A 114564-nucleotide genomic window follows, 5' to 3' on the forward strand; every position below is an offset into this window, starting at 1 on the left:
CAGGATTTCGCTGCGTTCGCGGTCCTCCACGCCATCCAGCCACTCCCGGCGAACGCCGTGCTGGAGGACCCGCTCCCGCAGGGGCTTGTTGATCAGCCGGACGATCCTTCCGGATGTCCAGGCCAGGGCACCGTAGGCGGTTTCCTCATAGCCGGGGATCCCCAGCTTCCGCACCAGGACAGCACCCAAGGGAAGGTGGAGGGCACGTGCTGTGGCCGCCGCTACCGGGATGCCGCCGCGGGCAAGGCCAAGGACCACGGTACCGGGCCGCTCCTGGAACGCTGAAAGCGCGGCAGCCAGGCGCACCCCCGCTTCCGTGCGGTCTTCAAAACGCGTCGGCATCTGTCCCTCCCCGCGGGCCAGGCCCGGTGTGAACGAAAGCCCGTGGGGCGGCCGGGTGCCGCCGGTGGCTACACACCCAGGAAGGAAATGGCGGCCTGCTTGAAGGCCCTGCTGGTGATGGCGTTGGTGTGGTTCCGGCCCGGCAGGAGCAGCTGCTCGGCCATAGACCCGGCTCCGCGCGCCAGTTCTGCGAGGTGGGGCAGCGTGCCGGCCCGTTCGTCCTGGTCCCCGGCAACCAGGAGCATGGGTACGTGGGGCACCGCTTCGGCGGGGTCGTAGGGCTCCGCCTTGATGGCTTCCACGAGCGACAACAACGCGAAGATGTTGTTGCTCGGCAGCAGCAGCGCCATCTTCAGCAGCTGGGCCGTCGATTCGTCAGCGATCGGCGTGCCGTCCGCCAGGTAGTCCTGGGCGGCCCGCAGATCGAAGGCTGCCAGCGGGTCGGTATTGTTGGGTCCGCCCAGCACCAGCCTGTGGACGAGTTCCGGCTGGGTTGCGGCAAACTCCCAAGCGAGCCGGGAACCCAGGGAATATCCCACCACGTCCAGGCCGCTGGAAGGATCGCCGTCGTGCAGCGGCCGCGCACCGGCGTCGAACGCTGCCTGAAGCAGGTCCGCCCTGATCCTGCTGGGGGAGTATGAGTCCCGGTCTTCCGGGGCGCCGCTGCGGCCATGGCCGGGAAGGTCCACGGTGACGACCCGGCGCCCGGCCTCCAGCAGGGCGGCCACCCAGCCTGTGTCCTCCCAGTTGAGTTTGGACGAGGAGGAGAACCCGTGCAGCAGGAGCACCGGCCGGAGCCCGGCGTCCTCCGCCGGCTCGTGCACCGCCACGAAGAGTTGCGGGTCGGTGCCCTCGACCGTGTGCGCCTGCTGCTGTCCGGTGTGCCTGCCGCTCATGCTGTCAGTTCCTCATCAGGTACGGCGCCCAGGCGGACCCGGCGCGTCGGTGCGTCTTCCTTGGAAAGGTAGTTTCACTCTACCTGCTGGCAGCACCGTTCCGGCTGGTGAGCCGGGCGGCTGCAGCGCAGGCCAGCGCGATGCCGGTGATCAGGGCCAAGGTGCCAAGGAGCTGGGCCCGGCTGGCCTCGGCGCTGAAGCCGACGGCGAAAATCAGGCCCAGCAGGACCAGTCCCAGGATGGTCAAGCCCGGGAATCCCTTCATCCGCAGCGGCAGCGCTGCCCCGTCCCGGTCGGCGCGGCGCCGCAGGATCAGCTGGGACACGAGCGCGCTGCCCCACACCACCAGGCAGGTAGAGCCCACCAGCTGGAACAGCGCGGGCAGGACCCGTTCCGGGAACAGCAGCTCCAGCACAGTGGCGATGAAGCCGAAGGTCACGGAGACCGTAACGGCAAGCATGGGGACGCCGGCGGCGTTGAGTCGGGCAAGGAGGTGCGGCGCCTCGCCCCGCCGCGCCAGCGAGTACGCCATGCGGGAGGCGCCATAGAGGTTCGCGTTCAGTGCCGAGAGGAGCGCGACGACGGCCACCAGGGTGATGGCGGTGGACGCGCCGGGGATCCGGGCGGCGTCGAGCACTCCGGCGAAAGGCGAGGCAAGGCCCGCGGACGTGGCCGGAAGGACCGCGGCGATGACGAAGACCGAGCCGATGTAGAACACCAGGATCCGCCACACCACGGTCCGGATGGCTTTGCCGACGCTGCGCTGGGGATCCTCGGTTTCGGCCGCGGCGACGGAGACGATTTCCGTGCCTCCGAACGCGAAGATCACCACGAAGAGGGCCGACGCCACCCCGCCCAGTCCCTGCGGGGCAAAGTTGGTGGTGAGGTTTGACGCGCCGGGGGACTCGACGCCTGGCAGCAGGCCCAGGAGCAAGGCGGCGCCGACCGCCAGGAACAGGACGATGACGGCCACCTTGAGGATGGCGAACCAGAACTCGAACTCGCCGAAGTTCCGGACGCCGGCCAGGTTGATTCCGGTGAAGACCACCATGAACAGCAGTGCCAGCGCCCAGACCGGCACCACGGGCCAGACGGAGAACAGCAGGCCGGCCGCGCCCAGGGCTTCGGCCGCGATCACCACCACCAGCTGCAGCCACCAAAGCCACCCGATGGTGGCTCCCGCGGTGCGGCCCAGGGCGCGTGCGGCGTAGACCGAGAACGCTCCGCTGTTCGGGTTCGCGGCTGCCATCTCACCCAGGGCCCACATCACCAGGATGATGAGGGTCCCCGCCACCAGGTAGGAGATGAGGACCGCCGGGCCGGCCGCCTGCACGCCGGCGCCCGATCCCAGGAACAATCCGGCACCGATGGCGCTGCCCAGCCCCATCATGGTGAGCTGGCGCGGCTTCATGCTGTGGCCTGCCGGAGCCTTGGGTGGCGCTGTGGTGGATGTGGTCGGGGCGGACTTCATCGTCATGGGGCGGTAAACCTTCTTGGGGTTGGTTCGGGGTCCGGTCCCGTGGGCCGGAGGTCCTTGTGGGACCACTTGAATTTACCGCTTCCGGCAGCCGGCCAAAAACGCGCGCCCCGTCCCTGCACCAGGTTGCGGCTTCCCGGGGACGCTGCGGCGCCTGGGCCGCCGGCGCGGAAACATTTCCTTTTCCGTCGGGCTGGCCGTAAAATTAGTTTTGGTCAAAGTGACCATAACTAGGATTTCGGGCCCCGAGGACGGGGTGGTGGAAGGGGGTGTGACGGTGTACTACAGCTCAGCCAACGTGTCCGAGCGGCAGGCCGCGCCGCCGTCGCTCGCCATTTCCACGGTGATCTTCGCCCTGCGCCCGAGCGCCACCTCGGGCCGTCCCACCTTGTGGCTGCCGCTGGTCCGACGGATCAGGGAACCCTTCAAAGGCCTGTGGGCGCTGCCGGGCGGGCCCCTGAGCCACGACGAGTCGCTGCAGGACGCCGCATCCAGGAACCTCCGGGAAACCACGGGACTGAGCCCCAGCTACTTCGAGCAGTTGTATGCGTTCGGCGGCCTGCACCGCTCACCCACCCAGCGCGTGGTTTCGATCGTCTACTGGGCCCTGGTCCAGCCCACGGAAGCGGCGCTCGCGGACGAGTCCGAGAACGTCAGGTGGTTCCGGGCCGACCGCCTGGGGGACTTGGCCTTCGACCACAACGCGATCGTCGACTACGCCCTCTGGCGCCTGCGCAACAAGCTCGCCTACGGCTCCATTGCCTACCACCTGCTGGGGGAGTACTTCACCCTGGCCCAGGTCCGCGAAGTCTATGAAGCCGTCCTGGACCGCCAGCTGGATCCCGCCAACTTCCGCCGCCAACTCAAGTCCACCCCGGAAATCGAAGAAACCGGGGAATACCTCCAGGGCGGCAAGCACCGTCCGCCACGCCTCTACCGCTACACCGGCCGGCCAGGCCTTGACCCAGACAACAGGAGCACACCATGAGCAGCGTCAATACGGCAATCCAGCTGATCACGCGCGAACAAGCCGAAAAGGGCGCCGCCGCGGACCGCAGCACTTGCAGCCCGGCACTGGCGAAAGGTCCCTGGGACTACGACCTCGCCGAGGCGCTTGCAGGCATCCCGGCATACGGCCCGGGCGCATCAAGCGCCGACCCCGCTCCCGCCTCCACGCCACGCCAGGGCCAGCTGCCGGAGGAATACAAGCTGGCCGGCGATGCCGAACTGGGTGAACGGATCAGGGCGGCCAAGGCCACCCTGGGTGGGCGTGCCGTCATCCTGGGCCACTTCTACCAGCGCGACGAGGTGGTCCAGTACGCCGACTTCGTGGGTGACTCGTTCCAGCTCGCCAACGCAGCCCTGACCCGGCCGGAGGCGGAAGCGATCATCTTCTGCGGGGTCCACTTCATGGCCGAGACGGCGGACATCCTGTCCACCCCGGAACAGGCCGTCATCCTGCCCAACCTCGCGGCCGGCTGCTCCATGGCGGACATGGCGGACGAAGACTCCGTGGAGGAATGCTGGGAGCAGCTGGCAGAAATCTTCGGCACCGAGCCCGACGCCGAGGGCCGGGTTCCGGTCATCCCCGTCACCTACATGAATTCCTCCGCAGCCCTGAAAGCGTTCTGCGGCGAACACGGCGGCATCGTCTGCACCTCCTCCAACGCCAGGACAGTCCTGGAGTGGGCGTTCCAGCGCGGGCAGCGGGTGCTGTTCTTCCCCGACCAGCACCTGGGCCGCAACACCGCCAAGGCGCTCGGCGTTCCCCTGGACCAGATGCCCATGTGGAACCCGCGCAAGGACCTCGGCGGCAACGACGAACAGGCACTGCTCGATTCCCGGGTGATCCTCTGGCACGGCTTCTGCTCCGTGCACAAGCGGTTCAACGTGGCGCAGATCGAAAAGGCCCGGGCCGACTTCCCGGGCGTGCAGGTCATCGTGCACCCCGAATGCCCCATGGAGGTGGTGGACGCCGCCGATTCAGCCGGCTCCACCGACTTCATCAAGAAAGCCATCGCGGCCGCCACCGAGCCCACCACGTTCGCCATTGGCACCGAAATCAACATGGTGAACCGTCTCGCCGCCGAATACCCGCAGCACACCATCTTCTGCCTGGACCCGGTGATCTGCCCCTGCTCCACCATGTACCGCATCCACCCCGGCTACCTAGCCTGGGTCCTGGAGGAACTGGTCGCCGGCCGAATCGTCAACCGCATCACCGTGGACGAGGATGTGCAGGCCAACGCCAGGACGGCACTCGAGCGCATGCTCGCTGCGAGGCCGTAATGACCCGCGAGCCCGGCACGCCTGCGGGTCGCCTCGCCGTCGTGGGAAGCGGCATCGCCGGCCTCTACGCTGCGCTGCTCGCCGCCGACGCCGGTACGGACGTGGTGCTGCTGACCAAAGGCGCCCTGGAAGACAGCAACACCTGGTACGCCCAGGGCGGTATCTCGGCGGTGCTCGCCGAACCGTCGCCCGGGGACACCGTTGCCGCGCATATCGCCGACACCCTCCGCGCCGGGGCAGGGTACTGCAACGAGGCCGCCGTCCGGCTGATGTGCACCGAGGCGCGCGGGGACATCGCCGGGCTCCAGCGGTACGGTGTCCGCTTTGACGCCGCGCACGACGACAGCCCGGCGCTTGGGCTCGAAGCCGCGCACAGTGCCCCGCGCATCCTGCATGCGGGCGGGGACGCCACGGGTGCGCGGGTGGCCGCTGCGCTCATCCAGGCGGTCCGGGACCGGCGTGACCGGGGCACGCTCCGCATTCTTTCCCAAGCCCAGGCAACCGCCCTGGTCATCTCAAGCGGCAGCGTCAGCGGAGTCGAATACCTCCAGGCGGGCCGGCCGGCCGTCCTGGCGGCCGATGCCGTGCTGCTGGCCAGCGGGGGAGCAGGCCAGCTGTTCGCCCAAACCACCAACCCGGCCGTGGCCACGGCGGACGGGCTGGCGCTCGCCGTCCGCGCCGGCGCAGCCGTGAAAGACCTCGAATTCTTCCAGTTCCACCCCACCTGCCTGGTCAGTTCCGCCACCGCCCACCCCGGCCGGCTGGACGGTCCGCTGCTGATCTCCGAGGCGGTCCGCGGCGAAGGGGCCACCCTGCTGGACGCCGGAGGCAGGCGCTTCATGCAGGCCTACCATCCCGACGCCGAGCTCGCGCCCCGCGACGTCGTCTCCCGCAGCATCGCCCTGCACCTGGCCAAGCTCGGCGACGCCAACGGCCACGTCTACCTTGACGCCCGCGCCATCGAGCAGGCCAAGGGCGAGGGCTTCCTCCGCCGGCGGTTCCCCACCCTCACCAGGAAAACCCTTGAGGCCGGCATCGATTGGACCCGCGAACTGGTCCCCGTCGCCCCCGCCGCCCACTACTGGATGGGCGGGGTGGCCACCGACCTCAACGCCCGCACCAGTGTCCCCGGCCTCTACGCCGCCGGCGAGGTTGCGTGCACGGGCGTCCAAGGTGCTAACCGGCTGGCGTCCAACTCGCTCCTTGAGGGACTCGTCTTCGGCCGCCGCGCTGTTGAAGACTTCCTCTTCGGTGACCTCGACGACGGGGCTTGGGTGGCGCCTGACGGCGCTCCTCCGCTCGCTGTCTCGGCCGCGGGCGGCCTCCCCTTGACGCTCGCTTCCGGAGCACCCCCAGGCGCCGAGCTTCGGTCCGGTATGGGTGCCACTTTGGAAGGGCCAACGGCGGATCGCTCAGGTGGGCCAGGCGGAAATAAGCCGTCCAGCTTCGGCGGGGCTGGGGAGGTGGGGGAACCCTTTTCGCGGGGCGCTCTTCGCCGCCTCATGACGTCCCATGCCGGCGTGCTGCGCTCCGGGCATCTGTTGCGGGAGGCTGCCGCCACGCTCGAGTCCTGGGCCGCCGTCGTCCGTCCTGATGCCGGCTCCTCCTCTGCTGACCCCGTGGTGCCTGAGGACCGGAACCTTCTGCTGGCCGCACGGCTGCTGGTGGCCGCCGCGCTGGACCGCACCGAATCGCTGGGCGCCCACTACCGCAGCGATGAAGCCGCCGAACCTGAGAACACCTGCCCTCCGCGCCCGAAAGCGAGCCTGCTCCATGACTGAACCCGCCGTAATCGACCACGCCCCTGCCGTGCGTCCCCTCGACCTGACCCTTCCGGCGGCCCCCGTACGGGAGATCCTGGAACGGGCCCTCGCCGAGGACGCACCCTCCGGGGACATCACCTCCCAACTCCTGATCCCCGCCGGAGCGCGCGCCACCGCCGTCCTCAACGCCCGCGTCCCCGGCATCCTCAGCGGCGCCACCGTCTTCCGGGACGCCATGGAGCTCGTGGACCCTGCCACCCGGGTGGAGCTGCTCCTGGCGGACGGCCAGGCGTTCGCGGCCGGCACCCACCTGGCCCGGGTCAGCGGATCCGCGCGTTCGGTGCTGCTGGCCGAACGCGTGGCGCTCAACCTGGTCCAGCGGATGTCCGCGATCGCCACCAAGACCGCGGGGTTCGTCCGGCTCACGGAAGGCACCCGCGCCCGCATCACCGACACCCGCAAGACCACCCCCGGCCTGCGCGTCCTGGAACGATTCGCCGTCCGGTGCGGCGGCGGCTCCAACCACCGGTACAGCCTCTCGGACGCCGTCCTGGCCAAGGACAACCACCTGGCCGTGATGACGGGCGGAGACCCTGCCAAACTCACCGGGCTCCTGCTGGCAGCCAAGGCACAGCTGGGACACACCACCCACTTCGAAGTGGAAGTCGACCGGATGGACCAGATCGAGCCCGTCCTCGCGGCAGGGGTGGACACCATCATGCTGGACAACTTCACGGTGCCGGAACTGCAGGCCGGAGTGGCCCTGGTTGCCGGACGTGCCCTGGTGGAGGCCAGCGGCAACGTCAACCTCGAGACTGTCGCGGCGATCGCCGCCACCGGCGTGGACGTCATCTCGGTGGGGGCCCTCACGCACACCGTGGCCGCCCTGGACCTGGGCCTGGACGTCGAACTGACTGCCGGGTGACCCGTGATCTTCCTTGATGCCGCCGCCACCACGCCCGTCCGCCGCGAGGTGCTGGACGCCATGTGGCCGTGCCTCACCGGCGGGTTCGGGAACCCCTCCAGCCACCACACGCTCGGCGAGGCTGCGGCGGCGGCACTGGCCGGGGCACGGTCCGCCGCGGCCGCCGTCCTGGGCTGCCGTCCGGGGGAAGTGGTCTTCACCTCCGGCGGGACGGAAGCGGACAACCTTGCCGTCAAAGGAATCGCGCTCGCCCGGCAGGCCGCAAACCCGCGACTGGACCGGGTGGTGATCAGCGCCGTCGAGCACCCCGCCGTGGAGGAATCCGCCCGTTACCTTGAGCGGTTCCACGGGTTTACGGTGGACGTGGTGCCGGTGGACACGTCCGGCCGGGTCAGCCCGGATGCCCTCGCCGCGCTGCTCGGACCGCGAACAGCCCTGGTCAGCGTCATGTACGCCAACAACGAGGTCGGTACCGTGCAGCCCATCAAGGCCTTGGCGGAACTGGCCCGCAGCCAGGGCATCCCGTTCCACACCGATGCCGTCCAGGCAGCCGGCTGGCTGCCGCTGGACACCAAGGCCCTGGGTGTGGACGCAATGAGCATCTCGGGGCACAAGCTGGGTGCTCCCAAAGGGTGCGGGATGCTCTACGTCCGCAGCCGCACCAGGCTCGAACCGGTGGTCCACGGCGGGGGCCAAGAGCGCGGACGCCGTTCAGGCACGGAGAACGTGGCCGGTGCGGTGGGCCTGGCCACAGCGCTCGCCCTGGCCCAAGCGGGACAACAACAGCAACGGGAGAGGGTGGCTGCCCTGCGCGACCGGTTCATCGCAGCGGTGCTGGACGCCGTGCCGGACGCCGTCCTCACCGGCCATCCCGCCGAACGGCTGCCGTCGGTGGCATCATTCTGCTTCCCGGGCACCAGCGGCGAATCCGTCCTCCTGGAGCTGGAACGCCGCGGCGTGGTGTGCTCCAGCGGTTCGGCCTGCGCCGCCGGCTCCGATGCTCCCTCACCGGTCCTCACTGCCCTGGGACTCTCCGCAGAGCTTGCCCAGACCGCCGTCCGCTTCAGTTTCGACGCATCGGTAACCCCGCAGGAACTGGACCAGGCCGCCGCAGCCGTCAGGGGCGCCGTCGCCAGTGTCAAAAACCTCGGCGCGGGCCAGGGACGCTAGCGGATTCGTGCCATCGGGTCAGCGGTGCCGTGCGCGGCGGAAGATCCAGTGCCGCAGCATGCTGAACCGGACGGCGGTGGCCAGGAAGCCGGACAGGGTGGTTGCCACCAGTTCGTCCCCCACGGTGGCGTCCGGGTTGAACCAGTGCAGCACGCCCAGGCTGCTGCCCGTGATTACCAGTGCCACTACGATCACCACCAGGCCGTTGAGGTGGTCGCGGGTGCGCCGCTGTCCACCGGCAATCTTGAACGTCAGCCGCCGGTTCAAGGCCGTGTTCAACAGCGACGTGAGGACCAGGGCCACCGCATTGGCCAACTGCGCGCCCAGCCACGGACGCAGCAGTGCGTACAGCCCAAGTGAGGCGGCGGTGCAGATGATGCCGACCCCTGTGAAGCGGAGCAGTTGCCGGATGACCGGGAAGCGCAGGACTCCGCGGTAGTGCCTGGTGGCGGGAAGACGGCGGGTTGGCGTCTCCTGGACGGCGGGGGCGGATGTACCGTCCCTCACGCGGTCCCACCGGGGGCGCTGTTGGCGCCGGGTTCCGGGGATCGCGGGCTGTCCAGCGGGAACAGGGCATGCCACATGTACGTGGGGGAGCAAACCATGGTCAGTACAGCTCTCCTACGGGAATTTCCACTGCCAGCCGGTTGGACGGCCCGGGCAGCGGGCAGGCCCAGGCCTCGTTGTAGGCGCAGGAGGGGTTATAGGCGAAGTTGAAGTCGATAACGAACATGGCGTCCGGGCCGGTTCCCTGCACACCATGGAACGCGCCCTTGATGGTGTCCAGCAGGTAGCGGCCGGCCCCGTACGTTCCACCGGGCTGGCCGGCAGTCGCATCCCGGAACGGGACGAAGATGCCGCCGCCGTAGCCGTGGATCTTCCAGACCCCAAGCTGGCCCATCTCGGGCAGGTCGAACGTGCCCAGGCGCACGAAATTGACCACGCCGTCGGTTCCGGTGTCCACGCTCATCTGCCGGCCGGCGCCTTCCTTGGTCAGCGGGACGTGGAACCGGTAGATCGGATCGTAGTCCGCTGTCTTCAGCCCGGAGAAGCGTGCCTTGTCCGCTGCCGTGAGCGCGGACGCAGGGTGGGTGGCAAACATGAGGTCGCGTTGGTGGCGCCAGTACGAGTGCGCCTCGGCCGGGTCCTCCGCCGAGATTTTGCGGACATTGTCGTAGAGGGCAAAGGTCCTCAGCCGCCAGTCGGCGATGTCGAGGGCGGACATTTCCGCAGGATTCTCTTCGGCTGTGCCGTGCTGCTCTTCCGCCATAGCCTCCAGCCTAGTCCCCGGCCAAGGCAGGTAACGTCCGACGGCGACACGCAGGCCGGGTGCCCCGGTGGTGGAACCGGTCGGTGGCCCGGAAACACCTGCCGCGCCAGCCACGGAAGGCGGCACGGCACGGTTAGGCTGGCTGCCATGACAGGCAAGGCACCATTGACCGTTCTTTCCCGGATGTCCCTGCTGGGCGCCGCGCTCCTGCTGGCGGGCTGCTCGGGACCCCAGGCCGGCAGTGGACCGGGCTGGACGGCGCAGCCGGACGCCTCGGGAACCACCGGATCAGGGGCGGCAACGGCAACGCCGGGCGCGTCAGGCAGCGCCTCCGCTTCTTCGTCCGCCACCCCCTCCGAACGCCAGGGCGCTGCCACGGCGTCCTCCTGGAAGACCTTCTCGGACCCGGCGAAGACCGTGAGCTTCGACCTGCCGCAGGACTGGATCGCCCAGTCGGTGGCGCCGGAGGAAGGCGTGCTCCCCGGCGGCCTGAAAATCGAGGTCAAGAAGCCCGACGGGACGTACGTCGCCGCACTGCGGACGGGACTGCCGCCGTCTTCCGGCGCTTGTCCGGACAACGCCAGGCACCCCTACACGGTGATCAGCAGCGTGCCCTTCGACCTCGCTGTCCAGGGCGGGGAAGGAACCATCCAGCCCCGGATGGTCTACCGGGTGATCCAGGGCTACCGCTACTTTGGCTCCTACGGCATCACCAACCTGGTGGGCGGAAGCGACGGGCAGGCGTGCGAGCTGCGCAACGTGGTGCGCGGACCGGCCGGGAAAGGCGACTACTCGTTTGGCGACGTGGTGTCGTTGAAGGCCTTCGCGCCGGACGAGAAAGTGGCCCCGGCGATGCCGTTCGACACCCTCGCCCAGGCCGCCCAGTATGTCAATGACAGTTCCGACTTCGCCAACGTACAGCGGATGCTAATGTCGCTGAAGGTCAAAAACTAGTCCCGCTGCCCGCACTCACCCGTTGCCGGGGACCGCGACTTGCCGTCCACCCCCAACACCCCGGAGAGACATGGAACGCTCTGTTTCCGCACGCCTGGCCTTCAGGACCACCGCCCATACCAAAGTGGCCATGGCCATTGCCGCGGCGAGGAACAGCGGCTATTCGTCCTTTGCGGAATCCTTGTCCGTCACGGCCGGCGGTGCGGACGTGCCGCTCACGGAGGTGTCCGACCACCACGGCGGCCGGTTCCACTACATGGAGTTCGACGAACCCACCGAGGTTGCCGTGGAATATACCGCCACGGTGTCCGGACGCGCCGTTCCCGAAGAAGCGGAGCTGGCCGACCGGATCCGTTACGTCCGCCCCAGCCGCTACGCGGAATCCGACCGGCTGCTGCCCACCGCCTACGCCGAATTCGGCGGGATCCATGGGGCCGCCCTGCTGCACGCGGTCCGGAACTGGGTCAACGGGGAGCTGCGCTACATCAGCGGTTCCTCCCGGGGCACGGACGGGGCAGTGGAGACCCTGCTGAGCCGCCGCGGCGTGTGCCGGGACTTTGCGCACCTGGCCATCGCCCTGCTCCGTTCCAAGGACATCCCCGCCCGCCTTGCGGCGGTCTACGCCCCAGGCCTCAGCCCCATGGATTTCCATGCGGTGGCGGAAGCCTACGTGGAGGGTGCCTGGCACGTCATCGACCCCACGGGGCTTGCCCCGCGGGAATCAATGCTCCGGATCACCGCGGGCCGGGACTCGTCGGACACGGCGTTCCTGTCCACCGTGGGCGGCAGCCTGACCCTGACCCAGCTGCGCATCACGGCCGTGGTCAACGGCGAGCTGCCGGTTGAAGACCCGACCCGGCTGGTGGCGCTGGGCTGACGCCGGACCCGGCTGCCCGGCGTCGGGATTACCGGGGAAGGGTACCCAAGGAGGCCCGCAGCTTGTCGGTGAGCCGCCTGAGTTCCTTTTGCTCTGCCGCCGTCAGCGCGGGAGCCACCAGTGCCGAGATGTCGCGGACGTGCTCGCGGCCGATCTCCTTCTGCAGCTCCCGCCCTTCGTCCGTGAGCTTGAGCAGCACTCCGCGGCCGTCCTCGGGCGCCGGCATCCGGGCCACCAGGCCGCGCTTCTCGAGCCGCTCCACCAGCCTGCTGAGGCTGGACTGGCTCAACAGGACGTTGTCGTTGAGCTCGTTGAGCCGCAGCCAGCCGGAGGGACAGCGGGAGAGCGTGAACAGCACGTCATATTCGTTCAGTGCCAGTTTCCGGAACGCCGGCCCGGACTGGAGCTTGCGCATCACCGCAACCTGCGCCCGGAACAGTGACTCCCAGGTTTCGGCCGCCAGCCGGACCGGCGAGTCGGATCCTTGCCCGGCCATCATGCCTCCGAGGTGGCTTTTTCGGCGTCCTGGGCGGCCAGCAGCGCGGCGACCCGCCCGGCGTGGGTGGGCGGCTCGGGAACATGTGCGGGCTTGCGTGCTGCATATTCCTTACGCAGCGTAGGCAGGACCTCCTCGCCGAACAGGTCCAGCTGCTCCAGCACGGTCTTCAGCGGCAAGCCGGCGTGGTCGATCAGGAACAGCTGGCGCTGGTAGTCGCCGAAGTACTCGCGGAAGGTCAGGGTCTTCTCGATGACTTCCTGCGGGCTGCCCACGGTCAGCGGAGTCTGCGAGGTGAAGTCCTCCAGCGAAGGTCCGTGGCCATACACTGGAGCGTTGTCGAAGTATGGGCGGAACTCCTTTACGGCGTCCTGGGAGTTCTTCCGCATGAAGAACTGGCCGCCCAGGCCAACGATCGCCTGGTCTGCCGTGCCGTGGCCGTAGTGCTCGTAACGCTCGCGGTAGAGGCCGATCAGCTGCTGGTAGTGCTCCTTGGGCCAGAAGATGTTGTTGGCGAAGAAACCGTCACCGAAGTAGGCGGCCACCTCTGCGATCTGCGGCGTCCGGATGGAGCCGTGCCACACGAAGGGCGCCACACCGTCCAGCGGCCGGGGCGTGGACGTGAAGTTCTGCAAAGGGGTACGGAACTTGCCGGACCAGTTCACGGTGTCCTCGTCCCAGAGTTTACGCAGGAGGCTGTAGTTCTCGATGGCCAGCTCCACGCCGTCCTGGATGTTCTTGCCGAACCAGGGATAGACGGGGGCGGTGTTGCCCCGGCCCAGGACGAGGTCCACGCGTCCATCGGACAGGTGCTGGAGCATGGCGAAGTCTTCGGCGATTTTTACGGGATCGTTCGTGGTGATCAGCGTGGTGGCCGTCGAGAGGATGATGCGGTTGGTCTGCGCTGCGATGTAGGCCAGCGTTGTGGTGGGTGAGGAGGAGAAGAAGGGCCGGTTGTGGTGCTCGCCCAGGGCGTAGACATCCATGCCGATCTCCTCGACCTTCTTGGCGATGGCCACCGAGGCCTTGATGCGTTCTTGCTCGGTGGGGGTGCGGCCCGTTGTGGGGTCCGTGGTGATGTCGCTGACGCTGAAAACACCGATCTGCATGATGTGCCCTTCCGTTGCTGGACTTTCCGGCTTGGTTTAAGTGTAAACCAATTTAGATGCATTTGCATCTATCGCCTCCTGTAACGCCCCGACGCGGAGAATATTCCCGCGTGCGTTCGCAGGCGGGCATTCAAAAGCTGATGCCCGCACCGCTGGGCGGTACGGGCATCAGGAAGGGACGCTGTTGCTACTCGGCGCCCCCGGGGGCGGCGCGGCGGCCGCTGAGTTTGGGCATCTGCCCGGTGGTCCAGTCCTTGAACCCGGCATCGACGTCGGACCCCGGGCCGCGTTCAGGCCGGGCCTGAAGATCCTTCAGCAACGCCTTCTTTTCGCGGCGACCCTCCACCAGCCGGTACAGCACGGGGACCAGGATGAGGGTCAGTGCAGTGGAGGACACCAGGCCGCCGATGACCACAACGGCAAGCGGCTGCGAGATGAAACCGCCCCCGCCCGTGAGGCCCAGGGCCATGGGAGTCAGGGCAAAGACTGTGGCGAGTGCCGTCATCAGGATGGGGCGCAGGCGCTGCCGGGCACCGTTGGTAATGGCATCCGCCACGTTCATGCCCGGCCGGCCGTCACGCGGCTGGCGGTACTGGTTGATCAGGTCGATCAGCACAATGGCATTGGTCACCACGATGCCCACCAGCATGAGCATGCCGATCAGCGACGGCAGGCCCAGCGGAACTCCCGTGACCAGCAGCAGGGCCACGGCACCGGTGGCCGCGAAGGGAACCGATACCAGCAGGATCAGCGGCTGGATGAGGGATTTGAACGTGGCCACCATGATCACATACACGATGGCAATGGCAGCCAGCAGGGCCAGGCCCAACTGCCGGAAGGAGTCCGCCTGCTGGGTGGTGGCCCCGCCGATCGTCGCGGTGACGCCGGCAGGCAGCTGGACGTCCGCCAGGCGCTTTTGGACCTCGGTGTTCACGGCACCCAGGTTGGAGCCCGACGGCGTAATGGACACCTTGGCGGTGCGCTCACCGTTGCTGGCGGTGATGGAGACGGGGACGTCCACCTGCTCCACGGAGGCAATGCTTCCCAGCGTTACCGGCTTGCCGCCAGCCGGCAGCGGGATGTTGCGGACGGCGTCAATGCTGGTGAATTTTGTGCCCTGGCCGATCCGCACCGGGAAATCATTGGTGTCGATGCGGACCGTCCCCGCGGGAATGGGGCTGATGGTGGAAGCCAGGACCCCGGCAACCTGTTGCTCGTTCAGTCCTGCGGCCACCGCCTTTGCCCTGTCCACCTTCACCTGCACCACGGGGTTGCTGGCCGCCAGGTTGCTGGCCACCTCGCTGGTGCCGGGAACGCCGGACATGGCGGCAACCATGGTGTCGCTGGCGGACTGCAGGTCGGCGCTGGTGGCGGCCTTCAGCGTGATGTCCACGGTGGACGAGGTACCGAAGCCGCCCTGCTGGGTGCCAACGGAGATCTTGCCGGAATCAGGCACCTTGGCCAGCTCGGTCCGGACGGTGTCCTGGAGCCGTTCCTGGTTGGCCTTCTCGTCAGTGACCACGGTGAAAGTGGAGTTCGAGGACCCGGTGGAGGTCAGTGCGGCGAACCCGGCCTGCGCATTGCCCGACGTCACCTGGACGTCTTTGATGCCGTCGATGCCGCGCAGGACCTCCTCGAGCCGGATGGCGGCGGCGCTGGTGTCCGCGAGGCTGGTTCCGGCAGGCAGCACCTGGCGCACGGTCAGGCTGTTCTGTCCCGAGTTCCCCAGCAGGTTGGTAGCCAGCAGTGGCGTCATGGCGCCCGTGGCGACGAGCACCAGGACGGCGGCCACCAGGGTGATGACCGGGTGTTTCTGGGTGGACCGGAGGATGGGCAGGTAGCCGCGCTGCAGGCGGCTGCGCTGCTCGGCGTCGTGCGCCTTGGCTCGGGCTTCCGCGGCAATCCGGCGGGCCTCGGCGGAACCGGCCGGTGCTCCGTCCGGGGCGCCCTTGGGGTTTTTGAGGAACCAGTAGGCGAGCACCGGAACGATGGTCAGGGACACCAGCAGCGACGCCAGCAGCGCCATGGTGACGGTCAGGGCAAACGGCCGGAACAGTTCGCCGGCCAGATCGCCGACGAAGGCAATCGGCAGGAACACGGCCACCGTCGTCAGCGTGGAGGCTGTGATGGCACCGGCCACCTCCCTGATGGCGGTGAGGATCGCCGTCGACTTTTCTTCGCCGTAGCTGAGGTGCCTCTTGATGTTCTCGATGACCACGATCGAGTCGTCCACCACGCGTCCGATCGCGATGGTGAGTGCGCCGAGGGTCAGGATGTTCAGCGAATAGCCCGTGCCCGAAAGACCGATGAACGTGATGAGCAGCGACAGCGGGATGGAGACGGCGGTGACCAGCGTGGAACGCGCCGACATCAGGAACAGCAGGATGACCGCGACCGCGAATCCCAGCCCCAGCAGGCCTTCCGTGGTGAGGTCCTTGATGGACTTTTCGATGAACGGTGCCTGGTCAAAGACAGGTGTGAACTTTGCGTTCGAGCCCAGCTCCGCCTGGAGATCCTGCAGGGAGTCCCGCACCGCATGGGAAATCCCCACCGTGTCACCCTCGGGTTTCTTGGTGACGGAAACAGCCAGGGTCTCGGCCCCATTGGTGCGGGTGATGGAAGTGCGTTCGTCGTCCTTGAGCGAGACGTCGGCCACCGAGCCGACGGTCGCTGCGTTCTTCGCCCCGGCCAGCGGAAGGGCCTTGATGGCGTCAAGGGAATCCACCGGGCTGCCGATCTGCAGGGAGAGGGTCTTTCCCTGGTCCTCGAGGGTTCCGGCCGGGACCAGGGCTCCGTTGTTGGAAAGGGCGTCCTTTATCGCGGTCACGCCCACGCCCGCGGCGGCGAGGGCATCGGTGCGTGGCAGGATCTCGATGTGCTGGGACGCGCCACCGGTCACGTCGGCGCTGCGGACGCCGTCGATCTTCTGCAGCCGGGGCACGGTCAGGCGCTGCAGGTCAGCGTTCAGGTCACTCAGGGACTTGTCCGAGGACACCGCGAGGAACACGATGGGGAAATCGCTGATGCTCCCGGCGATGGCCTGCGGCTGGACATCGCTGGGAAGCGTCCGTTTGGCGTTGGAGATCGCCCGGTCGATCTGGTTCCGGGCCCGGTCAAGGTTGGAACCATAGGTGAACACCAAGGTGATCTGCGAGACGCCGGTGCGTGACGTGGAGGAGGTGGATTCCAGCCCCTCCACGCCGTTCAGTGCCTTCTCCAGCGGGCCGCTGACCTGCTTGTCCACGACCTCGGGCGACGCGCCCGGCATGGAGCTGAGCACGGTGATCTGCGGGAACTCAATGGACGGGATGAGCTCCTGCTTCAACGAGGACATGGTGATCACGCCGAAGACCGAAGCAAAGACAGTGATCAGCGCGATCAGGGCCCTGTTGGCAAGGGAAAGGTGCGCCAGCCGGAACATGGATGCTCTCCTGGGGGTTTAGTGACTGGTACATGCCCTGGGTGCCAGCCGCTGGCCCCGGCAGGGTCAATGGCTGGCGGAAACGCTCTCCAGCTGGAGGGACTTGGCCGTGGCCCGTTCCAGCTCCGCGGCCAGGTCCGGATTTTCATCCAGCTTGACCCCGTAACCGGGCATCATGTCCTTGAGCTTGGACTGCCAGCCCTTGAAATTCCGGGGGAACGTCTTCTGCAGCAGTTCAATCATGATGGGGACAGCGGTCGAAGCCCCGGGCGACGCGCCCAGGAGCGCGCCGATGGAGCCGTCGCGGCCGGCGATCACTTCGGTTCCGAACTGAAGGATGCCGCCCTTTTGCGGATCTTTCTTGATGATCTGCACACGCTGGCCGGCGGTGATAAGTTCCCAGTCGCCGCCCTTTGCCTCGGGGTAGTACTCGCGCAGGGCCTCGACCTTCTGGTCGTGCCGCTTTGCAACCTCCTTGATGAGGTACGCGGTGAGGTCCATGTTGTCCTTGGCCACGGCGAGCATCGGGATGATGTTGCCCGGGCGGATGGACAGCGGCAGGTCCAGGTAGGAGCCGTTCTTGAGGAAGTTCGTGGAGAAGCCGGCGTAGGGTCCGAACAGGAGCGAGCGCTTGCCGTTGACGTAGCGGGTATCCAAGTGCGGTACGGACATGGGCGGGGCGCCAACCGAGGCCTGGCCATAGACCTTTGCGCTGTGCTGGGCGGCGATGGTCTCGTCCGTGCAGCGGAAGAACTGCCCGGAGACGGGGAAGCCGCCGTAACCCTTGCTTTCGGGGATGCCCGAGGCCTGGAGGAGGTGCAGCGCGCCGCCGCCGGCGCCGACGAAGACGAACTTGGCGTGGATCTTGCCGTGCTCTCCGGAACGCGGGTGCTTCAGCGTCAGGTCCCAGCCGCCGTCGGACGCCCGGGAGATGCCGGTGACGTCATGGCCATAGTTGATTTCGACGCCGTTGTTCCCCAGGTAGCCGGTGAGCTCACGGGTCAGCGCGCCGAAGTCGACGTCAGTTCCTTCAGCTGCCCGGGTAGCCGCGACACGCTGCTTGGGGTCGCGGCCCTTGACGATCAGTGGCGCCCACTTGGCAATCTGTGCGTGGTCCTCGGAGTACTCCATGGACCGGAAAAGGGTGTGCGGCTTCAGGGCCTCGTAGCGCGTCTTCAGGAACCGGGTGTGGTCCTCGCCAATCACAAAGCTCATGTGCGGGACGGTGTTGATGAAACCCTTGGGGGAGCCAATCAGGTTGTTGTCCACCAAGTGGGACCAGAACTGGCGGGAAAGCTGGAACTGTTCATTGATGAGCAGCGCCTTGTTGGGGCTTACCGAGCCGTCCTTAGCTGCGGGGGAGTAGTTCAGTTCGCAGAGGGCCGCATGGCCCGTCCCCGCGTTGTTCCAGGGATCTGAGCTCTCGAGCCCCGGCTGGTCCAGCCGTTCGAACAGCGAGATGGTCCAGTCCGGCTCCAGCTGCTTGAGGAATGCCCCCAGCGTCGCGCTCATGATGCCGCCGCCTATCAGGACAACGTCGGCATGTGGGGTCTTGGAAATGAAAGTCACGATCAGTCTCCGATTGCAGCGGCTCTGGCTGTCACAGAATATCCCCGGGCAGCCGACATACTGAAATTGGACCGGCCCGTCAAGGCTTTAGTTGGACCTTCGTAAAAACTTCATTTAAGACCGGGGACGCCGGGTAGCTCAGGACCCGGTCCGAAAGGGCAAGGGCGGAGATGGGAAAGGCGATGGGAACGGCCGGCACCGTCGCCGCAATCTGGGTGTTGATGGTGTGATACAAGTCATCGCGCTCCTTGCCGTCCGGCAGGCCGCGGGCCCTGTTGATTTTCGAGAACACCTGCGGATCCTGGTACCCGAATTCGCCGTTCTTCTCGCCGAACAGCGGGCCGACAAAGTTGTCGGCATCCGAGTACGAGCCGTTCCAGCCGAGGATGTGCAGGGCATGGTCGCCGGGGGACTGGACTTTCTGGAGATAGCCATCGGCCCAGTCCACCGGGACGGGCCGGATGTTGAAGCCGACGGCGGTGAGCTGGCGGCTGAGCTCGGCGTAGACCTTTTCGGGGGTCGGGAGGTAGGGCCGGGTGACGTTCAGGGGGTAGTAGAACTTGAGTTCCTCGCCGGCGTAGCCGGCGTCCTTGAGGTAGCTCTTGGCCTTTTCCGGGTCATGGCCCAGTGCCGGGGCATCGTTGTTGAATCCGCTGATCTTGGGCGGGACGAACTGCGTCGCTTTGGCGGTGTTGTCGATGAAGAACTTCCGGATCAGCGTTTCCTTGTCGATCGCAAGCTCCACCGCCTGCCGGATCTTTTGGTTTTGCAGCACCGGGATGTCCTGGTTCATGCCCACGTACATCACGGAGAACGGGTCGCGCTGGACGATCTGCTTGCCTCGCTTGACCAGCTGGTCGAAGTTCCCCACGGTCACGGCGTCGTAGCCGTCGATCTTGCCGTCCAGGAGGGCCTGGAGGCGGGTTTGCGGGTAGTTGTAGGCGAGGAAGTTGATGGTGGCGATCTGCCCGCGGTCGCCCCAGTAGGTCTTGTTGCTGGACAGGGTCACGTTGTCGCTGCCCCAGGCAGCGAGTGTGAAGGGGCCGGTGCCGACCGGGTTGGTGGCGAAAACGGACAAGGCCTGGCCGCCACGGTTTTGGTCCAGCACGTCGGCTTTGCCGGCAGCGAGGGCGGCGGGGGAGGCCATCGCAAAGGCGGGCAATGTCAATGCCTGCAGGAACGCCGTGAAGCGCTGCGTGAGGTCGATCTGCACTGTGTCCGCGGCCACGGCGGTGCAACTCTTGAAGATTGAGAGGCTGGCTTCGTCCGAGTGGGCCTTGAAGACCCCCTTGAAGGAACTGCCCGGTGCCTGCTTCCGCAGTTCGGCGGAGAAGGCGAACCAGCGGTTGAAGTTGGTGCAGACGGCGTCGGCATTAAACGGGGTCCCGTCCTGGAAGGTAACGCCGGTACGAAGCTTGAAGGTGTAGGTGCGGCCCTCGTTGGATTCGTTCCATTCGGTGGCCAGCAGGGGCGTGGGCTTTCCCGTGGTCTGGTCAACTCCCACGAGGCCTTCCATGATTTGCCGCGTGATGCGCTGGGACTCGACGTCGTTGGACAATGCCGGGTCAAGGCCCAGTGGCTGGGCGGCGGTTCCGAAGCTGAAGGTGGCTGCCGGTTCCGCGGGCGTGGAGTTGTCCTGGCCGGGCGTGGGAGAGGGAACCGGTGTGCCTGTGCATGATGTCACGCCCAGCGCCATGAGGACGGCGCCGGCCTTGAGGGCAGTCCGCCGCGATGTACTGCTGGGCACTCGTTTATCACCTCTGGATCCTGCCGGCTCCGCCGGTTGCGGGCCGGGATCCAGTCTAATGGACACGACCCGGGCACTGCCCGGATCCGGACACGCCAATGCCGGGCCCCTGGATAACCAGTGGAACCCGGCTTGGTCGAAGAACGCTTGTTGCCTGTGAGGGCTACTTGGGCATCAGCACCGAGTCGATCAGGTAGACCGTGGCGTTCTTGGTCTTGACGCCGCCGCAGATGACGTTGGCGTTGTCCACCTTGAGGTTGTTGCCGCTGCCGGTGACGGTGACGGAGCCGCCCTCGACGGTGGCGTGGGTGCCGGCGATCTTGTCAGGGGTGATCTGGCCGGGAACAACGTGGTAGGTCAGGATCTTGCTCAGCAGGGCATCGTCCGTCTTCAGGGTGTCGATGGTGGCGGCGTCAATCTTCTTGAAGGCGTCATCCACCGGTGCGAAGACAGTGAATTCGCCGCCGTTGAGGGTGTCCACCAGGTTGACCTTGGGGTTGAGCTTGCCGGATACCGACGCGGTCAGCGTGGTGAGGATGGGGTTGTTGGAGGCGGCGACGGCCACCGGATCCAGGGCCATGCCGGCTACGGAGCCTGCGCCGGTGGGAACCTGCTGGGCGTAAGCGGCGCAGCCGGGGCCGACCAGGTTTGCTGCCGGGTCCATGCTGCCGGCCGAGGAGCTGGCCATGGCGCTGGATGACGGTGAGGCCATGCTGGAGCTGGGGGCGGAGGACATCGGCGCCGAAGATGCCGAGGACCCGGAGGTGCTGCCCGAACCGCCACACGCGGTGAGGCTGAGCAGAGCGGCCGCTGCAACGCCTGCGACGGTGAAAGTGGTGCGCTTGAAGGTCTGCATTTCAGTACTCCTTGGATCGTTGAGCCTGCTGCCCGTGGAGCGGTGTCCGTGGCGTGCAGTCTGACTTGGGGGTAAGCACCGGCCCTTGGCTGGTGTCTCAATGGCTATTCGGCCGGTGGGCGGAAGTGGATGGGTGGATCCGTGGAGTTTTTCTATTCGGGGCACGAACCGGCATGGGGGAGACGGCTTAAAACAAAGGATCCCCCGGCCAAAGCCGGGGGATCCGCGGTGTGCGCAAGGGGGGACTTGAACCCCCACGCCCGAAGGCACAGGAACCTAAATCCTGCGTGTCTGCCAATTTCACCACTCGCGCGCAGGCTTCCCCCAGGAACGCAGGGCATTCGACGGCGGGATGCCAGTGTCCATTGTAGCGTCGCGCCGGCGGGGTGGTCCGGCAGGTGCGGCGTGGTCAGGCGTCCAGGTTGAGGTCCCGCCGCAACTTGGCCACATGTCCGGTCGCCCGGACGTTGTACTGTGCGAGGGAAACCTTGCCGTCGGGATCCACCACGATGGTGGAGCGGATCAGGCCTTGGTACGTCTTGCCGTAGTTCTTCTTTTCGCCCCAGGCGCCGTATGCCTCGGCCACTGCGTGGTCCGCATCGGAGAGCAGGGGGAACGTCAGGGCTTCATTCGCCGCAAATTTTGCCAGTTTTTCGACGGGGTCGGGCGAGATGCCCAGGACGTCGTATCCGGAGGCCTGCAGGGAGGCAAGGCTGTCGCGGAAGTCGCAGGCTTCCTTGGTACACCCGGGCGTGGACGCTGCCGGATAGAAGTAGACAATGGTGGAGCGGCCGGAGGCCGGGTCCAGGCTGACCTCCTTCCCGCGTGAGTCCTGCAAGGTAAATGCGGGTGCTTTGTCGCCGGTAACGAGTCTTTCAGCCATTGTTTTTCTCCTTGTTGCGGGCGGGACACAACAGCCTAGTAAGCGGGTGGGGCGAGTGCTAATCGGCACTTGGTTATACTGGCTGCTATGCCTGATATGGATCACTGGCCCACAGGGCGCCTCCTGTCCACTGCTGCGCGCCTCGTTGAACACTCCTGGAACGAAAAACTTGGCGCCATCGGACTCACGCACGCCGGTGTTATCGCCATAGAGGTGCTGGCTGCGCAAGGCCCCATGACCCAGGCCCAGCTCGCCCAGTATGTCCGCGTCCAGGCCCAGACCATGGGCAAGACGCTCAGCCGGCTTGAGTCCCACGGCCATATCGCCCGGGTGCGGAGCACCTCGGACCGCAGGAGCCATGTGGTCTCGCTGACTGAGCGCGGCAAGGAAGCGGTAGCCCAGGCCGTGGAGATGGAGCGTTCGGTGTTGGCTTCCTCTTCGATCGACCCCGAGGTCCTGCGCCAGGAGCTCAAGGCTGTGGTCCGTGAACTCGCCAGCCAGTTCGCCACGACGCCGAGCAACGCCTCTGCGCTGGTGGACTCCGCCAAGTAACCGGCTTTTCATAACGCCTTCAAAGCGTGGCCCCGGCAACGACTGCCGGGGCCACGCTTTTTTGTGTCCGGCGGCCACACTGTTATGTGCGCGCGGAGCACATGGGGGTCTTGTTGGCGGCCGCCGGTGAGGGGGCTACAGCTCTGCCGGAAAGGTGAACGTGGCGGGGACCGGGACTGGCGCCGCGCCGTGGAACAGGACGACCTCGTCGTGGGCTTTTAGGACCACATCGGAGATCTTCCCGCCGTGCGGAACTCCGTTGACGGCCACGCTCCAGCCGTCCTGGGCGGAGTGTGGCGTTCCTGGCGTTGGGTCGGTGCCGTCCAGGACACCCCATTCGGTGAGGAACTGCCCGAGCGTGTAGGTGGCGCCGGCGGTTGGTGCTTCGATGTGGATAATCCCGGATTTGTCATGGCTGTGCAGCGCGGAGATCCCGTTGGGCTGGCCGGCCGGGGTGAAGCTGAAGCCGATGTCCGCCGGAACGGCGACCGGCTTGCCGTCCACGAGGACGTCCAGGTGCGCGTGGAAATGCTCTGCAGCGCCTTCGGCGTTGAGGACCTGAAGCCCGGCGGCCTTGATTCGGTCACCGCCCCCCTGTGGCTTCAGTTCCCATCCGGTGGATGCCGCGGAGGAGGACGCGGTGGGCGGAGCTGTCATGCCGGGCGTGGACACGGCGGTGCCAGGGCCGGAGGTGGCGGTCGCGGAGCATCCTGCGACGGCCAGGGTGATCCCGGCGAGGGCAGCGGTAACGGCGAGCTGTTTTTTCAACTGGGACTACTTTCAATGAGGAAACGGGTACCCCGGTCATATGTGCGGAACCCCGGGTCCCGGCTTAACCCGGTTGCAGCCCGGGCAGGCCGCGGTCGCACCCTGACAGGACATTATGGCAACCTGCAAGAAGACCAGACACAGCTTCGCCGGGCCCACCGATCTCGTCCGGCGGCGTGCCGGGTTCACCAGGGCAGGATACCGACTACCTTCGGGAAGCCACCAGGCAGATTCGGAGGCATTGGATGTGAACCTCTGGGTCGCCGTGCGGCACACCATCCATTACAGGCGCAAAACGAAACCCCGCCTTTACGTGGCCTCTCGGCCAGTAAAGACGGGGTTCCTTTGGTGCACCCCCCGGGACTTGAACCCGGAACCCATTGATTAAGAGTCAATTGCTCTGCCAATTGAGCTAGAGGTGCATCTTGTTTGCTTCAATCTTTCGGGCTTTTTCTTTCCCGTTGATCTCCGCAACGACATGAAACTCTACACGAACTTCCGGTGCAAGTGAAATCGGCGCCCACGGAGGAAGTGTCGTCACCGCCGCAGCCCCAAAACCAGCACGAAATCAGGGTTTTCGTTGTTCGTCATCAGCCACAATCCGCCGTTCGGGGTCCGGATCACGTCCCTGATCCGCCCGTACATTCCTGTGAAATAGGCCACAGGATTACCTGCCTCGGTGCCTTGAAGGGGGACGGCCCACAGCCGCTCCCCGCGCAGCGCGCCCAGGTACGCGGTGCCGCCGTCTATTTCCAGGCCGCTGGGCGATGATTCGCTGGTGGAGGGCCACACGACCTTTGCATCCTGGAATTCCGGCCGGTGGGGTGCGCCCGTCACTTCGGGCCATCCGTAGTTGGCACCCGGAAGGATCAGGTTGAGCTCGTCATTGACGTCGGGGCCGAATTCACTGGCCCACAGCCTGCCCTCGCCGTCCCAGGCCAGTCCCTGGACGTTCCGGTGACCCAGGCTGTACACGGCATTGCCGAACGGGTTCCCGGGCGCCGGACTGCCGTCCGGGGCGAGCCGCAGGATCTTGCCGCCCAGGGCGTCCGGATCTTGGGGCTGTTCCCGGCGCTGGGCGTCGCCGGTGCCAACATAGAGGAAGCCGTCCGGGCCGAACCGGATCCTCCCGCCGTTGTGCGTCGTTGCTTTCGGTATGCCGGCAAAGACGGTCTGCGGTGGACCGGGGGAGAGTGCGCCGTCGGCGTCCCTTTGCAGCGTCAGCCGGACCACCCGGTTGTCCTCCTGCCCTGTCACGTAGGCATAGAGGTAGCGGTCAACGTCGAAATGCGGTGACAGCGCCAGGCCCAGCAGGCCCCCTTCACCGGCGGGCACCACCCCCGGGACCTTGCCCACGGTGGTGGCCTGTCCGTCGTGGACCGCCTTCAACAACGCCGTTCCCCGCTCGGAGATGATTGCCGTGCCGTCCGGAAGGAAGACGGCCGCCCAGGGGACGGCCAGCTTCAGTTCCAGCTTTTCCTGCACCTCGGGTACGGAGACGGGCGGCTCGGCCGTGGTGCCGGAGCCCGTGCCATGTGTTGGGCCGGGCGAGCCGGTGCACGCTGCCAGCAGGAAGAGCAGGCAGGCCATCCAGTAGGGGCGTAGCGTCATACGGCGGCCCCGCCTCCGGCTAGGGCCGTTTGCGGCGCGGAGCGCGGAAACCGGCAGCCTCGGCGTGCGCGGCAGACTCAAACCAGACATCCGCCCGGATGTGCTCATGGTCGGGATGTCCTTCTTCGTAGTAGACCATCGCAGTGGCGTCTCCCTTGACGCTGTAGTCCGCCGGACCGCTTCCATCGGCGGCCGGCGATGCCGAGCCTGCCCCGTACGGTTCCTTTGCCGCAAGGTGCCCGGCTGGTTCTCCCGCCGCTTCGCTGTGCCCCGGGGCGGCGTCGTGGTGGCCTGATGCTTCCTCCGTCGGGGCGGAGGCCTCCGCATGCTCCGTCGCCTCGGATGCTGCCGTCTCCTCCCCGGCGGCCGTCTCGGCGCCGGGCAGCGTCGGGGCGTGGGCTGCGGTGTATTCGTCGTGATGGACAGGATGGGCAGGTGCGGGGGAGCTGTGCGCCCGGGATTCCTGCCGCCCGGCTCCGTCGTCCGCCGCGTCGGCCTCGGCCCCTGCGGCGGGCGGGGCTGCCTGTGACGCTGCGGCCGTTGCCGCTGCATCGTTGGTGGCGGACGGGGCGGGACGTGGCCCGGACGGCCCGGCCTCCGACCACTGGGTTTCCCACTCGGCTTCATCCTGCAGCCTGCGCTCATCTTCCCGGGCGCCGACGGAGCCGGGTGCAGCCATGCCGGCATCGGCGCCGGAAGGGCCCTGGACCGGGTTGTCGGTGGCCTCGGCAGCCGCGGGTGTCGCCGTCCGTGGCGTCGCCGATGAATCCGCCGGTTCCTCAGCCGTTGGCGGGGCTGCCGGTTCGGCGGCGCGGCCGAAGCCCGCTGCCGTGGGTATCCCGGTGGTCGCGGCAGCCTCGGCCGAGGCAGCGGCGCTGCCTCCCTCCAGGGCGCCGTCCGATCTGGTGCCGGAGGCGCCAGGGGTACTGGTTGACCTGTTGCGCTTCAGCAGCCACCAAACGACTGCCGCGAGAACAACGATGAGAATGATCCAGAAAAGAATGTCCATGGCAGGCCTCTCGATCCGGGCGGCGGGGGTGTCGTGTCCCCGACGCTACGTCGGGCAGGCACTGCTGTCCAGAGAAGCCGCGGGCCGCAGGCTGGCGTCCTCCCCGGTCGTGCGGGTGGCCGGACGGAGCCTCGACCACCATCGACGTCTCATTATGTGAGACATGAGTCCACTATTTGGCGAGTTTTTCCCGTTATTTCAACAGGAAGCTGATGTGACGGTCGTCCGGCAGCGGTGCGCGCCCTAGACTTTCCCCTATGAGTGACGCCCAGACCGCAACCGCAAACACGCCTGATATCAAGCCCCGCAGCCGCGTCGTCACCGATGGGATCCATGCGGCGCCCGCGCGCGGCATGTTCCGGGCTGTCGGCATGGGCGATGACGACTTCGCCAAGCCCCAGATTGGCGTGGCGAGCTCATGGAACGAGATCACTCCCTGCAACCTCTCCCTGAACCGCCTCGCGCAGGGCGCCAAGGAAGGCGTCCACGCAGGCGGCGGGTTCCCCATGCAATTCGGCACCATTTCGGTTTCGGACGGCATCTCCATGGGCCACGAGGGAATGCACTTCTCCCTGGTCTCCCGTGAAGTCATCGCCGACTCCGTGGAGACCGTCATGCAGGCGGAGCGGATCGACGGCTCGGTCCTGCTGGCCGGCTGCGACAAGTCCCTGCCCGGCATGCTGATGGCGGCCGCCCGCCTGGACTTGGCCAGCGTCTTCCTTTACGCCGGGTCCATCATGCCCGGCTGGGTGAAGCTCGAGGACGGCTCCGAAAAGGAAGTCACGCTCATCGACGCCTTTGAAGCGGTGGGTGCCTGCGCCGCGGGCAAAATGAGCATGGAAGACCTCACCCGGATCGAAAAGGCCATCTGCCCCGGCGAAGGCGCCTGCGGCGGCATGTACACGGCCAACACCATGGCCTGCATCGGCGAGGCGCTGGGCATGTCCCTCCCCGGCTCGGCCGCCCCGCCCTCGGCAGACCGCCGTCGTGATGAATTCGCCCGCAAGTCCGGCGAAGCGGTGGTCAACCTCCTGCGCAAGGGCATCACCGCCCGGGACATCATGACCAAGAAAGCGTTCGAGAATGCCATCGCCGTCACCATGGCCTTCGGCGGCTCCACCAACGCCGTGCTGCACCTGCTGGCCATCGCCCGGGAAGCCGAGGTTGAGCTCACCCTCGACGACTTCAACCGGATCGGCGACAGGATCCCGCACCTGGGCGACCTCAAACCCTTCGGCCGCTACGTCATGACCGACGTCGACAGGATCGGCGGCGTTCCCGTCATCATGAAGGCCCTGCTCGACGCCGGCCTGCTGCACGGCGACTGCCTCACCGTCACGGGCAAGACCGTCGCCGAAAACCTCGACGCGATCAACCCGCCGGACGTTGACGGCAAGATTCTTCGCGCACTGGACAATCCGATCCACAAAACCGGCGGCATCACCATCCTGCACGGCTCAATGGCTCCGGAAGGCGCCGTCGTCAAGAGCGCCGGCTTCGACGCCGACGTCTTCGAGGGCTCTGCCCGGGTCTTCGAGCGCGAGAAGGGGGCGCTGGACGCACTCGACAACGGCGAGATCAAGGCCGGCGACGTCGTGGTCATCCGGTATGAAGGTCCCAAGGGCGGCCCCGGCATGCGGGAAATGCTGGCGATCACCGGCGCCATCAAGGGTGCCGGGCTGGGCAAGGACGTCCTCCTGCTGACGGACGGCCGCTTCTCCGGCGGAACCACCGGCTTGTGCATCGGCCACGTTGCGCCGGAAGCGGTCGACGGCGGCCCGATCGCCTTCGTCAAGGACGGCGACCGGATCAGGGTGGACATCGCCGCCCGCACGTTCGACCTGCTGGTGGACGACGCGGAACTTGAGGCCCGCAAAGTGGACTGGCAGCCGCTTCCGGCCCGCTACACCAAGGGAGTGCTTGCCAAGTACGCCAAGCTGGTACACAGCGCCAGCCAGGGTGCCTACACCGGCTGACGTCCGGTTTCAGGCTGGTCCTTCCGAGATAGGATCAAAGAGTGGACAGTGTGGTCCACATGGTGAGATAGGGTTGTTGCTCGTTGACACCCATCACACCAGAGGGAAAACTGAACGCATGACTTTCGTTACCGGCATCGTCGTCGTCCTTACCAAGCGCGTGGCACATTAGCCCTGGTAACGAACCGTCACGCGCGAACCCCTCACAGAGCCACCAGGCTGAGGGGTTTTTTTATTTCCCGCCTTTCCAGTCACATTCGAACACCAGAGAAGATCCACAAGGAAGAGTCCGATGAGCAAAGGATCGCCCATCAGCCCCTCGCTGATGGCCACCAAGTCCGCTGGAGCCGCCAAGGCTCCGGAACGCGCCGACCGGACGGCTGACCATGCCGCCGTCGTCGCCGACCTTGCTGCCGTCTCTCCTGTCCTTGGGCCGAACAACGTCGTACCCCCGACGGTGATGACCGGCTCGCAAGCAATCGTCCGTTCGCTCGAAGAACTCGGCGTCGACGACATTTTCGGTTTGCCTGGTGGCGCGATCCTGCCCACCTACGACCCCTTGATGGCCTCCACCATGAACCACGTGCTGGTCCGTCACGAACAGGGAGCCGGCCACGCCGCGCAAGGCTACGCCATGGTTACCGGGCGGGTTGGCGTCTGCATCGCCACCTCGGGTCCCGGCGCCACCAACCTCGTTACCGCCATCATGGATGCCCACATGGACTCCGTGCCCCTGGTGGCCATCACCGGCCAGGTCGCCAGCGGCGTCATTGGCACCGATGCGTTCCAGGAAGCCGACATCGTGGGCATCACCATGCCGATCACCAAGCACTCGTTCCTGGTGACCGACCCCAACGACATCCCCCACGTCATGGCCGAGGCCTTCCACCTGGCCTCCACCGGCCGTCCCGGGCCCGTCCTGGTGGACGTTGCCAAGGATGCCCAGGTGGGACAGATGACGTTCTCGTGGCCGCCGCGGATCGACCTGCCCGGGTACCGGCCGGTCACCCGGGGCCACAACAAGCAGGTGCGCGAGGCGGCGAAACTCATCGCCGCCGCCTCCAAGCCGGTCCTGTACGTCGGTGGCGGCGTGGTGAAGGCGCACGCCTCCGCTGAACTGCGCGCCCTGGCCGAGGCCACGGGAGCACCCGTGGTGACCACCCTGATGGCGAAAGGCGCCTTCCCGGATTCCCACCCGCAGCACGTGGGCATGCCGGGCATGCACGGCAGCGTTTCCGCCGTCACGGCCCTTCAGCAGTCGGACCTCCTGATCACCCTCGGCGCCCGTTTCGATGACCGCGTGACCGGCGTGCTGCGCACCTTCGCACCGCATGCCAAGGTCATCCACGCCGACATCGACCCCGCCGAGATCTCCAAGAACCGCACCGCCGATGTCCCCATAGTGGGCTCGGTCAAGGAGATCATTCCGGAACTGACAGAGGCCGTCCGCAGCCAGTTCGAGGCTTCCGGCAGGCCTGACCTGACCACCTGGTGGGCCTTCCTGAACAACCTCAAGGAAACCTACCCGCTGGGCTGGACGGAACCGGACGACGGCCTGATTGCCCCGCAGAAGGTCATCGAGCGGATCGGCCAGCTGACCGGCCCCGAAGGCGTGTACGTGGCGGGTGTTGGGCAGCACCAGATGTGGGCTGCCCAGTTCATCAAGTACGAGCGCCCGCACGCCTGGCTGAACTCCGGCGGCGCCGGCACCATGGGCTATGCCGTTCCCGCGGCCATGGGCGCCAAAGTGGGCGAGCCTGACCGGGTGGTCTGGGCCATCGACGGCGACGGCTGCTTCCAGATGACCAACCAGGAGCTGGCCACCTGCGCCATCAACAACATTCCCATCAAGGTTGCCGTCATCAACAACTCCTCGCTGGGCATGGTGCGGCAGTGGCAGACCCTCTTCTACGAGGGCCGCTACTCCAACACGGACCTCAACACCGGCCACGACACCGTCCGCATCCCGGACTTCGTCAAGCTGGGGGAGGCCTACGGCTGCGCCTCGTTCCGCTGCGAACGCGAAGAGGACATCGACGCCACCATCCAGAAGGCACTCGAAATCAATGACCGCCCCGTGGTCATCGACTTCGTGGTGAGCCCCAACTCCATGGTGTGGCCGATGGTGCCCTCCGGAGTGAGCAACGACCAGATCCAGGTTGCCCGAAACATGACCCCGGAATGGGAAGAGGAAGACTGAGCATGAGCCGCCACACACTTTCCGTCCTGGTCGAGGACAAGCCCGGCGTCCTGACCCGCGTGGCGAGCCTGTTCGCCCGCCGCGCCTTCAACATCAACTCCTTGGCCGTCGGCCCCACCGAAGTGCCGGGCGTGTCCCGCATGACCGTGGTGGTCGACGCCGACGGCGACCTCATCGAGCAGGTCACCAAACAGCTCAACAAGCTGGTCAACGTGATCAAGATTGTTGAGCTGACCCCAGAAACTTCCGTACAGCGCGACCACATCCTGGTCAAGGTACGGGCGGATGCCGCAACACGCCTGCAGGTAACCCAGGCCGCAGACCTGTTCCGCGCCTCAGTGGTGGACGTGTCCACCGACTCGGTCGTCATTGAGGCCACCGGCCATCCGGAAAAGCTCACAGCCCTGCTTTCAGTGCTGGAGCCCTTCGGCATCCGCGAAATCGTGCAGTCCGGCACCCTGGCCGTTGGACGGGGATCCCGCTCCATGAGTGACCGGGCCCTCCGTTCCGCCTAGGCGCCAGCCCCGGCGGGAATTGGCGCCCGTAACCGCAGCACCGCAAGACCACTATCTACAACCACTCAAGAGGAGTTACGCAAGTGACTGAAATGTTCTACGACGACGACGCCGACCTTTCCATCATCCAGGGCCGCAAGGTTGCCATTGTCGGCTACGGCTCGCAGGGCCACGCCCACGCGCTGAACCTGCGCGATTCCGGCGTCGAGGTCGTTATCGCCTTGAAGGAAGGCTCCAAGTCGACCGCCAAGGCCGAGGACGCCGGCTTCACGGTCAAGAACGTTGCCGACGCCGCCGAATGGGCCGACGTCATCATGATCCTGGCGCCGGACCAGCACCAGCGCGCGATCTACAACGACTCCATCAAGGACAAGCTGACCCCCGGCAAGGCCCTCGCCTTCGCCCACGGCTTCAACATCCGCTTCGGTTACATCCAGGCCCCCGAGGGCGTTGACGTCATCCTGATCGCCCCGAAGGCGCCGGGCCACACCGTCCGCCGCGAGTTCGAAGCCGGCCGCGGCATCCCGGACATCATCGCCGTCGAGCAGGACGCCTCCGGGTCCGCCTGGGAGCTGGCAAAGTCCTACGCCAAGGCCATCGGCGGCACCCGCGCCGGCGTCATCAAGACCACCTTCACCGAGGAAACCGAAACCGACCTCTTCGGCGAGCAGTCCGTGCTCTGCGGCGGGGTGTCCCAGCTGATCCAGTACGGTTTCGAAACCCTCACCGAAGCCGGTTACCAGCCGCAGATTGCCTACTTCGAGGTGCTGCACGAGCTCAAGCTCATCGTTGACCTCATGTGGGAGGGCGGCATCGCCAAGCAGCGCTGGAGCGTCTCCGACACCGCCGAGTACGGCGACTACGTCTCCGGCCCCCGCGTCATCACCCCCGAGGTGAAGGAAAACATGAAGGCCGTCCTGGCCGACATCCAGTCCGGCGCCTTTGCCAAGCGCTTCATCGAAGACCAGGACAACGGCGGCGTCGAGTTCAAGGAACTGCGCGCCAAGGCTGAACAGCACCCCATCGAGGCCGTGGGCCGCGAACTGCGTTCCCTGTTCTCCTGGCAGCAGCAGGACGTGGACTACGTGGAAGGCTCCGCAGCCCGCTAAGGCCGCCAGCCCAACCACGCAGACCGCAGCGGTGAGGCCGGGTTCACACTTAACAATGTGAGCCCGGCCTTTCCGTCGGCCTAGACTTGTTTCCATCCCCAGGACTGCAACGCAGAGGATCAGCCGTGTCAAAACCCGTAGTACTGCTCGCCGAAGAACTTTCCCCCGCCACCGTCGAGGCCCTCGGCCCGGACTTTGAAATCCGCCAGACTGACGGCGCAGACCGTTCCCAGCTGCTCTCGGCAATCAGTGACGTAGACGCCATCCTGGTCCGCTCCGCCACCCAGGTGGACGCCGAAGCCATCGCCGCCGCCAAGAACCTGAAGGTTATCGCCCGTGCCGGCGTGGGCCTGGACAACGTGGACATCAAGGCGGCCACGCAGGCCGGCGTCATGGTGGTCAACGCCCCCACGTCCAACATCGTCTCTGCCGCCGAGCTGACCGTGGGCCACATCCTCAGCCTGGCCCGCCACATCCCGCAGGCCAGCGCCGCCCTCAAGGATGGCGAGTGGAAGCGTTCCAAGTACACCGGCATCGAGCTGTTCGAGAAAAAGATCGGCATCATCGGACTCGGCCGGATCGGCGCCCTCGTGGCAGCCCGCCTCAAGGGCTTTGACACCAAGATCCTGGCCTACGACCCCTACATCACGTCCGCCCGCGCGGCGCAGCTGGGCGTGCAGCTGGTCACCCTGGATGAGCTCCTGGCCCAGTCCGACTTCATCACCATCCACATGCCCAAGACGCCGGAGACCGTGGGCATGCTCGGCGCTGACGCCTTCAAGAAGATGAAGAGCACCGCCTACGTGGTGAACGTCGCCCGCGGTGGGCTCGTGGACGAGGAAGCCCTCTTCACGGCCCTGCAGGACGGCGAGATCGCCGGAGCCGGCGTCGACGTCTTCGCCAAGGAACCCAGCACCGACCTGCCGTTCTTCAAGCTCGACAACGTGGTGGTTACCCCGCACCTGGGTGCCTCGACCGATGAAGCCCAGGAAAAGGCCGGCGTCTCCGTGGCCAAGTCCGTCCGCCTGGCCCTGGCCGGCGAACTGGTGCCGGACGCCGTCAACGTGGCCGGCGGCGTCATCGCCCCCGACGTCCGCCCGGGCATCCCGCTGATCGAGAAGCTGGGCCGCATCTTCACTGCGCTGACCCACGCTTCCCTGACCCAGTTCGACGTCGAAGTGGCCGGCGAAATCTCCTCCCTCGACGTCAAGGTCCTGGAGCTGGCTGCGCTGAAGGGCATCTTCGCCGACATCGTGACCGAACAGGTGTCCTACGTCAATGCACCCGTCATCGCCGAGCAGCGCGGCATCAACGTGCGCCTGATCACCACCCCCGACACCGAGTCTTACCGCAACGTCCTGACGCTCCGCGGCGCCCTGAGCGACGGCAGCCAGATCTCCGTGGCCGGGACCCTGACCGGCCCCAAGCAGGTGGAGAAGCTGGTGGGCATCAACGGCTTCGAAGTCGAAATCCCCATCAGCGAACACCTGGTGGTGGTGGCCTACACCGACCGCCCCGGCGTCATCGGCACCATCGGCCACATCCTCGGCATGAACAACATCAACATCGCCGGCATGCAGGTGGCCCGCTCCGACGAAGGCGGCCAGGTCCTGGCCCTGCTGACCATCGACAGCTCCGTGCCCCAGCAGGTGCTGGACGCCATCAAGGCCGGCATCGGCGCTGAAATGGTCCGGGAAGTGGACCTGGAAGACTAACGCGACACACCGGCCGAAACGCCGAAGCCGCTCCTCCGCGCAGGCACGCCCGGGCGGAGCCACGTATGATTGGCCGGTCTGCTTAAAATGGCTTGGTCCTGGTTCAGGACCATAGCCGGCAGGCCGGCCAATACCTTTTGCACATCCGTCCGCCATCGCCCACGTCTGCCCGGCGGTTGGAAGTGCGCGCACGCAATCCAGGTTTCAGGGAGTTCCATGAACGCCGTCCAGAGGTTCATCAGAAGCAGGGTGCTGCTGTTGACCGCGGCCATCTTGATCGCAGCAATGTGCTTGTCGGTCGTCGTCCAGAGCCAGTCACAGGCCGCGCTCAACCGGACAATCGACGAAAATTCGAGGGGGCTCTACGACATCCTGGTCCAGGCCAAGGCGCCCTCCGGAGCACTCCTGCAGCCCGAGATCGCCAATGGCGCCGGCGGCATTGGGTTCGACCAGCTGGACTCCATCCGGAAACTCTCCGGCACGTCCGTGGCCGCACCCATCAGCCTGGTCTCGCGGGTAACGCAGAACCTTGAGACGCCCCGGCTCGACGCCATGGACTACCTCGGCTACAACGCCGGGCTCGCCGGCACCGCCACCGCCGACCAGGCCGCAGGGGCCACCGCCCCGAATCAGTGGCCGGCAGCCGAATCCGTCCTCAGCGACACTGCAAAGAAGTACCGGCTGACTGCCAGCGCCGTGAGCTCCGACGGAAACTCCGAGCAGACCCTCTTCAAGACCACCGCCGAAGGCACCCTGGGCAAGGCGCGGCTCGTCGAAGAGAAGGCCCAGGGCGGCAGCAGCATCCGCATCGCCGCACCGGCGGGGGAGACCGGCATCAAATTCCCCAACCCTGCCGGCGGGTCCGAGCACAACCTCTTCAACCTCTCCGTGGCGCTGCCGCTCGCCCCAGAGGTTACCGAATCCGTCGTGGCAGTGGACCCGGCGGCCGAGCGCGCCCTCCTGGGCTCCGCAGGCGACTTCCTGGCCCCGCTGGAAAAGGCTCCCCCCGCCGACGCCCGTGACGCCGGCGCCGTGGGACGGTACCTGGAAGGCCTCTTCACCAACGGCATCAGCATGGACCAGCTCAAGGAAGGCCCCGACTTCCTCGGCGTCAAGCTCAAGTACTGGGCCCCCCTGATGACCCAGTACCAGCAGGCCAAGCGCACCGGCCAGCTCAGCGGCGGCTCACAGGCCGTGCCGCTGATCGTCCGGTCGGGCACGTCGCTGGACCTGAAGTACAACGTCAAGATCGAGGAAATCGACGACGCCGGCAAGGTGGTCAAGGACGTCGGCACGGTGTCCAAGTCGCTGGGCAAGGATTACCTGCCGTTCGTGTCCAAGGACCCCTTCGTGCTCTCCTGGCCCGGCTCCACCGACCACTCGTCCCTGCTGGGGAACAACGGCAACTTCAACCAGGGCCTCTACACCCCCGCCAAGTGGAGCACCAACTTTGCCGGCGCCCCCAAGTACACCGACGGCGACACCGCCGCCAACGGTGCCGTGGACAAGACCGCAGTTCCCGGTGACTGGGTAACGGTGAACCGGCTGCCGGACAAGGCCGCCAGCGGCGCCCCCGTGGACCAGACCCAGCGCGACCCGGTAGACGAGCGCTCGTACCGGGAGAACCTGTCCACCGGCCAGCAGCAGCCGGCCCAGCCGCTGCCCATGGTCTATGGCACGTTCGACCCCGCTGCCGTTGCCGCCGCCTCGGGTGACGTCAACAAGCTTCCGCTGGGCGGCTACGACCCCACGCCGTTCACCCTGGTCAAGGACGCCGCAGGCAAGGATGTCCCCGCCGCGGAACTGAAGCCTTCCCTCAGCGCCACCGGACTGGCGAGCCAGTCCGCCGGTGCGATCACCGACTACTACGGCCTGGCGGCTGCCCGCGGCTACAAGCAGAACGCCGCGGTCATCGACGCCGTCCGCGTCCGGGCCAAGGCTCCGGGCAGCTGGAAGGAAGCCCAGCCCGAGGTGGAGAAGCTTGCCGCCGAAATCCGGGACATGGGCCTGGACGCCACCATCGTGGCCGGTTCCGCCCGCGAGGACACCAGCATCGCCGTCCCCGGCTACTCCAAGGACGGGGCGGGCAAGGAATCCGCGCTGGGCACGGTCCAGCAGTCCTGGGTCCGGCAGAACGCCGCCGACGCCGTGGCAGGATCCCTGTCCGGAACAAACGTCACCCTGCTGTTCCTTACCCTCTGCGGCGCGGCCCTGCTGACCGGCGCGTCAACCGTCAGCTACATCCGGAAACGCCGGAGCGAGGCCGGGACACTGCGGGCGATGGGCTGGACCCAACGGCGGATCCGCACCTGGGTCCTTGAGGAGTTCGGCGTCGGCGCCGTCCTCCTTGCTGCCGCGGGGATCCTGCTGAGCCTGCTGAGCTGGAGCCTGCCGACCGCCCTGGTGTGCGCCGCCGTCGTGGTCCTCTACTGCGGCGCGGCACTGTTCGCCGCGCAACAACTCCGCCACCGTGACGTGATCGACCAGGAACCGCAGCATGACGAGCGGCTCATCCCCGTCGATTCGCCGTTGACCTTCGCCAACCGGCAGCTGGGCACCAACAAGTTCAACACCCTGTCCCTGGCCGTGGCGGTAGGTGTCTTCGGCGCCGCCGTCGGCGGCCTGATCGCCCTGCTGATCGACATTCCGCGGGCCGCAGGTGCCAGCGCCCTGAGCGGACTTGCAGCGGCCAGCGTGACGCTGCCCAGCATCCTGCTGGCAGTGGCCGGCGTGGCCGTGGGGCTGGTGCTCACCCTGGTGACCGGACGCTTCGAGCTCAACTCCAAGCGCCAATACCTGGGCATCCTCCAGGCCATGGGCTGGAACCCGGACATGCTTCGCCAGGTGCGTTTGTTCGAGAACGCGCTGGTGGGAACCGTGGCCTTGCCGCTGGGCGTGCTGGGCGCCCTGGGCATCGGCCTGCTGCTGGCACCCTACGCGGCCATCTGGGCCGCCGTGGCCGGGCTGGTGGCCGTACTTTGCTGGATACCGATTGCAACGAAAGTGGTCCAATGACAAACCCGACGAATGTCCAGCGCAGCCGCCGGAGCGGCTCCACTGAGGTCCCCCTGCAGACCCGGGCCAACACCATCGTCAAGTCTGCCGATCACGCCACCCCGCTGGAGATGCGCGACATCACCATCCGTTACGGTGGCGGAAAGGGCGGCGCCGAGGCGGTCAGCGTGGTGGAGGGCTTCGACCTGACCCTGCACGCGGGGGAGATGCACTGCGTCGCCGGCCGAAGCGGTTCGGGCAAGACCAGCATCCTGACCGTTGGCGCGGGGCTGACCCTGCCGACGTCGGGCCGCGTCTTCTGGGAAGGCGACTCGCTCGAAAGCATGGGCGACGACGAAATCGCCGACCGCCGCCGTGCGCTCATCGGCTACGTGGACCAGGGCGGTGCACTGATCGACGGCATGAGTGCCCTCGAAAACGTGCTGCTGCCCGCCGTGCCCGACGGCGAAGTGGAGCAGCGGCGCGACATGGCCAAGGACCTGCTGGACCTGGTGGGACTTGGCCGCCGCATGCGCCACCGCCCGGCCCAGCTCTCCGGTGGCGAACGGCAGCGCGTGGCCATCGCCAGGGCCCTGATCCTGGGCACCCGCGTCCTGGTGGTGGACGAACCCACCGCCAGCCTGGACCGCGCCTCCGCCAACCGCATCATCAGCATCCTGAAGGACACCACCTCCGACGGCATCGCCGTCCTGGTGGCTTCGCACGACCACGAACTGGTCCGGCTCAGCGATACCCTGACAGAACTGATCTAGCCCACCCACTCACGCACCGAAGGTAACGTCCGACCGTGACTGCTTCAGAGAAAACGCCGTTCTACATCACCACGGCCATCACCTACCCCAACGGCGTGCCGCACATCGGCCACGCCTACGAGTACATAGCCACCGACGCCATGGCGCGCTTCAAGCGGCTGGACGGCTACGACGTGATGTTCCTGACCGGCACGGACGAGCACGGCATGAAGATCGCCCAGGCCGCGGATAAGGAAGGCATTACGCCCAAGGAACTGGTGACCCGGAACGCCGAGATCTACAAGGCGGCACACGCTGCCTTGGGCGTCAGCTACGACCGGTTTATCCGGACCACGGACGAGGACCACTACGCCGCATCCCAGGCCATCTGGAAGAAGATGGAAGCCAACGGCGACATCTACCTCTCCAAGTACGAAGGCTGGTACTCCGTCCGGGACGAGGCCTTCTACGGCGAAGATGACACGGTGGTGAAGGACGACGGCGTGCGCTACTCGAAAGAGACGGACACCGAGGTGACGTGGACGGCGGAGGAGAGCTACTTCTTCCGGCTGTCCGCCTACCAGGACAAACTGCTGGCGCTCTACGAGGCGCACCCCGAATTTGGCGCCCCGCAGTACCGGTTCAACGAGGTCATCAGCTTCGTCAAGCGCGGCCTGGAGGACCTCTCCATCAGCCGGACCACGTTCGACTGGGGTGTCCCCGTCCCCGGCAACGACAAGCACGTCATGTATGTGTGGGTGGATGCGCTGACCAACTACCTCACCGGCGTGGGCTACCCGGATGTGGAGTCCGAAAAGTTCCGGAAGTACTGGCCCGCCGACGTGCACGTCATCGGCAAGGACATTTCACGCTTCCACGCTATCTACTGGCCGGCGTTCCTGATGAGCGCCGGGCTGGAACTGCCCAAGCGCGTCATGATCCACGGCTTCCTGAACAACAACGGGGTCAAGATGTCCAAGTCCCTGGGCAACGTGGTGGCTCCCGCCGACTTCGTGGCCCGCTACGGCCTGGACCAGGTGCGCTTCTTCTTCCTGCGCGAAGTCCCGTTCGGGGCCGACGGCAGCTACAACCATGAGGCCATCGTGGGCCGGATGAACTCGGACCTGGCGAACAACTTCGGCAACCTCGCCCAGCGCTCCCTGTCCATGGTGGCCAAGAATTGCGGCGCCGCCGTACCCGCCCCCGGCGAGCTCACAGCCGCCGACACTGCCATCCTTGCCCAGGCCAACGGCCTGCTCGACGCCGCTCGGGCCGCGTTCGACAAGCAGGAGTTCAGCCGCGCCCTGGAGGCCATCTGGGCCGTGCTGGGGGACACCAACGCCTACTTCGCCGAGCAGGCGCCCTGGGTGCTCCGGAAGACCGACGTCGGGCGCATGAACACGGTGCTGTACGTGACGCTGGAGGTGCTCCGGATAGTGGCGATCCTCGCCCAGCCGGTCATGCCCGGCGCCACCGCGAAGCTCCTGGACGCCCTGGGCCAGCCTGAGGGGGACGCACGCCAGTTCACCGCGATCGCGACCCCGATCGTTCCCGGTACGGCGCTTCCCGCCCCGGTTCCCGTCTTCCCCAAATTCGAGGAACCGGCCGAAGCCTGAGGTTCCGGTGCGGATGAGGGCAGGTGGCGCGGACTTCCGCGCCACCTGCCCTTTCCCATTGCAGGCGCACTGGCCCGCCGTCACGGCTATGCGGTGGCAAGTCCCTCGACGGGTGACAGCCGTGCCGCGCGCCGGGCAGGAATGACCGACGCCAGCAGGCCGGCGACGACGGCCACCCCCAGCACGCCCAGCAACTGCAGCCAGGGGACGGAGGGGGTGACCTCGGCCAGGCTGCCGAGGGCCGACCGCGCGCCCAGCCAGCCGTAGATGCTGCCCAGGGCAGCACCAATCAATGCGGCGACGCCGGCCACCAGGGCTGCCTCGAGGGCCAGCATGCCCCGCAGCTGGCCCTTGGTAAGGCCCAGCGCCCGGAGCAGGGAGTTTTCCCTGGTCCGTTCGAGGACGGACAGCGACAGTGTATTGGCCACGCCGATCAGCGCGATCAGCACCGCCACCCCCAACAGGCCCGTGACCACCAAGAGCAGTACGTCGATGACCTCATTGAAGGTGACCCGCTCGATGGCGGCGCCGCTGACCGCACCCGCGGACACGCCTGCTGCCGCGGCAACAGCGGACTGGATGTCCTTGATCCGGTCCGCGGACAGGGAGCCGCCGGGAGCGTCGGCCAGGCGCAGCCACACGGCACTGGCCGCGGGACCGGTGCCATCTGTCCGCGCACTGTCGGTTGGGGCAACGCCACCGCCCGTCAGGCCCGACTGGCGGGCGGTGTCGGTGGAGACCAGTGCCGGGATGTTGCGGGTCCGCAAGACCACCGCTTCCAGGGAGGCCGGCCCGGCCGGCCCGGTGACCTCAACAGGGCCGGCCGTGGAGCCTTCCGGAAGGTAGATCCTGCCCGGCTCAAGGGTGAGCGCGGTGTCGCGGAGCAGCCGGCCGGCCTCTGCCGCGTCGAGGGCATAGACGGGGCTGCCCATCCCTTCGCCGGCCAAGGTGCCCGCTGCCGGCAGCAAAGCCGCGGTTGCGACGCCGTCCACCCGTGCCACTGCGTCACGCTCGGCGGCTGTCAGGGCATCCCCGGTGATCACCATATCCACGGGGTAGGTGCCGGCGAGGGCGTCATCGAACGCCTGCCGGGCAGTGGCAGCCCCGGACATCATCAGGGACACCAGCGTGACGCCGATCAAGAGGGCGGCAGCAGTGACGGAGGTCCGGGCCGGGTTGCGGACGGCATTGAGGGCGGCCAGCTTCCCGGGGACGCCGGCAGGAGAGGCCAACCGTCCCGCCAGGCCCACCAGCCGCGGCACGAACAGGGTGGCGCAGAGCAGGACGCCCACGAAGGAGAGCACGCCGCCGGCGAAGGCCACCACCAGCATCACGCCCGCGGCGCCGAGGGCCAGCAACGGAACCCCGAGGGCAAGGGCGGCAAGGCCCAGCACCAGCCGCACGCGGCCCCGCCGGTTCCCGATTCCGGCATCGTCAACCGGCCGCAGGGCAGCAAGCGGAGCCACGGCCGTGGCAGCTTTCGCGGGAACCAGGGCGGCGCCCAGGGTCAGGAGTGTGCCTGCCGCCAGCCCCGCATTGACGGACGACGGCGGGACGGCCATGGTGGCAAAAGCCATGTCCGGCTGCGTCCCGGCCCAGCCGATGAGGGCAGCCATCAGGGCGACGGCGGCGAGCACACCGGCGGCGGAGGAGACCAGGCCCACCACCAGGGCTTCGGCCAGGACCGAGTTGCGCACCTGGTTCCGGCCCGCCCCCAGGCACCTGAGCAGCGCCAGTTCCCTGGTGCGTTGGGCCACCAGCACCGCGAAGGTGTTGGTCACCACCAGTCCGGAGACAATCAGGGCGACCCCGGCGAATGCCAGCAGGATGATCGTCAGTTCATCCTGGCCTCCGGTCATCATCGCCACCTGGGCGGTGACTTGTTCGTCTGCTGTCTTCACCTGCACCCCGGCGCCGGCACCGGTGAGCGCCGCCGCCACGTTCTTGCTGGTTGCGGCTGCGTCGGAGCCCGAAGCCAGGGCCAGTTGGATGCTTCCGTAGCCAGCGGCGCCGGTACCACCTTGAGCGTCCCGGGCGCCGGCGGCCAGGGCACTGACGGCCGGTGTCCCGGCGAGGATCTGCGGGAGGGCAGAGGCGAAGGGGTCGTTGCTGCCGCGCAGGATCCCGGTGACGGTCATGGCCACTGTTGTGGCGGCGTCGGGGGCCTTGAGGGTCAGGGAGTCGCCGACGCGCAGCCCGTAGCGGGCGGCGGTAGCCCCGTCCACGGCGACGCCGTCAGCCCTCTCCGGGAGGGCGCCGTCGGTCACGGTCGCGGTTTCCAAGGCCATCGGCGCCAGGTTCCGGGCTTGCGCCAACACCTCCTGGCCGCCTGCGGTGAACTCGGCGTACGCCTGCATCCGGCCATAGGCCTCGGTCACGCCGGGCACCGCACGGGCTGCTGCCAGCGCGGCATCGTTGAAGGTTCCCGTGTCCGGGGTGGCGATGAGGCCGGCCTTGCTGTAGGCCTCCCCGAGGCTGGCACCCAGCGAAGCACGGGTACTCGCCCCGACCATCAGGGTGGTGGACAGGAACGCCACGGAGAGCATGACTGCCAGGCCGACGGCTATGAAGCGGCGGCTGTGGGACTGGAATTGCGAGAAGGCAACGCGCAGCACGCTCAGCCTCCCAGCTTGCCGAGGGCGGCCAGGACGGACCCGGCGGTGGGCTCGGCGATCTCGCCCACCAGGCCGCCGTCGTTCATCAGGACCACCCGGTCGGCGTAGCTGGCCGCCACCGGATCGTGGGTGACCATGATGATGGTCTGGCCCATTTCCCGGCTGCTGCGGCGCAGCAGTGCGAGGACCTCGCCGCCGGCGGTCGAATCGAGGTTGCCGGTGGGTTCGTCCCCGAACACCACGTCGGGACGGGTCAGCAGGGCCCGGGCTACGGCGACGCGCTGCTGCTGGCCGCCGGAGAGCTCATGCGGCCGGTGCCGGAGCCTGTCCTTGAGGCCGAGCGTGGCCACCACCGTGTCGAACCAGGCCGCGTCCGTGGCTTTGTTCGCCAGCGCCAGCGGCAATGTGATGTTCTGTTCGGCGGTCAGTGTGGGCACCAGGTTGAAGGCCTGGAACACGAATCCGATCCGGTCGCGGCGAAGCGCTGTCAGCTGTTTGTCATTGAGGGCCGTAATGTCTGTTCCGCCAACCAGGATCTGGCCGGAGTCGGCACTGTCGAGTCCAGCGAGGCAGTGCATCAGGGTGGACTTTCCGGAGCCGGAAGGGCCCATTATTGCGGTGAAGCGGCCGGCATCGAACGTGACGCTGACCTCGCGCAGGGCGCTGACGCGGGTGGCGCCGCGGCCGTACGTCTTGGCCAGGGAGAGGGCCTGCACGGCGGGAGCGGATGGGATGTTTTGCCTGTTCAAAGCAGTATGGGCATGCGCGGAAGTTGTCATGTTTCCACGCTATGGCCGGGCCCGGCGCCCGGGAATCGGCCGGTGGTCTGGTCCTGCCGGGGCCGGACTCATACCCAGGTCTGACACCACCGTGCCGGGCGTCAGCCTCCGGGAGTGACAACCCCGGTCTCGTAGGCGATCACGACTGCCTGGACCCGGTCGCGTGCCCCAAGCTTGGCCAGGATGTGCCCTACGTGCGTTTTGACGGTTGCTTCGGAGACAAACAGGTCTGCCCCGATCTCAGGGTTGGACCGACCTTGGGCCATGAGGGTGAAGACTTCGCGCTCGCGGGCTGTGAGCCGTTCGACGGCCTCCTGGTCCTCGGGCCGTTCGTTGCCCTGTGCGCGCAGCAGCGGGGCTACATGGTCCAGGAGCCGGCGGGTGGTGGAGGGGGCGATGACGGCGTCCCCGCGGTGCACTGTGCGGATGGCGTCCAGCAGTTCCTCCGGTGGTGCGTCCTTCAGGAGGAAACCGCTGGCTCCGGCTTCGATGGCCGCCAATGCGTACTCGTCCAGGTCGAAGGTCGTGAGCACCACGACGCGAAGTTCCGCCCTGGCAGACCCGGCCGGGGCGGAAGCGGCGCGTTCGATGAGCCTGCGGGTGGCCTCGATGCCGTCCATTCCCGGCATGCGCACGTCCATCAGGACGACGTCCGCGGCTGCTGCTCCGAGGGCCTGGAGTGCCTCGAGCCCGTTCCCGGCCTCGACCACGACGTCAAGGTCCGGCTGGGAGTTGATCAGCATGCTGAATCCCGAGCGCACCAGTTGCTGGTCATCGACCAGCGCCACGCGGATAGGAGCGGTGCTGTCGCGGTCTAGTGGCAAAGTCATGCTCAAGCCTCGGTGTAGGGAAGGAAGGCCGAAACCTGGAAGCCCCCGCCCGCGGCCGGGCCGGCCGCCAACGAACCATCGTAAAGGCTGATCCGCTCCCGCATGCCCCGCAGCCCGTTACCGCCGCCTTCCCCGGCTCCGACTGCCGGATGGGCAGAAGCGCCCCGGCCGTCGTCGTGCACCTCAAGCTGCAGCCCGCGCGGCTGCCACCGCACCAAGACCCGGGCCCGGGCTTGCGGACCTGCATGCTTGAGGACGTTCGTCAGGGATTCCTGGAGGACCCGGTATGCCGTGAGTTCGGCGCCCGGAGGCAGGGTGCGCCGCGGAGAACCAAGCTGTTCGACGTCCAGCGGAAGGCCTGCCGCACGGAACCCCAGGAACAGTTCATCGAGGTCCGCAAGTCCGGGCAACGGGCGGGTGGTGGACTCATCGCCGTGCCGCAGCACACCCAGGAGGCGGCGCATTTCGGCCAGTGACGTCCGTGCCGTGGCGGCAACCGTGGCCAGCGTCTCCGTGGCCACGGCGGGGTCGGCAGCCGCGGCGTACCGCGCACCGTCAGATTGCGTGATGATCACTGACAGGGAATGCGCCACGATGTCATGCATCTCACGGGCAATGTGCGCCCGTTCATCGGCTGCCGCCAGGGAGCGTTCCTGCTGCTGTTCGATTTCGAGCCGGCGGGCACGGTCCGCCAGGGTCTGCAGTTGCTGCCGGCGCACGCGTGTCAGGTCTCCGAGGGTCCAGCTGAACAGCACCAGCATCCAGATCAGGACCGTGTAGACAGCGCTGATGGTCAGGCCCAGCACGCCTGTCTCAGCTGTGCTGCTGAGATTGCGGGTTGTCAGCAGTACGCCGCCCAGCAGCCCCAGTCCCAGGACCGTACGGCTGGCCCGGGCAGGACCGTACGCGGCAACGGCATAGATAATCAGCGGAACAGCCAGCAGCCCGGCCAGCGGCTCCAGCCCTGTTGCCCACAAGACCAGGCACGCCAGTACGGTGGCGCCGGCCGCGTGCACGGGCCTGGTGCGCCGCCACGCCAGCGGCACCACCAGGGCGCAGGACAGCAGGAAGTGCCAGGGACGGTCCGCCATGAGGTAAACGGGACCGCACATCAGCAGGACCGCCAGCATGAGGACCAGGTCAACCCGGAAAGTGTTGACCCGGATCCAGTGATAAACCTTGTGCCGTAATTCCACCCCGGAACTCTATGCTGTCGTGGTGGCGAGTGCCTCATCCCTGGGGCTGATCCTTCTCCGGCCGCCGCGCCCGCCACGCCGCCCGCAGACGCCGTGTCCGAAATGTGGGACGGCTTGCCCACCATATGGATGACTTGGCTACCCTGATAACATGAGCGCATCCTCCATCGATCTTGCAGTTATTCCCGGCGACGGCATCGGCCCCGAAGTCATTGCCGAGGCCCTCAAAGTCCTCGAGAAGGCCGTGGCCGCGGAGGGCGTGCAGCTCAAGCCGACACATTACGAACTCGGCGCCGAGCACTGGCTCGCCACCGGCGAAACCCTGCCGGATCATGTCCTGGCGGACCTGAAGACGCGCGACGCGATCCTCTTCGGTGCCGTCGGCGCCGCCCCGGGCGACACCCGCATCCCCTCCGGAATCATCGAACGCGAACTGCTCCTCAAGCTCCGCTTCAGCCTGGACCACTTCGTCAACCTGCGGCCGTCGCGGCTTTACGGGACGGTCGGCAGCCCACTGGCCAACCCCGGGACCATCGACTTCATCGTGGTGCGTGAGGGAACCGAGGGGCCGTACGTGGGAAACGGCGGCACGCTGCGTGCCGGAACCCCGCACGAGGTCGCCACGGAAGTCTCCCTGAACACCGCACACGGTGTGGAGCGCGTGGTCCGCGACGCCTTCCGCCGCGCCAGCCTCCGCGAACGCAAGCACGTCACCCTGGTCCACAAGCACAACGTCCTGGTCTTCGCCGGGCATCTCTGGAAGCGCACCGTCGAGGCTGTCGCCCAGGAATTCCCGGGCGTCACCCACGACTACCTGCACGTTGATGCCGCCACCATCTTCATGGTCACGGACCCGTCCCGCTTCGACGTCATCGTCACCGACAACCTGTTCGGCGATATCATCACCGACCTCGCTGCCGCCGTCACCGGCGGCATCGGCCTGGCGGCGTCCGGCAACATCAACATGGACCGCACGGCGCCTTCCATGTTCGAGCCGGTCCACGGTTCGGCGCCGGACATCGCCGGCCAGGGCAAGGCCGACCCCACCGCGGCCATCCTCTCCGCGGCACTCCTGCTGGACCACCTGGGGTACGCGGAAGCCGCACGCCGGATCGAAGCCGCTGTGGTTGCCGACGTCGAACAGCGCGACGGAACCGCCCGCAGCACCAGCGCCGTCGGCGACGCCATCGCCGCCGGACTCTAGCCCACGCCGGGGGCTCCGGCTTCGGGCGTAAGCTTGACTCGAATCACCAAATGCCGCCTCGCTGTTCAGCGCTGAACCCCGGGGCGGCCGATCGTGGAGGAACCATGACTCAGACCGCCCATGGCGTCGAATTCACCCGGCAGCTTTCGGAGAACCCGAAGTCCGCCGAAGAGCGTGCAGCCATCCTGGCAAACCCGGGATTCGGCAACTACTTCACCGACCACACCGCCATCGTCGACTACAGCGTTGACGCGGACGGCAACGGCGGCTGGCACGATGCCCGGATCGAGCCCTACGGCCCGATCGTCCTGGACCCGTCGGCCGCCGTGTTCCACTACGGCCAGGAAATCTTCGAGGGACTCAAGGCGTACCGGCACGCTGACGGCTCCGTCTGGACGTTCCGGCCCGAGGCGAACGCGGCCCGGCTGAACAAGTCGGCCCGCCGGCTGGCCTTGCCCGAACTGCCGGCCGAATACTTCCTCGGCGCCATCCGCGAGCTGGTGGCTGCCGACAAGGAATGGGTTCCTTCCGGCGACGGCGAAGCCCTCTACCTGCGCCCCTTCATGATCGCCACCGAGGCGTTCCTGGGTGTCCGCGCCGCCCGCGAGGTGTCCTTCCGGGTGATCGCCTCTCCGGCCGGCAACTACTTCGGCGGCGAACTCAAGCCGGTCTCCATCTGGATCTCGCGCCAGTACGCCCGCGCCGGCCGCGGCGGCACCGGCGACGCCAAGTGCGGCGGGAACTACGCCGCCTCGCTCATCGCGCAGCAGGAGGCCGAGGCCAACGGCTGCAAGCAGGTCCTGTTCCTCGACCAGGCCAATGACAACGCCGTGGAAGAGCTGGGCGGCATGAACGTCTTCTTCGTCATGAAGGACGGCTCCCTGGTCACGCCCGCCCTCACCGGCACCATCCTGGAAGGCGTCACCCGGATGTCCGTGATCCAGGTGGCCAAGGACATGGGCCGTGACGTGGCGGAGCGGAAGATCACCCTTGACGAGTGGCGCGACGGCGTGGCCTCGGGCGATATTGCCGAAGTGTTCGCCTGCGGCACAGCTGCCGTGATCACCCCCATCGGGGTGCTGAAGGACGCCACCGAGTTCATTGGTTCCGAGGACGCCAAAGCCGGCGAAACCACCATGGCCATCCGCGAAAAGCTCCTGGGCATCCAGACCGGCGCCGAACCGGACACGCACGGCTGGCTGACACGCCTGGCCTAGGTTCTGCCCTGACGACGGCGCCTTCCGGACTTTTGTCCGGAAGGCGCCGTTTTACGTTGCCGCAGGGGTGCCGGGTCAGCGGCGCGCGGCTTTCCGGGCAGCGTTCCTCATCGCTTTGCGGGACACGGGCTTGAGTGCCTTGCGGGCAGCTTCTTCCGCCAGGGCGCGGTTGCGCCGGGCGTCGATCAGGTCGTTCCAGAGCGTGGTGGCAAAGACGCCGCCGTCCTGGGCGTAGACGTCGTAGGGATAGCCGGCGAAGACGGCGGGGGTGGGGCCGCTGGTGAACAGGTCCTTGCCGCCTGCCTGGGCCACTGCGTCGCCGACAGCCCAGGTCCGGGTCAGGTGGAGGATGAGGTTTTCCTGGACGAAGACGGCGGCGTCAGCGGAGCGGGAGGCCTGGTCCAGCAGCGCTTCCAGGTCCGCGGCGATCAGGGCGGCGCCGGCCTGGTCAGCGGGCGCGGAGGCGGCGGACAGTTCCGCCGTGATGCCGGTGACGGCGTCCGTCCAGTCGGTTGTCTCGCGGAACTTCCTCCAGGTGGGAAACCAGATGATGCTGCCGGTCGCGTGGTTGTGGATGTGCAGGAGGCCGGTGGCCTTTTCGGTCGCCGAATGGTCGTGGCCGTCCGCGTCCGCGCGGGCGAGAAGGTCGGCGAGTGAAGGTGTGCTCATGGGGCGGTGTCCGGCTTCCTGGTGGAGATCGTTGTGCTGTCACAGGTTGCCAACCCCCGCGGGCGGCCGATCTATTCCGCCGCTGCCCTCCGGGACAAGGGGGTGGGGGAGTGCGGGGCTTGATGCAAGGATGGATCAGTGACCCCACTTACCGGCCCCGGCCTGCAGCGCAGCTCCGGCCTTACCCAGTTCCTCCTGGCACCAAACCCGGGCCCCATGAGCCTGGACGGCACCAACTCCTACCTCCTGCGCGTCCCCGGCCGGTCCGCCGTCGTGGTGGTTGACCCGGGACCCAACGATGAACCGCACCTGGAGGCACTGTCGGGCGCCGGCGTCGTCGAACTGATCCTGGTCACGCACCGGCATGCGGACCATACTGCCGGTTCGGCCCGCCTGCACGAACTCACCGGAGCGCCGGTACGGGCAGCGGACCCAGGCCACTGCCATGGCGGCGGAGCGCCGCTGGCCGGCGGCGAACTGATCCAGGCAGCGGGACTGGATATCACGGTGCTGGCTGCCCCCGGCCACACTTCGGATTCCGTGTGCTTCCACCTGCCGGCCGACGGGCAGCACGGCTCGGTGCTGACCGGGGACACGGTCCTGGGCCGGGGCACCACCGTCCTGGACTTCCCTGACGGCACGCTGGGAGACTACCTCGCCACCCTGGACCGGTTGGAGGCCCTGGGGAACGCGACCGTGCTGCCGGCCCACGGCCCGGTATTGCCGTCCCTGCGGGACATCGTCCGGGAGTACCGCCGGCACCGCGAGGAGCGGCTGGCCCAGATCCGTGCCGCGCTCCGCGGCCTCGGCGGGGACGCATCCGTACCTGAGGTGGCGGACGCCGTCTATGCCGGCGTCGACCCTTCCGTCCGGCGCGCCGCCGAATTGTCCGTGGCCGCACAGCTTTCCTACCTTCGCGGGCACGAAGGCGGCAGGCAGGACGGCGCCGTCGAAACGGTAGGGTAGGAGCCATGCGTATTGCGAGGTTTGTTGTCGATTCCGATCCCCTGTACGGCGTTGTGGAAGGTGATAGCGGCAGTGAGGAAATCACTGTCATCCACGGCGACCCTTTCTTCAACGGTGTGGAGCGCACTTCCGTGCGCCACAAGCTGGAGGATGTCCGGCTGCTGGCGCCCATCATCCCGCGGAGCAAGGTCATCGGGGTGGGCAGGAACTTCGTGGAGCACGCACATGAGCTGGGCAACGAGGTGCCCGCCCAGCCGCTGCTGTTCCTGAAGCCCAACACCGCGGTGGTAGGTCCGAACGACCCCGTGGTCCTGCCGGAGTTTTCCGAAGAAGTCTCCTTTGAAGCCGAACTGTGCGTGGTGATCGGCCGGATCTGCAAGGACGTCCCCGAAGACCGCGTTGACGATGTCATCTTTGGCTACACGTGCGGCAACGACCTCACTGCCCGCGATGTCCAGAAGACGGACCTGCAGTGGACCCGCGCCAAGGGCTTCGACACCTCCGCTCCGCTGGGCCCGTGGATCGAGACGGACCTGGACACCGAGGACCTGCAGATCCAGGGCCGGCTCAACGGGGAAATCCGCCAGGACGGCAGCACCAGCCAGATGATCCGCGGCGTCCGGGAGCTCGTGTCCGTCGTCTCGCACGCGTTCACCCTGCTGCCCGGCGACGTGATCATGACCGGAACACCGGCCGGCGTGGGACTGGTCAAGGAAGGCGACCGCTTCGAGGTGGAAATCGAAGGCATCGGCCGGCTCTCCAACCCGATCGTCCGCCGCTGACCCCGGCTGCCGCGCGGAAGGCCGGAGGGCGGCCAGGCGGGTAAAGTTGAAGCCACTATGACTATCGCTTCTTCGTCGCTTGCCGCCTCCATTCCGCCCGTCACCGCCGAGACCCCCGTTCGCGTCCGGTTTTGCCCCTCGCCCACGGGGACCCCGCACGTCGGACTGATCCGGACCGCGCTCTTCAACTGGGCCTACGCCCGCCACACCAAGGGCACCCTGGTGTTCCGGATCGAGGACACGGACGCGGCCCGGGACAGCGAGGAAAGCTACCACCAGCTGCTGGACGCACTGAAGTGGCTGGGCATCGACTGGGACGAGGGTGTCGAGGTTGGCGGCCCGCACGAACCGTACCGGCAGTCCCAGCGCGGCGACATCTACCAGGACGTCATCAAGCGCCTTCACGACGCCGGATTCATTTACGAGTCCTTTTCCACCCCTGAGGAGATCGAGGCACGCCACCGCGCCGCCGGCCGGGACCCGAAGCTGGGCTACGACGGCTTCGACCGTCACCTGACCGAGGAACAGCTGGCACAGTACCGGGCCGAGGGCCGGCAGGCCGTCCTGCGCCTGCGCATGCCGGACGAGGACATCACGTTCACCGACCTGGTCCGCGGCGAAATTACGTTCAAGGCCGGATCGGTGCCCGACTTCGCCGTGGTGCGTGCCAACGGTGCCCCGTTGTACACCTTGGTCAACCCCGTGGACGACGCCCTGATGGGGATCACGCACGTGCTCCGCGGCGAAGACCTGCTCAGCTCCACGCCGCGCCAGGTCGCCCTCTACCGGGCCCTCTACGCCATCGGCGTCGCCGAGTACATGCCGGAGTTCGGCCACCTGCCGTACGTCATGGGCCAGGGCAACAAGAAGCTCTCCAAGCGGGACCCCGAGTCCAGCCTCTTCCTGCACCGCGAGCGGGGCTTCATCCCGGAAGGGCTGCTGAACTACCTTTCCCTGCTTGGCTGGTCGCTGAGCGCCGACGAAGACATCTTTACCGTCGAGCAGCTCGTTGAGCACTTCGACATCCACGACGTCCTGGGCAACCCCGCGCGTTTCGACCTGAAGAAGGCCGAGGCCATCAACGGCACGCACGTCCGGATGCTTGAGCCCAAGGTCTTCCGCGACCGGGTGGCGCACTACCTGCGCGACGCAGGCCTGGTGGGGGAGATCCTCACTGACCGCGAGGAAGAAATCCTCACCGAAGCCGCGCCGCTGATCCAGGAGCGCATCACGCTGCTGGGCGAGGCGCCGGACATGCTGGCTTTCCTGTTCAAGGCGGACGACGCCGTCGACGTCGCAGATGACGCCCGCAAGGGCCTTCCCGAGAACCTTTCCGAGGTGCTGGACGCGGCACTTGCCGCGCTGGAACCGGTGGCAGACTGGACAGCGGAGGGCATCCAGGCAGCCCTGAAGCAGGCCCTGGTGGAGGACCTTGGCATCAAACCGCGGCTCGCTTTCGGGCCCGTACGGACGGCTGTTTCCGGCCGGCGGATCTCCCCGCCCCTGTTCGAATCGATGGTCATCCTGGGCAAGGAGTCCTCCCTGCGCAGGCTCCGCGCCTTCCGCGGCTGATGACGGCACCGAGCGAAGCCCGGTCGGGTGCCCGGCATACGCCCTGGGGAGTGGTCAGGGGCGTCCTGTTCGACATCGACGACACCCTGGTGGACCTTGAGTACTCGATGACCACCGCCTTGCGCGAGGTCAGTGAACACCTCCTGCCCGGCCTGGACCAGGCTGGGTGGGAGCGGTTCGGCCGGATCTTCACCCATGAGACCACGCACTACTACGACCGCTACCTGGCCGGCGAGCTGACGTTCAACGAACAGCGCCTCCTCCGGGGCCGCGCCGCACTGGGCCACTTTGGCGTGGAACTGGGCGACGGCGATGAATCGCACCGCTGGCTGGCCGCGTACGTGGAAAAGCAGCCGTCCTATGTGAAGCCGTTCCCGGATGTTTCGCCGCTTCTTGACGTCTTGGACGCTGCCGGGATCCCGTACGGCGCCGTCAGCAACAACGTCCACGATTACCAGCGCGCCAAGCTGGACGGCGCCGGCCTTGAACGCGTGAAGCACCTCGTCGGAACTGACACCCTGGGCGTGGCCAAGCCGGATCCCGCCATCTACCTGGAAGGCGTCCGGCTCCTGGGCACCGTCCCGGCCGAGACGATGTACGTGGGCGATAACCGGCTGCTGGACGCGGAAGGCTCGACGGCGGCCGGACTGGTTGGCGTCTGGCTCAACCGGAACGCCGAGACCGCGGCCCACTTTGGTGGAACCGCGGTCACCACGTTGGCGGATCTCCTCCCGCTCTTCGCCTAAGTCCTGTCCGGGCGGCCGTCCATCAGGCGGCCTTAAGCCGGGCGGCGCGGCGAAGGAGGAGATATCCGCCAACGGCGGCTCCCACCAGCAGGGCGATCAGCAGCAATGCCGTGACGGGGCTGTCCAGCCAGGACGACGGCGACACGGCGGCCACCTTCGTGTGCAGTTCCTGCGTTCCGGCCGCGATCCTGGCATTGCCCTCGGCAAGCGTGCCGGCACCGTCCGCCAACTGGCCCGAACCGTCATCAAGCTTGCCGTTGCCGTCGGCGAGTTTCCCGGTTCCATCCGCCAGCTGGGCGGATCCCGACTGCAATTGTCCCGTGCCTTGGCTCAGCGCGGTGGTGCCCTCCGACAACGCCTCGGTCCCGGCCAGGAGTCCCGGGTTGGCAGGATCGCCGCCGCCGTTGACGCCGGCACTGAGCTTGGTGGTGCCGTCCTGGAGGTTGTTGGCGGCGTAGATCAGGCCGGGGCTGTCCGGATCGCCGGGGACGCCATCCATGCCGGTCCGGATCTTCGCCGTGCCATCCGCCAGCATCGAGGTACCCAGCACCACGCCGGGGTTTTGGGGGTCGGTGGCGTTGAGCTTCTCCGCCAGGGTGGCGAAGCCCGCCTTCAGCCGGCCCGCCCCGTCATCCAGCTGGGCGGCTCCCGCGGTCAGACTGCCGGTTCCGGCCTTGAGCTGCCCGGCTCCGTCGTTCAGCTTTGCTGCTCCCGCATCGAGCTGCCCCGCTCCCGCGTAGGCGCGTCGGCCGCCGTCGGCCAACTTGGCGATCTGGTCCTTGATGAGGGCCAGGGGAACCAGGCCCTGGGGCCCGTTCGCCGCTGCTTCCAGCTGGTCCAGCCCCTGGCTGAGCGCGGCCAGCCCGTCTCCCTTGGTTGGATCGTTCCCCGCGCCGGGGTAGCCCGTCAGCTGCGCTGTTCCGTTCTTCAACGCCGCTGTTCCTGCGCTCAGGCTGGTGGCGCCGGCGTCGAGCTGACCTGCGCCGGCCGCGAGCCGGCCCGTTCCCGCCGCCAGCTGTCCGGCGCCGTCGGCAAGGTTGTTGGGGGCGTTGCCGCCCGCGGTGGGGGTGAGCGCGGCGGACAGCGCGACGGCGCCGGCCTGGAGCTTCCGGGCTCCGTCATCCACCTGGTAGACGCCAGGGACGAGTTTGTTCAGGACGTCATTTTGCAGCTTGGTGGTGCCGGCATGAAGCTTGTCCACGCCGGGGGCGAGCTGGTCCCTGACACCTGAGTAGATCTTGCCCGCACCCGATTGCAGGGCGAGGGCTCCGTTGTTGAGTTGGGTGGTGCCGTCCTTGACCTTGAGCGATCCGTCCTGCACTTGCGCTGCGCCCTTGTTCGCTGCGCCTGCGCCCGCTGCCAGCCGGCCCGAGCCGTCCTTGAGCTGGGCGGCGCCCGCTGCGGCTTGTTCCGCCCCGTCCATCAGCTGGGCAGAGCCGTTGGCGATCTGGCCCGTGAGGTAGGTATAGAAGGCGAGGAAGAGGACGAGCAGGAGGGAGAGGGCCATGATGGCGATGAATTGTGGCCGGGGTTTGCGGGTTGCGGCTGCAATGGCTGCTGTACGGGTTGTCAACGCTGACACTTCCTAACTTCCGCCGGACAGCGGTGTCCGGTGGCGAAACCGTGGTTGGCAGGGCGGTCCCTTGACCTCGTGGGTGCCCGTGGAAACAGGGCAGGGGGCTTGTTACTGATCGGTAACTTACTCGAGGGTAACCATAACGGTGGATGCCGGGCAAGGGTTTGGACGGTTCGCTTTCGCGAAGCCCGGAGGCGCAGGCCGCGCCGGATTTGTGCGAGCCCCAAGTCTCGGGTAAAGTAATTTCTCGTGCTGAGGCGCACGGAGCAGGGAAAACGCCCTGGAATCCGGCCCGAAAGTGCCATTGGGATATGGTGTAATTGGCAACACTACGGTTTCTGGTACCGTCATTCTAGGTTCGAGTCCTGGTATCCCAGCTCTGGTTTGAAGCCCATTCGGGCAGGCAAAACAGAAGGTTTCCACTCGGTTCGCCGATTTGAAACCACGGCAAAGTGTGTGAAATACTCACTGAGCCGAGCAGCGGAAACGCTGCCGGAAAGTACGCGGCCCCATCGTATAGCGGCCTAGTACGCCGCCCTCTCACGGCGGTAACGCGGGTTCGAATCCCGCTGGGGTCACCATGGAATGGTCCCGGGCATCAGCCCGGGACCATTTTTTATTTGCCCGAAATTCGCTGGCGGACAATCCCCGCTCAATGGACTGAACCCCGCGCCGCCCGGCGGGGAGTGGTCCTCCGTGCGGGGAGTCTTCCGCGGAGCCGCTTAGGAGTCCGCCTCCAATGCGGCCGCTGCATCCCGGACCTTGATCAGGGTGCGCAGGTTGCGGGTGGTGGTAGCGGCCTTGAACCTGGACTTCGAGCTGACCTTGCTGAAGGGGCTGTCCAGGGTGCCCCCCACCGGGGCCAGCCACGCCAGCGCTTCAGGTCCAAGGCGCTTCTGGTCCTGGCCCTCTATGGCTGCGCCGGCCGCTTCCAGTTCGTCCAGGACGGCGGTATCCGACGAGAAGGTGATGTAGGTGTGGGTGGATTTGTCATCCTCCGGATAAGGGCAGGCATCCACCAGTTCGGCCACTCGTCCGCCGTCCACGACGACCACCCAGGCTTCATAACCGAACGCTGCCCGGAGGCATTCTTCGGCTTCGCGTTTGACGCCGGTTGCATCCAGGCTGCTGGTCAGCACCACGTTCCCGCTGGCCAGCATAGTCCTGGCATCGGCGAAGCCCGAAGCTTTCAGTGCGTCCCGGAGGTCCGCCATTTTGATGTTGATTCCGCCAACATTGATTCCACGGAGGAAGACTGCGTAGCTGCCCATGGCCACAGCCTAGTGGCCGCGCCGTCCGCAGGAGCGGACAACGCGGCGGATCCCCTTAGTCGTTGTTCTTGCGCAGGGCTTCGGTGAGGATGCGGCCGGCGTTGCAGACCACCTCCGCGTGCAGGCGCCCCGGCTGGCGGGTCAGCCGCTCGATCGGGCCGGAAATTGAGACGGCGGCGATCACCCGGCCGGACGGTCCCCGCACCGGCGCGGAGACGGAGGCGACACCGGGCTCACGTTCGCCGAGGCTCTGTCCCCAGCCGCGTCGTCGTACGCCTGCCAGGACGGTGGGCGTGAAGCGAGCTGACTGCAGGCCCTCGAGCAGCCGGTCGTGGTCCTCCCAGGCGAGAAGCACCTGGGCGGCGGAGCCGGCCTTCATGGACAGCTGCGTGCCCACCGGGATGGTGTCGCGCAGGCCGATGGGGCGCTCGGCGGAGGCAACGCACACGCGCCAGTCGCCCTGCCGGCGGAAGATCTGGGCGCTTTCGCCCGTGGCGTCCCGCAGCTGCATGAGGACGGGACCGGCGGAGGCGATCAGGCGGTCCTCGCCCGCGGCCGAGGCCAGTTCCACCAGCCGGCTGCCAAGGACGAACCGGCCCTGGATATCGCGGCTCACCAGCCGGTGGTGGACGAGTGCCAGCGCGAGCCGGTGAACCGTGGGCCGGGCCAGCCCGGTGGCGGCCACAAGCTGTGCCAGCGTGGTGGGGCCGGCCTCGAGTGCATCGAGCACCTGGGCTGCTTTATCAATGACGCCGACTCCACTAGAATTGTCCATGTAATGATATTGCCGTCTCAATATCTGAGATGCAAATCTTTCGGCTGGCGCAGTGCGGAGCCGTCCTGATTCAGTTGGACTCAACAGCCAAACAGCAGTGAAGGGAGATGGCCATGGCAAAGACATTGGCCGAGAAAGTCTGGGACGCGCACGTGGTGCGCAAAGGCGACGGCGAAGGAGCCAACGCCCAGCCCGACCTCCTCTTTATCGATCTCCACCTGGTCCACGAAGTTACCTCCCCGCAGGCCTTCGAAGGGCTGCGGCTCGCCGGCCGCCCGCTGCGCCGGCCGGACCTGACCATTGCCACCGAGGACCACAACACCCCCACGCTGGACATCGACAAGCCGATTGCCGACCTCACCAGCCGGACCCAGATCCAGACCCTGCGCAACAACTGCGCCGAGTTCGGCGTCCGCCTGCACAGCCTCGGCGACGCCGAACAGGGCATCGTCCACGTGGTCGGCCCGCAGCTCGGCCTGACCCAACCCGGCATGACGGTGGTCTGCGGCGACTCGCACACCTCCACGCACGGCGCCTTCGGCGCGCTGGCCATGGGTATCGGCACCTCCGAGGTGGAGCACGTCATGGCCACCCAGACCCTGTCCCTGAAGCCCTTCAAGACCATGGCCATCAACGTCGAGGGCACGTTGCGCCCGGGCGTTACTGCCAAGGACATCATCCTCGCCGTGATCGCCAAGATCGGCACCGGCGGCGGCCAGGGCTACGTCCTGGAATACCGCGGCTCCGCCATCCGCGCGCTCTCCATGGAAGCCCGGATGACCATCTGCAACATGTCCATCGAGGCCGGCGCCCGGGCCGGTATGGTGGCCCCGGACGAGACCACCTACGAGTACATGAAGGGCCGCCCCCACGCGCCGGAAGGCGCGGAGTGGGACGCCGCCGTCGAGTACTGGAACACGCTGCGTACCGACGACGACGCCACCTTCGACGTGCAGGTGGACCTGGACGCCAACACGCTTGAGCCGTTCGTCACCTGGGGCACCAACCCGGGCCAGGGTGTGTCCCTGTCCGGGTCCGTCCCGTCACCGGAGGACTTCGGCGACGAAAACGCCAAGGCCGCTGCCGAGCGCGCCCTGCAGTACATGGGACTCGAAGCCGGCACGCCCATGAAGGACATCCGCGTGGACACCGTCTTCCTGGGCTCCTGCACCAACTCCCGGATGGAGGACCTGCGCGCCGCTGCCGACATCATCCGCGGCCGGCAAAAGGACCCCAACATCCGGATGCTGGTGGTCCCGGGCTCCGCCCGCGTCCGGCTCGAAGCGGAAGCCGAGGGGCTGGACAAGGTCTTCAAGGACTTTGGTGCCGAGTGGCGCTTTGCCGGCTGCTCCATGTGCCTGGGCATGAACCCGGACCAGCTGGAAGTGGGGGAGCGTTGCGCCTCAACCTCCAACCGCAACTTCGAGGGCCGGCAGGGCAAGGGCGGCCGCACCCACCTGGTTTCCCCGGTGGTGGCAGCAGCCACGGCCGTCCGGGGCACGCTCAGCTCGCCGTCGGACCTTGACCCGGCTCCCGAGCCGGCGGTTCAGCCTGTCGAAACCCCATCCGCAAGCCACGCAGCCTAGGACAGCACCATGGAAAAGTTCACCAAGCACACCGGCGTTGGCGTCCCGCTGCGCCAGAGCAACGTCGACACCGACCAGATCATCCCGGCGGTGTACCTCAAGCGCATCACCCGGACCGGGTTCGAGGACGCCCTGTTCTCCGCCTGGCGGAAAGACCCCTCGTTCATCCTGAACCAGGAGCCCTACACTACCGGTTCGGTGCTGGTGGCAGGCCCGGACTTTGGCACCGGTTCCTCCCGCGAACACGCCGTCTGGGCGCTGAAGGACTACGGTTTCAAGGCCGTCCTGTCTTCCCGCTTCGCCGACATCTTCCGCGGCAATTCCGGCAAGCAGGGCCTGCTGGCCGCCCAGGTGGCCCAGGATGACATTGAACTGATCTGGAAAGAGCTGGAGAACGCGCCCGGAACCGAAGTCACGGTGGACCTTGAGTCAAAGACCGTCGTGTGCGGCCCCATCGTGGCGCCTTTCGAGATCGACGACTACACCCGTTGGCGGCTGCTGGAAGGCCTGGACGACATCGGGCTGACCCTCCAGCATGAAGCCGACATCACGGCCTACGAGGCCACCCGGCCCAGCTTCAAGCCGAAGACGCTTCCCGCCCGGCTGTCCTAGCACGCAGGAACGGGCCCGGCGGCAGGAAACACCCCGCCACGGACTGCCGCCGGTGCCCGCTTATTTCGGTTCGGTAACACGACCTCCTATGCTTGGTTGGAGCCTTTGCAAGGATTTGTGGGCTAGTGATCGTGAGGAAACCGGTATATGAGTAGTGTTCTGACAATCCGCGGCGGAGTCCCGCTTACAGGCCGCGTCAGCGTCCGCGGGGCAAAGAATCTTGTACCGAAGGCCATGGTGGCAGCACTGCTGGGCAACGAACCCTCGGTGTTGCGCAACGTGCCGGAGATCAAGGACGTCGAGGTCGTCACGTCCCTGCTGAAGCTGCATGGCGTGACCGTGGAGAAGGACCCGGTCAGCGGAGACCTTACCCTCGATCCGACGTCGGCGAAGACGGCCTCAAGCACCGCCATCGATGCGCACGCCGGCGATTCCCGGATCCCCATCCTGCTGTGCGGCCCCCTGATCCACGCCATTGGGGAAGCGTTCATCCCCGACCTCGGCGGCTGCAAGATCGGCGACCGCCCCATCGACTACCACCTGGACGTCCTGCGCCAGTTTGGCGCCGTCGTGGAAAAGCGCCCCGGCGGGATCCACATCTCGGCACCCAAGGGACTGCACGGCGCCAAGATCTCGCTGCCGTACCCGTCCGTCGGAGCCACCGAGCAGGTCCTCCTCAGCGCCACCCGCGCGGAAGGCATCACGGAGCTCTCCGGTGCCGCCACCGAGCCCGAGGTCATCGACCTGATCGCCGTGCTGCAGAAGATGGGCGCCATCATCAGCGTCCAGACGGACCGGACCATCCGCATTGAGGGCGTCCGCGATCTGGGCGGCTACAACCACCGCGCGCTCTCGGACCGCAACGAGTCCGCATCCTGGGCCTCGGCCGCCCTGGTTACCCGCGGCGACATCTTCGTTGAAGGCGCATCCCAGCGCGACATGATGACCTTCCTGAACACCTACCGCAAAGTGGGCGGCGGGATGGACATCGGCGAGGACGGCATCCGGTTCTACCACAAGGGCGGCAAGCTCAACCCGCTGGTCCTTGAAACAGACGTGCACCCCGGGTTCATGACGGACTGGCAGCAGCCGCTGGTGGTCGCGTTGACCCAGGCCGAGGGCGTATCAATCGTCCACGAAACGGTATACGAGAACCGCTTTGGCTTCACCGACGCCCTCATCCGCATGGGCGCCAGCATCCAGGTCCACCGGGAGTGCCTCGGCAGCGTCCCGTGCCGGTTCGGCCAGCGCAACTTCCTGCACTCGGCCGTTATCTCCGGTCCCACCCAGCTCAAGGGAACGGATATCGACGTGCCGGACCTGCGCGGCGGGTTCAGCCATCTCATCGCCGCCCTGGCCGCCACCGGAACTTCCCGGGTCACGGGCATCGACATCATCAACCGCGGCTACGAGCGCTTCACCGAAAAGCTCGCCGGCCTCGGTGCCGACTTCGACATCGCCACCACGAAGTAGCGGCGGACCGTGAAGGAAACTGCCAAAAGCAGGGCCACGTTTGTGTTCATCGCCGGGATCGCCCGCCCGCTGCTGAACCTCATGATGGCCAAGAAATGGGAAGGCACCGAGAAACTGCCTGCCGGCGGCTTCATTGCCGCGCCCAACCACTGCACCGAGATCGATCCCCTGGTTGTGGGCCACATGCTTTACAACCAAGGGCGTGCCCCGCACTTCCTGGCCAAGGCCGGCCTGTTCAAAGTCCCCGGCCTGGGCTGGCTCCTGAACGCGACCAAGCAGGTCCCCGTTGAGCGTTCGACGACGGGCGCGAACCGGTCGCTGCAGGTGGCCCAGGAGATCGTGGCCGAGGGCGGAGCAATCATCATCTATCCGGAGGGCACATTGACCCGCGACCCCGCACTCTGGCCCATGAAAGGCCATACGGGTGCGGCCAGGCTCGCCCTTGAAGGCGGAATTCCCGTCGTCCCGATCGCCCACTGGGGCGCCCATGAGGTGTTCCCCCGCTACGGCAAGCGGTTCCACGTGTTCCCGCGGAAGCTCTCCCGGGTAGTGGTGGGGGACCCGGTGGACCTCAGCGCCTTCAGCGGCCGCCCGTTGGACAAAGCGACGCTGACCGAAGCCACCGAGGTCATCATGGCCGCGATCACCGGCCTGCTGGCGGGCCTCCGCGGCGAACAGCCGCCGGCCGAACGCTGGGATCCGGCCAAGCAGCAACAAGCCAAGCACGGACGGTTCATCGACCGCGGACAGCCCGGCCCGGAAACGGAAGCACAGTGACCGTTGACCGAAAGCCGGGATCGGCCCGGACTGTGGCTGTCCTGGGCGCCGGTTCGTGGGGGACCACCTTCGCCAAGATCCTCGCAGACGCAGCCGGGGCCGCCGGCAGCCCGCGCGGGATCAAGGTGTGGGGCAGGCGCGCCGAGGTGGTGGACCAGATCAACCGGGACCACCGCAACAGCGACTACCTCAAGGACATCGTCCTGCCCGCCAGCATCACCGCTTCCACCGACGTCCGGGAGGTGCTGGCCGGGGCCGATCTTGTGGTGGTGGCCGTCCCTGCCCAATCCCTCCGCCCGCAGCTGCGGGAGTGGAAGGACATGATCGAGCCCGGAGCCGTCGTCGTATCCCTCATGAAGGGCCTCGAACTTGGCACGGATGCCCGCATGAGCGAGGTCATCAGCCAGGAACTGGGCCTGCCGCCCGAACGCATCGCCGTGGTCTCCGGACCCAACCTGGCCATGGAAATCGCGCGCGAAGAGCCGACGGCGTCGGTAGTGGCCTGCACGGATTCCGCGACCGCCGGATGGCTCGCACGGACCTGCACGGCACCGTACTTCCGTCCCTACACCACGTCGGACGTCGTCGGGGTCGAAATCGGCGGCATCGTCAAGAACGTGATCGCGCTGGCCGTGGGCATCTGCGAAGGCAAGGAAATGGGAGACAACACCAAAGCCTCGGTCATTACCCGCGGCCTGGCGGAGACCTCCCGCCTTGCGCTGGCCCTCGGCGGCGAAGCCAAGACCATGGCCGGCCTTGCCGGGCTCGGGGATCTGGTGGCGACCTGCTCATCCGCGTTGTCCCGCAACCACACCGCCGGCCGGCTCCTCGGCCAGGGGCTGACCCTGGAGGAGGTGGGCCGCAAAATGACCCAGACCGCCGAAGGCATCAAGTCCGGCCAGGCCGTGCACGAACTTGCCGGTAAGCTCGGCGTCGAAATGCCTATCACCGCCGCCGTCGTCGCGGTGCTGGCAGGCAAGCTGTCCGTTGACCAACTGGGGCCTGTCCTGCTGTCCCGGGAATTGAAACCTGAAGGCGATCACTGACCATGTCCCAAGACACACCCACCACAGGGGAAACGGCGAGCAGCAGGAAACCGCGGGTAGCCGTGCTGTTCGGCGGCCGTTCCAGCGAGCACGCCGTAAGTTGCGTGACGGCAGCCGGCGTGCTCGGCGCCATCGACAGGGACAAGTACGAGGTCATCCCGATCGGGATCGCCAAGACCGGGCAATGGGTCCTGGCGCCGGCCGATACCGCGCAATGGTCCCTGGCGGCCTCATCGTTGCCGGAAGTTTCGCCGTCTGCCCAGACCGTGACCCTGGCCGAGATCGGCGGCGAACACCAGTTGATTGTCGCTTCCCCCAACGAAGTACCCCAGGAACTGGGTGCCGTGGACGTCGTCTTCCCGCTCCTGCACGGACCCTTCGGCGAAGACGGCACCATCCAGGGGCTCCTGGAATTGTCGGACACCCGCTACGTCGGCGCCGGTGTCCTGGCTTCCGCCGTCGGCATGGACAAGCACTACATGAAAGTGGTCTTCGAAGCCGCCGGGCTCCGCGTTGGCCCCTACCTGGCGGTCACCGACAGGCAATGGCGCAATGACCCCGAATCCGTCCGCAAACAGGTGGACCGGCTGGGCTTCCCCGTTTTCGTCAAGCCCGCACGCGCTGGCTCATCCATGGGCATTTCCAAAGTGGACTCCCTCGACGAGCTCGACGCCGCGATTGAGGAAGCACGCCGGCACGACCTCAAACTGGTCATCGAGGCCGGAATCGTGGGACGCGAAATTGAGTGTGCGGTCTTGGAAGGCAGGGGAACGGACGCTCCCCGGACCTCCATGCCGGGGGAGATATCAGTCGCCGGCGGCACCCACGAGTTCTATGATTTCAACGCCAAGTACGTCGAGGACGATGCCGCCGCGCTGAGTTGCCCGGCGGACATTCCGGCGGAAGCCATCTCGAGGGTCCGTGAGCTCGCTGCGCTGGCCTTCGAAGCCGTGGGCGCTGAGGGCTTGAGCCGGGTCGACTTCTTCTACACCCCCGACGGCGAGCTGATCATCAATGAGATCAACACCATGCCCGGGTTCACGCCCAAGAGCATGTACCCGCAAATGTGGGCGGCCTCGGGACTTGGCTACGCAGACCTGATCGATGAGCTCATCCACCTGGCGCTGCACCGGAAGACCGGCCTCCGCTGAGGCCTCGGGCTGGACTGCGGGCCCATCCCGGTGGGTGGGCCCGCAGAACCTACTTGCTCTGCGGGAGGTTCTGCAGGTCTTCCTGGCCCACGCAGTTCCGCACCGACGGGACCTTCGCGGCGGCGCCCGCGAGGTCCGCAAGGACGGTTGCGGAGCTGATCTTGTCCGGGTCCATGAGGATCTCGGTGGCCGGTTCCCGGCCGTAAGTGGTCAGCGTCCACACCGGGTCGCCTTCCTTGATGACCCAGTCGACGCCGTTGACGGTCACACAGCGGTCCGTCGTCGGACCCGGTACGTTGACGCCGCAGCGGAGGATGACCAGCGACGGATCACCCCACGCGGCAGTTGCCTGGCTGTTGGTCTTTCGCAGCCGGGAATCGCCGATCGCATCCGGCAGGGCCACCATCATGGGCGCGCAGGCAGGGTTTGCCGCGTCCTTGGCGGCGGTAACGTCGACTGCGGGGGAGCACGCAGTCATGGACAGGGCAACGACTGCCCCAAAAACTGCCATCCTGGTGGCGCGGGCGGTCAGGGGCAGCTGGGGATGGTGCATGGTTCCAGCCTATCGCCGCCGGCGCCCCCGCCAGGACACGATGTCGGCCGGTCGCGGTAGCGTAGTGGCGTGCCTGAAGACCTCCGAAACCGCGTTGACCGCCAGCCCACCGTCGCGGGCCTTTCCGAATCAGACCTGCTGGCCCGGATCTTCCCGCGCCTGCGGATGGCGGGCTCCCACACGGCAAGCACGCTGCTGGGCCCTGGAGACGATGCCGCCATCGTCGCTGCCCCGGACGGCAGGGCCGTGGTCAGCATCGACACCCAAGTCCAGGACCAGGATTTCCGCCTCCTCTGGCCCAACGGCTACCGCACCACAGGATTCGACGTCGGGTGGAAAGCCGCCGCACAGAACCTCAGCGACATCAACGCGATGGGTGCCACCGCCACCTCGATGGTGGTCAGCCTCACCCTGCCGGTGGACACGCCGGTCAGCTGGGTGGAAGACCTGGCGGACGGCCTGAGAGCCGGAATCCAGGCCCTCGGAGCCACCGGGTGTTCCGTTGCCGGCGGGGACCTGGGCCGAGGCCGCGAAATTTCCGTGACGGTCGCCGTCCTGGGATCGCTCGACGGCGGCCGGGCTGTCCTGCGTTCCGGGGCCCGGCCGGGAGACATCCTGGCCTTGGCGGGAACCGTCGGGCACGCCGCTGCCGGCCTGGCCCTGCTGGAATCCGGCATCGCCGCGGACACCCTCGGCCCCGCCGAACGGATCTACCCCGAGCTGCAGTGCCGGCCCCGGCCGCCCCTGTGGGCGGGACCGGCTGCACGGGCGGCGGGGGCGACTGCCATGCTTGATATCTCGGACGGACTCCTGCGGGACGGGCACCGGCTGGCGGCCGCCAGCAACGTCGCCGTTGACCTCGATCCCGCCCGGCTGGCGCACCTTGCCGAACTGCTGCGCCCGGCCGCGACCCTCCTGGACGCGGACCCGGCACCCTGGGTGCTGGCCGGCGGCGAGGACCACGGCCTGCTGGCCACTTTCCCGGCCGGTATTCAGCTGCCACCCGGATTCACTGCGATAGGCTCGGTACATGCACTCGGAACCGACGAAGGCCCGGGCGTCCTGATAGCGGGCCGGGCCGCGGACACCGGGGGATGGGATCACTTTGCACACTAAGGTTGCCGCCAACGCGCTGGCGATGAAGAGGTGGCTGGGCAAGGCGGAAACGGCCCTGGGCAACCACAGCGACCGGCTCAACGCCATCAACATCTTCCCGGTGGCCGACGGCGATACCGGTACCAACCTCTACCTCACCGTTCGCGCCGCAGCCCGCTCGCTGGTGCTCGCCGACGACCAGCCCGCCCCGGTGGACGTCGGTGAAGTCCTCGCCACGGCAGGGCAGGCGGCCATGGAGGAAGCCCGGGGAAACTCCGGCACCCTCTTCTCCGTGTTCCTGTGCGCAGCGGCCGAGCCCCTGGCCGGCCACACCAGGGTGACGTCCACGCTCCTGTCGTCCGCACTGAACCGCGCCCAGATCCGCGCCTGGTCCGCCCTCAGCGATCCCGTCCCCGGAACCATGCTTTCCGTCATGGAAGCAGCCGCCCGCGCCGCGGCCGCCGTGGACGCGGCCCAGGACGGGGACGACAGCAACCACGCGCTGGGCCTTGCCCTGGACGCCGCGGTGGAGGGGGCCCTGGCAGCGGTGATCCACACCGAAGAGCAGCTCGATGCCCTGCAGTCCGCCCACGTCGTCGATGCCGGCGGGGTGGGAATGCTGCTCATCCTGGACTGCCTGCGCTCGGCGGTCCTGGGCGAGGAACTGCAGAACGAACTCCTCGACGGCCTGCACGGCTACGACGTCTCCGATCCCCACATCCACACCGCCATGCCCGACGCCGACGGCGTGGAAGTCATGTGCACCATCAGCCTGTCGCCGCTGGACGCCGCCACCCTCCGGCAGCGCCTGGACGAAATCGGCGAGTCCGTCATCATGAGCCAGGTTGGCGGCGGCGTTGACCCGGACGGGAAGTACCGGTGGCGGGTGCATGTGCACGTGCCGCACCCGGACCAGGCCGTCGCCGTCATCAGGTCCCTGGGCGAGCCGTCCCAGATCAGCGTCAGCGAACTTGCGCTGCCCCGGGACCCGGACATGGACGCAGTGAACACCGGCGGGCATGAACGCTGAGCTCGACCTGGCCCTGGAGCGGCGCATCGGCAAGCGCTCGGCAGCGGTCATTGAGAAACACCTCGGGATCACCACCGTGGACGGACTCCTGAATTACTTCCCGCGCCGTTACATGAGCCGCGGTGAGCTGACCCCCATCAGTGAGCTGCCGCTGGACGAGGACGTCACCCTGATCGCCCGGGTGCTGTCCAGCAGCACGCGCACCATGCAGGCCCGCCGGGGAAACATCACCGACGTCATCGTCTCCGACGACGACGGTCAGCAGGGGCTCCGGCTGGTGGGCGGCCGGGACTTCCGCGGAAAGGTGCCCGGAACCCTCAAAATCAGCTTCTTTAACGGGTACAAAGCCAAAACAGAACTCCTGCAGGGGCGGCGGGCCCTGTTTTCCGGGAAGGTCACCAGTTTCAAGGGACAACTGGGCCTGACAAACCCCGATTTCCAGCTGGTGGACGAAGATCCGTTCACCGACAGTGGCCAGGACCCGGAGAAACTCGCCGCCATGCCCATCCCGGTGTACCCGGCAACCGCCAAGCTTCCCAGCTGGAAGATCCAGAAGACCATCGCCACGCTCCTGGAGACACTCGACCTCGACGCCCTGCCGGACCCGGTGCCAACCGAGGTTTCCGCCCGTGAAGGGTTTCTGCCGGTGTCCCGCGCCTACCGGTTGATCCACGTACCCGAGTCCGCCGACGACTGGCGCAGGGCCCGGGACCGCCTCCGCTACCACGAGGCCTTGGTGCTGCAGTCAGCGCTGGCGCGGCGCCGCGCCCAGCTCGCTGCCGAGGAAGCCACGGCCCGCCGCCCTGTGGGCGACGGCCTCCTGGCCGCCTTCGACGCCAACCTGCCGTTCACGCTCACAGCCGGCCAATCCGCCGTCGGCCAAACCCTCGCCGCGGAACTGGCGCGCGACACCCCCATGAACCGGCTGCTGCAGGGCGAGGTCGGCTCGGGCAAGACCGTCGTGGCGCTGCGTGCCATGCTGCAGGTCATCGACGCCGGCGGGCAGGCCGCGCTCCTGGCCCCTACCGAAGTGCTCGCGGCCCAGCATTACGACTCCATCCGGCGCAGCCTTGGCGCGCTGTCCGGCGACGGCCTGCTGGGCGGTCTGGCCGGCGGAAGCGGCGTTTCCGTGCAGGTCACTCTGCTGACCGGCTCCATGCCCACCGCGGCGCGCAGGCAAGCCATGCTGGATGCCGCCTCCGGGACGGCCGGAATCATCATCGGCACCCACGCGCTCCTGGGTGACAACGTCTCCTTCTACGACCTCGGACTCATCGTAGTGGACGAGCAGCACCGTTTCGGCGTGGAGCAGCGCGACGCCCTGCGGGCCAAGGCGCGCAAGCCCCCGCACCTGCTGGTCATGACAGCCACCCCCATCCCGCGGACCGTTGCCATGACGGTTTTCGGGGACCTGGAGACGTCAACCCTCAGCGAACTGCCCAAAGGCCGGGCCCCGATCACCACCCACCTCGTGGGCCTCGCGGAGAATCCCGCCTGGGCGGCGCGGATCTGGGCGCGCGCCCGCGAGGAGATCGATGCCGGGCGCCAGGTGTACGTGGTCTGTCCCAAGATCGGGACGGACGACGACGGCGACTTCAGCCCCGGCGAAGCCGCACCTCCGGGGGCGGAGGGAGAGGAAGGGCGGGAGCTTGCGTCCGTCACCGCTGTCGTGGAGCATTTGCTGGCCGAGCCGTCCCTTGCAGGGGTGCCGCTTGCCCCGCTGCACGGACGCCAGGAGCCGGAGCTGAAGACGGAGACGATGGCCGGCTTCACCGCCAACCGCATCAAGCTGCTCGTCTCCACCACCGTGATCGAAGTGGGCGTGGATGTGCACAACGCCACCCTGATGGTCATCCTGGACGCCGACAGGTTTGGGATCTCGCAGCTGCACCAGCTCCGCGGGCGCGTCGGCCGTGGCGGACTGCCCGGCACCTGCCTGCTGGTCACCGCCCTGGAGCCGGGGCATCCCAGCCGGCGGCGGCTGGAAGCCGTGGTGGCCACCACGGACGGGTTCGTCCTCTCGCAGGAAGACCTCAAGCTGCGCCGCGAAGGCGATATCCTGGGCGCTTCCCAGTCCGGCGGACGTTCCACCCTTAAACTCCTGCGCGTCCTCGAACACGAAGACGTCATCGCCCGGGCAAGGGAAGACGCCCAGCACATCGTCGGCGGGGACCCGTTGCTGGCGGGCCACCCCGAACTCGCCGACGCCATCGAGAAGTACCTCAACCCCGAGAAGGAGGCGTTCCTTGAACGCGGTTAGCACGGCAGGGCCCCAGGGCGCGGACGGACGGCGGCGGCCGCGATGACACGGATAATCTCCGGCGCCGCGGGCGGTACCCCGCTGAACGCGGTCCCGGGTTCCTTGACCCGGCCCACCACCGACCGCGTCAAGGAAGCGCTGTTCTCCCGGCTCGACGCTTTTGGCGTGATCTCGGGAGCCAGGGTTCTGGACCTGTACGCGGGCTCCGGATCCCTGGGGGTGGAAAGTGCCAGCAGGGGAGCGCAGTCCGTGGATTTGGTGGAGTCCGACGCCAAGGCCAGCGCGGTGTGCCAGCGCAATGCGGACCTCATCGACGGCGTGCTTGGCCGCAAGACCGTCAGCGTGCACCGGGCCAGGGTGGAGCCCTTCCTTGACCGCGCGCCCGGCAACGCTGCCTGGGACCTCGTGTTCCTGGACCCGCCCTATCCCCTGGAGGAAGCGGCGCTGGCCGCGGTGCTCCAAAAGCTCGCCGGCCACCTGGCGGCAGGGGCTGTGGTGGTGGTGGAGCGGTCCTCGCGTTCTCCGGAGCCCGAGTGGCCCGATGGGATGGCACGGTTTGCGGACAAGAAGTACGGCGAGACCCGGTTGTGGTTCGCCGAGCCGTCGGTGCCCGATGCCATCTCCGCCGACGACCTGCCGGACGGGACCGAGGGGTAGGGCCTGGCCTTAGGCCGAGAAGGGGTCCAGGTCCACGCCGGACAGGACCCGGGCAGGGTGGGGGCCACGGGCCGCCAGCTCTGTTGTCCACGACCCCGGCCAGGGGCCCTGCGTTCCTGCCAGGATGACGTTTCCCGGGTACCGTGCCTCGAACATTCCGGCTTCCCCGAACGCGGCAACATCGGCCATGGCCTCGCGCATGGCCGCCACCTGGCTCCTGACCAGCGTGAGGGCGGGCTCGTCGCCCACATTGACGATCAGCACCCCGTCCGGGCTCAGCCGTCCCCGCGCCTCCCGGTAGAAACCACTGGACGCGATGTGGGCAGGCGCCTCCGGCCCGGAAAAGATGTCCAGGATGACGACGTCGAATGCCAGTCCCGGGGCCAGCGTGCCTAGTGCCTCCCGGGCATCGCCGATCATCGTGGTCAGGTCCGTGCCTTCGGGCAGGGGCAGGTGCCGCAGGACAAAGTCCAGCAGTTCGCGTTCCAGCTCCACCGCGTACTGCGGTGAGCCGGGCCGGGTGGCCTGGATGTAGCGTGCAAGGGTCAGCGCACCGGCGCCCAGGTGCAGGGCTTTCACCGGTTCCCCTGACGGTGCGGCGAGATCCACCAGGTGGCCGATCCTGCGCAGGTATTCGTAGAAAATCTCGTCGGGCCGGCTGAGGTTGACATGGGACTGTTCCGCTCCGCCGATGCTGAGCACATAGCCGCCGTCCGTGAACGTGTCCGGTTCGATGGTGGCGTGCTGTCCGGTGGTCCGCAGGAACCGGCTCGCAGGTCCCGCGACGCCGCCGGACATCAGAGCCTGCCGCGGAGCGTTGCCAGCCGCGAGGCGGCCTCCTCCAGGACATCGGTTTTCTTGCAGAAGGCGAAGCGCAGCAGGCTTCTTGTCCGTTCCGCACCCTCGGGGTGGCAGAACACGGGGACCGGGATGGCGGCAACTCCCACCAACGCCGGCAGGCGCCGGGCGAGGTCCAGGGCATCGGTGATGCCGAGCGGTGCGGTGTCCACGTTGACGAAGTAGGTGCCGCGGGGCGTGAAGACATCGAACCCGGCGTCCCTGAGTCCCGCGCTGAGGATGTCCCGTTTTTTCTCCAGGGTGGCCGCAATGCCGTGGAAGAAAGCGTCCGGCTGGCCCAGGCCCGTGGCGATTGCCGCCTGGAACGGGGTCCCGGAACTGTAGGTGAGGAATTGCTTCACGGTACGCACCGCGGCCACCAGGTCCTCCGGCCCGGTGAGCCAGCCCACCTTCCATCCCGTCAGTGAGAACGTCTTCCCCGCGGAGGAGATGGTGATGGTGATCCCGGCGGCTCCGGGCAGCGTTGCCACCGGGATATGGGGGACGCCGAACGTCAGGTGCTCGTACACCTCGTCGGTGACGATGATGCTTCCGTGCTTGGCTGCAAGGTCCACGACGCGCTGCAGCACGGCTTCCGGAAAAACGGCGCCGGTGGGATTGTGCGGGTTGTTCAGCAGGACCACCCGGGTGCGGTCGCTGAATGCCGATTCCAGGGCGGAGAGGTCGGGCATGAAGTCCGGCGCGGCCAGCGGCACGGTCACATGGGTGGCGCCGGTGAGGCCGATGACCGCACCGTAGGAGTCATAGAAGGGCTCGAACGTCAGGACTTCGTCGCCGGGGCCGGCGAACGCCAGCAGCGAGGCAGCGATGCCTTCGGTGGCCCCGGTGGTGATGATGACCTCCGTGGCGGGATCGGGCGTCAACCCGTAGAAGCGTTCCTGGTGCGCGGCCACCGCCTCGCGGAGTTCGGGGATGCCCTTGCCGGGTGCGTACTGGTTGGCTCCGGCGGCGATGGCCGCACGCGCCGCCTCCCTGATCTCCAGCGGCCCGTCCTCGTCCGGGAAGCCCTGGCCCAGGTTGATGGCACCGGTCCGGACGGCAAGGGTGGTCATCTCTTCGAAGATGGTGACCCCCAGTCCGCCGTCGGGCGCCAGCAGGTTGGCGCCGAGCGCGGTCCGCTGCCAGGGAGAAGGTGCCAGGGGCGTGGAATGTTCCCGTGGAGGATGCATCCAGTCATGGTATCCCGGCCTTTCCATGGGGTAGGTTCGGAGCATGAGACGCGCTGTGTGCCCCGGATCCTTCGACCCCATCCACAACGGCCATCTCGAAGTCATTGCCAGGGCTGCCGGCCTTTTTGATGAGGTCATCGTGGCCATCTCCACCAACTACGCCAAGAAGTACATGTTCACCTTGGAAGAGCGGCTGGACATGGCGCGCGAGACGTTGGCGTCGCTCAAGGGGATCGTGGTGGAGCCTGTCGGCGCGGGACTCCTGGCGGAATACTGCCGCCACCGTGGGGTGTCCGCCATCGTCAAAGGGCTGCGCTCGTCGTCGGATTTTGACTACGAGCTGCCCATGGCGACGATGAACCGGCAGCTGAGCGGGGTGGAAACGGTGTTCCTCCCGGCGGAAGCCAGCTACGTCCACTTGTCGTCCACCCTGATCAAGGAGGTGGCGGCACTGGGCGGGAGTGTCTCCGATTACGTGCCCCGCTCGGTGCACCGCCGCCTGGTGACCGGCGAGCCTGGCCCGGATCAGCAGCCAAGACGGTAGGCTGGATGGGTACTTCGGCGCCGCCGCATGCCGGTTTGAGTCACCATGGATCTTCAGGCTAAGATGGTACGTCGGTCATATGTTCAACAGGAGTTCTCATTAAAAGAGATGCTGGTTCGCCCCTGGCGTTCGACGTCAAGGACCTCGGGCGCAGCCCGGGAAGCATGCGGACACTGAAGGAACATGTACCCGCACCGGGTGATCTTGGTGTGGCGCTCATTGGTGTTCAGGAAGGCTCGGATGTCGAGCTCGACCTGAGGCTTGAGGCCGTACACGAAGGAATTCTGGTATCAGGAACCGCAGCCGTCGAAGTAACCGGCGAATGCGGCCGATGCCTGGATCCCCTTGCGTATGACCTTGAGGTCAATGTGCAAGAACTTTTCTTCTATGAAGGCGCTGAGCTTTCGGACGGAGAAGAAGATGAAGAGCAACGTCGAGTCGAGCACGATGTAATCGATCTTGAACCGGTGTTGCGGGACGCGGTTGTCACCAACCTGCCGTTCCAGCCGGTGTGCCGGGAAGACTGCCAGGGCCTTTGCTCCGAATGCGGAGTTCGCCTGGAAGACGAGCCGGGGCACCACCACGAGGTCCTGGATCCTCGCTGGGCTGCCCTAGCTGATATGGCTAAGCCTGACCGGCAAAATTGATTTGTACGTGTTTGTCTAGAGAGAAATGAGTTAGCCGTGGCTGTTCCCAAGCGGAAAATGTCTCGCTCGAATACCCGCGCCCGCCGCTCGCAGTGGAAGGCGACCGCCCCCCACCTGGTGAAGACCGTTGAGAACGGCCAGGTCACCTACAGCCTGCCGCACCAGGCAAAGGTCGTTACCGACTCTGCTGGCACCGCGCTGTTCCTTGAGTACAAGGGCCGCAAGGTCGCTGACGTCTAATCGGCCCAACAGGCTGACTGATGTCGTCAACTGAAGAGCTTCTGAAGCGTCTCGGTGTCTCTATTGACGCCGGGACGCTTCGTCTTGCGCTCACCCACCGTTCGTATGCCTACGAGAATGGCGGCATACCCACCAACGAGCGGCTCGAGTTCCTGGGGGACTCCATCCTGGGCTTCTCCGTGACCGATGCCCTGTACCGGGACAACCCGGACCTGCCCGAAGGCGAGCTCGCCAAGCGCCGGTCCGCCGTCGTCAGCACCCGTGCCCTGGCCGGCATTGGACGCAGCCTGGGCATTGGCGAATACATCTACCTGGGGCAGGGCGAAAAGCTCACCCACGGGAAGAACAAGGCCTCTATCCTCGCGGACACCATGGAGGCCCTGATCGGCGCCACCTACGTCTCCAACGATATCGAGACCGCCCGCCAGCTGGTTATGCGGCTGATCGGCCCGATGCTGAAGGATGCCGCCGTCCTGGGCGCCGGAACCGACTGGAAAACCAGCATCCAGGAACTGGCTGCCAGCCGGCAGCTCGGAAGCATCCACTACGCCGTGGACGGCTCGGGTCCGGACCACGCCCGCACGTTCACTGCCGTCCTGAGCATCGGCGGCAACGCCTACGGCAAGGGCTCCGGGCACTCCAAAAAGGAAGCCGAGCAGGAAGCGGCGGCCGACGCCTGGCGGGTGCTTTCCGGGGCTGAAGCCCACGATGCCGCTGGTACGTCCGCCGGCTCCGCAGCTGCTAAGTCAGCCTCCGTGCCGGAACTGCCCGAGGTTGAGGTGGTGCGCCGCGGCCTGGTTCGCTGGGTCCGCGGCAGGACCATCCAAACCGTCGACGTCCTGGACCCGCGCTCCATCCGCCGGCACGCCCTTGGGGCCGGCGACTTCATCGGCAACCTTGAGGGCGCAACAGTGTCCGACGTCGTCCGACGCGGCAAATTCCTGTGGCTGCCGCTGACGGACAACGGCACGGCCGGGCCGGGACACGCCGAACAGCACCAGGCACCGGCGGTGGCACTGATGGCCCACTTGGGGATGAGCGGCCAGCTGTTGATGCAGGGCGTCGGCGTTCCCGACGAAAAACACCTCAAAGTACGGTTGGGGCTCAGTCCACGTGAGGGCATGCCGGACCAGCTGCGGTTCGTTGACCAACGGATTTTCGGCGGCCTTTTCGTTACTGCCCTGGTGCCTACGGAGGACGGCGGCCCCGGCGGTCTCGCCGAATCGCCGCTTCCGTTGATCGCAGCGGAGGCAGCCCATATTGCCCGGGACCCGCTGGACCCCGCATTCTCCTTCGACCTCTTCTACCAACGCCTCCGGAAACGCAAAACCGGGCTCAAACGGGCACTCCTGGATCAGGGGCTGGTGTCCGGGATCGGCAACATCTACGCCGACGAAGCCCTGTGGCGCGCAAAACTTCATTATGCGCGGGCCACCGACACGCTCCGCCGCGCCGAGGCCCAGCGGGTCCTCGACAGCGCCCGGGAGGTGATGCTGGACGCCCTGGCGGCCGGGGGCACCAGCTTCGACTCCCTGTACGTCAACGTCAACGGAGCCTCCGGCTACTTCGACAGGTCCCTCAACGCGTACGGACGCCAGGGCGAGCCCTGCAAACGCTGTGCCGCAGCGGGAATCCAGTCGATCATCCGGCGCGAGCAGTTCATGAACCGCTCGTCCCACACGTGCCCGGTCTGCCAGCCCCGGCCGCGGAACGGCCGCTGGTAGGTTTCCACAACAGGTCTGCGGATTCTTCGGTACCCGCGGCTGCGGGCCGGCTGCAAGACTGTCTGCACGAACTTCGGGTGGGGCCCGCTGCACGCGCACCGCTTCCCGCCCCGGGAAGGACAGGCAGCCCTTGTACATCTCGATCTCGGACCGCAAAGGCGGCCAACAGGACCAGGCCGGCGCCGGTCCTGCCTCGGTCCACCCGGCTTTCCGGTTGTCGCCGGTGATCATCTGGCTGGGCGTGGTCAGCATGATGACGGACATATCGTCCGAGTCCGTCGCCGCCATCCTCCCGCTCTACGTCACGGGCTACCTGGGGCTGTCCACCATCGCATTCGGTGTCATCGACGGAATAAACCAGGGCGCCAGCGCCATCGTGCGGATCGGCGCGGGCTGGGTGTCCGACCGCACCGGCCATCCCAAGTACGTGGCAGCTGCCGGCTACGGGCTGTCCATGCTGGCGCGGGCGGGGTTCCTCGTGGCCGGGGGCTTCTGGACCCTTGCCGGCATCGTCACCGGCGACAGGATCGGCAAAGGAATCCGCACGGCGCCACGGGATGCCATGATCGCGGCGGAGGCCCAGCCGGAGTACCTGGCGCGCTCCTTCGGCATCCACCGGATGCTGGACAACATCGGGGCGGCCGCCGGCCCGTTCATCGCGTTCCTGGTCCTGATGCTGATCCCCAATGGCTTCAGCACCGTCTTTGGCGTCTCACTCGCCTTCGCCGTGATCGGCGTCGCGGTGCTTCTCCTGGTGGTGCCGGACCGGCTCCAGCGGCGGCGGCAACACCCCGGCCGGTCCAGGCCGGTCGTCAGCTGGAATCTGTTGCGGTGGTCGCGCCTGCGGGAACCGGGCCTGGCCCGCCCCATGGCCGCCGCCGGCTTGTTGGGCGTCCTCACCATCGGCGACGGCTTCATCTACCTCCTCCTCCAGCACCGTGAGTCCTTCGCCATCCAATGGTTCCCGCTGCTGTTCGTGGGCACCAACGCCGCCTTCCTGCTGTTCGCCGTGCCAGTCGGCAGGATCGCGGACCGGTGGGGGAGAGTACCGGTCTTCCTGGCCGGCCACGGTGCCTTGTTGGCCTGCTACCTGCTGGCCGGGCTGCCAACTGCAGGGATCCCCGCCACCATCGGTTGTTTGCTGCTCCTGGGGCTCTTCTACGCGGCAACTGACGGTGTCCTGGCGGCGCTTGTCAGCCAGCTGGCACCGCCCGAAAGGCTGGGCACCGCCCTGGGCACCGCACAGACGGTGGTGGCCGTCAGCCGGATGGCGGCCGCATCCGGATTTGGCGTCCTCTGGTTCGGGGCCGGGCCGGGCATGGCCGTTGCCATCGCGACTGCGTTGCTGGCGGCAGCCATCGCAGGAGCAGCGCTGCTGTTCCGCGGCAGCACCGCAGCGGTGCCCGCCTCGTGAGGAAGCGGCTGCTCTTACTGCTTGCGGTCGTCATAGCCACACTTGGCGCCGCAGGTGCCCAGGCGTTCACCGCCTACCAGCAGTCAAGCGCGAGCCGGCAGGCCGCCCCGGACGTGCAGGTTGCCTCCGCCGGTGCATTGCCGTCCGGCCCCTTCGTGCTGTTCAGGAACACGGCCCCCGGCCAAGGGTTCGGGGAGGCAGCCACTGCGGCCCTGTCTGCACCAAACGGCCGGCGGACCCTCCTGGGCAAGGCCTGCGACAGGGTCTACGCGGCCCGTAACCTGGTCAGCTGCCTGGAGACCAGGAACGGGATGCCCACCTCCTTCGAGGCTTCAACCTATGACGGGTCGCTGGTGCAGCAGGGGACGTGGGCACTCGGCGGGATTCCCAACAGGACACGGGTCAGTGCGGATGGTTCCCTGGTGGCAACCACCGTCTTCGTCTCCGGCCATTCCTATGCGTCGTCGAGTTTTTCAACGCAAACACTGATTGGCCCGGCGGACGGAAGCAGCCATACCAACCTCGAGGACTACGCCCTGATGGACCATGGCGCGCGGATCAAGGCCACCGACAGGAATATTTGGGGTGTGACCTTCAGCCCTGGCAATCCGAATGAGTTCTATGCCACCGCCTCGTCGCAGGGCAATATTTGGCTGGTCCACGGGGATATCGCCGCCCGGACGCTCACCATCGCCGCGTCCGGCGTCGAGTGCCCTTCGGTCTCTCCCGACGGGCAACGGATCGCCTTCAAGAAGAGCACATCGGGAACCCTGGCAGGAGCCCGGCAGCCCGCCGTCCTCGAGCTGGCCACCGGGAACGTCACCGTTCTGGGTGAGCAACGGGACCTGGATGACCAAATCGAGTGGCTTGACAACGGCACCATCCTGTACGGGATGCCCAGGGAAGGGGCGGGCCCGGACAGCGATATCTGGTCGCTGTCCCTGGAACCCGGCGCGGCACCCCGGCTGTTCATCGAGCATGCCTGGTCGCCCGCCGTCGTCCGCTGACAAGGCGGCTCCGCGGCCCTCAGGTGCGCTGCGTGCCCGCCGTTGAACCTGGCTGGTAGTAGCCGGCCAGCCGTGCCAGACCCTCGTCCAGCGATACCTCCGGGGTCCAGTCCAGGAGCCTCCGGGTTTCTCGCTGGTCGAACCAGTGGGCCGTGGACAGCTGCTCGGCAAGGAAGGCCGTCATGGGAGGTTCCTCCTGGCGGCCAAACCGGAGCCAGGCCCGTTCCACCACCGAGCCGGCACTCCGCGCAAGCCTGCCGGGCACGGACCACGACGGAGCCGGCACTCCGCCTGCAGCGCAGATGCCTGCCAGCAGCTCCCCGACAGGCCGGGGTTCCCCGTTAGTGACCACCAGGGCCTTGCCGTGGACGTGCCCCATGCGGTCCAGTGCCGCGACGATGGCGGCCGCCGCATTGTCAATGAACGTGGTGTCGATCAGGGCAGCGCCGGCATCGAGCAGTGGCAGCCGGCCCCGCGCGGCCCGCTCCAGCACACGCTCCACCAACTGGGTGTCTCCCGGACCCCATACGACGTGCGGGCGCACCGCGGTGGTGCGGAAGTCCTGGGCGTCCGCTGCGAGGGCCAGCAGTTCGGCGCGGGCCTTGGTGCGCGCGTAGTTCCCATGCGCGTGCCCGGGGTCCGCCGGTTCGGCGCCCTGCCCGGCGATTGCGGCGCCCGTGTTGGCCACGGAGGGGGATGACACGTACACCAGGTCCCGCACCCCGGCTTCGCGGGCGGCGTCAAGCAGGCGCCGGGTTCCTTGGACGTTCACCTCGTCAAAGTCCGCTGCACGGCCGGTGAAGGAAACCTTGGCGGCAAGGTGGACCACCGCGGCCATGTCCCGTACCGCGTCCCGGACCGCTGCATCGTCGGTGAGGGAGCCGCAACGGTCCTCGGCGCCGTCGACCCTGGAGGGACGCCGCTGGAAGGTGGCCACGGCGTGGCCCCGGCGTACCAGCAAAGCGGCCACCTCCCGGCCCAGGAGCCCGCTCGCGCCGGTGACCAGGACCTTCATGGCGTTCCCGGACGGCCGCCGGCGAGCACCTTCGCCGCCCAGAGGGACAGGCGGGTCCGGTCGATTTTGGCGTTGTGGCGGATATCTGTGGGCTGGGCGGGCACCACCAGGACGGCTGCAACGGACACGCCGGCTGCGGCCGCCGCCGCACGCACCCGTGCGGCCAGGTGGGGATCAGCGGGACCGGCCTTGCGGACGGCCGGCACGGTTTCCACGACCGCGACGACGGCCTGGGTCCCCACCGGTCCCACTCCCACGACGGCGGCCATTCGGACACTGTCCAGGGATTCGATGGCCTGTTCGGGGCCCACCGGCGTTACCACCGACCCCGGAGCCGTCACGATGTGTGCCAGGCGCCCTTCCACCCACAGTCGGCCCTCGGCGTCGAAGTGCCCCACGTCCCCGGTGCGGTGCCAGCCGGCCGCGGCCGCGCTCGCCTGCTGGGTGAGCCAGAGCCGGTCGTAGGACTCCTTGACATGCGGGGCGCTGACCAGGATCTCCCCGGTGACACAGGGCGCCGTCACGGGCTCGGCCCCGGGACTGGTGCCGTCGCCGGGAACGGTGCCGTCCGCGGCCAGCGGGAGGATGGCGACCCGGGCGCCATGGACGGGCAGGCCCACGCAAACCCCGTTGCCGGCCCCCGCTACGTTCCCGGTACCGGCGGCGCAGATTTGTTCGAGGCTGATGTCGGTGACGGGAAGGGCTTCGGTCATTCCGTACGGCGTGTGCAGCGAGGCCCGGGGCAGCAGCCGCTGCACCCCGGCGAGCAGGGGTTCCGGAACCGGGGCGCCGGCGGAGAGCAGCAGTTCGACGCGGGACAACACCGCGGCGTCGCCGGTGGTGAGGCCGTCTTGGGTGGCCAGGACGTTGCGCAGTGCCGCAGGGGAGGCGAAGACCACCGTTGCGTCAACAGCCGCGGCCGCTCGGGCGAGGGCACGTGCCGTCAAGGTTCGGGGGGCCGTGACGTCCATGGCGGGCGTCACCGAGACGGCGCCCAGGGCCGGCCCCAGCAGGGCGAACGGCGCGAAGCCCGCCACCAGCCGGTCACCCGGATGGATCCCGAAGGTTTCCGCCACGGTGTCGCGCATCGCTGCCAGCTGCCGGTGCGTGTAGACGACGCCTTTTGCGGGTCCGGTGGAACCGGACGTGAACAGGACGGCTGCGGGCTGGTCCGGGTCCGGCCCGTCGGCGGTGCGGTGTCCACTGCGGGCACCTGCCCGTGCCAAGGCGGTGAGGGACGTTTCCACCCCAAGGATGCGGCGGCGCGCGGCGGGCAGGTCGTGCACGCTGACGAGCCTGGCAGCCCAGCCGAGGGCGCGGGCTGCCGCCAGTGCCCTGTCGATCCCGACCAGGACATCCGGGGTGGCACCCTTTACGGCACGGCTGAGCCCCCTGGTGCCCAGGCCGGCGTCGGCCACCACCACCACGGCTCCCAGGCGCAGGCAGGCATAGAGCGCCACCGTGAGGTCCACGCCGGGAGGGACCATCAGGCTCACGCGGCTTCCGCTGCCGACGCCCATACCGGCGAGCCCGGCCGATACGTCGGCAACGTTTTTTTCCAGTTCTGCCCAGGTGAGCGAGCGGCCGGCGCTGCCGTCGGGCGCCATCTCGGAAATGGCGGTCCCGGTACCGGAAGGACCGGCTGACAGTTCACCGAGGAGTGCCCAGAGGGGGCGGAACGTGTCCTGCGCGGCGGGGACGGGGTGGCACTGTCCGGTGCCCTGCGTCCCGGCACTGCCGGCCGCCCCGGTTCCGTCCGTCCCGGCACCGCTGCCGGCGATGTTGGCGGTGAGCCAGTCGAAGACGGCCGGTGCGATGTCCCGGTCTTCCGCGAGCAGGTGTCCGGCGCCCTCGTAGCGGTGCACCTTGGCTGCGGGTATCCGTTGGATGAGGTCCTTGAGGTACCGGTCGGAGAAGATCGGGTCCCGCGGGCCCCACAACATCAGGACGGGGACGTCCAGGCCGCGCAGGCCCTCGGCCACACGCGCCAGCTCCGGATGGCTGGGATGGGATGCGTCCACGGGGATATCGGCGACGAAGTTTCCCACCCCCTCACGGCGGGAAGCCCCGCGGTAGGGGGCCATGTAGGCATCGCGGATATCCGCGGGCAGCGGCGGGCTGGCGAGCGAGTGCGTCACCCGCAGGAAAGCGTCCGACGTCGTGGTTCCCCACTTGTGCACGGCGGGGTGAAGCGCCAGGCGCAGGGCGGCCGGGATCCGGGAACTGCCGGGTTGGTGGACGGCGGTGTTGGTGAGGACCACGCCGGCGAGCTGGTGCTGGTGGGCCAGGGCCCAGCCGAGGCTGATCACGCCGCCCCAGTCGTGGCCGGCGGTGACCACCGGACCGTGCAGGCCCAGCGCATCGGTGAGGTCGCCGAGGTCCCTGATCCTGTCGGCGAGGCGGCGGAACACACCGGTGCGTTCGGAGAAGCCCATATCCAGTTGGTCCACCGCCACCACGCGCCAGGGATGGACCGGATCGGTTCCGGCGGCCAGGAAACTCCGCCAGAGGTAGGACCAGGTGGGGTTGCCGTGCACGCACAGCAGGGTTCCGGCCGGGGCCAGGCCCAGCCGCTCCAGTTGCGGGCCGTTATCGAGCACATGCCAGCGGCGCACCGTGCTTGCCGGGTCCGCGGCCGCGGTGGACGGAACCTCGATCCGGCGCGACCATTCGGCGTCCACGCCCGGCCAGGCCGCGGTCACCAAACGATTTCCAGCATTGCGGTGTTCAGGCCCGAACCGACGCCCATGCACAGGACCCTGTCACCGCTTCCCAGGGTCTGCGTCTCGGCGGCCAGCGTCATCGGCAACGACGCGGGGCCCACGTTGCCCCAGTGCGGGAAGGTGATGGGTACCTTGTCCGGATCAAGGTCGATCGCGTTGATGATCGCCTGGGTGTAGGCATTGCTCACCTGGTGCGTGACGTAGCGGTCCATCTCCGCCCAGTTCCACTCCGGCTGGGCCTCATGCCAGGCATCGACCACCAGTTGCAGGCCGCCGTCGAGCAAGCCCTTGGTGTCGGTGGCCATGCCGTCGATGCCGCCCACGCAGAGTTCGTGGTGCTCGGTGCCGGCCCGCATCACACCGCCCACGATCCGGTGGGCGCCCGGGTGCTGGTCCGCCGGACCCAGGACGGCGGCGGCCGCCCCGGAACCGAGCGTCAGGGTGGCGAATTCCCGGTTGAAATCGTCACGCGTCGTTTCGGGGCGCTGCAGCCGGGCAAGCGTGGCTTCCTGGGTCAGCTGGGCATCCTCGCCGTTAACGATCACTGCGTACCGGATCTGGCCGGAATCGATCATGTTGGCGGCCAGGGTCAGGGCGTTGACGAACCCCAGGCAGGCATTGGCGAGGTCGAAGTTCATGGCCGACGACGGCAGGCTGAGTCCGTGATGGATCTTCACCGCAACGGATGGTTCCAGGTTCCGCCGCGTCACTGACGTGTTGATCAGCAGGCCCACCTCCGACGCTTCGATGCCCGCCTCGGCCAAAGCTTTGGCGCCGGCTTCGATGGCAGCATCATCGAAGGAGGTCCCCGCGGCCCACCAGCGGCGGTGCGTGATACCGGCCACGCGCTCGAGCAGCCGCGGCGGAAACTTCAGCCTCTGCAGGGTGGAGGCCAGTTTGCGGTCGAAATCCGTGGAGCTGACGATCCGCGGAGCCTCGACGCTGCTTACGGAAAGCAGCGCGGTATTGCTGTGCCGGAAGGTTGCGTTACCTGCCAATTCAAGCCCCTCTTCGTTTTTGTCCTGCAGCCACGCGGTGACTGTACCCACATCAGTGCAGGCCCAAGAGCTTAACTATGCCTTTGCTGCGCCCGATCATGCATATTGGCCGGGGGCGCCGCCGCCGGCCGCGGAGTGCTGGACGGGAAATGTCGCTCCTGCGCAGTAGATTATAGGGAGCCGGTTCCAGCATCGTTCCCTACCCCCGCCAGGAGACCAGGAAAGCCTTGCACCTCAAAAGCCTCACCGTCCGGGGGTTCAAGTCCTTTGCGTCGGCCACCACCTTCGACTTCGAACCCGGCGTCACCGCCGTCGTGGGTCCCAACGGCTCCGGCAAGTCCAACGTGGTTGATGCCCTGGCCTGGGTGATGGGCGAGCAAGGGGCCAAGACGCTTCGCGGCGGCAAGATGGAGGACGTTATCTTCGCCGGGACGTCCGGCCGGCCGCCGCTGGGACGCGCCCACGTCTCGCTGACCATCGACAACACCGACGGCGCCCTGCCCATCGAATACAGCGAAGTGACCATTTCGCGGACCCTGTTCCGGACGGGAGGTTCCGAGTACGCCATCAACGGAGCCGGTTGCCGGTTGCTGGACATCCAGGAATTGCTGTCCGATTCCGGACTGGGCCGGGAAATGCACGTCATAGTGGGCCAAGGGCAGCTGGACCGGGTCCTGCACGCCACCCCGGAGGACCGGCGCGGATTTATCGAAGAGGCGGCCGGCATCCTCAAGCACCGGCGGCGCAAGGAGCGGACGGTCCGCAAACTGGAGGCGATGCAGGCCAACCTCCAGCGGCTGACCGACCTCACCGGGGAGATCCGGCGCCAGCTCACGCCGCTGGGCAAGCAGGCGGAAGTGGCCCGCCGCGCCCAGCGTGTCCAGTTCGATGTCCGGGACGCCCGGGCACGCCTCCTGGCCGATGACCTGGTCCAGCTCCAGCAGGCCCTGGAACAGGACGTGGCCGACGAAGCCGCGCTCAAGGCCCGGCGGACCGCCGTCGAACAGGAACTTGAAGCCGGCCGAAGGCAGCAGGCCGCGCTGGAACAGCTGGCCGCGGAGGCCACCCCCCGGCTCAACGCTGCCCGCGACACCTGGTACCGGCTCTCCACCGCCCGGGAACGGCTCCGTTCATTGGGTACCCTGGCCACCGAACGGAGCCGCCTGCTGGGCTCCGACGACGCCCCGGCACCGTCCGGGCGGGACCCGGAACAACTGGAACGCCAAGCCGCGCGGGTGCGGCAGGAGGTGGCCGAACTCGAAGCGGACATCGTGCGCCGTCGCGGAGTCCTGGACGCCGCAAGCACGGCGAAGGCCGACGCCGAACAGGCTGCGCGCGCCGAGGACCAGCGGCTCACCGCGCAGTTGAGGGCGGCCGCTGACCGCCGGGAAGGCCTGGCGCGCCTCGCCGGGCAGGTCGCAGCGGCACGGTCCCGGGTGGAGTCGGCCCAGGCGGAGCTGGGCCGGCTCCGCGAATCCCTTGCCGCCGGCACCGAACGGCGCGCGAAGGCACAATCCGAATTCACGGCCCTGGAAAACCAGGTGGCGGGAGTGGAGGAGGGAGAGGAGTCCCTCGACGCCGAGTACGAGGCCGCCAGTGACGTGCTCGATGCGGTGCTGGGCGACATCGCCGGCCTCAAGACCGCAGTCAACGAAGGAATTCGCAAACGCGATGCCCTCGTCGCGCGCCTGGACGCCCTGAAACTCGGCCTTGACCGCAAGGACGGCGCCCGGCACGCGCTGGAGTCCGGTCTTCCGGGCATCCGGGGCAGCCTCGCCGCCGCACTCACCGTGCACGCCGGGTTCGAGGCCGCGATCGCTGCTGCACTGGGGCAGGCGTCGGATGCTGTCCTCGTCCACGACGCCGGCACGGCGGCCGCGGTCCTGCAGGCCCTAAAAGACGACGACGGCGGCCGCGCGGCCCTCCTCCTGGCGTCCGCGGACGTGGACCAGCCACAGGACGCCCCGGACCTGGAGCTTCCCGGCGAGGCCCGGTGGGCTGCCGGACTGGTGGACGGCCCGGCGGTGGAGGTCTCCCTGGTACGGCACCTGCTGTCCGGAACCGTCGTCGTCCCCGGCATGGATGCGGCGGCGGCGCTCGTGGCCTCGCAGCCCGGCCTGACGGCCGTCACCCGGGAGGGCGACGTGTTCACCGCCGTCTCGGCCACTGGCGGATCCGCCAAAGCACCATCCCTCCTGGAGGTTCAGGCGGCCGTGGACGACGCCGGGCGTGAGCTGTCGGCCGTGACGGCGGACCTCGAGCGGAACAGGTTCGCCCTGGCCGCCGCCGAGGCCCGGCGCGCCGCGGCGCAGGAGGCCGCGGACGCTGCCCTGGACCGGCTGCATGAATCCGATGCCCGGCTCGCCGCCGTCGCCGAACGCCTGGGGCACCTCAATTCGGTCCTGCGCAGCGCCGTCGGAGAAAGCGACCGACTGGCAGCCTCCCTGGCCCGCGCCGAAGAGAACGTGGCCGCCGAGGAAGAGGCGCTCGCAGCCATCACCGCCCGGCTCGCGGCGGCCCAGGAAGCTCCCGTCGAGCAGGAACCCTCCACCGAACACCGCGATGAGCTGGCGGGAGCCGCGTCGGCCGCCCGCGCCGCCGAGGTTGAAGCACGGTTGTCCCTGCGCAGCGCCGAGGAGCAACTGGCAGCCACCGGCAGCCGGGCAGCCTCCCTGGAACGCGCGGCCGCCACGGAGCGCCGGGCACGGGAGGAAGCGGCCGACCGCGCGCGGCGCCGCCGCATCCAGGCCCGGCGGGCCGCAGCCGTTTCCGCGGGGGTGGAGATGGCCCTTGGCTATGTGGATGTCTCCGTCGAGCTCGCCCGGCACGAACGCGACCTCGCAGAGGAGAACCGGGAGCTGCGGGACCGCGGGCTCCGGGACATCCGGGAATCCAACGACGCCCTGGCCCGCGAACTGGCGGACCTCACAGACAATGTGCACCGCGACGAACTTGCCCGGGCCCAGCAGCGGGCCAGGATCGAGGCGGTGGAAACCCGTTCCGTGGACGAACTGGGCATCACGCCGGAGGCCTTGGTCGCGGAGTTCGGACCGCACGTCCCCGTGCCGGTCCCGGCGGAAGAGTCCGGCGACAAATGGGCTGCCCTTCGTGCTCCTGTCGATGCCGGTGGCGAGGAGATCCGCGAAGGCAAACCCTACGTGCGGCAGGAACAGGAGAAGCGGCTGCGGAGGGCCGAACGGGACCTCGCAAGCCTGGGCAAGGTCAACCCGCTGGCGCTGGAGGAGTTCGCGGCGCTGGAGGAGCGGCACCAGTTCCTCAGCACCCAGCTGGAAGACCTCAAAGCGTCCCGCCGGGACCTGCTCGATATCATCAGAGAGGTGGATGACCGGGTGCAACGGGTGTTCGCGGAAGCCTTCGAGGACACCCAGGCCCAGTTCGTCAGGGTCTTCGAGCGGCTGTTCCCGGGCGGCGAGGGGCGCCTGGTCCTCACCGACCCCGCCGACATGCTGACCACCGGCATTGACGTGGAGGCCCGTCCGGCCGGCAAGAAGATCAAGCGGCTCTCCCTGCTCTCCGGCGGCGAACGCTCACTCACCGCGGTGGCCCTGTTGGTGGCCATTTTCAAGGCCCGGCCGTCCCCGTTCTACGTCATGGACGAGGTGGAGGCGGCGCTGGACGACACCAACCTGGGGCGCCTGATCACCATCTTCGAGGAGCTCCGGGAGTCCAGCCAGCTGATCGTCATCACCCACCAGAAGCGGACCATGGAAGTGGCGGACGCGCTCTACGGCGTCACCATGAGGGGCGACGGCGTCTCCACCGTCATCAGCCAGCGGCTCGGGGCCGAGGTATAGCAGCCGCACCTCCGGCATCGGAGCAGGTCAGGCGCCCTGCCGGGGGCCCGGACCGGGCGGACCCTGTATGAGAAGCTAGGGGAGTGAATGACATCCTTCCCATTGTCCTGTCCATCCTTGCTGCCGTGGTGGTCATCGGCGCGCTGATCCCGGTCCTGATCAAGACGCGGAGGAACATCACCCGCTACCCGGACACCCGGGACGCGAACGATCCCGAGGTCCGCTCCGGGGGCGGCACGGCAGTGGATGACAGCACCGGAACCATCGAACGCGGGACCCCCGGCGGTGCCGGCACCGACGTTGTCGACACCACCACCGTCCCGGACGATGCCGCCGGACTCGAAACCATTCCGGTCGAAACACCGCTGCCGGTCGCAGGTCGCCTTACCCGGCTGCGGGAACGGCTGGTCCGCTCCAACAACATCATGGGCAAGGGCCTGCTGGCACTGCTGTCCAGCGACCGGATCGACGAGAGCGTTTGGGACGAGGTGGAGGAAACACTCCTGCTCGCTGACCTGGGCACCGAACCCACCATGCAGCTGGTGGATGCACTCCGTGAGCGGGTCAAGGTCCTGGGCACCAGGACCCCCGAACACGTCAAAGCCATGCTCCGCGAGGAACTCATCAAACTGGTCGACCCCACCATGGACCGCAGCCTGAACGTGGAGCGGCACGCGGACAAGCCTGCCGTCATGATGGTGGTGGGCGTCAACGGCGTCGGAAAGACCACCACCGTAGGCAAGCTCGCGCGGGTCCTGGTGGCCGAGGACAAGGACGTCCTGCTCGGCGCAGCGGACACCTTCCGGGCCGCCGCCGCCGAGCAGTTGGCAACCTGGGGCCAGCGGGTGGGCGTTCCCACCGTGAAGTCCGACATCGACGGCGCCGATCCTGCGTCGGTCGCCTACGAAGCGGTGAAGGCAGGCATCGAGCAGGAAGTCGACGTCGTCATGATCGATACCGCCGGGCGCCTGCAGAACAAGGTGGGCCTGATGGACGAACTGGGCAAGGTCAAGCGCGTGGTGGAGAAGCTGGCCGAGGTGGACGAGGTCCTGCTGGTGCTGGACGCCACCACCGGCCAGAACGGCCTGAACCAGGCCAGGGTCTTCTCCGAGGTGGTCAACATCACCGGCATCGTGCTGACCAAACTGGATGGAACAGCCAAGGGCGGCATCGTCGTCGCCATCCAGCGGGCGCTCGGCGTGCCCGTCAAACTCGTGGGCCTGGGCGAAGGCGCCGACGACCTCGCCCCGTTCGATACCGAAAGCTTTGTTGACGCCCTGCTGAACTAGCTGTACTGAGTCAGGACGTTGGTTGCATTGTGAATAGGTGAAGACCTCTTAGGTTGGTGGTTACCACACACAGCCAACGACTAAGAGGTCTTCATGTCCCACCGTAATGCCCGCCTGACCCCGAAGGGTAGGCGGATCCTTATCGAGCGCGTCCTCGCCGGCCGCCCCATCGCCCATGTGGCCAAAGAAATGGGTGTCTCGCGGACCTGCGCACACCGCTGGATCAGCAGGTACCGGGCTCACGGCTGGGCCGGCCTCGAGGACCGCAGCTCCCGCCCAAGGTCGTGCCCCCACGCCACTCCGGCGAAAGTCGTTGCCGATGTTCTGACCCAGCGCGTTGAGCACCGCGAAGGGCCAGCGGGCCTTGCAGCCCGGTGCGGTACTAGCGCCCGGACGGTCTCCCGGATCCTGACCCGCGCGGGCATGCCCCGACTGTGGGACCTGGACCCGGTGACCGGGGTACGGATCCGGGCATCCCGTGCCACGGACCGACGCTACGAGCGCGACGCTCCCGGAGATATGATCCACATCGACGTCAAGAAACTCGGCCGGATTCCCGACGGCGGAGGCTGGCGGGCCGGCCCGAAGCAATCCGCCCGCAACCACTCAACAGGCCATACAAGGGTCGGTTTCGACTACGTCCACGTGGCCGTCGATGACCACACCCGTCTGGCCTACGCCGAGGTCCTGCCCGACGAGAAAGGCCCGACCTGCGCCGGGTTCCTCACCCGGGCCGCAGCGGCCATGGCAGCCAACGGCGCACCCGTCCGCAGAGTCATGACCGACAACGCGTTCGCCTACCGGTTATCGAAAGATTTCCAGGACGCACTGGCTGCACTGGGGGCCAAACACATCCTGATCAAACCCCGCCATCCCTGGCAGAACGGCAAAGCAGAACGCTTCAACCGCACCCTCCAAGAAGGCTGGGCCTACCGGCAACCCTTCACCTCCAACCAGGCCCGGACAGCTGCCCTGCAGCCATGGCTAGACTTCTACAACAACCACCGGCCCCACGGCAGCCTCGGAGGCAAACCACCCATCAGCAGGTGCAACCAACCTACTGACTGAGTACAACTAGCTGCCCGCCCCGCTGGCTCGCATTTGTTGTCGTTTTGAGGGCTCACAACGACAACAAATGCGAGTCAGTTGGGTTTAACCCGGAGGGTTTCCCGGGTGGGCAACCAGCCGCCGGCCGCCAGCAGCAGCATGGCGCCGGTGACCGCGAACGCCCAGCCGAAACCCAGGCCGTCCGCCAGCAGGCCCGCCACGACCGGTCCCACGATCGCCCCGACGTCGGACGTCATCTGGTAGGCGGCCAGCACCTTGCCGCCGGAACGCCCGTTGCCGATCACGTCCGCCACGGCGGCCTGCTGCGCAGGACCGAAAAGACCGGATCCGACGCCGGCCAGCGTCGATGCCGCGAGGAACCAGGGCAGATCGTGGGTGATACCGATCGACGCGGTTGACAGGCCGGCCACCAGCAGCCCGGAAATCATCATGGGCTTGCGCCCCAGGGAATCCGCCAGCCGGCCCGAGAACGCCAGGGCGGCAGCGTTCCCGGCGGCGAACACCGCCAGTGCCAGGCCCGCCGCCTGCGGCCCCGCCCCAAAGGCGGACGCGGCGAACAGCGGGACCGTTGCCATCCGGACGCCGAAGGTGGCCCAGCCGTTGGCGAAGCTGGACAGCAGCGCCGACCGGTAGGTTCCGGTTGACAGGGCATCGCCGAAACGCATATCCGGTGCGCGTTCCCGGGCTTCGCCGGTGCCACGGCGCTGATGGCTCAACTGGGTCTGCACCACGAAGGCTGCCACGAGCAGGGCCCCCGCGTACGCCAGGAACGGTACCCGCAGGCCCAACCCCGCCAGCAGCCCGCCCACGATCGGGCCGCAGACGTTTCCGATCAGGAACGCCGACGCATAGGCGCCCGACACCCGGCCCCTGCTTTCCGGGGGCGCCAACCGGATCACCAGGGCCATCGAGGCAACGGTGAACATTACCGAGCCGGCGCCGCCCAGGCCGCGGAACAGCAGGAGTTGCCAGTAGTCCTGGGCGAACGCGCACGCCGCAGTGGACAGCGCCACGATCAACAGGCCCGCAACGTAAACGGGGCGTTCACCGCGTTTACCGATCAGCGCACCCCCGGCAGGGGCGAAAGCAAGGCGCATGAACGCGAAGATCGCCACAATGACGGCGGCCTCGGTGTTCCCTACCCCAAAGGTTGTTGCGAATTGCGGCAATACGGGGGCAACAAGGCCGAATCCCAGGGCGATGAGGAACGCTGCTGCCAGCATCACCTTGATGTCCCGCGGAAGCTTCTCCCGTTGCGGCCTCAGGCGGGCCCAAATCCTTGCGCTGGCGCCGTTTACCGGGGGTGGTGCCGTCATGGTGCTGAAGTCCTTGCTGGAAAGGGAGCCGGGTGGCTGCGCGAGTGCGGAAACATAACCGTAACAAGGCGGATATGCACCATTTACTTCCTAGAGGTTGTTGTAACAGGCCCGCAATCTAAATCCTCCGCGGCCGAAACACGCCACCCACAAACTCATTACAGGACGCAAAAAGGCGTTGGCAGGCGGACAAGTCCGCACCGAAAGCAAGAGAGGACGTAGGCCATGGAACTCACCGCAGGTCTCGTTTGGCTCCTGGTTGCGGCAGCACTCGTGCTGTTCATGACCCCGGGCCTGGCATTCTTTTATGGCGGCATGACGCGCGCCAAGTCGGCACTGAACATGATGATGATGAGCTTCGTCGCCATCGGAACGGTCGGCATCACGTGGGTGCTGTGGGGCGCCTCCATGTCCACGAGCAACGAGGACAACTTCTTCCAGATCTTCGCCAACCCGTTCAGCCACTTCGGCCTGCACAACTTCACGGACCCGGCGGACCTGCTGAAGGTGGGCTACGCCGCAACGTTCGCGATCATCACCGTCGCCCTGATCTCCGGCGCCGTCGCGGACCGCGCAAAGTTCTCGGCCTGGGTGATCTTCACGCCGATCTGGGCCACGCTGGTCTACGCGCCGCTGGCCTTCATGGTGTGGGGCGGCGGCCTGTTCTCCAAGGACGGCTGGTTCGGCCAGACCTTCGCTCCGGTCATCGACTTCGCCGGAGGCACCGTGGTGCACATCAACGCCGGTGTTGCCGGCCTGGTGCTGGTGCTGATCATTGGTAACCGGAAGGGCTTCGGCAAGGACCCGAACCACCGCCCGCACAACATCCCGTTCGTCATGCTCGGCGCAGCCATCCTGTGGTTCGGCTGGTTCGGCTTCAACGCCGGCGCCGCCGCCACCGTGGAACAGGCCGGCCTGATCTGGATCAACACCCTGGCAGCCCCGGCCGCCGCGATGCTTGGCTGGCTCGCTGTGGAACGCATCCGGGACGGACACCCCACCTCGCTCGGCGCTGCTTCAGGCGTGGTGGCCGGCCTCGTCGCCATCACCCCGGCCTGCGCCAACGTCTCCCCGCTCGGCGCGATTGCCTTGGGCGTCGTCGCCGGTATCGCCTCTGCCCTGGCGGTCGGGCTGAAGTTCAAGCTCGGTTATGACGACTCCCTGGATGTTGTGGGCGTCCACCTCGTTGCAGGTGTCATCGGCACCGTTGCCATCGGCTTCCTCGCCACCCCGGACCAGGGGGCTGCCGGCCTGTTCTACGGCGGCGGCGCCACCCAGCTGGTGGCACAGGTCCTGGCAGCGCTGCTCTCCATCGCCTTCACCGCGGTGATGACCCTGATCATCGCCTACCCCATCCACAAGACCATGGGCTTCCGCATCTCCGAGCACCAGGAAATCGCCGGCGCAGACCTCAGCCTGCACGCCGAGACCGCCTACGAGTTCGGCGTCGGCGGCCACGGTGGCAGCTTCCAGCCGCTGCACGACATGGTGACGGGCAAGACCCAGGCGGAAAGCCGGGAATCCGCAGCCGGAGCACAGCAGGCACAGCCGGCAACAGGCAAGGAAAGTGTGGGGGCATGAAACTGATCACTGCAATCGTCAGGCCGGAAAAGCTCGAAACCATCCGGGAAGGACTGGAAGCTTACGGGGTCCAAGGACTGACCGTCAGCGCGGCCAGCGGATATGGACGCCAGCGCGGCTACACCGAGGTGTACCGAGGAGCCGAATACAATGTGGACCTGCTTCCCAAGATCCGCGTTGAAGTCCTGGCCACCGACGAACAGTCAGACGACATCCTGGACGTGATCATCGCCAGCTCCAACACCGGCCGGGCCGGGGACGGCAAGGTCTGGACCATCGACGTCCATGAAGCAGTGCGCGTCCGGACCGGGGAACGCGGAGTAGCCGCCATCTAGGCAGGCCACACCGGTCCTGGGGCCAGGAACAACAGGACGAAACAGCAAAGCGGGCGGGAACCGAAAGGTTCCCGCCCGCTGTGCTGTTTCGTGTGCTGGTGCCCTTCCCTTATCAGTCGCCGCCGCCCGCGCCCGTTTCGCGGTTGGTGGGCCACGATGCCGGGCCGGCCGAACCGGCGTCGTACTCCTCCAAGGGGACCTCACCCTTCGCCCACGCCGTGAGCACCGGCTCCACGATCCGCCAGCAGTCCTCCGCGGTATCGCCGCGGACAGACAGCAACGGGTCTCCGGTCAGGACGCCCTCCAGCACCTCCCCGTACGGCAGCAGGTCTGAGGCACTCAACTCCGCCTCCAAGGTGACCCGGCCCAGGCTGAAAATGTTCCCCGGGCCGTTGACGTCGACGTCGAACTCCAGCGTGTCCGGACCAAACCCGATCCGCAGCTGGTTGGGGGAGTCCACCCCCGTGAATCCCCGCGGCAGGTGGGGTACGGGAAGGAAGGTGACCACCGCCTCCTTGCGCTTGTCGCCCAGCGCCTTTCCGGAACGCAGGATGAACGGCACTCCCCGCCAGCGCCAGTTGTCGATGTCCACCTGGATCTCCGCAAGCGTCTCCGTTCCTCGGCCGGGATCCACCCCCGCCTCCTTTGCGTAGTCGGGGACGGCCTTCCCTGCAATCGATCCCGCCGTATAGCGCGCCCGGCGGGTAGTGCCGGTGAACGGTGTACGGACGCTGCTGGCCCGCAGCACGCTGGATACCGCGTCGCGGAGGTCGCGCTCGCCGATAGTGGCTGGAGGTTCGATGGCCATGAGGGCCATGACCTCCAGCAAGTGGCTCTGGATCATGTCGCGGAGCGCGCCGGCACCGTCGTAGTAGCGGGCCCGGCCCTCAAGGGCAAGGTCCTCATCGAAGAAGATCTCCACTTTCTCCACGTGCTGCCGGTTCCACACCGGCTCCAGGAAGTTGTTGGCAAACCGCAGGCCCAGGATGTTAAGCACTGTCGCCTTGCCCAGGAAGTGGTCCACGCGGTGGATGTGGTCCTCCGGAACCAGTCGGGCGAGCGTACGGTTCAAGGAGCGCGCCGACTCCTCGCTGGAACCGAACGGCTTCTCCATGACCAGCCGGGTGCCCTCGGGAACCTCCTCCGGCTGGAGTGTCTCGCAGGCCTGCTGGCTGATGCGGGGCGGAAGTGCAAAGTAGACGGCCACAGGGCCCTTGAGCCCTGCGAGCAGGGACGCCAGGGCATCCTTGGCCGTGACATCCACCTGGTGGTAGGCCGTTTCCTGCTGCAGTGCTTCGAGGGCTTCCTTCCCCGGGCCGTCCGCCGCGCCGGCTGCGGCGGCGAAGGACGAGCGGACCCGGTCCTGCCACTGTTCCTTGGTCCAGGGATCCGATCCGGCACCTACCAGCCGGAGTCCTTCCGCCCGGCCCGCCGCCGCCAGCCGGGCAAGGCCGGGAAGGAGGAGCCGGCCGGTGAGGTCGCCGGAGGCGCCGAGGATGAGCAATGTCTGCACAGATGTTTGGCTCGTCATTTTGCCAGCATGCCATCTGACGTGGCTGACTTGATACCCTAGGTAGTCGAGTCCCGATCATCTCTTGAAAGAAGTTCACGGCGCGTGTTCAATTCACTCTCTGACCGGTTGACAGCAACCTTCAAAAATCTCCGCGGCAAGGGCCGCCTCACCGAGGCCGATGTTGATGCCACGGTCCGCGAGATCCGCCGTGCCCTGCTGGACGCAGACGTCGCCGTTCCGGTGGTCCGCGAGTTCACCGGGAAGGTCCGCGAACGTGCGCTCGGCGCCGAGGTCTCGGCTGCCCTGAATCCCAGCCAGCAGATCGTCAAGATCGTCAACGAGGAACTCGTGGAGATCCTGGGCGGCGAAACCCGCAGGATCCGGCTGGCCAAGAGCGGACCCACCATCATCATGCTGGCCGGCCTCCAGGGTGCAGGCAAGACCACCCTGGCCGGCAAGCTGTCCAAGTGGCTGAAGGCCCAGGGTCACAGCCCCATGCTGGTGGCCTGCGACCTCCAGCGCCCCAACGCCGTCACCCAGCTCCAGGTGGTGGGCCAGCGCGCCAACGTGCCCGTTTTCGCCCCGCACCCCGGCGCCACGTCCACCGAGCTGGACCACCCTGCCGGTGACCCGGTCGCCGTTGCCCGTGCCGGCGTCGAGGAAGCCAAGCGCACCCTGCACGACGTCGTGATCGTGGACACCGCCGGCCGCCTGGGCGTCGACGCGGATATGATGGAGCAGGCCCGCCAGATCCGCCGCGCCATCGTCCCGAACGAAGTCCTCTTCGTGATCGACTCCATGATCGGCCAGGACGCGGTCAACACGGCCCTCGCCTTCGATGAGGGCGTCAACTTCACCGGCATCGTGTTGTCCAAGCTCGACGGCGATGCGCGCGGCGGTGCCGCACTGTCGGTCGCCTCGGTGACGGGGAAGCCGGTCATGTTCGCCTCCACCGGCGAAGGCCTGGACGACTTCGAACTCTTCCACCCGGACCGGATGGCCTCGCGCATCCTGGACATGGGCGACATCCTCACCCTCATTGAGCAGGCCGAGAAGTCCTGGGACAAGGACGAAGCAGCCCGGATGGCGAAGAAGTTCGCCGACCAGGAAGATTTCACCCTCGAGGACTTCCTCGCCCAAATGCAGCAGATCCGCAACATGGGCTCCATGAAGAAGATGCTCATGATGATGCCGGGCGCGCAGAACATCCGGCAGCAGCTGGAGCAGTTCGACGAGCGCGAAATTGACCGCGTCGAGGCAATCGTCCGGTCCATGACGCCGCACGAGCGCCTCGCCCCGAAGATCATCAACGGATCCCGCCGGGCGCGCATCGCCCGCGGCTCCGGCGTCCACGTTTCCGAGGTCAACGGCCTGCTGGAACGCTTTGCGCAGGCCCAGAAGATGATGAAGAAGATGGCCCAGGGCGGCATGCCGGGAATGCCCGGGTTGCCGGGTATGCCCGGTGCCGGTGGGGGTGCGCGGAAGAACGCCAAGAACGCGCCGAAGAAGAAGGCGAAGTCCGGCAATCCGGCCAAGGCTGCGCAGGAACGCAAGGAGGCCGAGGCCCGGCGCGCCAATGCGGGCAAGGCGCTGCCCACCGGTGCCGCGTTCGGCCAGCAGGGCGGCGACTTCGATCCGTCGCAGTTGAACCTCCCCAAGGGCTTCGACAAGTTCCTGGGCAAGTAGCAGTTCCCCACGGATGTCGGTGCCGTGGAATAGGGTTGGGTCATGTTCAAGCAGCGGGTAGTTTTCGTGCACGGCGCCGGTGCTTTCGGCGCCGCCGCGTGGCCCCGCCAGCACGGCATGGCGCTGTCTTTCGACGCCCTGTTCCTTCGCCGCCAGGGCTATGACGCCGTCGCGGAGCCGGTGGAATCATCATTTGCCGAGGACACTGCCATCGTGCTGCGGTCCCTGGCCGATGATGGCCGCGGCGCCGCCGGCGGACACGTGGTGGCGCACTCCCAGGGAGCCATTCCTGCCATGATGGCGGCCGTCGAACGCCCTGACCTCGTCTACTCCCTGACCCTGGTGGAACCGGCGTGCCTCTCCCTGACCGCGGAGCTGCCGGCCACGGCGGCACACATCAGCCTGATGAAGCCGCTTCTCGAGGTCCGCCACCAGCTCAGTGATGAGGACTTCCAACGGGAGTTCGTCCGGCGGGTCTATGCCACGGACCTGCAGCAGCCTGCCACCGCGGAGGAGAAACGGTCCGCGCGCCGGCTGCGGCTCCAGGTCCCGTCGTGGGAAGCGCCCCTGCATATTGTTCCCGGGGTCCCCACCTTGGTCCTGACCGGGGGCTGGGAGCCGCTGTACGAGGAGATTGCCGGTTACCTGCGGGAGACCGGTGCCCTGCACCGCGTTGCCGCGGGCGGGCACCGGCCCCATGATTCGGTGGAAGGCGACCGGACCATCAGGCAGTTCATCGGCGAGGTCAGCCGCAGCGAGCCGGCCCGGGCCTCCTAGCTGCCGGCGGGCACCTGCAACTCCGGAAGGTAGACCTTGCCGCCGGCGGCCAGGAACTCCTGGCTCTTCGCCCGCATCCCCGACGCCGCCTCAGTGAGCGCCGCCTGCGCCTCAGCCGAGCCGTATTCATTCCGGATGTCCTGGCTGATCCGCATCGAGCAGAACTTGGGTCCGCACATGGAGCAGAAGTGCGCCGTCTTGGCGGGTTCGGCCGGCAACGTCTCATCGTGGAACGATTCCGCCGTCTCCGGGTCCAGCGACAGCGCGAACTGGTCGCGCCAGCGGAATTCGAACCGGGCCTTGGACAAAGCATCGTCCCGCTCGCGCGCCCCCGGGTGTCCCTTGGCCAGGTCCGCTGCATGGGCCGCAATCTTGTACGTGATGACGCCGGTCTTCACGTCGTCTTTGTTGGGCAGGCCCAGGTGTTCCTTGGGCGTGACGTAGCAGAGCATGGCGGTGCCGTACCGTGCGATTTCGGTGGCCCCGATTGCCGAGGTGATGTGGTCGTAGCCGGGCGCGACATCGGTCACCAGCGGACCGAGCGTGTAGAACGGCGCACCCTTGCACAGCTCCTGCTGCCGCTCCACGTTTTCCCGGACCAGGTGGAACGGTACGTGCCCGGGGCCTTCGACCATCACCTGGACGTCGTACTCCCACGCGCGCTGCGTCAGCTCGGCCAGCGTATCCAGTTCAGCGAACTGCGCCGCGTCGTTGGCGTCCGCCGTGGAGCCGGGCCGCAACCCGTCCCCCAGGGAGAACGCGACGTCGTACTTCGCGAAGATTTCGCAAAGTTCGTCAAAATGCGTGTACAGGAAGTTCTCCTGGTGGTGGGCCAGGCACCAGCCGGCCATGATGGAACCACCGCGCGAGACGATGCCCGTCACCCGGTTGGCCGTGAGCGGGACGTACCGCAGCAGGACACCGGCGTGGATGGTCATGTAGTCCACACCTTGCTCGCACTGCTCAATGACGGTGTCCCGGAAGATTTCCCAGGTCAGCGCGTTGGCTTCGCCGTTGACCTTTTCCAGTGCCTGGTAGATCGGAACCGTTCCGATCGGGACAGGGGAGTTGCGGATGATCCATTCCCTGGTGGTGTGGATGTCGTCCCCCGTGGACAGGTCCATCACCGTGTCGGCACCCCATTGGGTGGCCCACTGCAGGTTGTCCACCTCTTCGGCGATGGAGCTCGTCACGGCAGAATTACCGATGTTGGCGTTGATTTTCACCAGGAACGCCTTGCCGATGATCATGGGCTCGGACTCAGGGTGGTTGATGTTGTTCGGGATGATGGCCCGACCGGCGGCTACCTCGCTCCTGACCAGTTCCACGTCGCAGTTTTCCCGCAGCGCCACGAAACGCATTTCCTGCGTGATGGTGCCCTGCCGGGCGTAGTGCATCTGGGTCACCGTATGGCCGTCGACGGCGCGGCGGGGCACCGGCCGGGCACCCTTCCACTCCGCGGAGGCAGCGCCCCGGCGCACGGCCGAGCGGCCGTCGTCGAGCAGGTTGCGTTCCCTGCCGGTGTAGGCCTCGGTGTCCCCGCGCGCCACGATCCATTCGGCACGGAAGGGCTCCAGGCCGCGGACGGGGTCGCTTCCCGGTCCGGCCGTCCGGTAGGTCCGGAAAGGTGCGTTCGGCTGCCCGTTGGGTGATGGCTCCAGCGCGATCTCGGTGACCGGGACCCGGATGCCGGAACCGGCGTCGTCGATGTAAGCCAGTGAATGCGACTTCAGCGACTGCGTCACCTGGACGTGGGATTCGCCACTGGATCCGGTGCCGGGTCCGTTGGCCGCATCGGAACCGGACGGCACCAGGGCAGGGTTCAACTGGGTGTTTTGTGTACTCAAGGGAATACTCACTTCCTTCGCCGGCATTACCCGGACAGGTTCAACGGTCGCAGGCTGCGGCAGCCCGATCTCAGCCCCTGCAGGGGCACCCGTGTGGTCAGCAACGAAGCTACCACAGCCCTCCGGAAGCCCGTTGTAACAATCGATGATGCTAGCCTGACCGGGCAACGAAAGGATGCCCGGATGGCAGGAATCATTCACTTTCGCGGACCCGTCCTGGCTGCACCGGACAGCCTGCGGCAGGGACTCTGGTCCGTGGGCGGCAAGCTCACGTTCCGCCCGCCCGCACAGCCACCCGACCGGGTATTCGACGGCTGGGTACTGCCGGGCTTCGTGGACGCCCATTGCCATATCGGGCTGGGGCCGGCCGGTCCGGTGGAGGCCGCCGTAGCGCAGGAACAGGCGCTTGCGGACCTCAACGCCGGAACCCTCCTGGTCCGTGATGCGGGTTCGCCCGCCGATACGCGCTGGATGCAGGGCGGCAAGGACTTCCCGGTGCTGATCCGCGCAGGCCGGCACATTGCCCGGACGCGGCGCTACCTGCGCGGTTTCGCCCACGAGGTCGAACCCGAGGACCTCGTTGAGGCCGTGCGCAAGCAGGCCCGGGACGGGGACGGCTGGGTCAAACTGGTGGGGGACTGGATCGACCGGGGCGCCGGTGACCTGGCGCCGTCCTTTCCTGCCGCCGTCGTCCGCGACGCGGTCCAGGCTGCACACGACGAAGGTGCCCGGGTAACGGCCCACTGCTTCGCCGAAGACACCCTGGACCAGATGCTCGACGCCGGCATCGACTGCATCGAGCACGCCACCGGGCTGCTGCCACGGCACCTGCCCCGGTTCGCCGGGCAGGGCGTGCCGATCGTGCCCACCCTCATCAACATCGCCACCTTCCCGGACATTGCCGCCCAAGCGGAGCCGAAGTTTCCACGGTACGCAGCCCACATGCGGTCCCTCTGGGAGCGGAGGCTGGAGCGCGTGGCCGAGGCCCACGCAGCGGGGGTGCGCATCTTCGCCGGAACAGACGCCGGCAGCGTCATCGGCCACGGCCGCATCGCGGACGAAATCCTCGCCCTGCACGGTGCGGGCCTGCCGATGACTGCAGCGCTGGATGCAGCGTGCTGGGCAGCCCGCCGCTGGCTCGGAGCGGACGGCCTGGAAGAAGGCGCACGCGCCGATGTGATCGTCTGTCGTGAGGACCCACGGGCGGTCCCGGAGACCATCGGCAGGCTGGAACACGTCGTGCTGGGCGGCCGCATTATCCGTTGACCCAACGTGGCCCCCGGGACTTGGAATAAATTGAAGCTTCAAGTAATTTTAAGAAGTGACAGGCCGCCATCGGGACGGCCGCCAATCCAAGGAGCCTCCAATGACCGCATCAGCCAACAGCCAGGACCTGCTTCCTGCCGACCTCGCCATGGGCACGGTGATGCTCAAGGTGGGGGACATGAAGGTCATGACCGACTACTACCAGCGCGCACTGGGCCTGGAGGTGGTGGCCGAGCAGGACGGCGGACTGTACCTGGGCCGCCTTGGCCGCCCCCTGGTGCACCTGGCTCCGGCCCCCGGGCTGAACCTGCCCGGCAGGGGAGAGGCCGGACTCTTCCACACCGCGCTGCTGTTTGAAGACCAGGCCTCCCTCGCCGCCACCATCGCCACCGCGGCCCAATACGAGCCGATGTCCTTCACCGGCAGCGCCGACCACCTGGTCAGTGAAGCCTTCTACTTCACCGATCCGGAAGGCAACGGCATCGAACTGTATTGGGACCGGCCGCGCAGCAACTGGTCCTGGAACGGGACGGACGTGGTGATGGACAGCCTTGCCCTTCCCCCGCAGCGCTACCTGGAGCAGCACCTCACCGAGGAATCGCTTGAGGGCCAGCGCGTGACGGCCGCAGGCGTGGGGCACGTCCACCTCCAGGTGGGAGATGTCCAGACGGCGCGCGACTTCTACGTGGGCACCCTCGGTTTCGAAAAGACGGCGGGCTGGCACGGGCAGGCCTTGTTCGTTTCCGCCGGGCGGTACCACCACCACATGGCCATGAACGTCTGGAACAGCCGCGGGGCCGGCCCCCGCAAGGACACCCTTGGGCTGGGTGAAGTCCTCATCGAAGTTCCGTCAGGGGACGACGTCGGCGCCTTGGCTGACCGCCTCAAGGTCGCCGGAGTGACCGCGCACCACACCGGTGCCGAACTCCGGTTCGAGGATCCGTGGCGCAACCGGCTGCGGGTGGCCGTCCGCTGAGCTGCGCTGCCGGCGGAGGCCGGCCGGTGCCGCGAACTGCCATCTGCGGCCCCGGCCCGGCGCGTGCGCCTGCCGGTGCCCAGCTACTAGGCTGATTCCGTACGGCCGGGACGCAGGCAGCGCCCGGCGCGCAGTTCCGCCAACGGAAGAAGGGCAAACAGCCATGGGCTTCACCGAGATCTTTGTTGCCACCCATGACGCCGCGCTCAAACGCGCCGGCCTCCTTGACGCAGGGAGCGCGCCCGCGGCAAACGCCGGTCCTGGCAGCCATGCCGTGCGGATCGAGGGAGTCAGCGACTTCGAAATCGAACAGCTCGGCGACCTCGCCGGGACTGCTGTCCACGCCGGTGGTGCCGACTATGAGCTGACCATGGTGGACGTCGCCAGTGACTCCCTCCTGGCAGTTCCGCCTGCCATGGTCCGTGCGCTGGCCGACCTCCTGTCCTACGAGACCGAAGGCGAGGGCAACGTCCTCGAGGACGTCGCCGAGCAGTGGGCCGCGCAGGACGACATGCCCTTCGGCGCGGCCCAGGCCCGGACCTACGTGGAGCAGCTCGCCAGGCTCGCGGCCGGGCTGGACGACGCCGAGCGGACCGGGCTGTACGTCTGGTCCGCCTGACCGGCGCCGCAGGGCCCATCCCGCGGCCGGCGCCGGCGCGAAGCGCCGCGACGCCGAGTCGAAATAAGTTCGCTGATCTGGCACAATAAACAGGTACTCGATCTGCGTGGCCCCTCTCTCCGCGTCCGGATCCTGTCCTTCGAACCCGCAAGTACGGCCCGCCCCACGGGTGCAGAACGCCGGGTTCACCCCTTTTCTGAAACAGGAGTGACCACAAAAGTGGCCGTAAAGATTCGCCTTAAGCGCTTCGGCAAGATGCGCGCCCCGTACTACCGCATCGTCGTCGCGGACTCACGCACCAAGCGTGACGGCCGCGCCATCGAGGAGATCGGCAAGTACCACCCCACCGAAGAGCCCTCGTTCATCGAGGTCAACTCCGAGCGTGCCCAGTACTGGCTGTCCGTCGGCGCCCAGCCGTCCGAGCAGGTTGCCGCCATCCTGAAGATCACCGGTGACTGGCAGAAGTTCAAGGGCCTCCCGGGCCAGGAAGGCACCCTCAAGACCAAGGTCGCGAAGGACGCTTTCGTAGCGCCGGAGAAGGGCTCGGTCATCATCCCGGAAGCCATCACCAAGAAGGCCTCCAAGTCTGACGCTGCCGAGGCCCCGGCCGACGCCGAAGCTGAGACCACCGAGGCTGAGTAGATTGCTGGCAGAAGCGCTGGAGCACCTGGTCCGTGGAATCGTTGATTCCCCGGACGACGTCAAGGTCAGTTCGAAGAACAACCGCCGCGGGGACACCCTCGAAGTGCGGGTTCACCAGGATGACCTCGGACGGGTGATTGGCCGCCAGGGCCGCACCGCACGCGCACTGCGCACCGTGGTGGCAGCACTGGCCGGCGGCGAACCGGTCAGGGTCGACGTCGTCGATACCGACCGCCGCCGCTGAGCGCTCGGCAACACTTAGTTCTGCTCCGGCCCCTCCACCACCTGGTGGAGGGGCCGGACTGCTTTGATCAACACAGTGCTTTCACCCCACACCAACCACAACCCGGAACAGAGGAACAGATGCAGCTTCAGGTGGCGCGGATCGGCAAGCCGCACGGCATTCGCGGGGAAGTCACGGTCCAGGTGCTGACCGATGCCCCCGACGACAGGTTTGTCCCCGGCACGGAGTTCGTCGTTGAACCCGCCGCGTCCGGGCCCTTGACGCTGGACAGTGCGCGCTGGAACAAGGACATCCTGCTCCTGGGCTTCGCGGAAGTGAAGGACCGGAACCAGGCCGAAACCCTCCGCGGCGCCAAGCTCTTCATCGAGACGGAAGAACTCGAGGAAGATGACGACGAAGGCTGGTACGAGCACGAACTCGTCGGCCTCCAGGCGCGGGTCGGCTCACAGGTGGTGGGAAAGGTGACAGCCCTGGCCACCATGCCCGTCCAGGACCTGCTGACCGTGACCACCCCGGCGGGCGAAGAGATCCTGGTCCCCTTCGTGGAGCAGATTGTGCCCGAGGTCAACCTTGAGGAGGGCTTCGTCCTGCTCACCCCGCCGGACGGCCTCTTTGAACTGAACGCCGGCGACGCCGCATCCCCGGAACCCGAAGGCCGGGAATAGATGCGGATCGACGTCGTCAGCATCTTTCCCGAATACCTTGCCCCGCTGGAGCTCTCACTGATCGGCAAGGCCCGCCAGGACGGGATCCTGGACCTGCACGTCCACGACCTCCGCAGCTTCACCACCGACAAGCACCGTTCCGTGGACGACACTCCGTACGGCGGAGGCGCGGGGATGGTCATGAAGCCCGAACCGTGGGCGCAGGCCCTCTCAGCGGTGGCCCAGGGCCGTCCCGATCCGCAGCACAAACCTGTCCTGATCGTTCCCTCTCCCGCCGGCGAGAGGTTCACCCAGGCCCTGGCTTATGAACTGGCCGAGGAAGAGCACCTTGCGTTCGCCTGTGGCCGCTATGAAGGCATCGACGAGCGCGTCATCGAGTGGGCGCAGGAGCACTTCACCGTCCGCCCCGTAAGCCTTGGCGACTACGTGCTCAATGGCGGGGAAGTCGCTGTCCTGGCCATGGTCGAGGCCATCGGCAGGCTCCTGCCGGGTGTGGTGGGCAACCCTGAGTCCTTGGTTGAGGAGTCCCACTCCGACGGCCTGCTGGAATATCCGGTCTACACCAAGCCGTCCGTATGGCGGGACCGCGAGGTCCCCGCGGTCCTGCTCAGCGGAAACCACGGCAAGATCGCGCAGTGGCGCCGGCACGAGCAATACCGCAGGACGGCCGAACGCCGCCCGGACCTCCTGGAGGCGTTCGACGCCGGCAATCTTCCGCGTGCCGACCGCACCGAACTGCACAACCTGGGGTATGACATCGTGGCCGGAAGGTTGGCCCGCCGCCCGGACGCCGGGCCGGGGGTACAGGAATAGCTCCCGCGCCGGACCCGAATTGGCGTAACCCCTGCACTGTGGCAAAATTGGTCTTTGTGTCTGCTGGGTCCGCACCTGCCACAGGGGGTAGCGCGGCCAACAGCCGGACAACCGGCCTCATCAACCATTGAAGCGGCCGGACCCCTTTACTTCGGCGGCAACAATCCGGCCCGCTTTTCGGCGGCCGGACCTGCCTGCCGTGACCCAAAGTGAATGACCTGTGGCGTTCACCAGGAGTGCAACCATGCATATTCTCGATTCCCTCGATGCAGCTTCGCTGCGCAACGATGTTCCCGAATTCCGCGCGGGCGATACCCTCAAGGTCCACGTGAACATCATCGAAGGCAAGAACTCCCGTGTCCAGGTGTTCCAGGGCTTCGTCCTGGGCCGCCAGGGCGATGGCGTCCGCGAAACCTTCACCGTCCGCAAGGTTTCCTTCGGTGTCGGCGTGGAGCGTACCTTCCCGGTGCACTCCCCGATCATCGAAAAGATCGAGGTCGTTACCAAGGGTGACGTCCGTCGCGCCAAGCTTTACTACATGCGCGCACTGCGCGGTAAGGCTGCGAAGATCAAGGAAAAGCGCGACTTCGCCACCGGCAAGTAAGTTCCTTTCGGACTTGCCACTCGGCTGGGACGCGGCCGTGACCGGCCAGCGCCGGAGCAATCCACCAGCGCCAGGATACGGACCATGCACCAGACAAAACGCCAGCCCCGCACCATGGGCTGGCGTTTTGTGTTCCTGGCCCTGGTCCTTGCCGTCACCATCAGCGGCGTGGTGCGCTCCTTGTGGATCGATGTCTACTACATTCCCTCCGAGTCCATGGAGCCGCTACTCCAAGGCGGTGACCGGATCCTGGTCTCGCGCACCGATTTCCAGGCCGACCCCATCAGGCGCGGGGACATCGTCGTCTTTGACGGACGCGGTACGTTCGCGCCCCTGAACAGCGGCAGGGGTCCGCTGATGGACGCAGTGGGCGGCCTCGCCCAGTGGCTGGGCCTCACCGGGAGCGACACCACCTACGTCAAGCGGGTCATAGGCCTCCCGGGCGATACGGTGGTCTGCTGCGACGCGGGCGGCAAGGTCACCGTGAACGGGGTACCGCTGGATGAGCCGTACATCTTTCCCGGAGAGGTCCCGAGCACGCAGAAGTTCAACTCGGTGGTCCCCGAGGGCAGGCTGTGGCTGATGGGGGACCACCGGTCGGTATCCGCCGATTCGCGCAGCCTGCTGGGAGCTCCAGGAGGCGGCATGGTCCCGCTGGAGCGCGTCATCGGCCGGCCGGTCCAGATCCTGTGGCCCCTTGATAGATTTGCTCCAGTAGAGCGGCCGCCAGTGGTGGGGCCGACAACACAGAACGGACGGTAAATGCCCGAGAACCCAGCGCGGAATCCTGAACCGCGCCATGACGGCGCCGCAGGGAACCAGGCCGTTCCAACCCCCGCAGAGCCGGGCGACAGTCCCGAGGCCGGCACGAACTCCCACCGGAAGGGCGGCTCCCGCTCCAAACCGGCCGGCAAGGCCACGGGCAACCCATTGCTCGGGTGGCTCAAGGAGATTGCCACCGTCGTGGTCATCGCCGTTGTGCTGTCCTTCCTCATCAAGACTTTCCTCTTCCGGGCGTTCTTCATCCCGTCCGAGTCCATGGTGAACACCCTTGATGTGGACGACCGGATCTTCGTCAATCTCCTCGTCCCGGAGCCGTTTGCGCTCAGCCGAGGGGACGTGGTGGTGTTCCGCGACACCAAGGGCTGGCTGCCGCCAACAGCAGCAAAAACCCAGGGGCCGTTCACCTGGGTCCAGGACGGCCTGACGTTTGTGGGGTTGCTGCCCGACAACACCGACCAGCACCTGGTCAAGCGGGTCATCGGGCTGCCCGGCGACCACGTGGTGTGCTGCGACGCCGGCGGTAAACTGACCATCAACGGAACAGCCGTGGACGAGACCTACATCAACCCCGCCGAAGTCCCGCAGGTCCGTAACTTTGACGTCACCGTTCCGGAGGGCAAAGTGTGGGTGATGGGCGATAACCGTAACCATTCGGCGGATTCCCGGTCACACATGGAAAACGACGGCGGCTTCATCGACCTCAAGGACCTTGAGGGCAAGGCCGCCGTCATAGCGTGGCCGCTGAACCGGATCAAGACCCTGGACAACTACCCGGACGTGTTCCGCAACGTCCCGGCGGCCCGCTGACCATGCCGTCCGCCACCCGCACCGTCCCCGCAGCAGCGCCGCGCAGAAGCGTCGGAGCCACGCCGGCGCGCGGGGCCAAGGCGCCCACCTTGCGGCACGAGCGTACGTTCAAGGCCCAGGGCGTGCGGCTCCTGGCCGGCGTTGACGAGGTGGGCCGCGGTGCGCTTGCCGGGCCGGTCAGCGTGGGAATTGCTGTCGTGGACCTGGAGCGCCAAAAACCGCTGGCGGGCGTGCGGGACAGCAAGCTCCTCAGCCCGGCCGAGCGCGAGCGGCTGGAACCGTTGGTGCGGCGCTGGAGCGTTGCGTCGGCGGTTGGCCATGCGACCGCCGCCGAGATCGATTCGCTCGGCATCATTGCAGCCCTGCGGCTGGCAGGAACCCGTGCCTGGGGGGCCATCCTGGGAGCCGGAATCATTCCGGAAGCGGTGCTGCTGGATGGAAGCCACAACTGGCTTTCCCCGGCAGAGCAGCTTTCCTTGTTCGACCAGCCGGTGGTGGAAGCCGCCTGTGAAGCGCCCGTCCACACCAAGGTCAAAGCGGACATGCAGTGCCTGAGTGTGGCCGCAGCGAGCGTCATCGCCAAAGTGGAGCGTGACCGGATGATGCGCGAATTGCACCTCGAGTACCCGGATTACGGCTGGGACATCAACAAGGGTTACGCCACCGCAGCCCACCGTGATGTCCTGCGCGCAGCCGGACCGACTCCCTACCACCGGGTCAGTTGGCGGCTGCTTGGCGGCGAGTTGCAGGGCACCGAATCTCCTGACGAAGACGCGCGGGACGAAGCCTGAGTCCTGCTCCCGGCGCCGGCGCCCCCGGACATGGTGCAAGATGGAAGCATGAGTGCCGAGGATCTTGAGAACTATGAAACCGACATGGAGCTTCAGCTCTACCGTGAATACCGCGACGTCGTCGGCCTGTTCACCTACGTTGTCGAGACCGAGCGGCGTTTCTACCTCGCCAACCACGTGGACCTGCAGGCCCGCAGCGCCGACGGCGAGGTCTACTTCGACCTGACCCTCCAGGACGCCTGGGTCTGGGACGTTTACCGCTCAGCGCGTTTCGTCAAGAGCGTCAGGGTCCTGACCTTCAAGGATGTCAACGTCGAAGAACTGCCACGAAACGAGGAGCTGGCCCTGCCCAAGGACGTGGACCTGGGCAACTAGCAGCGCTCCGACTCTTCCTCCACAGAAAGGCCCTGTCCACATACGGCAGGGCCTTTCTGTGCCCTGCAGCGGTTCGCCGTCAAGCTGGTTCCGGAGGTAGACATGAAATCGAAGGACCTGCTGGGCCGGCGCGGCGAAGACCTCGCCACCGGTTATCTGGAAACGCTGGGCATGCTGGTGGTGGAGCGCAACTGGCGATGCACCGAGGGCGAGATCGACATCGTGGCCCTTGACGGTGACGCGCTGGTCATCGCAGAAGTCAAAACACGCCGCTCCCTGGACTTTGGCCATCCCTTTGAAGCCGTGGGGCCGGAGAAGCTGGCACGCCTGCACCGGCTCGGCGCCGCCTGGTGCCGCGACCGGGAATTGCGGATGCCCCTGCGCCGCGTGGACGTTATCGCCGTGGTGGACGACGGCGGCGGCCACCCTGTGGTGGAGCACCTCAAGGGGGTTGGGTGATGGCCCTGGGGCGGACTTACTCCATCGCCCTGGTAGGCCTGAACGGCTACGTGGTCGAAGTGGAGGCCGACATTGGCCAAACACTGCCGGCTTTCGTCATCCTCGGGCTCCCGGACGCGGCCCTCAACGAAGCCAAGGAACGGATCCGTTCTGCCGCGAAGAACTCCGGCATCCCGCTCAGCCGCCGGAAGATCACCGCCAACCTCATCCCGGCGTCGCTGCCTAAACGTGGTTCGGGTTTCGACCTCGCGGTCACCATGGCCGTGCTGAGGGCATCGAACGATGTCAAAGCCACCGGACGTACCGTCTTCATTGCCGAGCTCGGCCTCGACGGACGGCTGCGGCCGGTGCGGGGAATCCTGCCTGCCGTAATGGCCGCGGTACAAGCCGGCTATCCGGACGTCGTGGTGGCGCAGGCAAACCTTGCCGAGGCATCGCTCGTGCCTGGCGCCAGTGTCCGCGGCTACCGCACGCTGGCGCGCCTGGCCCTGGACTTCGGGGCGGATCCGCAGGAGCTCGCTTTGGACTTTGAACCGGACGACGCCGACGATGTTGACGATGGACACCCGGCGGCCGGGCCGTGTCCGGACATGGCCGATGTTGCCGGCCAGTCCGAGGCACGCCAGGCGTTGGAAGTGGCTGCCGCAGGGGCACACCACCTGCTCCTCACGGGGCCGCCCGGGGCAGGTAAAACCATGCTTGCGGAACGGTTGCCGGGCCTTTTGCCGGATCTTGGTGACCATGAGTCCATGGAGGTCACGGCCATCCACTCGCTGTGCGGCCTGCCGGCGTCCGCGGTCCAGCTTCTGCGCCGGCCACCCTTTGAAAACCCGCACCACTCAGCCACTGCGGCGGCCATCATCGGAGGCGGTTCAGGACTTCCGCGGCCGGGGGCGGCATCCCGCGCCCACCGCGGCGTGCTGTTCCTTGACGAGGCCCCGGAATATGAACGCCGGGTTCTCGATGCCTTGCGTCAGCCCCTGGAGAGCGGTGAGCTGGTGATCCACCGGGCGGCCGGGACTGCCGCCTACCCGGCCCGCTTCCAGCTGGTGCTGGCCGCAAACCCCTGCCCGTGCGGGAAGGCCTCCGGCAAAGGCCTGGACTGCACGTGTACCCCCGTGATGCGCCGCCGTTACCTCGCCAGGATGTCCGGCCCACTCCTGGACCGGGTGGACATCCAGTTGCAGGTGGAAAGGGTCTCCCTGGCCGAGTTCGGGCAGGCCGGCCGGGAGGAAGATACCGCAACGGTCGCACTGCGGGTCAGGGCAGCACGTGAGCGGCAGGGAGAGCGGTTGCGGTGCTTTGGCCTGGAAACGAACTCGCAGGTCCCGGGGCGCATCCTGCGCGGTGACTTGCGGCTCGCTCCGGCAGCCACCCGGATCCTGGACCAGGCCTTGGAGCGCGGGGTCCTGACCGCCCGCGGCTATGACCGTGTCCTCCGGCTGGCCTGGACCTTGGCCGACCTGGGCCGGCGGGACCTGCCGGACGCCAACGACATCGGGCAGGCGCTTGGCTTGCGGCAGGCTGCCGCGGCAGTGGCTTGAGGAGGACGGCAAACGTGAACAAACTAAAGGAACTGCGCGTGGCAAACGATCCAGCAAAGGTTGACGAGCGGTTGGCCCGGGCAGCGTTGTCCCGCCTCATGGAGCCCCAGGACGCCGCAGGCCTGGCCCTCGTGCATGTTGCGGGGGCAACGGATGCCCTTCGGATTGCCACCGGTCGGGTCACGGCCGGGGCTGACCTGGAGCGTGAAATCACCTCGTTGCTGGCTGACAGCGGGGCGAGCAGCTGGGCGGGAATGGCTGCAGCCTTGAAGCGCTGGCAGCCGCGGATCCCTGACCTGGCTCCGGAACGTGACCTGGCCACGATGGCACGGCTGGGTGGCCGCCTGATCATTCCCACGGACGAGCTGTGGCCCTCCCAGCTGGCCGACCTCGGCATCCAGGAGCCCCTGTGCCTCTGGTGGCGGGGTCAGGAACACCCGCTGCCGGACGCAGCCATGTCCATCGCCCTGGTAGGTTCCCGCGACAGCACCAGCTACGGGGCTGCGGTAACAGGGGATCTGGCATACTCGCTGGCGCAACGGGGCTTCACGATAGTGTCGGGCGGCGCCTACGGCATCGATGCACACGCGCACCGTGCCGCCCTCGCGGGAGGATCCTCGGCCGTCCCGACCATCGCTGTGATGGCCGGCGGAGTGGACCGGTTCTATCCGTCGGGAAACGAGGACCTGCTCCGGGCCGTGGCCAACCAAGGCGCGGTCCTGGCGGAGGTACCGCCGGGATCGGCTCCCACGCGGTACCGGTTCCTGCAGCGGAACCGGCTGATTGCTGCGCTTTCGTCAGTGACAGTGGTGGTGGAAGCGCGGTGGCGCTCCGGTGCGCTGAACACAGCCCACCACGCCGAAACCCTGGGGCGGGCAGTGGGGGCGGTCCCCGGATCAGTCCACAGTGCCAACTCGGCCGGCTGCCACCGGCTCCTGCGGGACGGCGGCGCGGTCTGCGTCACCGATGCCGCGGAAGTGGCCGAACTCGCCGCGCCCAGCGGAGCGGGGCTACCCGAACAACGGCCAGGTGCAGCCGCCGTGCAGGACGGGCTGACCCTGGAGGACCTGATCCTGCTGGATGCACTTCCGCTGCGCTCCACCACGTCGGTGGAAAAGCTCTCGGCGGTGGCCGGCTTGGGACAGGACTCGGTGCGCGCCGGCCTCGGCCGGCTGGGGCTGCTCGGACTGGCCGTCTCTGAACGCGGCGGCTGGAAACGAGGCAAGGTATGACCGTGTCCGGCTGCGGTGAACGAGGGCAAGCCTGAGACAGTGTAGGAGTGGACCATGACGAACTGCCCAAGGAGCTCGGCTCGGCACTGGACGCATTTGCCGCCTACCTGTCGGGGGAGCGGGCCGTGTCGGAGCATACCCGGCGTGCCTACCTGGGGGACCTGCGGAGCCTCTTGGCGCACGCCGCATCCGAGGGCGCGACCGGGCTGAAGGACCTTGAACTAGGAACCTTCCGCCGTTGGCTCGGCAGCCAGAGCTCGGCGGGTGCCGCACGCTCAACGCTGGCGCGCCGGTCCGCTACGGCCAGGGCATTCACTGCCTGGGCCCTCCGGGAAGAACTTCTGGAGACGGACCCCGCCCTGCGACTGAAAGCCCCCAAGCGCGAAGGATCATTGCCGGGAGTACTCCAGGCCTCCCAGCTGGCGCGAATGCTGGAAGGGCTCGAAAACTCGGCACTGGACGGTGACCCGCTGGCCGTCCGGAATCGCGCCATCGTGGAACTCCTCTACGCCACGGGCATCAGGGTAGGTGAACTTGCCGGGTTGGACGTCGACGACCTGGACCCGGACCGCCGGACGCTGCGGGTCATTGGCAAAGGCAACAAGGAACGTACCGTGCCCTACGGTGTACCGGCAGCCCTCGCTGTTGACGATTGGCTGCGGCGGGGCCGCCCTGCCCTGGCGACGGGCACCAGCGGGCCGGCGCTGTTCCTGGGTGCCCGCGGTGGCCGGGTTGACCAACGCCAGGTCCGCACCCTGGTCAACGTTCTTTTCGGTGCCCTCGGTGACACTTCCGTGTCCGGGCCCCACGCCTTGCGGCACTCCGCTGCAACCCATTTGCTCGACGGCGGAGCGGACCTGCGTGCCGTGCAGGAGATCCTTGGCCACAGCAGCCTCGCCACGACCCAGATCTATACCCACGTCTCGGTTGACCGCCTGCGGAAGAGCTACCAGCAGGCTCACCCCCGGGCCTGACGGTGTGGCTCATCGCACTGGCGTAATTCCACGGCGTACGGCACAATGAGAGTCACGTCCGGCAACTTTCAAGTCCCGCTTGAAGCTCCCTGAGCTTCAAGCGGCTCGGCAAGTCCGGACACAGCTTTATCTGATACACCTGAATATCGGGAACCACCGCCGCAGTGCAGGGCACGGCAGTTCCATCCGGGCAGAGGTCGTTGGGGAAGACGTACCTAGAGCTATGGAGGATGGAATGTCTGTTGCAATGACCCGCGGTGTGCTGTTTGTTCACTCAGCCCCTACAGCCCTGTGCCCCCATGTCGAGTGGGCAATCGGGGCTGTGGTGGATAAGCGGACGGACCTTGAGTGGACCCCGCAGCCTGCCGCGCCCGGAATGTTCCGTGCGGAGCTTTCCTGGACCGGAACCCCCGGCACGGGATCCAAGCTGGCGTCCTGCCTCCGTGGCTGGGCGCATCTGCGCTATGAGGTGACCGAGGAGCCTACCCAGGGCGTGGACGGCGGCCGGTGGTCGCACACGCCAGAGCTAGGGATCTTCCATGCCGTCACCGACGTCCATGGCAACATCATGGTGTCGGAGGACCGCATCCGCTACGCCTACGAATCGGGTGCGGGCGATCCCGCCGCCGTCTACCACGAACTCTCGCTGGCCCTGGGCGAGGCGTGGGACGAGGAACTGGAACCGTTCCGCCACGCTGCCGAAGGCGCCCCCGTCCGCTGGCTGCACCAGGTAGGTTGACCGACGTCGTCCTGCCGGGCGGCCAAACGAGTACTAATCCATAGCGCAAGAGGAGGCCCCGCCAGCCGGCGTGGCCTCCTCTTGCTGTCCAGGCGTTCTGCCGGACGAGGGCTAGATGCTGCGGATGGCCACGACGGCGTTGTGGCCGCCGAACCCGAAGGAATTGCTCAGCGCCACGATGTTCCCGGCAGGCAGGTCGCGGGCCGAGGTGACGACGTCGAGCGGGATCTCGGGATCCTGGTTCTCGAGGTTGATGGTGACCGGTGCTTTGCGCTCGTGGACGGCCAGGACGGTCAGGACCGCCTCCACCGCGCCGGACGCGCCCAGGAGGTGCCCCATCTGCGACTTGGTGGCGGAAACCGCCACGTTGTCCACGTGGCTGCCCAGGGCGGCACGCAGTGCCGTGTATTCCGGCTTGTCGCCTACGGGGGTCGACGTCGCGTGGGCGTTGACGTGCACCACGTCCTCGGCCTGGATACGGCCGTCGAACATCGCTGCCTTGAGCGCGCGGGTGGCGCCGAGGCCTTGGGGATCCGGAGCGGTGATGTGGTACGCGTCTGCAGTGACGGACGTACCGGCGAGCTCGGCGTAAATGCGTGCTCCACGGGCCAGGGCGTGCTCCTCGGCCTCCAGGACCAGCGCTCCGGCCCCTTCGCCCATCACGAAGCCGTCACGGTCGGTGTCGTAGGGACGGGAGGCGCGCTCGGGCTCGTCATTCCTGCGGGACAGTGCCTGCATGGAGGCGAAGGCCGCCAACGGCATGGGGTGGATTGCGGCTTCTGCGCCGCCGCACATCACTACGTCCGCCTTGCCGGAGCGGATGAGTTCGAGGCCGAGGTGCATGGCTTCGGTGCCTGAGGCGCATGCGGAAACCGGGGTGTGGGCGCCGGCTCGGGCGCCGAGGTCCAGGCTGACGGCCGCGGCCACGCCGTTGGGCATCAGCATGGGAACGGTCATGGGCAGGACCCGGCGCGGGCCCTTCTCCTTGAGGGTGTCCCAGGCATCCAGCAGGGTCCAGACCCCGCCAATGCCGGTGGCGAACGCAACAGCCAACCGGTCCTGGTCGAATTCGGTGATGCCGGAGTCGGCCCAGGCCTCACGGGCCGCAATGACGCCGAACTGCGTGGATGGGTCCATCCGCTTTGCTTCAACCCGGCTCAGGACGTCCAGCGCGGGTGTGCTGCAGCGGGCAGCGAAATGGACGGGGAGCTCGTACTTGGCTACCCAGTCGTCCTCCAGGGTGCGGGCACCGGAGACCCCCTTGAGGGCGTTGTTCCACATGGTGGGTACATCGCCGCCGATGGGCGTGGTGGCACCCAGACCGGTAATGACTACTTTGCGCGTCATGGGATCACTCTTTCGTCGGTGGGGAATCCGCCTGCGCCAACCGCAGGGTCCCGCACATTTGATGATCGGCCAGTCCCGGTCGGGGCACTGTGCCGGTTAGATGCGGCGGGCTGCCGATCCGGTCAATCCGGATCGGCAGCCCAGCCAAGCCGTGAGACGGCGGTAGCCTGGATTAGGCCTGTGCTCCGGCAATGAAGCTGACGGCGTCGCCGACGGTCTTGAGGTTCTTGACCTCTTCGTCCGGAATGCGTACGCCGAACTTTTCCTCGGCGTTGACCACGATGGTCATCATGGAGATGGAGTCGATGTCCAGGTCCTCGGTGAAGGACTTGTCCAGCTCGACGGCCTCCGGGGCCAGGCCGGTCTCTTCGTTGACGATTTCAGCCAAGCCGGCCAGGATCTCTTCGTTGCTAGCCATTGGTGGCTCCTTTTCTTGTATTGCCGGCAGGGGCTGCCGGAAACGGTCGGGTCGCGGTCGCGGCCCTTGGGCGTATCTAGGGAAGGACAATTACCTGCGCGCCGAAGACCAGCCCGGCGCCGAAACCGATCTGCAGCGCCAGCCCGCCGCTCAGCCCGGGGTTCTCCTGCAGGAGACGGTGCGTTGCCAACGGGATGGAGGCCGCGGACGTGTTGCCGGCGTCGGCAATGTCCCGTGCCACTGTAACCGTCTCGGGCAGCTTCAGCTTCTTCACCATCTCGTCGATGATGCGCATGTTCGCCTGGTGCGGGATGAAGGCAACCAGGTCTTCCGCCTCGATGCCGGCAGCGTCGAGCGCCTGCTGGGCAACTTTCGCCATCTCCCACACGGCCCAGCGGAACACGGTCTGGCCGTCCTGCCGGAGCGTGGGGTAAAGTTCCTGCGCTTCTTCAAGGAGGGCAAGGTCGCCGGTGGAATCGGACTGCCGGGCCGCCATGCCGAGATCGCGGACGTCCAGCAGGGAACGGGTCATGCCGATCGCATCCCATTTACTGCCGTCCGAACCCCAGACCGACGGGGCGATGCCGGGAGTGTCGGAGGGACCCACGACGACGGCGCCGGCGCCGTCCCCGAGCAGGAAGGAGATGGTGCGTTCCCGGTTGTCGATGACGTCCGAGAGCTTTTCCGCGCCCACCACCAGGACGTACTTGGCGGCGCCGGAACGGACCAGGGCGTCGGCCTGGGCAATGCCGTAGCAGTAACCGGCGCAGGCTGCGGAGATGTCGAAGGCCGGTGCCGGCGTAGCGCCGATGCGGTCCGCCAGGCTGGCAGCGGCTGAGGGTGTCGCGTACGGGTGCGTCACGGTGGACACGATGACGGCGCCGAGCTGCGAAGGCTCGATCCCGGCCTTCTGCATGGCCTCGCGGGCAGCGCCCTCAGCCATGTCGATCACGCTCACGTCCGCGGCCGCACGGTGCCGGGTCACGATGCCGGTGCGCTGGCGGATCCACTCATCGGAGGAGTCGATCCACTGGCACACGTCTTCATTCGTGACGATGACGTCCGGACGGTACGCCCCCAGCCCGAGGATGCGGGTGTGCTCATGGATGGGAGCCTGCTTCAGCGTGGGGACGCTCATGCGTTCCCCTCCAGTTCTGCGAACAGTGCCAGGGCGGCAGAGAGGTCTTCGGGAGTCTTGACCGCTACCGTCTTGACGCCGGGCATGCCTCGCTTGGCGAGTCCGGCCAGGGTGCCTGCGGGGGCGAGTTCGATGAGTCCGGTGACACCGCGCTTGACCATCGCGTCCATGCAGAGGTCCCACCGCACCGGGCGGGAAACCTGGGCGATGAGGCTCTCGACGGCGGCACCGCCGTCGGTGACCTCGCCGCCGTCGTAGTTGGACAGCAGGGGCACCTTGGGGGCTGCCGGGTTCAGCTGCGGCGCCAGCGCCTTAAGCGCGTCAACGGCCGGTGCCATGTGGCTGGTGTGGAACGCACCGGCCACCTTCAACGGAATCACCCGGGCCTTGGCAGGCGGGTTCGCGGCCAGCGCCTTCAGCTGGTCGAAGGTTCCGGCCGCAACGGTCTGGCCGGCGCCGTTGACGTTCGCGGGGGCCGTGCCGGCTGACTCAATGGCAGCCAGCACCTCGGCGGGGTCGCCGCCCACGACGGCGCTCATGCCGGTGGGCGTGACGGCAGCCGCGGCGGCCATGCTGTTGGCCCGTTCGCGGACAAAGGTCATGGCTTCCTGCTCGGTCAGCACGCCGGCGAGGGCGGCAGCAGTGATTTCGCCCACCGAATGGCCGGCGAGGATAACCGGAAGGGAATTGAGCTCCACGTCGAAGAGGGAAGCCGCCGTGACCAGGCCTGCGGCAACGATCAGGGGCTGCGCAACGGCAGTGTCCTTGATGGTTTCCTCGTCGGAGGTGGTCCCGTGGGCGATCAGGTCGATCCCCGCGATGTCGCTCAGGGCGGCCAGCTGGCCTGCCACCGAAGGTAGTTCCAGCCAAGGGGCCAGAAAACCCGGGGTCTGCGAGCCCTGTCCAGGGCAGACTATTGCAAGCACGTAACCAGCTTTCCAAATTACTGTGTGATCCAGCGGTGTTTCACCGCACCAAGCTCACGGGGTCAGGTTGTAGGAAGTCTACAATGACTCACGCTTGGTTCCGGGACGACTGCCGCTCCGTGGCGGCCTTTGGCGGGGCAGAAAGGCGGCCCACCACGAGCGCTGCCTGAAGCACAAAAGCCTCCCTGGGCAGCAGCGGGTCCCAGCCGGTGACGTCGCAAACACGCTTCAACCGGTACCGGACGGTGTTGGCGTGGACGAAGAGTTCCCGTGCCGTTGCCTCCAGCGAATGTCCCAGCTCAAGGTAGGTTCCCAGGGTTTCCACCAGGCCGTTGGACGCTGCCACGAGGGGCCGGTAGATATTCTTGACCAAGGAACGCCGTGCGGCATCATCGCCGGAAATCACCCGTTCCGGCAGCAAATCGTCGGCCGCTACCGGCCGAGGCGCCGACGGCCACGCCCGGGCGGCAGTGAGGCCGGCAAACGCCGATTGCGCCGATCCGCTGGCCTCCAGCAGGGAACCGGCCTCGGGGCCGTAGACCACGGGGCCGGGTGCGAACATTTCGCTCAGCTTCACATAGGCCGATTCGCGGTCCTGCACCCCGCCCAGGATGAGGATCAACCGGTCGCCCTGGATCCCCACCAGTGCGTCCTCTGCGAAACGCCCGGCCATCCGCCGCAGTTCGCTCACGTAGCTGGCGCTGGGTTCGGACGGCGAGTTTCCCACCATGACCGTGAAACGCTCCTGCGCCTTCCAGCCGAGGGCCGCGATGCGGGAGCGGAGCGCATCTGTGTTTTCACCCCGAAGGATCGCATCCACGATCAGGGCTTCCAGCCGGGTGTCCCAGGATCCCCGCGATTCCGCGGCCCGGGCGTAGACATCGGCTGCGGCGAACGCGACTTCACGCGAGTACCGAAGGACTGCTTCGCGCAGGGACGGCTGGTCTGCCTCCGGCGCAATGACGGGAACCTGGTCCTCGACAACCTCCACCACGATCCTGATCAGCTGCAACGCCTTCTGCAGGCTGATGGAGCGGGTCAGTTCCGTGGGCGCCGTCCCAAACACATCCGTCAGGATCCACGACGGAGAGCTTGGACGCTCGTACCAGGTGACGAATGCCGCGATCCCGTTCTGCGCCACCATGCCCAGGGCCGACCTCTCGTCGGAGCTGAGCCGGCTGTACCAGGGCAGCGACTGCTCAAGCTTGCGCATGGTGGTTGTGGAAAGCTGGCCGACGTTGGCCCGCAGCTGCTTTAGGGTTTCGGACTTCTCCGGTGTGACCTTCGGCGGGCTCGGTTTCCGTTTGGCGGACGGGCTGGCTGGTGCTGGCATTCTTTGAGCATACGGCCCCCACCGCGCAAGCTCCATTTGTGCGAAGGCTACAATCCGCTTTGCGCTGCGTCACAGCAGGCAGGCACCCCGGAACGGACAACGGCGGCCCCCTCCGTGATGGAGGGGGCCGCCGTTGGTGCTGCTGCGAAAGGCTGTCAGGCCTCCCCGCCGGCATTGCCGGTGGTGCCGGCATTGACGTTGAGCAGCTTGTACTTCTCGATGGCCTTGACCGGGGCGTCAACATCCACCTCGCCACGGCGCGCCAGCATTTCAAGGGCACGCACCACGATGGAGTGGGTGTCGTTTTTGAAGTAGCGGCGGGCTGCTGCGCGGGTGTCGGAGAAGCCGAAGCCGTCGGCGCCGAGGGTGGCGAATTCGTTGGGGACGAATTGCCGGATTTGGTCGGGGATGGCTTTCATGTAGTCGGTGACGGCGACGATGGGGCCGGTGGCGCCTTCGAGTTGCTGGGTGACGAACGGGGTGCGGGCGGGTTGGCCGGGGTTGAGGAAGGCTTCTTCTTCGGCGGCGAGGCCGTCGCGGCGCAGTTCGTTCCAGGAGGTGACGGACCAGACGTCGGCGGAGACGTTCCAGTCGTCGGCGAGGATGCGTTGGGCGTCGATGGCCCAGGGCACGGAGACGCCGGAGGCGAGGATCTGGGTGCGGGGACCGTCGATCTTTGCCGGGGCGAGCAGGTAGATGCCCTTGATGAGGCCTTCGATGTCGAGGTTTTCGGGTTCGGCGGGTTGGACGATGGGTTCGTTGTACACGGTGAGGTAGTACATGAGGTTTTTGTCCGTGGAGTCCGGCCCGTACATGCGTTCGAGGCCGGAGCGGATGATGTGTCCGATTTCGTAGCCGTAGGCGGGGTCGTAGGTGAGGACGGCGGGGTTGGTGGAGGCCAGCAGGGGAGAGTGGCCGTCGGCGTGCTGGAGTCCTTCGCCGGTGAGGGTGGTCCGCCCTGCGGTGGCGCCGATGATGAAGCCGCGGGTCATTTGGTCCGCGGC

General features: G+C 67.3%; 100 protein-coding genes, 4 tRNA genes, 1 pseudogene and 1 riboswitch (2 of these 106 only partly in view). Of the genes and pseudogenes, 65 read left to right on the plus strand and 40 right to left on the minus strand.

What is annotated here, in order from left to right:
• The 3 genes from AC4EEO_RS06890 to AC4EEO_RS06900 form a co-directional block, all read right to left on the minus strand.
• A protein-coding gene (locus tag AC4EEO_RS06890; protein ID WP_491340149.1) for a phosphoribosyltransferase crosses the window boundary here: on the minus strand, positions 1–342 show its 5' portion. The gene continues 360 nt to the left of window position 1, outside the view; only the first 342 of its 702 coding nucleotides appear in the window; its start codon is at positions 340–342; its stop codon lies beyond the left edge, outside the window.
• 68 nt (positions 343–410) lie between these two features.
• On the minus strand, positions 411–1238 hold the full coding sequence (locus AC4EEO_RS06895) for an alpha/beta fold hydrolase (protein WP_285319904.1): 828 nt from the start codon (positions 1236–1238) through the stop codon (positions 411–413).
• Positions 1239–1317: 79 nt separating this feature from the next.
• Positions 1318–2715: an amino acid permease gene (locus AC4EEO_RS06900; protein ID WP_491340150.1), complete on the minus strand. Its 1398-nt coding sequence runs from the start codon at positions 2713–2715 to the stop codon at positions 1318–1320.
• Positions 2716–2992: 277 nt separating this feature from the next.
• Between AC4EEO_RS06900 and AC4EEO_RS06905 the strand changes: the two genes are divergently transcribed.
• The 5 genes from AC4EEO_RS06905 to AC4EEO_RS06925 are packed head-to-tail and all read left to right on the plus strand — an operon-like array spanning position 2993 to position 8862.
• Positions 2993–3703 (plus strand): NUDIX hydrolase, encoded by a 711-nt coding sequence (locus AC4EEO_RS06905; protein ID WP_491340404.1) that lies wholly within the window; start codon positions 2993–2995, stop codon positions 3701–3703.
• Positions 3700–5004, plus strand: a complete 1305-nt coding sequence (nadA, locus tag AC4EEO_RS06910) for a quinolinate synthase NadA (protein WP_491340151.1) — start codon at positions 3700–3702, stop codon at positions 5002–5004. Before AC4EEO_RS06905 ends, nadA begins: the two co-directional genes overlap by 4 nt.
• The gene (gene nadB, locus AC4EEO_RS06915; RefSeq protein ID WP_491340152.1) at positions 5004–6785 is read left to right on the plus strand and encodes an L-aspartate oxidase; all 1782 of its coding nucleotides are present in this window, start codon (positions 5004–5006) and stop codon (positions 6783–6785) included. The genes nadA and nadB overlap by 1 nt, the downstream gene beginning before the upstream one ends.
• Positions 6778–7692 carry a carboxylating nicotinate-nucleotide diphosphorylase gene (nadC, locus tag AC4EEO_RS06920; RefSeq protein ID WP_491340153.1) on the plus strand — a complete coding sequence of 305 codons (915 nt, stop codon included), beginning with the start codon at positions 6778–6780 and terminating at the stop codon, positions 7690–7692. The genes nadB and nadC overlap by 8 nt, the downstream gene beginning before the upstream one ends.
• Positions 7693–7695: 3 nt before the next feature.
• Positions 7696–8862 carry a cysteine desulfurase family protein gene (locus AC4EEO_RS06925; RefSeq protein ID WP_491340154.1) on the plus strand — a complete coding sequence of 389 codons (1167 nt, stop codon included), beginning with the start codon at positions 7696–7698 and terminating at the stop codon, positions 8860–8862.
• Positions 8863–8880: 18 nt separating this feature from the next.
• Here AC4EEO_RS06925 and AC4EEO_RS06930 read toward each other — a convergent pair whose 3' ends face one another.
• Both AC4EEO_RS06930 and AC4EEO_RS06935 read right to left on the minus strand, forming a co-directional pair.
• A complete protein-coding gene (locus tag AC4EEO_RS06930; protein WP_018760071.1) occupies positions 8881–9369 on the minus strand; it encodes a GtrA family protein in 489 nt (162 codons plus the stop codon).
• Positions 9370–9469: 100 nt separating this feature from the next.
• The gene (locus AC4EEO_RS06935; RefSeq protein ID WP_109045035.1) at positions 9470–10132 is read right to left on the minus strand and encodes a DUF1684 domain-containing protein; all 663 of its coding nucleotides are present in this window, start codon (positions 10130–10132) and stop codon (positions 9470–9472) included.
• 147 nt (positions 10133–10279) lie between these two features.
• Between AC4EEO_RS06935 and AC4EEO_RS06940 the strand changes: the two genes are divergently transcribed.
• The gene (locus AC4EEO_RS06940; RefSeq protein ID WP_491340155.1) at positions 10280–11086 is read left to right on the plus strand and encodes a hypothetical protein; all 807 of its coding nucleotides are present in this window, start codon (positions 10280–10282) and stop codon (positions 11084–11086) included.
• A gap of 70 nt (positions 11087–11156) precedes the next feature.
• Entirely contained in the window at positions 11157–11963 is an 807-nt protein-coding gene (locus tag AC4EEO_RS06945) for a transglutaminase-like domain-containing protein (protein WP_109045033.1), read from the plus strand.
• Between the two features lie 28 nt (positions 11964–11991).
• On the opposite strand, the gene AC4EEO_RS06950 is transcribed toward AC4EEO_RS06945, so the two are convergent.
• The 8 genes from AC4EEO_RS06950 to bcp form a co-directional block, all read right to left on the minus strand.
• Complete coding sequence (locus AC4EEO_RS06950; protein WP_018760067.1) at positions 11992–12459, minus strand: MarR family winged helix-turn-helix transcriptional regulator; 468 nt, start codon at positions 12457–12459, stop codon at positions 11992–11994.
• Positions 12459–13568, minus strand: coding sequence for an LLM class flavin-dependent oxidoreductase (locus tag AC4EEO_RS06955; RefSeq protein WP_285319898.1), 1110 nt, complete (start codon positions 13566–13568; stop codon positions 12459–12461). The genes AC4EEO_RS06950 and AC4EEO_RS06955 overlap by 1 nt, the downstream gene beginning before the upstream one ends.
• A gap of 187 nt (positions 13569–13755) precedes the next feature.
• Positions 13756–16989, minus strand: coding sequence for an efflux RND transporter permease subunit (locus AC4EEO_RS06960; protein WP_491330117.1), 3234 nt, complete (start codon positions 16987–16989; stop codon positions 13756–13758).
• A gap of 66 nt (positions 16990–17055) precedes the next feature.
• The gene (locus AC4EEO_RS06965) at positions 17056–18558 is read right to left on the minus strand and encodes a malate:quinone oxidoreductase (protein WP_018760064.1); all 1503 of its coding nucleotides are present in this window, start codon (positions 18556–18558) and stop codon (positions 17056–17058) included.
• A 79-nt stretch (positions 18559–18637) separates the two neighbouring features.
• A complete protein-coding gene (locus AC4EEO_RS06970; protein ID WP_240617732.1) occupies positions 18638–20305 on the minus strand; it encodes an ABC transporter substrate-binding protein in 1668 nt (555 codons plus the stop codon).
• Positions 20306–20468: 163 nt separating this feature from the next.
• Positions 20469–21161 (minus strand): fasciclin domain-containing protein, encoded by a 693-nt coding sequence (locus tag AC4EEO_RS06975; protein ID WP_109045029.1) that lies wholly within the window; start codon positions 21159–21161, stop codon positions 20469–20471.
• Positions 21162–21392: 231 nt separating this feature from the next.
• Positions 21393–21474: transfer RNA gene (locus AC4EEO_RS06980), tRNA-Leu, on the minus strand.
• Positions 21475–21570: 96 nt separating this feature from the next.
• Positions 21571–22044 (minus strand): thioredoxin-dependent thiol peroxidase, encoded by a 474-nt coding sequence (gene bcp, locus AC4EEO_RS06985; RefSeq protein ID WP_491330116.1) that lies wholly within the window; start codon positions 22042–22044, stop codon positions 21571–21573.
• 96 nt (positions 22045–22140) lie between these two features.
• Here bcp and AC4EEO_RS06990 point away from each other — a divergent pair, with 96 nt between their 5' ends.
• The gene (locus AC4EEO_RS06990) at positions 22141–22596 is read left to right on the plus strand and encodes a MarR family winged helix-turn-helix transcriptional regulator (RefSeq protein WP_018760060.1); all 456 of its coding nucleotides are present in this window, start codon (positions 22141–22143) and stop codon (positions 22594–22596) included.
• Positions 22597–22731: 135 nt separating this feature from the next.
• On the opposite strand, the gene AC4EEO_RS06995 is transcribed toward AC4EEO_RS06990, so the two are convergent.
• From AC4EEO_RS06995 to AC4EEO_RS07010, 4 genes are all read right to left on the minus strand, one after another.
• A complete protein-coding gene (locus AC4EEO_RS06995; RefSeq protein WP_491340156.1) occupies positions 22732–23364 on the minus strand; it encodes a hypothetical protein in 633 nt (210 codons plus the stop codon).
• 346 nt (positions 23365–23710) lie between these two features.
• Positions 23711–23786 (minus strand) — tRNA-Lys (locus AC4EEO_RS07000).
• 115 nt (positions 23787–23901) lie between these two features.
• Complete coding sequence (locus AC4EEO_RS07005) at positions 23902–24975, minus strand: PQQ-dependent sugar dehydrogenase (RefSeq protein WP_285319894.1); 1074 nt, start codon at positions 24973–24975, stop codon at positions 23902–23904.
• Between the two features lie 19 nt (positions 24976–24994).
• Positions 24995–25984, minus strand: coding sequence for a sunset domain-containing protein (locus AC4EEO_RS07010; RefSeq protein WP_491340157.1), 990 nt, complete (start codon positions 25982–25984; stop codon positions 24995–24997).
• A 257-nt stretch (positions 25985–26241) separates the two neighbouring features.
• On the opposite strand from AC4EEO_RS07010, the gene ilvD reads away from it, so the two are divergent.
• From ilvD to metG, 8 genes are all read left to right on the plus strand, one after another.
• Positions 26242–27960, plus strand: a complete 1719-nt coding sequence (gene ilvD / locus AC4EEO_RS07015; RefSeq protein ID WP_109045024.1) for a dihydroxy-acid dehydratase — start codon at positions 26242–26244, stop codon at positions 27958–27960.
• Between the two features lie 292 nt (positions 27961–28252).
• The gene (locus AC4EEO_RS07020; protein ID WP_491340158.1) at positions 28253–30160 is read left to right on the plus strand and encodes an acetolactate synthase large subunit; all 1908 of its coding nucleotides are present in this window, start codon (positions 28253–28255) and stop codon (positions 30158–30160) included.
• 2 nt (positions 30161–30162) lie between these two features.
• Positions 30163–30675: an acetolactate synthase small subunit gene (gene ilvN, locus AC4EEO_RS07025; RefSeq protein ID WP_018760055.1), complete on the plus strand. Its 513-nt coding sequence runs from the start codon at positions 30163–30165 to the stop codon at positions 30673–30675.
• An 83-nt stretch (positions 30676–30758) separates the two neighbouring features.
• The gene (gene ilvC, locus AC4EEO_RS07030; RefSeq protein ID WP_026264226.1) at positions 30759–31784 is read left to right on the plus strand and encodes a ketol-acid reductoisomerase; all 1026 of its coding nucleotides are present in this window, start codon (positions 30759–30761) and stop codon (positions 31782–31784) included.
• A gap of 125 nt (positions 31785–31909) precedes the next feature.
• Complete coding sequence (gene serA / locus AC4EEO_RS07035) at positions 31910–33499, plus strand: phosphoglycerate dehydrogenase (RefSeq protein WP_109045023.1); 1590 nt, start codon at positions 31910–31912, stop codon at positions 33497–33499.
• Positions 33500–33715: 216 nt separating this feature from the next.
• Positions 33716–36514 carry an ABC transporter permease gene (locus tag AC4EEO_RS07040; protein WP_491340159.1) on the plus strand — a complete coding sequence of 933 codons (2799 nt, stop codon included), beginning with the start codon at positions 33716–33718 and terminating at the stop codon, positions 36512–36514.
• A complete protein-coding gene (locus AC4EEO_RS07045) occupies positions 36511–37266 on the plus strand; it encodes an ABC transporter ATP-binding protein (protein ID WP_018760051.1) in 756 nt (251 codons plus the stop codon). Before AC4EEO_RS07040 ends, AC4EEO_RS07045 begins: the two co-directional genes overlap by 4 nt.
• A 35-nt stretch (positions 37267–37301) precedes the next feature.
• Positions 37302–38861, plus strand: a complete 1560-nt coding sequence (gene metG / locus AC4EEO_RS07050) for a methionine--tRNA ligase (RefSeq protein ID WP_491340160.1) — start codon at positions 37302–37304, stop codon at positions 38859–38861.
• A gap of 86 nt (positions 38862–38947) precedes the next feature.
• Here the strand turns inward: metG and AC4EEO_RS07055 are convergent, their stop codons facing one another.
• From AC4EEO_RS07055 to AC4EEO_RS07070, 4 genes are all read right to left on the minus strand, one after another.
• A complete protein-coding gene (locus tag AC4EEO_RS07055) occupies positions 38948–41476 on the minus strand; it encodes an FtsX-like permease family protein (protein ID WP_491340161.1) in 2529 nt (842 codons plus the stop codon).
• Between the two features lie 2 nt (positions 41477–41478).
• Positions 41479–42255: an ABC transporter ATP-binding protein gene (locus AC4EEO_RS07060; protein ID WP_026264225.1), complete on the minus strand. Its 777-nt coding sequence runs from the start codon at positions 42253–42255 to the stop codon at positions 41479–41481.
• Positions 42256–42356: 101 nt separating this feature from the next.
• Complete coding sequence (locus tag AC4EEO_RS07065) at positions 42357–43085, minus strand: response regulator (RefSeq protein ID WP_196803297.1); 729 nt, start codon at positions 43083–43085, stop codon at positions 42357–42359.
• A gap of 2 nt (positions 43086–43087) precedes the next feature.
• Complete coding sequence (locus AC4EEO_RS07070; protein WP_109045019.1) at positions 43088–44281, minus strand: sensor histidine kinase; 1194 nt, start codon at positions 44279–44281, stop codon at positions 43088–43090.
• A gap of 151 nt (positions 44282–44432) precedes the next feature.
• Here AC4EEO_RS07070 and AC4EEO_RS07075 point away from each other — a divergent pair, with 151 nt between their 5' ends.
• Both AC4EEO_RS07075 and AC4EEO_RS07080 read left to right on the plus strand, forming a co-directional pair.
• Positions 44433–45485 carry a 3-isopropylmalate dehydrogenase gene (locus tag AC4EEO_RS07075; protein ID WP_018760045.1) on the plus strand — a complete coding sequence of 351 codons (1053 nt, stop codon included), beginning with the start codon at positions 44433–44435 and terminating at the stop codon, positions 45483–45485.
• A 104-nt stretch (positions 45486–45589) separates the two neighbouring features.
• Positions 45590–46702, plus strand: a complete 1113-nt coding sequence (locus AC4EEO_RS07080) for a branched-chain amino acid aminotransferase (protein ID WP_133830865.1) — start codon at positions 45590–45592, stop codon at positions 46700–46702.
• 75 nt (positions 46703–46777) lie between these two features.
• Here the strand turns inward: AC4EEO_RS07080 and AC4EEO_RS07085 are convergent, their stop codons facing one another.
• On the minus strand, positions 46778–47371 hold the full coding sequence (locus AC4EEO_RS07085) for a hypothetical protein (protein WP_491340162.1): 594 nt from the start codon (positions 47369–47371) through the stop codon (positions 46778–46780).
• A gap of 138 nt (positions 47372–47509) precedes the next feature.
• On the opposite strand from AC4EEO_RS07085, the gene AC4EEO_RS07090 reads away from it, so the two are divergent.
• From AC4EEO_RS07090 to AC4EEO_RS07105, 4 genes are read left to right on the plus strand one after another with little or no spacing between them, the layout of a single operon-like run.
• Complete coding sequence (locus AC4EEO_RS07090) at positions 47510–48337, plus strand: MBL fold metallo-hydrolase (protein ID WP_018760041.1); 828 nt, start codon at positions 47510–47512, stop codon at positions 48335–48337.
• Between the two features lie 5 nt (positions 48338–48342).
• Positions 48343–49119, plus strand: coding sequence for a fumarylacetoacetate hydrolase family protein (locus AC4EEO_RS07095; protein WP_018760040.1), 777 nt, complete (start codon positions 48343–48345; stop codon positions 49117–49119).
• Between the two features lie 57 nt (positions 49120–49176).
• Positions 49177–50691, plus strand: coding sequence for a glutamate--tRNA ligase (gene gltX / locus AC4EEO_RS07100; RefSeq protein ID WP_133830862.1), 1515 nt, complete (start codon positions 49177–49179; stop codon positions 50689–50691).
• Positions 50691–51437 carry an HAD family hydrolase gene (locus tag AC4EEO_RS07105; protein ID WP_018760038.1) on the plus strand — a complete coding sequence of 249 codons (747 nt, stop codon included), beginning with the start codon at positions 50691–50693 and terminating at the stop codon, positions 51435–51437. Before gltX ends, AC4EEO_RS07105 begins: the two co-directional genes overlap by 1 nt.
• Positions 51438–51459: 22 nt before the next feature.
• Here the strand turns inward: AC4EEO_RS07105 and AC4EEO_RS07110 are convergent, their stop codons facing one another.
• Positions 51460–53010 carry a hypothetical protein gene (locus AC4EEO_RS07110; RefSeq protein ID WP_491340163.1) on the minus strand — a complete coding sequence of 517 codons (1551 nt, stop codon included), beginning with the start codon at positions 53008–53010 and terminating at the stop codon, positions 51460–51462.
• A gap of 308 nt (positions 53011–53318) precedes the next feature.
• Between AC4EEO_RS07110 and AC4EEO_RS07115 the strand changes: the two genes are divergently transcribed.
• Both AC4EEO_RS07115 and AC4EEO_RS07120 read left to right on the plus strand, forming a co-directional pair.
• Positions 53319–53390: transfer RNA gene (locus AC4EEO_RS07115), tRNA-Gln, on the plus strand.
• A gap of 128 nt (positions 53391–53518) precedes the next feature.
• Positions 53519–53594, plus strand: a tRNA-Glu gene (locus AC4EEO_RS07120).
• A gap of 141 nt (positions 53595–53735) precedes the next feature.
• Here AC4EEO_RS07120 and AC4EEO_RS07125 read toward each other — a convergent pair.
• Together AC4EEO_RS07125 and AC4EEO_RS07130 are read right to left on the minus strand one after the other, a co-directional pair.
• The gene (locus AC4EEO_RS07125) at positions 53736–54284 is read right to left on the minus strand and encodes a DUF1697 domain-containing protein (RefSeq protein WP_491340164.1); all 549 of its coding nucleotides are present in this window, start codon (positions 54282–54284) and stop codon (positions 53736–53738) included.
• Between the two features lie 55 nt (positions 54285–54339).
• The gene (locus AC4EEO_RS07130; RefSeq protein WP_009356552.1) at positions 54340–55059 is read right to left on the minus strand and encodes an IclR family transcriptional regulator; all 720 of its coding nucleotides are present in this window, start codon (positions 55057–55059) and stop codon (positions 54340–54342) included.
• A gap of 113 nt (positions 55060–55172) precedes the next feature.
• On the opposite strand from AC4EEO_RS07130, the gene leuC reads away from it, so the two are divergent.
• The 6 genes from leuC to AC4EEO_RS07160 all read left to right on the plus strand — a co-directional run bounded on the left by leuC (position 55173) and on the right by AC4EEO_RS07160 (position 61704).
• Positions 55173–56645, plus strand: a complete 1473-nt coding sequence (gene leuC, locus AC4EEO_RS07135; protein ID WP_491340165.1) for a 3-isopropylmalate dehydratase large subunit — start codon at positions 55173–55175, stop codon at positions 56643–56645.
• A gap of 9 nt (positions 56646–56654) precedes the next feature.
• Entirely contained in the window at positions 56655–57257 is a 603-nt protein-coding gene (leuD, locus tag AC4EEO_RS07140; RefSeq protein ID WP_018760034.1) for a 3-isopropylmalate dehydratase small subunit, read from the plus strand.
• A gap of 147 nt (positions 57258–57404) precedes the next feature.
• Positions 57405–58730: a UDP-N-acetylglucosamine 1-carboxyvinyltransferase gene (murA, locus tag AC4EEO_RS07145; RefSeq protein ID WP_026264222.1), complete on the plus strand. Its 1326-nt coding sequence runs from the start codon at positions 57405–57407 to the stop codon at positions 58728–58730.
• A 9-nt stretch (positions 58731–58739) separates the two neighbouring features.
• Complete coding sequence (locus tag AC4EEO_RS07150; RefSeq protein WP_026264221.1) at positions 58740–59507, plus strand: lysophospholipid acyltransferase family protein; 768 nt, start codon at positions 58740–58742, stop codon at positions 59505–59507.
• Positions 59504–60553 (plus strand): NAD(P)H-dependent glycerol-3-phosphate dehydrogenase, encoded by a 1050-nt coding sequence (locus tag AC4EEO_RS07155; protein ID WP_018760031.1) that lies wholly within the window; start codon positions 59504–59506, stop codon positions 60551–60553. The genes AC4EEO_RS07150 and AC4EEO_RS07155 overlap by 4 nt, the downstream gene beginning before the upstream one ends.
• A 2-nt stretch (positions 60554–60555) precedes the next feature.
• A complete protein-coding gene (locus tag AC4EEO_RS07160) occupies positions 60556–61704 on the plus strand; it encodes a D-alanine--D-alanine ligase family protein (protein ID WP_285319883.1) in 1149 nt (382 codons plus the stop codon).
• 49 nt (positions 61705–61753) lie between these two features.
• Here the strand turns inward: AC4EEO_RS07160 and AC4EEO_RS07165 are convergent, their stop codons facing one another.
• A complete protein-coding gene (locus tag AC4EEO_RS07165) occupies positions 61754–62257 on the minus strand; it encodes a DUF3515 domain-containing protein (protein ID WP_018760029.1) in 504 nt (167 codons plus the stop codon).
• A gap of 69 nt (positions 62258–62326) precedes the next feature.
• Between AC4EEO_RS07165 and thiL the strand changes: the two genes are divergently transcribed.
• The 4 genes from thiL to rsmD are packed head-to-tail and all read left to right on the plus strand — an operon-like array spanning position 62327 to position 67299.
• Entirely contained in the window at positions 62327–63373 is a 1047-nt protein-coding gene (gene thiL / locus AC4EEO_RS07170) for a thiamine-phosphate kinase (protein WP_018760028.1), read from the plus strand.
• Between the two features lie 22 nt (positions 63374–63395).
• On the plus strand, positions 63396–64382 hold the full coding sequence (locus AC4EEO_RS07175; protein ID WP_491340405.1) for a DAK2 domain-containing protein: 987 nt from the start codon (positions 63396–63398) through the stop codon (positions 64380–64382).
• Positions 64372–66642, plus strand: coding sequence for an ATP-dependent DNA helicase RecG (locus tag AC4EEO_RS07180; RefSeq protein ID WP_491340166.1), 2271 nt, complete (start codon positions 64372–64374; stop codon positions 66640–66642). Before AC4EEO_RS07175 ends, AC4EEO_RS07180 begins: the two co-directional genes overlap by 11 nt.
• Positions 66643–66684: 42 nt before the next feature.
• Complete coding sequence (rsmD, locus tag AC4EEO_RS07185; protein ID WP_018760025.1) at positions 66685–67299, plus strand: 16S rRNA (guanine(966)-N(2))-methyltransferase RsmD; 615 nt, start codon at positions 66685–66687, stop codon at positions 67297–67299.
• Positions 67300–67308: 9 nt separating this feature from the next.
• On the opposite strand, the gene AC4EEO_RS07190 is transcribed toward rsmD, so the two are convergent.
• On the minus strand, positions 67309–68097 hold the full coding sequence (locus tag AC4EEO_RS07190) for a spermidine synthase (RefSeq protein ID WP_018760024.1): 789 nt from the start codon (positions 68095–68097) through the stop codon (positions 67309–67311).
• On the minus strand, positions 68097–69326 hold the full coding sequence (locus AC4EEO_RS07195; protein ID WP_491340167.1) for an aminotransferase class I/II-fold pyridoxal phosphate-dependent enzyme: 1230 nt from the start codon (positions 69324–69326) through the stop codon (positions 68097–68099). The genes AC4EEO_RS07190 and AC4EEO_RS07195 overlap by 1 nt, the downstream gene beginning before the upstream one ends.
• Positions 69327–69369: 43 nt before the next feature.
• On the opposite strand from AC4EEO_RS07195, the gene coaD reads away from it, so the two are divergent.
• The 7 genes and pseudogenes from coaD (at position 69370) to AC4EEO_RS07230 (ending at position 74902) form a co-directional block, all read left to right on the plus strand.
• On the plus strand, positions 69370–69870 hold the full coding sequence (coaD, locus tag AC4EEO_RS07200; RefSeq protein ID WP_026264218.1) for a pantetheine-phosphate adenylyltransferase: 501 nt from the start codon (positions 69370–69372) through the stop codon (positions 69868–69870).
• Positions 69871–69992: 122 nt separating this feature from the next.
• The gene (locus tag AC4EEO_RS07205; protein ID WP_081624091.1) at positions 69993–70517 is read left to right on the plus strand and encodes a YceD family protein; all 525 of its coding nucleotides are present in this window, start codon (positions 69993–69995) and stop codon (positions 70515–70517) included.
• Between the two features lie 36 nt (positions 70518–70553).
• Entirely contained in the window at positions 70554–70757 is a 204-nt protein-coding gene (gene rpmF / locus AC4EEO_RS07210) for a 50S ribosomal protein L32 (protein WP_009356569.1), read from the plus strand.
• A 20-nt stretch (positions 70758–70777) separates the two neighbouring features.
• Positions 70778–71485 (plus strand): annotated as a pseudogene (rnc, locus tag AC4EEO_RS07215) (ribonuclease III); the annotation flags it as partial.
• Positions 71486–71512: 27 nt separating this feature from the next.
• Entirely contained in the window at positions 71513–72481 is a 969-nt protein-coding gene (gene mutM, locus AC4EEO_RS07220) for a bifunctional DNA-formamidopyrimidine glycosylase/DNA-(apurinic or apyrimidinic site) lyase (RefSeq protein WP_491340406.1), read from the plus strand.
• 130 nt (positions 72482–72611) lie between these two features.
• Entirely contained in the window at positions 72612–73895 is a 1284-nt protein-coding gene (locus tag AC4EEO_RS07225; RefSeq protein ID WP_491340168.1) for an MFS transporter, read from the plus strand.
• Complete coding sequence (locus tag AC4EEO_RS07230; protein WP_491340169.1) at positions 73892–74902, plus strand: TolB-like translocation protein; 1011 nt, start codon at positions 73892–73894, stop codon at positions 74900–74902. Before AC4EEO_RS07225 ends, AC4EEO_RS07230 begins: the two co-directional genes overlap by 4 nt.
• Positions 74903–74921: 19 nt before the next feature.
• Here AC4EEO_RS07230 and AC4EEO_RS07235 read toward each other — a convergent pair whose 3' ends face one another.
• The 3 genes from AC4EEO_RS07235 to AC4EEO_RS07245 are packed head-to-tail and all read right to left on the minus strand — an operon-like array spanning position 74922 to position 79638.
• Entirely contained in the window at positions 74922–75917 is a 996-nt protein-coding gene (locus tag AC4EEO_RS07235) for an NAD-dependent epimerase/dehydratase family protein (RefSeq protein WP_491340170.1), read from the minus strand.
• Entirely contained in the window at positions 75914–78622 is a 2709-nt protein-coding gene (locus AC4EEO_RS07240) for an alpha/beta fold hydrolase (protein WP_491340171.1), read from the minus strand. Before AC4EEO_RS07240 ends, AC4EEO_RS07235 begins: the two co-directional genes overlap by 4 nt.
• Entirely contained in the window at positions 78616–79638 is a 1023-nt protein-coding gene (locus AC4EEO_RS07245) for a 3-oxoacyl-ACP synthase III (RefSeq protein WP_491340172.1), read from the minus strand. Before AC4EEO_RS07245 ends, AC4EEO_RS07240 begins: the two co-directional genes overlap by 7 nt.
• A gap of 227 nt (positions 79639–79865) precedes the next feature.
• Between AC4EEO_RS07245 and smc the strand changes: the two genes are divergently transcribed.
• From smc to AC4EEO_RS07260, 3 genes are all read left to right on the plus strand, one after another.
• The gene (gene smc / locus AC4EEO_RS07250) at positions 79866–83453 is read left to right on the plus strand and encodes a chromosome segregation protein SMC (protein WP_491340173.1); all 3588 of its coding nucleotides are present in this window, start codon (positions 79866–79868) and stop codon (positions 83451–83453) included.
• Between the two features lie 83 nt (positions 83454–83536).
• A complete protein-coding gene (gene ftsY / locus AC4EEO_RS07255; protein WP_018760011.1) occupies positions 83537–84742 on the plus strand; it encodes a signal recognition particle-docking protein FtsY in 1206 nt (401 codons plus the stop codon).
• A 93-nt stretch (positions 84743–84835) separates the two neighbouring features.
• The gene (locus AC4EEO_RS07260) at positions 84836–85810 is read left to right on the plus strand and encodes an IS481 family transposase (RefSeq protein WP_491340174.1); all 975 of its coding nucleotides are present in this window, start codon (positions 84836–84838) and stop codon (positions 85808–85810) included.
• 74 nt (positions 85811–85884) lie between these two features.
• On the opposite strand, the gene AC4EEO_RS07265 is transcribed toward AC4EEO_RS07260, so the two are convergent.
• Positions 85885–87126 (minus strand): MFS transporter, encoded by a 1242-nt coding sequence (locus AC4EEO_RS07265; protein ID WP_491340175.1) that lies wholly within the window; start codon positions 87124–87126, stop codon positions 85885–85887.
• 225 nt (positions 87127–87351) lie between these two features.
• Here AC4EEO_RS07265 and AC4EEO_RS07270 point away from each other — a divergent pair, with 225 nt between their 5' ends.
• Both AC4EEO_RS07270 and AC4EEO_RS07275 read left to right on the plus strand, forming a co-directional pair.
• A complete protein-coding gene (locus AC4EEO_RS07270; RefSeq protein ID WP_018760009.1) occupies positions 87352–88707 on the plus strand; it encodes an ammonium transporter in 1356 nt (451 codons plus the stop codon).
• A complete protein-coding gene (locus tag AC4EEO_RS07275) occupies positions 88704–89042 on the plus strand; it encodes a P-II family nitrogen regulator (RefSeq protein WP_018760008.1) in 339 nt (112 codons plus the stop codon). The genes AC4EEO_RS07270 and AC4EEO_RS07275 overlap by 4 nt, the downstream gene beginning before the upstream one ends.
• A 112-nt stretch (positions 89043–89154) precedes the next feature.
• Here the strand turns inward: AC4EEO_RS07275 and AC4EEO_RS07280 are convergent, their stop codons facing one another.
• Complete coding sequence (locus tag AC4EEO_RS07280) at positions 89155–90573, minus strand: glucose-6-phosphate dehydrogenase (protein WP_285319860.1); 1419 nt, start codon at positions 90571–90573, stop codon at positions 89155–89157.
• An 84-nt stretch (positions 90574–90657) separates the two neighbouring features.
• Between AC4EEO_RS07280 and ffh the strand changes: the two genes are divergently transcribed.
• Positions 90658–92241 (plus strand): signal recognition particle protein, encoded by a 1584-nt coding sequence (gene ffh / locus AC4EEO_RS07285; RefSeq protein ID WP_491340176.1) that lies wholly within the window; start codon positions 90658–90660, stop codon positions 92239–92241.
• Positions 92242–92283: 42 nt separating this feature from the next.
• Positions 92284–93018, plus strand: coding sequence for an alpha/beta hydrolase (locus tag AC4EEO_RS07290; RefSeq protein ID WP_018760005.1), 735 nt, complete (start codon positions 92284–92286; stop codon positions 93016–93018).
• Here the strand turns inward: AC4EEO_RS07290 and thiC are convergent.
• The gene (thiC, locus tag AC4EEO_RS07295; RefSeq protein ID WP_491340177.1) at positions 93015–94865 is read right to left on the minus strand and encodes a phosphomethylpyrimidine synthase ThiC; all 1851 of its coding nucleotides are present in this window, start codon (positions 94863–94865) and stop codon (positions 93015–93017) included. The genes AC4EEO_RS07290 and thiC overlap by 4 nt on opposite strands.
• Positions 94861–94968: riboswitch (TPP riboswitch) on the minus strand. (Overlaps the previous gene by 5 nt.)
• A gap of 80 nt (positions 94969–95048) precedes the next feature.
• Between thiC and AC4EEO_RS07300 the strand changes: the two genes are divergently transcribed.
• The 17 genes from AC4EEO_RS07300 (at position 95049) to AC4EEO_RS07380 (ending at position 108398) form a co-directional block, all read left to right on the plus strand.
• Positions 95049–96131, plus strand: a complete 1083-nt coding sequence (locus AC4EEO_RS07300) for an amidohydrolase family protein (RefSeq protein ID WP_491340178.1) — start codon at positions 95049–95051, stop codon at positions 96129–96131.
• A gap of 100 nt (positions 96132–96231) precedes the next feature.
• Positions 96232–97107: a VOC family protein gene (locus AC4EEO_RS07305; protein WP_133830845.1), complete on the plus strand. Its 876-nt coding sequence runs from the start codon at positions 96232–96234 to the stop codon at positions 97105–97107.
• Positions 97108–97270: 163 nt separating this feature from the next.
• The gene (locus tag AC4EEO_RS07310) at positions 97271–97726 is read left to right on the plus strand and encodes a hypothetical protein (RefSeq protein ID WP_491340179.1); all 456 of its coding nucleotides are present in this window, start codon (positions 97271–97273) and stop codon (positions 97724–97726) included.
• A 219-nt stretch (positions 97727–97945) separates the two neighbouring features.
• Complete coding sequence (rpsP, locus tag AC4EEO_RS07315; RefSeq protein WP_018760000.1) at positions 97946–98368, plus strand: 30S ribosomal protein S16; 423 nt, start codon at positions 97946–97948, stop codon at positions 98366–98368.
• A gap of 1 nt (position 98369) precedes the next feature.
• Positions 98370–98612 carry an RNA-binding protein gene (locus AC4EEO_RS07320; RefSeq protein WP_018759999.1) on the plus strand — a complete coding sequence of 81 codons (243 nt, stop codon included), beginning with the start codon at positions 98370–98372 and terminating at the stop codon, positions 98610–98612.
• 119 nt (positions 98613–98731) lie between these two features.
• Entirely contained in the window at positions 98732–99277 is a 546-nt protein-coding gene (rimM, locus tag AC4EEO_RS07325) for a ribosome maturation factor RimM (protein ID WP_133830843.1), read from the plus strand.
• Positions 99278–100090, plus strand: a complete 813-nt coding sequence (trmD, locus tag AC4EEO_RS07330; protein ID WP_491340180.1) for a tRNA (guanosine(37)-N1)-methyltransferase TrmD — start codon at positions 99278–99280, stop codon at positions 100088–100090.
• Between the two features lie 244 nt (positions 100091–100334).
• The gene (rplS, locus tag AC4EEO_RS07335; RefSeq protein ID WP_018759996.1) at positions 100335–100694 is read left to right on the plus strand and encodes a 50S ribosomal protein L19; all 360 of its coding nucleotides are present in this window, start codon (positions 100335–100337) and stop codon (positions 100692–100694) included.
• Positions 100695–100778: 84 nt separating this feature from the next.
• Positions 100779–101456, plus strand: coding sequence for a signal peptidase I (lepB, locus tag AC4EEO_RS07340; protein WP_285319851.1), 678 nt, complete (start codon positions 100779–100781; stop codon positions 101454–101456).
• Positions 101457–102284 carry a signal peptidase I gene (gene lepB / locus AC4EEO_RS07345; RefSeq protein ID WP_018759994.1) on the plus strand — a complete coding sequence of 276 codons (828 nt, stop codon included), beginning with the start codon at positions 101457–101459 and terminating at the stop codon, positions 102282–102284. It abuts the gene before it with no gap.
• Positions 102285–102286: 2 nt separating this feature from the next.
• A complete protein-coding gene (gene rnhB / locus AC4EEO_RS07350; RefSeq protein ID WP_240617729.1) occupies positions 102287–103075 on the plus strand; it encodes a ribonuclease HII in 789 nt (262 codons plus the stop codon).
• A 48-nt stretch (positions 103076–103123) separates the two neighbouring features.
• Positions 103124–103450, plus strand: coding sequence for a DUF2469 domain-containing protein (locus tag AC4EEO_RS07355; RefSeq protein ID WP_018759992.1), 327 nt, complete (start codon positions 103124–103126; stop codon positions 103448–103450).
• 102 nt (positions 103451–103552) lie between these two features.
• The gene (locus AC4EEO_RS07360; protein WP_018759991.1) at positions 103553–103909 is read left to right on the plus strand and encodes a YraN family protein; all 357 of its coding nucleotides are present in this window, start codon (positions 103553–103555) and stop codon (positions 103907–103909) included.
• Entirely contained in the window at positions 103909–105453 is a 1545-nt protein-coding gene (locus AC4EEO_RS07365) for a YifB family Mg chelatase-like AAA ATPase (protein ID WP_018759990.1), read from the plus strand. Before AC4EEO_RS07360 ends, AC4EEO_RS07365 begins: the two co-directional genes overlap by 1 nt.
• A 98-nt stretch (positions 105454–105551) precedes the next feature.
• Entirely contained in the window at positions 105552–106685 is a 1134-nt protein-coding gene (gene dprA / locus AC4EEO_RS07370; RefSeq protein ID WP_491330838.1) for a DNA-processing protein DprA, read from the plus strand.
• Between the two features lie 47 nt (positions 106686–106732).
• Entirely contained in the window at positions 106733–107659 is a 927-nt protein-coding gene (locus AC4EEO_RS07375; protein ID WP_491340181.1) for a tyrosine recombinase XerC, read from the plus strand.
• A 235-nt stretch (positions 107660–107894) separates the two neighbouring features.
• On the plus strand, positions 107895–108398 hold the full coding sequence (locus AC4EEO_RS07380) for a DUF3145 domain-containing protein (RefSeq protein WP_026264214.1): 504 nt from the start codon (positions 107895–107897) through the stop codon (positions 108396–108398).
• A gap of 111 nt (positions 108399–108509) precedes the next feature.
• On the opposite strand, the gene fabF is transcribed toward AC4EEO_RS07380, so the two are convergent.
• From fabF to aceE, 6 genes are all read right to left on the minus strand, one after another.
• A complete protein-coding gene (gene fabF, locus AC4EEO_RS07385) occupies positions 108510–109745 on the minus strand; it encodes a beta-ketoacyl-ACP synthase II (RefSeq protein WP_285247744.1) in 1236 nt (411 codons plus the stop codon).
• A 172-nt stretch (positions 109746–109917) separates the two neighbouring features.
• Positions 109918–110163 carry an acyl carrier protein gene (locus AC4EEO_RS07390; protein ID WP_009359314.1) on the minus strand — a complete coding sequence of 82 codons (246 nt, stop codon included), beginning with the start codon at positions 110161–110163 and terminating at the stop codon, positions 109918–109920.
• Positions 110164–110239: 76 nt separating this feature from the next.
• Complete coding sequence (locus AC4EEO_RS07395) at positions 110240–111301, minus strand: beta-ketoacyl-ACP synthase III (RefSeq protein ID WP_018759985.1); 1062 nt, start codon at positions 111299–111301, stop codon at positions 110240–110242.
• Complete coding sequence (locus tag AC4EEO_RS07400) at positions 111298–112227, minus strand: ACP S-malonyltransferase (RefSeq protein WP_206073900.1); 930 nt, start codon at positions 112225–112227, stop codon at positions 111298–111300. The genes AC4EEO_RS07395 and AC4EEO_RS07400 overlap by 4 nt, the downstream gene beginning before the upstream one ends.
• 88 nt (positions 112228–112315) lie before the next feature.
• Positions 112316–113560: a PucR family transcriptional regulator gene (locus AC4EEO_RS07405; RefSeq protein WP_018759983.1), complete on the minus strand. Its 1245-nt coding sequence runs from the start codon at positions 113558–113560 to the stop codon at positions 112316–112318.
• 155 nt (positions 113561–113715) lie between these two features.
• On the minus strand, positions 113716–114564 hold the final stretch of the coding sequence (gene aceE, locus AC4EEO_RS07410; RefSeq protein WP_491340182.1) for a pyruvate dehydrogenase (acetyl-transferring), homodimeric type. Its footprint extends 1893 nt past the window's final position; 849 of the gene's 2742 nt are visible here — the last part of the coding sequence; the start codon falls outside the window, past its right edge — the gene reads right to left on this strand; the stop codon is at positions 113716–113718.

The organism is Pseudarthrobacter sp. MOO13 (genome assembly GCF_058267655.1).

What these genes read in the sequence shown, in the direction of transcription:
- coaD (WP_026264218.1), top strand. Translation starts at nt 69,370, where the DNA reads ATGAGACGCGCTGTGTGCCCCGGATCCTTCGACCCCATCCACAACGGC.
- AC4EEO_RS07085 (WP_491340162.1), bottom strand. Translation starts at nt 47,371, where the DNA reads ATGAGCACACCTTCACTCGCCGACCTTCTCGCCCGCGCGGACGCGGAC.
- AC4EEO_RS06975 (WP_109045029.1), bottom strand. Translation starts at nt 21,161, where the DNA reads ATGCAGACCTTCAAGCGCACCACTTTCACCGTCGCAGGCGTTGCAGCG.
- AC4EEO_RS06940 (WP_491340155.1), top strand. Translation starts at nt 10,280, where the DNA reads ATGACAGGCAAGGCACCATTGACCGTTCTTTCCCGGATGTCCCTGCTG.
- AC4EEO_RS07360 (WP_018759991.1), top strand. Translation starts at nt 103,553, where the DNA reads ATGAAATCGAAGGACCTGCTGGGCCGGCGCGGCGAAGACCTCGCCACC.
- dprA (WP_491330838.1), top strand. Translation starts at nt 105,552, where the DNA reads ATGGAGCCCCAGGACGCCGCAGGCCTGGCCCTCGTGCATGTTGCGGGG.
- AC4EEO_RS07165 (WP_018760029.1), bottom strand. Translation starts at nt 62,257, where the DNA reads ATGCACCATCCCCAGCTGCCCCTGACCGCCCGCGCCACCAGGATGGCA.
- AC4EEO_RS07095 (WP_018760040.1), top strand. Translation starts at nt 48,343, where the DNA reads ATGCGTATTGCGAGGTTTGTTGTCGATTCCGATCCCCTGTACGGCGTT.
- AC4EEO_RS07130 (WP_009356552.1), bottom strand. Translation starts at nt 55,059, where the DNA reads ATGGACAATTCTAGTGGAGTCGGCGTCATTGATAAAGCAGCCCAGGTG.
- AC4EEO_RS06960 (WP_491330117.1), bottom strand. Translation starts at nt 16,989, where the DNA reads ATGTTCCGGCTGGCGCACCTTTCCCTTGCCAACAGGGCCCTGATCGCG.
- AC4EEO_RS07235 (WP_491340170.1), bottom strand. Translation starts at nt 75,917, where the DNA reads ATGAAGGTCCTGGTCACCGGCGCGAGCGGGCTCCTGGGCCGGGAGGTG.
- AC4EEO_RS07125 (WP_491340164.1), bottom strand. Translation starts at nt 54,284, where the DNA reads ATGGGCAGCTACGCAGTCTTCCTCCGTGGAATCAATGTTGGCGGAATC.
- AC4EEO_RS07190 (WP_018760024.1), bottom strand. Translation starts at nt 68,097, where the DNA reads ATGTCCGGCGGCGTCGCGGGACCTGCGAGCCGGTTCCTGCGGACCACC.
- AC4EEO_RS06955 (WP_285319898.1), bottom strand. Translation starts at nt 13,568, where the DNA reads ATGCAGATCGGTGTTTTCAGCGTCAGCGACATCACCACGGACCCCACA.
- AC4EEO_RS07010 (WP_491340157.1), bottom strand. Translation starts at nt 25,984, where the DNA reads ATGGACATTCTTTTCTGGATCATTCTCATCGTTGTTCTCGCGGCAGTC.
- AC4EEO_RS07175 (WP_491340405.1), top strand. Translation starts at nt 63,396, where the DNA reads ATGAAGAGGTGGCTGGGCAAGGCGGAAACGGCCCTGGGCAACCACAGC.
- ilvD (WP_109045024.1), top strand. Translation starts at nt 26,242, where the DNA reads ATGAGTGACGCCCAGACCGCAACCGCAAACACGCCTGATATCAAGCCC.
- AC4EEO_RS07290 (WP_018760005.1), top strand. Translation starts at nt 92,284, where the DNA reads ATGTTCAAGCAGCGGGTAGTTTTCGTGCACGGCGCCGGTGCTTTCGGC.
- AC4EEO_RS07040 (WP_491340159.1), top strand. Translation starts at nt 33,716, where the DNA reads ATGAACGCCGTCCAGAGGTTCATCAGAAGCAGGGTGCTGCTGTTGACC.
- leuC (WP_491340165.1), top strand. Translation starts at nt 55,173, where the DNA reads ATGGCAAAGACATTGGCCGAGAAAGTCTGGGACGCGCACGTGGTGCGC.
- AC4EEO_RS07105 (WP_018760038.1), top strand. Translation starts at nt 50,691, where the DNA reads ATGACGGCACCGAGCGAAGCCCGGTCGGGTGCCCGGCATACGCCCTGG.
- AC4EEO_RS07355 (WP_018759992.1), top strand. Translation starts at nt 103,124, where the DNA reads ATGAGTGCCGAGGATCTTGAGAACTATGAAACCGACATGGAGCTTCAG.
- AC4EEO_RS07260 (WP_491340174.1), top strand. Translation starts at nt 84,836, where the DNA reads ATGTCCCACCGTAATGCCCGCCTGACCCCGAAGGGTAGGCGGATCCTT.
- AC4EEO_RS07195 (WP_491340167.1), bottom strand. Translation starts at nt 69,326, where the DNA reads ATGCATCCTCCACGGGAACATTCCACGCCCCTGGCACCTTCTCCCTGG.
- nadC (WP_491340153.1), top strand. Translation starts at nt 6,778, where the DNA reads ATGACTGAACCCGCCGTAATCGACCACGCCCCTGCCGTGCGTCCCCTC.
- AC4EEO_RS07280 (WP_285319860.1), bottom strand. Translation starts at nt 90,573, where the DNA reads ATGACGAGCCAAACATCTGTGCAGACATTGCTCATCCTCGGCGCCTCC.
- ilvN (WP_018760055.1), top strand. Translation starts at nt 30,163, where the DNA reads ATGAGCCGCCACACACTTTCCGTCCTGGTCGAGGACAAGCCCGGCGTC.
- AC4EEO_RS07020 (WP_491340158.1), top strand. Translation starts at nt 28,253, where the DNA reads ATGAGCAAAGGATCGCCCATCAGCCCCTCGCTGATGGCCACCAAGTCC.
- AC4EEO_RS07265 (WP_491340175.1), bottom strand. Translation starts at nt 87,126, where the DNA reads ATGACGGCACCACCCCCGGTAAACGGCGCCAGCGCAAGGATTTGGGCC.
- gltX (WP_133830862.1), top strand. Translation starts at nt 49,177, where the DNA reads ATGACTATCGCTTCTTCGTCGCTTGCCGCCTCCATTCCGCCCGTCACC.
- fabF (WP_285247744.1), bottom strand. Translation starts at nt 109,745, where the DNA reads ATGACGCGCAAAGTAGTCATTACCGGTCTGGGTGCCACCACGCCCATC.
- AC4EEO_RS07045 (WP_018760051.1), top strand. Translation starts at nt 36,511, where the DNA reads ATGACAAACCCGACGAATGTCCAGCGCAGCCGCCGGAGCGGCTCCACT.
- AC4EEO_RS07390 (WP_009359314.1), bottom strand. Translation starts at nt 110,163, where the DNA reads ATGGCTAGCAACGAAGAGATCCTGGCCGGCTTGGCTGAAATCGTCAAC.
- lepB (WP_285319851.1), top strand. Translation starts at nt 100,779, where the DNA reads ATGCACCAGACAAAACGCCAGCCCCGCACCATGGGCTGGCGTTTTGTG.
- AC4EEO_RS07160 (WP_285319883.1), top strand. Translation starts at nt 60,556, where the DNA reads ATGTCCCAAGACACACCCACCACAGGGGAAACGGCGAGCAGCAGGAAA.
- nadB (WP_491340152.1), top strand. Translation starts at nt 5,004, where the DNA reads ATGACCCGCGAGCCCGGCACGCCTGCGGGTCGCCTCGCCGTCGTGGGA.
- AC4EEO_RS07365 (WP_018759990.1), top strand. Translation starts at nt 103,909, where the DNA reads ATGGCCCTGGGGCGGACTTACTCCATCGCCCTGGTAGGCCTGAACGGC.
- bcp (WP_491330116.1), bottom strand. Translation starts at nt 22,044, where the DNA reads ATGGCTGAAAGACTCGTTACCGGCGACAAAGCACCCGCATTTACCTTG.
- AC4EEO_RS07275 (WP_018760008.1), top strand. Translation starts at nt 88,704, where the DNA reads ATGAAACTGATCACTGCAATCGTCAGGCCGGAAAAGCTCGAAACCATC.
- AC4EEO_RS07300 (WP_491340178.1), top strand. Translation starts at nt 95,049, where the DNA reads ATGGCAGGAATCATTCACTTTCGCGGACCCGTCCTGGCTGCACCGGAC.
- AC4EEO_RS07075 (WP_018760045.1), top strand. Translation starts at nt 44,433, where the DNA reads ATGAGCGCATCCTCCATCGATCTTGCAGTTATTCCCGGCGACGGCATC.
- AC4EEO_RS07080 (WP_133830865.1), top strand. Translation starts at nt 45,590, where the DNA reads ATGACTCAGACCGCCCATGGCGTCGAATTCACCCGGCAGCTTTCGGAG.
- AC4EEO_RS06950 (WP_018760067.1), bottom strand. Translation starts at nt 12,459, where the DNA reads ATGGCCGGGCAAGGATCCGACTCGCCGGTCCGGCTGGCGGCCGAAACC.
- trmD (WP_491340180.1), top strand. Translation starts at nt 99,278, where the DNA reads ATGCGGATCGACGTCGTCAGCATCTTTCCCGAATACCTTGCCCCGCTG.
- AC4EEO_RS06895 (WP_285319904.1), bottom strand. Translation starts at nt 1,238, where the DNA reads ATGAGCGGCAGGCACACCGGACAGCAGCAGGCGCACACGGTCGAGGGC.
- AC4EEO_RS07060 (WP_026264225.1), bottom strand. Translation starts at nt 42,255, where the DNA reads ATGACAACTTCCGCGCATGCCCATACTGCTTTGAACAGGCAAAACATC.
- leuD (WP_018760034.1), top strand. Translation starts at nt 56,655, where the DNA reads ATGGAAAAGTTCACCAAGCACACCGGCGTTGGCGTCCCGCTGCGCCAG.
- AC4EEO_RS06935 (WP_109045035.1), bottom strand. Translation starts at nt 10,132, where the DNA reads ATGGCGGAAGAGCAGCACGGCACAGCCGAAGAGAATCCTGCGGAAATG.
- rplS (WP_018759996.1), top strand. Translation starts at nt 100,335, where the DNA reads ATGCATATTCTCGATTCCCTCGATGCAGCTTCGCTGCGCAACGATGTT.
- rimM (WP_133830843.1), top strand. Translation starts at nt 98,732, where the DNA reads ATGCAGCTTCAGGTGGCGCGGATCGGCAAGCCGCACGGCATTCGCGGG.
- lepB (WP_018759994.1), top strand. Translation starts at nt 101,457, where the DNA reads ATGCCCGAGAACCCAGCGCGGAATCCTGAACCGCGCCATGACGGCGCC.
- AC4EEO_RS07395 (WP_018759985.1), bottom strand. Translation starts at nt 111,301, where the DNA reads ATGAGCGTCCCCACGCTGAAGCAGGCTCCCATCCATGAGCACACCCGC.
- murA (WP_026264222.1), top strand. Translation starts at nt 57,405, where the DNA reads ATGAGTAGTGTTCTGACAATCCGCGGCGGAGTCCCGCTTACAGGCCGC.
- AC4EEO_RS06900 (WP_491340150.1), bottom strand. Translation starts at nt 2,715, where the DNA reads ATGACGATGAAGTCCGCCCCGACCACATCCACCACAGCGCCACCCAAG.
- rnhB (WP_240617729.1), top strand. Translation starts at nt 102,287, where the DNA reads ATGCCGTCCGCCACCCGCACCGTCCCCGCAGCAGCGCCGCGCAGAAGC.
- nadA (WP_491340151.1), top strand. Translation starts at nt 3,700, where the DNA reads ATGAGCAGCGTCAATACGGCAATCCAGCTGATCACGCGCGAACAAGCC.
- AC4EEO_RS07005 (WP_285319894.1), bottom strand. Translation starts at nt 24,975, where the DNA reads ATGACGCTACGCCCCTACTGGATGGCCTGCCTGCTCTTCCTGCTGGCA.
- AC4EEO_RS07180 (WP_491340166.1), top strand. Translation starts at nt 64,372, where the DNA reads ATGAACGCTGAGCTCGACCTGGCCCTGGAGCGGCGCATCGGCAAGCGC.
- AC4EEO_RS07405 (WP_018759983.1), bottom strand. Translation starts at nt 113,560, where the DNA reads ATGCCAGCACCAGCCAGCCCGTCCGCCAAACGGAAACCGAGCCCGCCG.
- rsmD (WP_018760025.1), top strand. Translation starts at nt 66,685, where the DNA reads ATGACACGGATAATCTCCGGCGCCGCGGGCGGTACCCCGCTGAACGCG.
- AC4EEO_RS07380 (WP_026264214.1), top strand. Translation starts at nt 107,895, where the DNA reads ATGTCTGTTGCAATGACCCGCGGTGTGCTGTTTGTTCACTCAGCCCCT.
- AC4EEO_RS06990 (WP_018760060.1), top strand. Translation starts at nt 22,141, where the DNA reads ATGGATCACTGGCCCACAGGGCGCCTCCTGTCCACTGCTGCGCGCCTC.
- AC4EEO_RS07305 (WP_133830845.1), top strand. Translation starts at nt 96,232, where the DNA reads ATGACCGCATCAGCCAACAGCCAGGACCTGCTTCCTGCCGACCTCGCC.
- AC4EEO_RS07270 (WP_018760009.1), top strand. Translation starts at nt 87,352, where the DNA reads ATGGAACTCACCGCAGGTCTCGTTTGGCTCCTGGTTGCGGCAGCACTC.
- AC4EEO_RS07310 (WP_491340179.1), top strand. Translation starts at nt 97,271, where the DNA reads ATGGGCTTCACCGAGATCTTTGTTGCCACCCATGACGCCGCGCTCAAA.
- AC4EEO_RS06945 (WP_109045033.1), top strand. Translation starts at nt 11,157, where the DNA reads ATGGAACGCTCTGTTTCCGCACGCCTGGCCTTCAGGACCACCGCCCAT.
- AC4EEO_RS07065 (WP_196803297.1), bottom strand. Translation starts at nt 43,085, where the DNA reads ATGACTTTGCCACTAGACCGCGACAGCACCGCTCCTATCCGCGTGGCG.